This is a genomic window from Clostridium sp. DL-VIII (assembly GCF_000230835.1).
Lineage (GTDB): Bacteria > Bacillota > Clostridia > Clostridiales > Clostridiaceae > Clostridium.
In genome coordinates this window covers 2,884,121-2,999,463 of record NZ_CM001240.1, presented here as the reverse complement: position 1 = coordinate 2,999,463, position 115,343 = coordinate 2,884,121, and the positions used below count along the sequence as shown (strand labels likewise).

Here is a 115,343-nt window from a genome sequence, read left to right as displayed (position 1 = left end):
TACTTGCAGCTATGTTTACTGGCAATCTTTCAACCCTCATATATAGCGCTGCTGGTGCTCTACTCAGTTACTCTTCCATGATAATCATAATGAAGTTTGCTAAAGATAAGGTAAGCATTATAGGTGTGAGTGCCGCTGGTGCCTTCTTTCATAATGTTGGCCAATTAATAGTAGCTTCAGCTATAATTCAAAATATAGCCATAATGCTTTATCTTCCTATTTTATCTATAGCAGGCATAGGTACAGGAATTTTTATCGGAATAACTGCTAATTTTATAGTTAATCACATGTCCAAACTATCCTACTTTAAAAATATTAATATTTAAAATTAGCATTTATATATTGTACTTTTAAATATTGCTTATTATTATCACAAAAATTTGGCATTTGGAAACAGAAAATTAGAGCTTTCCAAATGCCAATTTATTTTTTAGCCTACAAGTTTAAAGTCATCATTCAATTTTGTAATCCTATCTTTAAAATCATTAGATGTATAAATTTTATTATCAGATGTTGTGATTTCACATGATACTCCTGGCAGACTATTTATTAAATCTAACCCTTTTTCTGGTCCTAGTGTAAATACTGCTGTAGTTAAGAGATCTGCCAGCATGTTGTTATCTGGCTCATCTCCATTAATGATTATAGTATCACTCATAATACCTGTATCTGCTGGATATCCGGTTTTAGTATCCATAATATGATGATATCTCTTATTATCTTTTATGAAATATCTTTCATAATCGCCTGAGGTTGATAATGCTTCATTAGATAAAGTTATTATTCCCAGATATTCTTTTGGATCTTCACTTCTAGGATGCTTAATTCCAATAGACCAGTTCTTATTGTCTTTATTTTTGCCAAGAGCATATATAGAACTTGCCCCTAAATTTATTAATCCATCTTCTATATTATATTTTTTATAAATTTTTAAAACTTCATCAGCTGCAAAGCCTTTGGCAATACCGCCTAAATCTATAGCCATTCCCTCTTCCTTAAGCATAACACTACCATCATCCTCATTAATACTGATTTTATCATATCCTACTAATGGTAATACAGCTTTAATTTCTTCATCTGAAGGTAATCTCTCATTATCTGTACCTATTCCCCACAAATTAATTATTGGACCCGTAGTAATATCAAATGCTCCATTACTTAGCTTTGAGTATTTTAATGAAGTTTCTATCATCTTTAAGATCTCCGGATGAACTTTTACATATTCTTTCCCAGAAGCATTGTTTATTTTATAAACATCACTAGTTACAATATTAGTGCTAGCCATATCATTAATTTCATCTAATCTTTTAAAACTTTCTTCAACTGCTTCCTTTGAATTTGCTCCATATGCATTTAAGGTAACTTCTGTATCCATAACTATATTACTTTTTTCATAATATTTATTTTTGCTATTTCCGCATGAACTACAGCTTAAAACAATTAGAATACAAGGTAGTAATATACAAATTATTTTCTTCATATGCTTGCTCCAATCTTTTATGTTATTAAAGACTATAAAAGAATAAAAAACCTGTAGGCTTTTTAAATATTTCACAAAAAACAAGGTAAGTAAGAGTCCAAATTCCAGACAAAATTTCAGCTCTTGAATTTAATTATTCAAACTTCCATGATGAGTAAATACAAGTTGTCTTTTTCATTTGGGCTCTCAAGCTTTCTCTTTAAGCTTCTCCTTTAACTTATCCCTTTTTCAGTTGTAATTATTATGATTTCCCATTAACTCGCATAAACTAAACCTTACAAACAATAAATCAAGCTTTTGATTTACTTATCTATAATTATAAGGTACTTACTTCTTTAATTATGCTTATTTCACTGGCAATTTGTATTGCTCCTGTTGGACATTTTGCTGTACATGTAGCTTCTTTGCATTTTTCTACACATATATTTGTATTCACTATAGCTAGATTATTTTTAACTTCAATTGCTCCATAGCTGCAGTTTCTTGCACAAATGCCGCAGCCAAGGCATGGTGATGCACTACAAAGCTTTCTAGCTACAGCACCTTTGTCTTTAGAATTGCAGTTTACTTCTACAATTGCATTAGATGGTATTAATTCTATAACATTTTTAGGACATACTTCTTGACATTTTCCACACCCAGTACATATATTAGCATTAACGATTGGTAGTCCATTTTCACCCATTGTTAATGCTCCAAATGGACAGTTGTTTACACAGGTTCCAAATCCCATACATCCATGCTGGCATCCTTTTGGGCCTCCTTGAATTAAGCTTGCAGCTTTACAATCTTTTATTCCTTTATAATTGTAATTTGCTTTTGTCTTATCAGCTGACCCCTTGCATCTTACATGGGCTACTCTTGGTTCCACGTCTTCAGCCTTTTTTCCTGTAATTTCTGCTACAAGTTTTGCCACTGCATCTTTACCTGGAACACATAAATTAGGTGGAACCTCTTCATTCATAACTACAGCCTCTGCATATGCTGCACAACCTGCATATCCACATGCACCACATTGGCCCTTAGGTAGGATATCCTCTACTTCATGAATAAGCGGATTAACTTCCATTGCAAATTTTTTATTAGCAAAGGCAAGAACTAGACCAAAGACTATCCCAAGCCCACCTAATACTACAATAACCATTATTAAAGTAAACATACTACATCCTCATCTCCTTTATATCATTCCTGAAAATCCCAGGAATGCCATTGCTAACATACCTGCTAATATAAAAGCAATACCTGTTCCTTGAAGCGTCTTTGGCACATCTGCATACACCAGTTTCTCTCTTAGACTTGCCATAAGTATCAATGCCAGTGCAAATCCCATGCCTGAACCTATTGAGAAAACTACGCTTTTAACAAATGAGTAGTTTGATTCAACACTTAATAGTGGAACTGATAGCACTATACAGTTTGTTGCTATTAAAAGAAGATATATTCCCCACATGCTATATAAAGTAGGTGCTTGTTTTTTTATAATAAGCTCTAATAATTGTACAAAACTTGCTATGAGTATAACAAATACTATTGTAGTTAAGAATGTTAAATTATATGGCAAAAGTACAAAAGTATATACCACCCAAGCTAGCATTGAGCTTAAGGTTATAACTGAAGTAACTGCCATCCCCATTCCTATTGAAGCGTTTAGACTTTTAGAAACTCCAAAGAATATACAAAGTCCTAAAAATTTTGTTAGAACAAAATTATTTACAAGTACTGCACCTATAAAAAGCGTAAAATATTCTTTCATTATACTTACCCCCTTTTAATTTTTATGATCATTATGAAGCTTAATTGCACCTATCATATAACCAATTAGTATAAACGCTCCAGCTGGTAAAATCATGATTAAAGGTGCATTATACCATGAACCTAATATTTTAAAACCAAGAATTGATCCACTTCCAAAAAATTCTCTTATTACAGATATTGAAAGCATAGCAAGTGTAAATCCACATCCCATACCAAATCCATCTAAAAACGATGGAAAAACTTTATTTTTTGATGCAAATACTTCAGCTCTTGCTAAGATAATTGCAAAAACAACTACTAAGTCTAAATAAATTCCAAGAGCACTATACAATTCTGGAGAAATTGCCTGAAGCACAAGCTCTACCACTGTTACTATAGTAGCTATAAAGGTAATGTAAACTGGCACTCTAACCTTTGGATTTACAAATTTTCTTGTGAGTGATACAACTACATTATTCGATGTAATAACAAATGTTACACACAAGCCCATGGTCAAACCATTTATTACCGATGATGTAACTGCTAATGCAGGACAAAGACTTAAGCATAACATAAATATTGGATTTTCATCATATAAACCTTTGCTAAAAATTTTCCACTTTTCTTTCATATTACTTACCTCCTGCAAACTCTGTCACATCATGTACAGCATTTTTAACAGCCAATGTTACTGCCCTAGATGAAATAGTTGCTCCTGTCATAGCTTGAATGTCATCTTTATCAGAAGCATCTTTCGTTACTACTAAATTTGCTTCTTTTTTTCCTTTAAATTCACTTCTGAATGGCTGCTTTGTAGCATTATCTCCAAGGCCTGGTGTTTCATTATGTGATAATATTTTATAATCCATTACCTCTCCAGCTGGAGTAACGGCTACAAGCATTTTAATTTCTCCTCCATACCCTTTACTTTCACCTGGAACCACATATGCAATTGCTTTTCCACCTTTGTCAGCTTCAAACCATTGATCTTTCCCATCTATTGCTTTGAAACTGTCTGCATCACTGACCAATGTTTTCATGGATTCCTGCTTTGATATTTCTTTTTTTGCAGTAGCAATTGGATTTGTAACATAATATACTATTCCTAATATTAATCCAGACACTACACAAGTTATTATCAAATTTATTGCTATTTCAAAAATAGAATATTCTTTACTAGCTTTAACCTTTGCTTCTGACATTTTACTACCCCCTTGCTCCAAACTCTTTTGGTTTTACAAAACGATCTATTAGTGGTGTTACTGCATTCATTAGCAATATTGAGTAGCAAACACCTTCAGGATATCCTCCTATTAATCTTATTAAAGAAGTTATTACTCCAGCTCCTACTGCAAAGATTATCTGTCCCTTTATAGTTATTGGAATAGTAACCATATCAGTTGCCATAAAGAAGGATCCTATAATAAGTCCTCCAGCCATCATATTAAATAATGGATCACCAGTAAATAAACCTGTAGATGCAAAAATCCAAGTAAGAATTCCAACTGTTCCTATCATGCAAACAGGAACCTGCCAGCTGATGTAACCTTTGTATATCAGATATAAGCCTCCAATTATAAGTAATATAGTTGATGTCTCTCCAATACATCCATTTCGCATGCCAAGAAGCATTGCTTTATACATTTCTCCTCGACTTCCAAAAGTCTCAATTAATTTGCTATATCCTTGCTGTTTTAATATGTTCAGTGGAGTTGCACTACTAACAGCATCCACAGACGTTGTCATCTTTGTCCATGTAGTCATTGCAACTGGCCAAGACACCATTAAAGCTGCTCTTCCAATATGAGCAGGATTAAAGATGTTAAAACCAAGTCCTCCCATAGAATGCTTTGCTATTACAATAGCTATAAATGATCCAAATATCACCATAGTAGGTGGTACATTAGGTGAAATGGACATTGCCAGCAAAAGACCAGTTAGAAATGCACTTCCATCAAAAGCTGTGATTTTCTTTTTTCTAAATTTCTCGACTAAGTATTCAAATGCAACTGCTGAAATTGCTCCAACTGCCATGTTTATAAATGCTGGAATACCAAAATAAAATATTCCAAAAATAGCAGCAGGCGCTAATGCCAAATTTACATTCCACATTATTTTTGAAATTGATTCATCACAGCGAATATGTGGAGATGCTGATACAGTATATAGACTTTCCTTTACTTCTATTTCCTTTGTTTTAATTCCATTATCTTTAGTTTCTTTTACTTCATTTCCTGCAGTGTCTATTTCGTGTGCTTTAATTTCAGAATTCATTTTATCCCTTCTCCCTATTTATTTTTTGCTGCCAATGCTTGATTTTGTGCTTTTAAATATTTCACATACTGTACAATATTTCTTTTTGCAGGACACGTATAAGCACAACTTCCACATTCTATGCAATTGAATAAACTGTATTCTTCCTTAGCCTCTTCAAACTTATGCCGTTCACCAAGTATACTTAGCATACTTGGTATTAAGCCCATAGGACATGCTTTTACACATCTGCCACACCTAATACAGGGAGATTCTTCTCCGGAATTAACAGCTTCTGAACTCAGAGCTAATATACCAGACACTCCTTTAATTACCGGTACATCTAACGAAAATTGAGCAATTCCCATCATTGGCCCGCCCATAATTATTTTTTCCGGAGTAGTATTAAAGCCTTCACAATAATCTATCACATCTTTAAAACTTGTACCTATCCTTAATAAAAGATTTTTAGGCTGGCTTATTGCATCACCTGAAACTGTAGTAACTCTTTCTATTAATGGAATACCATTTACTACTGCATTACATATTGCAACTGTTGTACCAACGTTTTGCACAACTGCACCAACATCCATTGGTAATCCTCCCGTTGGCACTTCACGACCAGTAAGCACTTTTATAAGCATTTTTTCTGCCCCTTGAGGATACTTTGTTGGTAACGCTGTTACTTCTACCGAAGTTCCTTTAAAAGCTTCCTTCATAATCTTTATAGCATCTGGTTTATTATCTTCTATGCCCACGAAACCTTTACTAACTCCAAGTACTTTCATTACAATTTTGACACCAGTTACTATACGTTCTGCATATTCAAGCATCATTCTGTAATCTGCTGTCAAGTACGGTTCACATTCTGCAGAATTTAAAATAAAAACATCAATTTTTTTGTCTTTACTTGGGGAAAGCTTTACATGTGTGGGAAAAGTGGCACCTCCCATTCCTACTATTCCTGCATCTTTAATTATGTCTTTAATTTCCTGAACCTGTAGCTGCTCAAAGTCACGATTCAATGGAATTCCTTCCACCCATTCATCTAACCCATCATTTTGAATTACAACTGATAGACATGTTCCTTTTGATGCATGCGGTTTTTCAGCAACTTCAACAACTTTCCCAGAAATAGACGCATGAATTGGACTATGCATAAAGGCATCACTTCTGCCTATAGCTTGTCCCTTTTTAACCATATCTCCCGCTTTTACTAAGGGCGTACAAGGTGCACCAATATGCTGGCTCATAGGGATGGTTACCTTTTCAGGTAATGGTGGAATTTCAATAGCTCTGTCCGAGCTATATTTCTTACTGTCTTTAGGATGAATCCCTCCAAGAAAACTTTTTAACATTATACTCGCCTCACAAACCTCTATAAAATAAATTATTATATTATAAAATACGAACAATTACTGGCTGGGACTTTTTGCTTTTGTTAGCTGCTTTATCAAATATCTTCACAGCAATAATAGCTAATATAAGAGCAATTATCCCGCCTATTATTTGAAGCATACGGATATTTACCCCAATATATTGTCCTAAAAAACCGCCTACCATTACGCCAATAAATAAAGCAATTAATGGTAGAACAAAAACAATAAAGGCAGCACTTAAAACATTAGTCTCCTTTACCTCAAAACTTACCCTTTGTCCAGGTTTTGCTCCTATTTTATTATCTGCGTTTATAATTATACTGTCGCTTCCAGGACAAGCCCCGCAATTTTTACAATCATTATGCCTCCCGACTCTAATTTTTGCCATATCATTGCTAGTCTCAATCACTAATCCTTGTTCTGTTTTCACTATTATCAAACCTCTCAAATTGCTTTTAAATAATTAAAAAAAGTTAACAGTGTATTTCATTCTAATTATAATTATTTATCCACTCAAAATGTTTAGCATAACCATCACCTCACAAATTGATAAATGATTTCATCTTATTCAATATATTATATTATAAGTTATTATTTGGAATTTAGTATTTGGTACTATTATAAACCTTTATTTTGTGATTTGAAAGCATAGTTTTTTTTTTCACATATTAAATAAATTTTGACAATATATACTAGTAAGCTTCTCAGTGATATAATATTAATGTAAAAAACATAATAAATCATTATTTCAAATACTTGGGGGCTTTATAAATGAATATAGAATTTTCTAATAATCTAACTTATTTTCAAACAGGAATTTTCAATCTATTGGATGAGAAAAAAGTAAAACTTATTGCCAGTGGAAAAAAAGTATTTAACTTATCTGTTGGTACACCTGATTTCAAACCTGACAAGCATGTTATGGATGCCTTAGTTGAAGCAGCACAAAATCCTGATAATTGGAAATATTCCTTAGGTGATCTACCAGAATTATCAGAGGCTATTTGTAAATATTATATGAAAAGATTTAATGTTAAAATATCGGAACAAGAAGTTATGTCTATCTATGGTTCTCAAGAAGGCTTAACACATATTGGATTTTCTCTATGCAACAAAGGAGATGTTGTTCTTGTTCCAAACCCAGGATATCCAATCTTTGAAATTGGACCTTACCTTTCTGGAGCAGATGTAGAATATTATTCTCTTTTGAAAAAAAATAATTACCTTCCAGATTTAAAATCTATTCCTGAAAACATATTACGTAGAACCAAGTTTATGGTTGTATCTTATCCGCTAAATCCTGTTTGCGCATGTGGAACATCTGAATTTTATGATGAATTAATAGCTTTTGCAAAGAAATACAGCATTATCATAATACATGATAATGCGTATTCAGATATTGTTTATGATGGACAAATCGGTGGTTCATTCTTATCCCATGAGGGCGCTAAAGATGTTGGGGTTGAATTTTATTCTTTATCAAAATCTTTTAATATAACTGGAGCTCGAGTTTCTTTTGTAATAGGAAATTCTGAAATTATAAACCATTTTAAAATGCTCCGTTCTCAAATTGATTATGGAATATTTTTACCTATTCAACATGCTGCTATTGCTGCCTTAACTGGGCCACAAGATAGCGTCAAAAAACATTGCAGAGAATATGAAAAAAGAAGAAATGCTTTATGCAGAGGTCTTACAAGTATTGGCTGGAAGGCTCCTGACAGTAAAGGGACAATGTTTGCCTGGGCACCAATTCCACCTAAATATACTAGCTCATATGAATTTTGTATGGACCTAATGGACAAAACCGGGGTTATATGTACACCTGGCAGTGCCTTTGGATCTCTTGGGGAAGGCTATGTAAGATTTGCTTTAGTACTCCCAGTTGATGAAATCAATGAAGCTATTAGCCGAATAAAAGAAAGCAATATATTATATTAGTGCTAACTTTAAATTTCTGTACATTATTTTGAAAAACTTTGGATATTTTATTTAAGAGAAGTATTTTTAATATAAAACACATATTTAATTTAAGAATTGAGGTGATTATATATTGGACTTTAAAGAAGGTACTAATAAATTTTACTTAGGCGATGATGAAGATCATATTAAGGCAGTAGTAAGTTATGTTAATAGCGGAGAAAATATAATTATACTCGACCACACATTTGTATCTCAAGAATTAAGAGGACAAAATATTGGTGAGCAGTTGGTAAAAAGAGTTGTTGATTTTGCAAGGGAAAATAACAAAAAAATAGTTCCAACGTGTTGGTTTGCTGAGAAGGAATTTTCAGCACATAAGGAATATAAGGATGTACTGCATAAATAAAAAAATGGCCTCAAACTAGAAAATTTCTTGGTTTTAGGCCATCTTCTTCATTTATATTATTATATTAAAAATCGAAATTGTCTGGATCGGAACCTATTCTAAAATCCTTATTTAAGGAATCTATTTTTTCAATCTCCTCTCTTGTCAAGCTGAAATCAAATATATTAGAATTTTCAAGTATTCTACCTTCATTAGTTGATTTAGGTATAGTTACTACCTCACTATCTATATCCCAACGCAATATAACCTGAGCAGTAGTCTTATTGTACTTGGTTGCAATTTCTTTTAATACTTCATTATCTAATAACTTACCTGTCATTAATGGAGACCATGCTTCTACTTGAATATTATTATTTTTGCAGTATTCTCTAACTTTGTGCTGCGTTAAGTATGGGTGAAATTCCACTTGATTTATTACAGGTTTGATTTCTGCATCACTCATTAAATCTTCAAGATGATGAACTTGGAAATTACTTACGCCTATTGCTTTTACTCGTCCTTCTTTATATAAATGCTCCAATGCTTTATATCCTTCTTTATATTTCCCTTTTACTGGCCAATGGATAAGATATAAGTCTAAATATTCAACGCCTATCTTCTTTATACTTTTATCATATGCTTTTAATGCATCTTCATATGCTAAATTTGCATTCCATACCTTAGATGTAATAAACATATCTTCTCTTTTTATTCCTGCTGCCTTAATTCCTTCTCTTATACCTTCCCCCATAGCTTCTTCATTGCCATATATAGCTGCACCATCAATACTTCTGTATCCATTCACAATAGCATGTTTTATTGCATTTATTAATTCAGTACCATCTTTTACTCTAAATACTCCAAGTCCTAGCCAAGGCATTTTTGTACCATTATTTAATGTTATCCTGCCATTTATATTGTTTATCATATTGCATACCTCCTCGTATGTTTATATATTCAATCCTTTATATTATATGCCAATAGTTGCAAGCATTATAGCTTTAATTGAATGCATACGATTTTCTGCTTCATCAAATACTACTGATTGTTTTCCTTCAAACACTTCGTCGGTAACTTCTAATGCAGTTAATCCAAATTTTTCTCCAACTTCTTTTCCTACTTTTGTCTTCAAATCATGATAAGCTGGTAGACAATGCATAAATATTGCTTCTTTGTTTGCATTATTCATAACTTCTTTATTTACCTGATATGGAAGCAATAATTTTAATCTGCTTTCCCAAACTTCATCTGGTTCCCCCATTGATACCCAAACATCTGTATAAATTACATCAGCATTTCTAGTTCCTGCTTCAACATCTTCTGTGAGCGTTATTATAGCTCCACTTTCCTGTGCTATCTTTTTGCAGGTTTCAACAAGCCCCTCGGCCGGGAATAATTCTTTAGGTGCACATGCTGTGAAGTTAATTCCCATCTTTGCACAAGCTACCATTAGAGAATTTCCCATGTTATTTCGTGCATCGCCCATGTATACAAAATTAACACCTTTTAATCTACCAAGCTTTTCTTCAATAGTTAAAAGATCAGCAATCATTTGGGTTGGATGGAATTCATCAGTTAGACCGTTCCAAACTGGAACTCCAGCATATTTAGCTAGTTCTTCAACTATTTCCTGGCTAAACCCCCTGTACTCTATTCCATCATACATTCTTCCAAGAACTCTTGCTGTATCAGCTATACTTTCTTTTTTGCCCATTTGAGATCCTGCAGAATCTAAATAGGTAACACCCATTCCCAAATCCCTTCCTGCTACTTCAAAAGAACATCTTGTTCTTGTAGATGTCTTTTCAAATAATAGAACTATGTTTTTTCCTTTTAACTTATCATGCAAAATACCAGTTCTTTTTAGAGTTTTTAATTCCTTTGATAAATCTAATAAATATCTAATTTCTTGTGGTGTAAAATCTAATAATTTTAAAAAACTTCTTCCTCTTAAATTTACTGCCATAATTATTCTCCTTCTACTTATAATATTTTTATAATTAAACAAATTTCCATTACATATAGTATTCAATTTTTAATAATACAATTATGCAAATAATTTCTAGCTAAATTTTTCAAAATACTTTTATTAATAATGTATTCTTAAGGCCTTTAGAAATCAATTTTCTTTCCGGATATCCCCAGCCAGTTGATTGCCTCATCTCAATAAAATTATCTATTGTTGCTGATCTTTTAACAATTTTTATATCATCCATATATTTTTCTCCTTTTGCATAATTATACATTACTGAGTATTATTATACAATATTTTATTTTCTTTTTTACAAAAATAAAATAGGCTAGTTATTCATTTGCATAACTAGCCTTAAAATTTTACTCACTCATAGAATTTATATCAGTCTTCTTGATCTTTTTCTAGATCTTATCAGTACATTTTTTATTTTGAAGGAGTGAAAGCTTCTATAACAGCAGTTTCTTGATCTGCTGTTATTGTTCCTGCACTTACTAAAGCATCTAATTTACTCTTTAAAAAATCTCCGTGATTTCCTCCTTTTGCTCCTTCTTTAACTCCACCTTGTGGTTTCAATGCTGTTTCTATTGCTGTTTCTTTGTCTGATGTTATTGTCCCTGCACTTACCAAGCTGTCAAGAACTGTTTTAAAGTTTCCTTTTGCATTTGAAAGAGCTGTTTCTATTGCTGTTTCATCATTCGATGTTATTGTTCCTGCTGTAACTAAGGCATCTAATTTAGTCTTAAAGAAATCTCCGTGATTTCCTCCTTTTGCTCCTTCTTTAACTCCACCTTGTGGTTTCAATGCTGTTTCTATTGCTGTTTCTTTGTCTGATGTTATTGTCCCTGCACTTACCAAGCTGTCAAGAACTGTTTTAAAGTTTCCTTTTGCATTTGAAAGAGCTGTCTCTATTGCTGTTTCATCATCCGATGTTATTGTTCCTGCTGTAACTAAGGCATCTAATTTAGCCTTAAAGAAATCTCCGCGATTTCCTTCTTTAGCTCCACCTTGTGGTTTCAATGCTGTTTCTATTGCTGTTTCTTTGTCTGATGTTATTGTCCCTGCACTTACTAAGCTATCAAGAACTGTTTTAAAGTTTCCTTTTGCATTTGAAAGAGCTGCCTCTATTGCTGTTTGTTCATCTGAAGTTATTGTTCCTGCACTTACTAATCCGGCTAACTTGCTTTCAAACATCTTATTATGTTCTCCACCTTTAAAAGCACCTTGTGGAATTAAAGCACTTTTAATAGCTGACTCTTGATCTGACGTTATTGTTCCTGCACTTACTAATGAATCTAGTTTAGTTTGAAATCCATTATTTCGCCCCTGATGCTGAACTGCTCCTGTACTACTTGCATTACTTGTTGAATCTGCCGCAAATACCCCTGTACTTGCTCCTACCATTAAACTTGCTAAAATTACACCAGTCATAACTTTACTTTTAATACTTTTATTTTTCATCTCAATTCCTGCCTTTCAAACTCTTCTTTATTAGAAATTAAATGTATTATCTTTTCTTCGTTTTAATTATAGGAAATTATTGTTACAACTTTGTCACAATAATCAATCAATAATGTTACAAATTTATGAATATTCATCATATTATGCAAATTCCTCTATGGCTTATCATTAATGTAACTTAATTTACAAGAATCGTAATATAATCTTAATTGATTATATTTGTTTAAAATAGTATAATTTCCTAGAATACAATTCAAACTTATATTGTAATATGTGACAACCTTACTACAAAGAAAGCTGGCAAAGGAGCTCTATATAAGATGATGAAAAAATTGTTTAATACATACATAGGGAAGCTTAAAAATATTAAAAACAATAAAATTAATAAGAAATTTTTCTATATTGGGGCAGGATTAATAATTATATTTTTATTCGCTCTTTATTTTATATCCACGAATGATACTCTGTACAACAAACCAATAGCGAAAATCACTTCAATAGTTGAAGATGGCTCAAATAAAGAGACAGATAATGGTAAAATAGAACCAATTAAAAATCAAAAAGTCAAAGCTATTATAATGAATGGAACGTATAAAGGTAGAAATATTGAACTTAATAATCTCACATCCTTTTCACAAGTTAATGACATAGATTTAAAAGTGAATGATGAGGTTTTTATATCAATTGTAGATAATGATAATAAAGAAATAATCTCTGCTAAAATACTTGACTTAAAGAGAGACAAATATCTTGTATATATATTGAGTATATTTATTGCTTTAATTTTACTAGTTGGAGGATTTAAAGGTTTTAAATCTTTACTAAGCGTAATTATAAATATCATAATCTTGTTTACTGTAATCAGTTTATTTTCAATGGGATACGATTTAATGACACTTTCCATAATAGCAAGCTTATTTTTTGTTATATTTTCTATCATAATTGTGTCCGGAAAAAACAAAAAATCCATATCAGCTATTGTTGGAACTTTAATTGGAACTTTTATTTCACTCTTAATTGCAGGAATAATAATAAATTTAAATAACTGGAACGGAATTCACTTTGAGGAAATGGAATTTCTTACTCATCCACCTGAAAAAATATTTTTCATCGAATTAATAATAGGAACATTAGGAGGAATAATGGACATTGCTATATCCATTTCTTCAGCCATAGAAGAATTATATAATAAAAATCCAGATATAGACACAAAAACTATTATTAAATCAGCTAGAGAAATTGGTCAAGATATTATGGGAACAATGGCAAATACATTAGTTTTTGCTTATCTAAGTGGCAGTATTCCAACTATATTGCTTCTTCTTAGAAATGAAATTCCGATTACATATATAATTAATATTAATCTTTCTTTAGAATTCATGAGAGCACTTATAGGAAGTATAGGAATTGTATTAAGTATACCAATAACAATATTCACTTCTATTCTTATTCTAAAAAAACATATGATTGGAGAAAATATAAGGCTATGAATATAATACTTTTACTACTTATTACTTTATTAATTCTTATGACTATTATTGGTGGTTCAAGAGGATTAAATTCCTTCTTCACCTTAATATTAAATTTCTTTACGCTGTTTTTTATGCTTATCTTAATAGGCTGCAAAATTGATCCGATTAAGATAACTTTTATAGGTGCTATATTTATTAGTTTTTTCAGCTTGTTCTGTATCAATGGATTTAATAAAAAAACACTTTCATCCTTGTTTTCTGTTATAATTGTTATATTTTTAGTTATGTTCGTTACATATAACTTGAGTCAAAATGCTAATATACAAGGCTTTAGTAATGAGCAGACCGAAACTGTTGCATATCTTTCTCTGTATGTTCAATTAAATTTTTCTAAGTTAGTTATATGCGAAATACTAATTGGATTGCTGGGGGCTATTATTGATGTTTCCATATCAATATCTTCCACTATGAATGAACTTTACAAAAATGACCCTCACATATCAAGAAATAATTTATTTAAATCTGGTATGAATATTGGCAAAGATATTTTAGGAACTATGACTAATACATTGCTTTTTGCATACATAAGTAGTTTCATGACCTTAATAATATACTTTAGTGAACTTAATTATACTCTTTCAGCTATTTTTAATGAAAAATTCTTTTGTTCTGAAGTATTTCAAGGCTTAAGCTGCGGTGTAGGAATTATTCTTATTATTCCTATAACAGCCTTTATTTCTTCAAGAATTTTCTTTTTTAAAACTAACTCAAATAAAATTGCTGGTATACAGTAAAAATTCAAATCAACTGTTTTGTTAATAAATGAAAAATCTATTTTGTTATCTTGTTTATCCTTAAATAAACTCTTAAAACAAAATAGATTTTCATGATTAATACTATAAGTTCTGTTACACCCCCATGTATTAATTGTCTTTAAGTACAAATTCCTGGTATACATTCCAGTTTCCTTCATCCCATTTATAAATTGTTATATTATCAAAATAACATTGAAATTCGCAAGGATATTGCTGAACATATTCCCACACCTTAGAATATATTGGCTTTAATTTCTTCGATGCTAAAGTTATATGAATAACTTTATTTTTTCCATCTTTTTTATCAAATTTAATGTACAAGATTTCACTCATTTTATCAATTAATCTATCATGAAGTTCCTTTGTTTTCTTTAACATGTTTACTTTCATATAAACAACTCTATCATCAAAATGATCATATCCATCTATTGTAAATTTCCCAGCTCTTTCATTCTCACAAAATTCCTCAATAATTCTACTTAAATCTGTAATTTCTTTATCATATTCAAAAGGTGCTTTTATAGTAAAATGAGCTGGAAGTTTAGATGATTTTGCACTGAATTTCTTAAAAAGTTCTTTTCTTAAGTTATTATTAAATTCTCCTGCTTCTCCCTTTACTACACAAACTATTACATACCTCATATTTTATCTTAAATGGGAATGTGTATTATAACAGCAAAATCCCATTACCCACTCCTTTCTATAATTTTTTCTTTTCTTGCAAGAGGAATAAAATAATCTCTGCTCCATTTATTTATTGCAGTATTAAACCATTTATATTCTTTTGCATTTTCTATGTGTGTTGATATGAAGAAAATTATTTGAAACACCATAAAAGCTTCTATGTACTTTATTTCTATTGTTTCATTAATAACACTTTTATATCCATTAACTATCCATTTTTGTTGATGAGGGTTATTAAAATGACTAAACAAGGAACCTAGATCCATATAATAATAACTAATACCGCTTAATCCGAAATCAATTGGAATTACATGTCCATTTTCATTTACAATTAAATTAGATTTTGCAAGATCACAGTGAACTATTCCTTTTGAATATTTTCGTAGTTCCAATTCATCCATAACCTCATAAATTCTACCAATAGCATCTTTTATTATTCTAAACTGCTCATTTGAAATAAACTTCAATTTTATTCCTCTTACAAGCTTAAAGGATATTTTCTTTAATAATTTCCTATCATAACAATAACGATCTATTTTTTTATTCTCACCCCAAATTTTTGAGAACATATGGAACTTGCCAACCATTTTTCCAAGCTCAAATAAGATTTTATCAGTTAATTCTATCTCATCTATAGTCTTTCCATTTATCCAAGTTAGCATGGTCACTAAGGTTCCATCCCTCAGTTTTGTTATAAAATCACCATATTTATTTTTTACTGGAATCTGAGAGCATATATCCGTATGTTTATTTATACTACGTATTATGTTTAGTTCACTCATATGAAGATCAAAAGAATTTTCATTATCCCTTAAAATGTCTGCAGAAAATCTTTTGCTTGATTTGTGTATTCTAATAATATATTGTTTACTCGACAACATGTCAGTGACTTTAAATATCTCATTCTCATTATGTCTTATAAATTCAACTTGAGGATATCTGATTTTATAATTACATAATGCTTCTTCTATTAAAGTATTCATTACTTCCCCCTTTATGAGATTTTAGTCTTTCTTATATAGGATTACTTATGTTAATGTATACTTTTAAAGCTTATTTACTATTTTTCTATATACTTTTTTCATATGTTCCTCACTTGAGTACAAGTCTATCTCATTTACTGGAATCCATTTAACTCCACTATTTTCATCTGGTTTAACTTTCAGTAAATCTTTTTCGTCTGCCTCTATTAAATAAGCTACTGATGCATGCAAATGTGATGCTATATATTTGCTATTTTTTATATGTCCAAAGACTGTCAATATATCTATTGAAACAATGTCTTTAGTTACAGGTTTAATATTCTCTACTCCAGTTTCTTCTTTAACTTCACGCATTGCAACATTTAATAAATCATTATCTCCATCAGCATGACCGCCTGTCCATGCCCAAGAATTGTATATATTATGGTAAATCATTAAAACCTTATCTCTATTTCTATTTACTACAAATCCCGAACTTGTAATATGTATAATTTCATTATTCCTAGTTAATATATCGTTAAATATCTTTGAATACCTTAATATTATTTCTTTATCTTTCTTTTCCTGTTCATTACAAGGTTCATATATTTCTATTGACTTAATCCAATTCATAATTCTTCTCACCTTCTATAAAATTTATTTCTCATTTTAGTATAGTTGATTTTCCTTTAACTAGTATAATAAACATATACTAAAACTATAACTCTTCCATAATTTTATCACAAAAATCCAATTTTAATAAATATATAAAGACTCATATTTTATTACAATAGTGTAAATTTAAAGGATATGAAAACAAATCACATCCTTTATAGCATATATATTATTTTATTCAATCAAAATAAAGCCTATCTCTTCTATCTGTATCATCCGTTGTTTCTATTTCACGGCCTGTTCCTCCACTAGTTGATCCGGCATTTCCGCCTATTCCGCCAAATCCACCACCAGCTCCACCTGATGCTCCTCCTAATACTCCTCCAGTACCTGTTCCTGTTGTACTGCCTCCATATGGGTTGCCGGTTCCTGTTCCCGGTGTGAAACCTCCAAAGATATTCCCCATACCAGGTCCAATATTCCCTCCAAAGCCTCCGAATCCACTACTTGTTCCACCTGTGGTTCCTCCAGTTGTTCCAGTTCCTGTTGTGTTACCTGCACCTGTTGTTGTTCCTGTTCCCATTGTACTTCCAGTTCCCATAGTGCCTCCGGTGCCTGTTGTTCCTGTTGCTCCACCACCTGTTGCTCCTGTTCCGGTTGTTCCGGTTGTTCCTGTTGTTCCTGTTCCTTTTAATATTTGTGATGCACCTGTTGTTTGCCATTCTTGAACTTGTCTAATTGCATCTTGAGGTGTTTTTCCAAGTCCTACAAGTACACCTAATAGCATGTATTTTTGATATGCTCGTCTTGAAGCACTTCCTTGTTGATTGCTTTCACGCATAGCATAGCTAACTAATGGATCTATATATCTAATCCAATCATCAGGTTTAAACTTAGATGTATTTTGTTTTATCTGTCTATTCCCATATGCATTGAATCTGGAATTCATGTAATTATCATCAGTTAACACTCCAATCTTAGGTGCATTATTAAGAATTTCATCTATCCCATGATAATAATTAAACTGCTCAGTAAAATCTTCACCAGCCGTAATGCCTTTATTCTTTCTTTCATTCCACACCGGTTCATTACTAACATCGTAAACTATACCTTCTATAGCCACATATGCCGGATTGCCATTTCTACCGTTATATTGAGATAACTCATCTAATGTAAATTCTTTTTGTTGCCTATAATAATTATAACTCTCTCCTGTAAGCTCATTAATAGTTTCAAAATCAAAATAAATTGACATAAGTACCTCTTAAATATTTCTACCTATAAAATATATGAATTCATTTAGAAAAAAGTTCATTAATTATTTTAATTTCCTATAATATAGCCTAAAATTTAATTTATTATATATTCATCAATTAAAATTATATCTTTTATTTGAGCATTTGATAAATTATACAGATGTTTCTTCACTATTGATTTAATGATCCATCCATAATTATCAATAACATAATCTAAAGCCTTCTCATTCTTCTTTCTTAATTGTTTAACAAAATTTCCTTCTCCAATTTTCATCTCTTTTCCTTTCTTTCCAAAGCAATCTTGCATGTGCTATTTATATCTTACACTTAATACTTCGCTCATCACTCTAATATATCTATCAATAATTATAACTTTTTCTATTTTTAATCCATACTAACTTGACTAGATTTTTTAATAATTATATAGTTATATAAGTACTCAAATTTGATTTTTACATATGTTTTTTCTTTTATATAGTAGAAAAACAATATACTTATTCTATATACTTAACCGTAACTTTCTAACTTGAGTAAAAAAATTATCAAGGGGGCATTATAATGAGTTTTATTAATGTAAGGAAAATACCATCTCCAGAGGAAATAAAAGCTATTACACCTCTAAACGCTGATTTAATGAAAATTAAAACTGAAAGAGATGAAGAAATCAAAAAAATATTTGCTGGACATAGTGATAAATTCATTGTTATCATTGGGCCTTGCTCAGCAGATGATGAAAATTCAGTTTGTGATTATGTAAGCAGACTTGCCAAGGTAAATGAAAAGGTAAAAGATAAATTATTTATCGTACCCAGAATTTACACAAATAAACCTAGGACTACAGGTGAAGGATATAAAGGAATGTTTCATCAACCTGATCCGGAAAAATCACCTAATATTCTTGAAGGGTTAATTTCTATCAGAAAGATGTTCATTCGTGCAATAGAGGAATCACATCTTACTCCTGCTGATGAAATGCTTTATCCTTCGAATTACATGTACTGTGATGATTTATTAACATATGTAGCTGTTGGGGCGCGAAGTGTTGAAAATCAGCAACATAGACTGACTGCTAGTGGAATTGATGTTCCTGTTGGTATGAAGAATCCAACGAGCGGTGATATATCAGTAATGTTTAATTCCATTCAAGCAGCACATGCTAAGCATAATTTCTTATACAGGCACAATGAAGTAAACACAACTGGAAATCCATATGCACATGCAATTATGCGTGGTTCCGTAAATAAACATGGAAACAATATTCCAAATTACCATTATGAAGATTTAATGAGAGTTGCAGAATTATATGGTGAGTACGATTTTCCTTACCCAGCAGTAATTGTAGATTCAAATCACGCTAATTCTATGAAGAAGTTTGCAGAGCAACCTCGTATAGTAAAAGAAATTCTTTATAGTAGAAATTACAACAACGATATTAAGAAACTAGTTAAAGGTGTCATGATTGAAAGCTACATAGAAGAAGGTTCCCAAAAAATTGATGAACATATTTATGGTAAATCAATTACAGACCCATGCTTAGGTTGGGAGGCTACTGAACAGTTACTTTATTACATTGCCGAGCAAGTTTAATTAATCCAGAAATCAATAAATAGAATTAATAGTTGTGGAAAAAATATTAACATTTTTAATCTAATTTCTGTTGTTTATTAGATTACTTTCTCCACAACTATAAATACACCAGAGGAGTTATAAATAAAAAAATGAGATACTTAAGTGACTATCATTTACATTCAAAATATTCTTTTGATTCTAGTCAGACTATTGAAGAAATTATAATTAAAGCTATCTCAATGAATCTAAGCGAAATATGTCTTACAGAGCATATCAGTTTTGACCCTAAGGATAAAAGTTATAATTTTTTTAATTTTGCAGACTATGAAGATGAAATAAAAAAGCTTTCAAGTAAATATTTTAAAAAAATTAAGATAAAAAATGGATTAGAAATTGGAGAATATCATCTTTATAAAAAAGAGTTTGATAATTTTTTCAAAGAACATAATTTAGATTTTATAATAGGCTCAATACATAATCTTAACGGAGAAAGTTTGAGAGTAAATATTTTAGAAAATGGTCTCAATTATTCTTATGAGACTTATTTTAAAGAAGTCTTAAAATTTGTACAGGTTGGAGATTTCGATGTGTTAGGACATCTTGATGTCATTCAGCGTTATGCTTTTAAAGAAGGCGGTGTTTACAACCTAAACGATTATAAGGACTACATCTATTCTATTTTAAAAGCAATAGTTTCAAGAGGAAAAGGAATAGAAGTGAATACTTCCGGCTTATGTAATAATTTGCTTTTTCCTAAACTTGAGATATTACAAATGTACAAAGATCTCAAAGGCGAAATTTTAACAGTAGGCTCTGACGCTCATACTTCAAATAGAGTTGGTGATAAAATAAATTATACATATGATCTCATAAAAAACTTAGGTTTTAAATATGTATTTACTTATGATAATAGAAAACTTAATGACAGACTTTTGTAGTGTTTTACTAAATTCAGATAGCAGTAATATATGCTCTGAGTTTAGTTTGTTCTTATGTTCTCATTTTGAATATCAATTAATTCCGCGTCTGTACTACTCTCTATAAATCTCAAAATATTTTCCATAATAGAATCTGATTGCGCTATATTGGCATATATGCCTGCAATTCCAATAACTATAATCTTATGTATATCCTGTGCATCTGCCTCACATACTGATATATTAAACTTATTTTTTAATTTTTGAGTTATGCTCCTTATAATCATCCTTTTTTCTTTTAATGAATGTACCCATTCTGCTCTTAAAGTAACCTTCATAAATAAAATATTCATCCTTACCTCTCCTTACTGTTTTCTTTATTGATTATTATACACATAATTTTCCGAAAATTCTGCTATTTTTATAAATAATTTAACTTTAGGAAGCCTTCTTTATTACAAATGCAAAAGCAAACATATTTTCATAATTAACTTAAGATCTATGTGTCTTTTTTTGACAAACTATCATTTTTACCTTAGTGTAATTTTAGTTTAAATGATTTATATTATTAATATACAAAGAATAGCATTATTAAATAAATTTTATTTGGAGGGATCGTTATGAACTATAGAACTCATAAAACTTCAAAATTAGATTTAATTAATTATAATTTTAATAAAAATATTATTCATGACTTAGTTTCAAAAAATTTATTAAATATCTCAAAGCATTTTGTCAATAGATGTAGATCATTTTTAAACTTTCTTTTTGCTCCTACAAGCTATGTATATGATGATGCTTCTGACACTTTTAAATCTTATAATGACAGATATTACTTTAGAGATATTACTGATCTAAAGCTAAAGGCTTCTCAAAGAACTTTTTTATAATATGTAAAACCGATAATTAACTTAAGAGCAAGAATTAATTATATATAATTTAAGGCCAGGTAAATATTTTTATCCTGTGACTAATGAAATTTCTAAATTAGGGTTCTATTTTGTAGTATTTTTACAATACTACAAAATAGAACCCTAATTGTTAAACTAATTTTAATATTTTTCCTGCTCAAATACTAATCTGATTTTATTAATTTATATCATATCAATATTGAATTTATCTAAAATATCATATCTATCAACTTCATTGTCGAGGTCTAAAACTAAGAAATTCAAATATTTCTAATTTATATTGAAGGACACTTGTCCTATTTCCTTACGCTAAAATAATATTATTATTATTCACTTTTAGCAAATGTATGTCACAATGTGTATATGTGCATTTGACATACCTCTGTGCTTATTATATTCTTTAATGCAATACCTATGCATACTCATTCTAATTATTTGCTTTTTACATATGATGCAGAATAAATAATCATCTCCATTATCCTAGTCCCGCTTAGTTTATTTTTTCATTATTGTAGTAGCATAACTTTTGAGTGTATTAATCTTCCTTTAAATCAAATCATGAAATAGTTTACTTATTATTAACATGCTTCTTGATAAATAATACATATCCAATCTAAACATTTATATCTCTATCCCTTAAAGGTGCATTAATAGAATACTTTTTAATATTCCTATAAGCTTATCTGTAATGATTTATACTGTCTTCTCTAAAATTATTCTGATGTAATAAAATCTAATTTAACACTCTTCCTGCGTACTTCATATTTGAGTTTAAAAGCCCAGAGATTTTAACAACATCTCCTGTATGCGGTGCCTGTATATACATTCCGTCTCCAATATACATTCCTACGTGTGTTGACTCTGATGGCTTATTAAAAACTAAGTCACCTGGCTTAATTTCATTGATACTAATAGTTTTTACAAAGCTTTGTTGTTCTTGTGACATTCTCGGCATATTTATTCCTTGTGATTTAAAAACATACTGCATAAGCCCAGAGCAGTCAAATCCCTTTGGTGAATCTCCTCCCCATAAATATGGAACTTTTAAGTTTTTTTCAGCTTCCTCTATTAACGCTCTAGCTTCACCTGTAATATCATCTGATAGAGTTACTGGTATAGTAATACTCATATCATAATTTAGCACTCCATTATTATCATGAACATATTTTAAAAGGTTTAATTTTTGATCTTCTAATTCTTTAATTTGTTTTCCTACATCCTCCTCATTTTTTTGTAGCTCCTCATGCTCTTTCTCTATACCAGCCTGTATATCCATTAGTCTTTTTTGAGATTCTTTTGCTTCTGATATAAGCTTTTTATCACTATCACAAATTTGAGATACTAATGAAAACTTCTTCAAAGCATCTAATATGTTCCCAGAAGAAAATACTGCATCTAAATATTGCATAGATGTAACTTCAAGTCCTCCGTTTAACTGAATTCCTCTTAATCTCTCTGCCAATTTATCATCTCTTTCATCAACCTTTTTCTGCGCAGCTTCAACTTCCTTTTCATTATCTTTTATATCATTCTCTTTTTCAATAATTTGCTCTTTTAATTCAGTTAATTTATTCATATTGTATTCAATTTTATTGTCACATTCCTGTATATTTTGTATTGCTTGTTCAGTTGATAATTCTTTTGGTTCCGCTAGTGCTGGTAAAGTATTAATTATTGACGTAATAAAAAATAGTAAAGTTGCGACAACCGCAATTTTATAATTCTTCTTCATCTTATCCTCCTTTAGCACCTGTTCCATTGAATATCATTTATTTATCTTAACTATATATATTAAAAAAATATTAAGATTATGATTACCGTTCCTCTTTAAATAAATCAAGCCCTTATAATCAAATATCTTACATATACAATTATCCAGTTAAGGTGTTAACCGTTTTTCATTTATCAATTTACAAAAAAACAACAAGAGTTTTTCTTTCACTCTTGTTGTTTTTTAACAAAAAATTAAATTTGATGGTCTATAACTATGTAATTTTTATTTTCTTATTTAGATTCACTCTATTTATTTAATAGAGTATGTATTACCCTTGTTGCATCCATATATTTTGCAATAGATTTATCATAATTCAATCTATTTATTATTCTAGCTGTAAGTTCAGACATATCTACAGTTTTATACCATTCAACATCTGTTAAATCTTGTGGTATATATGTTAAATTAGTAGAATATATTCTTGATATTAATCCTTCTTTATGAGCTTCATTGAACTTTTCAAATCCTTCTGTAAAAAAGGCAAAAGTTGCTGCTACAAATATATTTCTAACATTTCTCTTCTTTAATTCTTTAGCGATATCAAGAACTGATTCTCCAGATGCTATCATATCATCAACAATTAATACATCTTTCCCTTCAACATCTCTTCCCATATACTCATGTTGAACGATTGGATTCTTACCATTAACTATTGTAGAATGATCTCTTCTCTTGTAGAATAAACCAACATCAACACCTAGTGCACTTGAGTAATAAATAGCTCTATCCATTGCTCCAGTATCTGGACTTATTACAAGTAATTTTTCTTTATCTAATTCTAATGACTCTTCATTAGATAGTATTCCTTTTACTATGTCATAAGTTGGATATATATTTTCAAAAGACAATAATGGAACAGCATTTTGAATATTAGGATCGTGAACATCAAAAGTAATGATTTCCTCAACACCTAATCTTTCAAGTTCTTGAAGTGCTAACGCACAATCTAGAGATTCTCTTCCTTTACGTCTATGTTGTCTTGATTCATATAGCAGCGGCATTATTACACTTATTCTTGCTGCTTTTCCTCTAATTGCGGCAACAGTTCTCTTTATATCTTGAAAATGCTCGTCAGGCCCTTTATGGTTTTCAATCCCAAACATTTTATATGTACAGCTGTAGTTTCCTACATCACATAAGATATAAATATCCTTTCCTCTAACAGTTTCTGAAATTTTAACTTTTCCTTCTCCGTTAGAAAATCTAATTTCATCAATTGGTATTAAGTATGATTCTGTAGAATTTCTGCTTTTTCTAATATACTCGTCTATAGCATTACCTAGTTCTTTGCAGCTTTCTAGTGCTATTATTCCAAGTTCATGATTTAACTGATTCATTTGCGTTCCCCTTTTTTTAATTATTTTGTATAAGTGCTTATTATCATAAAAAAAACTCAAACAAATTAAGTATACCTTAAATTTATATGTTTATAAATACTTATTATAAATTTAATAAAAAATTTAATAATATAAACAATATTAGCTCTAATTATGAATCTTCTTTCAATTATTACTTAATGATATAATTATTATCCTTAATATGCTACTATAAATCTCTATAATTATTAATAAAATATACACTAATTGCTTATATAACGAACCCTATATAAAATAAGGTGTATGTAAAAACGCATAAAAACATCTAAACATAACACCTAATAATTAATATAATAGAATGAATTTTTAACTTAAAGAGTATATGTTATTAGTGGTATTATCTTATTCAACTATTATTTTTCCATCTTTTATTGTTATTATTCTCTGTGTTTCATCTGCTAATTCTTTATCATGAGTAATTAACACTATAGTCCTTCCTTGTTTTTCATGAATCTTATGAAATATACTCATTACTATTCTTCCTGTTTGAGAATCAAGTGCTCCTGTTGGTTCATCTGCTAGTATAATATCTGGATCATTTGCAAGAGCCCTAGCAATTGCAACTCTTTGTTTCTGTCCTCCTGACAATTCGCTTGGAAGATGATTTAATCGATCCTCCATACCTACTAGTTCTAATAATTCTTTTGCTCTGCCTATTCTTGTTTTCCTGTCTAATCCATAATAAAGCATTGGTAATTCAACATTTTTCATTGAATCTGTCCTAGGTATTAAGTTTGAGGTTTGAAATACAAATCCTATTTTTTTATTCCTTATTTCAGATAATTTATTGTCGCTTATTTGACTAATATCTATCCCATCCAGAATGTATCTTCCTGAAGTTTGTCTATCAAGAGCTCCTATTATATTCATCAGTGTACTCTTTCCAGATCCTGATGCGCCAATAATAGCTACGAATTCTCCCTTTTTCACATTGAGATTAATATTTTTTAGAATATCCAACTGATTAGGTTTTCCTATGAAAAAGCTTTTTGTGATATCCTCCATTTCTATTATACCTTTTTCCAATTAACTTCCCTCCGTATCACATTAACATAGTAAATAATCCCACTATATTCATCCAATGTAATACACTAGTTTTCAATTTTATATTACTTAGTTTAGCAATATTTTGTTACTAGCTGTAAAAATATATTAGGTCGCTAATTTTATATCCCGTTTTCCTTTTCTTTCCTTTATACTATCATCTTATAAGTATCAATTCAATGTAAATATTTTCATTAGTATAAATAAAAAAACAACATATTGATTTCTAGTATCAATAGTTGTTTATAATTCTTAATTTGAAATAATTTATTATAATTATAATCCAAAATACTTATCAGTATTTATATTTCTTAAAATTTTTAAATTCTTAATAGTATATTATTTATATCTTCACTTATTCTTATTCTTTCATCATAAACCCACTTTGCATCAAACTTCAAATTAAATATCTTAGAAAATGAATAATACATGTTTACCTTTTGGTAGTATATTTCCAAATCGTCCAAACTTCCTTTAAAGCATTCTGGTTTAAATAATTCTTCCTGCTTATTTATAAACAGCTCATCTACATAATTTAAGAATGCATCCATTAATTCATCTCTGCTTACATCAAACGGAACTTTTAATAAGTCCCATTGAATCTCTTCCCTAAGCTTATATTTCTTTACTCTATCTAGGATTATAAGATATTCGCTAATATCCATCTTTTTATAATAATCCAATTTCTCCTCCCTAGTGCTCCAAAGTGCAAGCTTTTCATTTAAAGGTAGACTTCTAATCTTAAGTATGGCTTCTGATGGACCTATAACTGCTTGCTTTATAATTTCATCTTCTGTTTCAAGTTTAGCTTTGATTACATCCGCATTGCCTCCAACACTAGCAATGTATCCCACATCATAAATTCCAATTCTTCCTGCACGTCCTCCAACCTGCTTTACTTCCTGAGATGTTAATTCCCGTACTTCTTCTCCATCAAATTTTCTTATACTCATGAATATTATTCTTCTAATTGGTAAATTTACTCCCATTCCAATTGCATCGGTAGTTACTAGTATTTTATTTTCTTTGTTTATAAACTGCTCATACTGCATTTTTCTAACTTCAGGCGGCAAATCTCCATAAATCACACTTGTTCTAATACCTCTGCTTGAATATTCCTCAGCTATTTCTAACACTCTTTTTTTAGAAAATACTACAATAGCATCTCCCTCCACAGCATCATTGTAACTAAAATTCTTATATTCAATTTCTAACGGTATAGCTCGTGTATATTCCTTTATTTCGTAATCATCCTTACAGTCCTTTATTATAGTTTCTAATATAAATCTTGCATTAGCAGCTCCACATATATGTATTTCATCACACTTAAGACCTAATACCGCCTTACTCCATGCCATTCCACGAAACGGATCACTAATCATTTGAATTTCATCTATTACAGCTATGTCATAATGCTCTTTTAAATTCACTTTTTCTATAGTACATGAAGTGTGCGTAGCACCAAGATTTACTATTTCTTCTTCCCCTGTCAATAAATCACAAATGACTCCCTCTTTATTTAGCCTTTCAAAATTTTCTAAAGCTAGAATTCTAAGTGGAGATAAATAAACACCCTTTTTAGCCTTTTTAAGGCGTTGTAGTGCATTATAAGTTTTACCTGTGTTAGTATCTCCTAGATGTATATAAAATTTTCGCTTCATTCCTCTAGCCTTAAGATATTCATCTTTAGGATTCCCCGGAAAATTTTCTTCAAATTCCTTTGCGACAAGCTTTGGTATATGTAATTTGGTAAGTATTGTCATTAGTCCTTGATTCAAATAACTATTATAATTTCCACGTACTACTTCATAAAAATCGAATTCTGTATTATTATTCTTATTATAATTATCAAGCATTTTCTTTGACACATCTTCTAATAATTCTTCATACCTCTCATAGACTTCTTCAAAATCTTTTAAGCTTTGATTTTCTAATTCCTTAAGCTTTCTTAGCTTTTTTCTTATTGAACTTTCATGTTCTATAAGAGCTCCTGGTTTTGAATGTTCTACTATTTCTGCTATTTGATTTATCTGACTTTTGTATTTCTTAAATTCTCTTTGTGCTGCATTATTTTTCATTTATCAAAGCTCCCCTCTTTAACCAATTAACAGTTAAGAAACAATCTATTTATTATTTTATATAATTACAAGAAAATTATACCATACCCTCATATTAACTATAAATCATTATGTAATATTTAATAAATTCACTTCATATAATTAATTATAAATATAAATTTAACAACAATAACTAATATTGTATTTTATATTAGTTATTGTTGTTTTCACAGATATAACGAATGCATATACGATAAGTTGATAAAAGCAACTATATATAAAGAAAGGCGGAAATATCACTATGGCTAATTCAAAAATATTAAATTTTGATTCTCTAAAAAAAATCAAGGAAAATAAACATACTTCTTATATTGCTGCCACTCAAACTGAATCTTCTTCTAACTTCAGCGATATAATTGATGATGAAATTACAAATTTTTTCTTAGATGCTATACACAAAAACCACCTCCGAAACAAGCAAAAAATTCATAAATGATACTTCCTATCTTATGAAATAAGCTTTACTCTCCAATGCAACTTGCATCAAAGATACTTATAAAATCTAAAAATTAAGCCGCAAATTCAAGTTTTGAATAATGCGGCTTAACTTTTAGATAATAATATTTTAACTTACTATTTATTATTTTGCATATCTCTTTAAAATCTCAATTATAATTTGTGTACAAATATCCATACCTTCAACTGTTATATGTTCAAATTCCCCATGATACGCAAATCCTCCTGTCCCAAGATTTGGACAAGGCAATCCCATATAACTTAATGTTGCTCCATCAGTACCGCCACGAATTGGTTCTATTACTGGTGTAATATTTAAAGCTTTCATTGCATCTGTTGCATTATCTATTAAATGCATGCAAGGTTTTATATTTTCAAGCATGTTTTTATATTGATCTTTTAAATTTACTTTTACTGTTCCTTCACCATATTTCTCATTTAATAATTTTTCCACTAATAACATAGTAGATTTTTTATTTTCGAATTTTTCACTATTATGATCTCTTAAAATGTACTTTAAAGTTGCATGGTCTGTACTTCCACTAAAGCTTTCTAAATAATAAAAGCCTTCGTATCCTTCTGTATGTTCTGGTCTTTCACATGCAGGTAACATTGAATTAAATTCAATCCCAACATTTGTTGCATTTATCATTGTATTTTTTGCAGAACCCGGATGAACTGATACTCCATGAATATTTACTGTCGCTGCTGCTGCATTGAAGTTTTCATAAGAAATTTCACCTTCTATCCCACCATCAATTGTATAAGCAAAATCTGCGCCAAAGTTTTTCACATCAAATAAATGAGCTCCAAGACCTACCTCTTCATCCGGAGTAAATCCAACACATATTTTCCCATGAGGAATATTTTCTTTTAGAATAGTCTCACAAGCTGTTAGTATTTCCGCAATACCAGCTTTATCGTCAGCACCTAAAAGTGTGGTTCCATCTGTTGTAATTAAAGTTCTTCCTTTTAAACTTTTTAAATGAGGAAACTTTTTAGGTGATAATATACTATTGTTTCCTTTTAAAATAATATCATTACCATCATAATTTTCAATTATTTGTGGCTTTACATTTTCTCCACAAGCTGCTGGCGCAGTATCTAAATGAGCAATTAAACCTATACTTGGTTTATTCTCATAACCTTTTGTTGCAGGGATTACTCCATACACATAGCTATGCTCATCAACTCTGCATTCTTCAAGACCAAGCTTTTTCATTTCTTCAACTAGAATGTTAGCTAAATCAAATTGCCTTTTTGTTGTTGGGTGTGTCTCAGAACTTTCATCCGATGTTGTATATACCTTTACATATTTTAATAAACGTTCGTAAGCTTTCATAATATTCTCCTCCTAAAATTAATAATTTATTTATTGTTACTATATATTTTACATTTATAAAACATACTAATCATACTTAATTCTTATATTAAAATTCTATAGTCTATATGTACTTAATCCCCATTTATAAAATTTCTTATTCTCTCTAAAAGCATGCTTAATGCAACAGTATTTTCCCCACCCTCTGGAATTATTATATCCGCTCTTTTCTTACTAGGATCCACAAATTCCTCATGCATAGGTTTTACAGTGCTTAAATATTGATTTATTACTGAATCTAAATCTCTTCCTCTTTCCTTAACATCTCTTAACAATCTTCTTATTATTCGTACATCACCATCTGTATCTACAAATACTTTAATATCCATTAAATCACAAAGTTCTTTATTTTCAAATATTAATATTCCTTCAACTATAATAACTTTTGTTGGTTTCACTTCAACAGTTTGATTTAATCTTGTATGTTCAACAAATGAATATACTGGATGATATATTATTTTTCCTTCCTTCAATTCTTTTAACTGATCTATTAAAAGATCCGTATCAAAAGAATCTGGATGATCATAATTAAGTTTTTTTCTTTCTTCAAAAGGAATTCCTTCATTTGATTTGTAGTAATAATCATGACAAAGAATTACTACTTCCTCATTAAAAACTTCCTTTATGTTTTGTGCCAAAGTAGTTTTTCCTGATCCACTCCCTCCAGCTATACCTATTATCATTATATCTTGCATATTTTCCTCCAAAATAACTTAATATATATTTCACTTAACAATTAATAATTAAAGTCAAAGAAAAAAAAGTTTGTCCGCTAACCACCAGCTTTTATTTATCTATTTCTCTTATGATTTCATAAAATCAATTATTAACGACTTTAGAACTAAACCACAATATAGGATTTCTGTTTCATCTTTTAGTAAATCCTCATCTAATGCCTATTAAATTTTATTATAAAACCTAAAAAAAGACAACTCTTATGTAATTTAATATTCTTAATAATATTAATCTACATAAGAGCTTTAGTTCAATCATTTTATTTTTTTATAATCACAATGCATTTTTTTGCAAATCTGAAGATTTTTTATATAAATATACTGTCAAATTTTTATTTTCTTTATTTACGTTATTTAATACAACCGCATTCTCTTTTCTATAAGATTCATTATTTTCTGTTTCAAAAAATTCTATAGCTTTATTAACCCTTTTTAGTTCTCCATAATCATTTTTATACAGAACAGATAACTTTTCGTCAACGCCTTCTCTATAAGTATCAATTCTTCTTCCTTCAAGTCGTTTTTCTTGAATTTCTCCATAACTCAAATTATTCAGTTCTTGATCATTTATAATATTTTTTTCTTTATAAGAGGATTTTTTTTCTTTAATATTTTTATTTTGCAAAACACTTTCAATCTTAGTTACTAGTGCTTCATATTTATTTATCATATTTAGTAATTCTCTATACTCACAGACATCTTGTCCGTATTTATTTTTAAAATCGTCAAGCATATCCATGGCTTTATCTTTATCATATATCCCTTTGTAAGATAAATCCTTGGCTAATTTTTTTACTATATTATTTATGCTTCGATATCTTATGAATTTGAGCATTTTTATAACGAAGAACATAGATAATAGACAGCAAGGTACTGAAACTAATGGAAAATTAATTAATAGTACTCCAAGAAGTATTAAAAATGTAAAATTTCTACTGGCATCCTCATATACCTCAATTCCTTTGATTAACATAGGATTGTAAGAAAAGATTGTATCTATCATTAATTTCTTATTTTTTTGATTTATCTTTCTATCACTTTTAACAAATCTATTTTTATGTCTTATCATACGCCCTCCCCCTCTTATTGTAATTATTTCCTTAATTTTACATCACATATTATTTATTATCAAGTTCTTATATGATTTAAATATTTATGTTTTTTTTGATTTTTTCTTAAAGTTCTTTTAATTATTCTTTATTTCTTTATCGTATCAATTCAAAATATGTCTATTTTCATTGCAACATTTTCTTAATTATTTATCTTGACATAATTTCATGATAATTTACATTACTTTCAGAAATTCATATTAATTTCTGAAAGTATCATTGACATCTCTAAAATCATATGATATATTAAAATTTTTTACTTTAATACTTTTATATGATATACTTTAAGTATTACATATAAGGAGGTGGATATTTTGTTTTCAATTGGAGAAAAAGTCGTTTATCCAATGCAGGGTATTGGTGTAATTGAAAGGATAGAAAATAAAATGTTTTCTGGTAAGGGTAAAGAGTACACAATAGTTAAAATTCTATCAAACAATCTTGAAATAATGATTCCTACTGATAGAATATCAAATTCAAATTTACGTAAAATTAGTGATAGTTCTACCTTAGAGAATGTATTGTTTAATCTTACTAATAATAATTGTGAATTAAAAAGTGTACCTACAAAAGAAAGATATAAGATTAATATGGATAAAATCAAATCTGGTTCACTTAAAGATAGCGCTGAAGTAGTATATGATTTAATACTCATGAATAAAGAGAAAACATTAAATACAAGTGAAAAGCAGCTATATAATACTGCTCATAAATTCTTAGTTGAAGAGGTCTCTCAAATTAAAAATATTACTCAAAGCGAAGCCACAGATTTTCTTAAATTAAGTTTCAATTAATTGATTTCATAGATCTTAAATTACCATTTTTCTTAACTTAAACTTAAGCTGCCTAATGATATTAATTTTATATTATATTATTAGATAGCTTAATATCTTAGCTTTTTTCTTATATCTCATATAAGAAACTCACTATATATTTATACTACTTTAAAATATTCACTCTTTCAAAAAATGATTATAAAATTAAAAAAGCCATAAGAGTAAACTCTTATGACTTAATCTTAAAACAGAAATTATCTTCTGTTGTTTTGTTGCTTTCTAGCTCTTCTACAATCAGCGCATCTTACTGGTTCATTTTCAAAACCTTTTTCTTTGTAGAATTCTTGTTCTCCAACTGTGAATACAAATTCTTTTCCACAATCTTTACATACTAATGTTTTATCTTCCATTTTCAATTCCTCCAAATTCAAAGACTTAGTTAACTAATATTTTCTCATAAGGAGAAATTTTAATATAATTAAATCTTTTATATATTTTGTTCCTCATGGAACTCCTTAAGTATAACACACACGCTTTTAAAATACAACATAAAACTTTAGCTATTTTTCTCAATTATTTCCCTTAATTTTCTAAATTTCAAAAGAATAAAACATAAAATGAGCTTGCATTATCTACACTCTTGTTAAATTCAATATCTGCTCTAGTCTCAGTTATATCCTATACAGTGTCTCAACAATTTCTGATCAAAACAATAAAAGTTTTAGCATTATAATTTAATATATAAATACCTATTCCTTAAACTTAAATTTAAAATATATGAAAAACCTCTGTATTTTGAAGCTATTTAAATACAGAGGTTCATATATTATTAAAAGGTAATATTTCTAGATAATATAGCATTTGAATGTGGAAACTACATTACATAGCTGCTTAAGACAACAATGGCAAAGCCATCTTCGCAACTTGAAATAATCCTTTTGGGGGCTTAGTCTTAGTACAAAAAATTATTTATTTTAAAATAAAAAACGAGATAATAAGGCCTTAATAAATCTTTGAGACCTCATCATCTCTGCTCTTAAATATATTAATATGATATCAAATGTTTAGTGCACATTCAACAATTACTTAAAACTTTTAAAAAATGAAAGTATAATCATTTTTTACTTTATTATCTTAACTCTTAATTTTTATTATACTCATTAAAAATTAATACTTTAGCTCCATTACTTTAGGCTAAATCTTATTAATTGTATATATCCGAAAATTCTATATTAATTTTTTCAACATAACTTTTATTTACCGAATCGTTAAACAAAGATTCTTTCTCAGGCTCATCCACTAATTCGCATGGAATTCTTATAGTAAATTCAGTTCCTTGTTTAACATTACTTTCTACTGAAATAGTTCCTCCATGCAATTCTACCAATGACTTTACTAGTGAAAGACCTATTCCACTTCCTTCATGATCTCTTGTAAGAGATTTATCTACCTGAACAAAGCGCTCAAAAATTGAATTTAATTTCTCCTTTGGAATCCCCCTTCCAGTATCCTTTACCCTAATACATATATTTTCAAAACAATCTTCAATGTTAACAGTAATTTCTCCACCGGTAGAAGTAAACTTTACTGCATTTGATAATAGATTCAAAATAACCCTTTCCATTTTTTCAGGATCACAAGCAATAACTTTTTCTTCTGTGTCCGTATCAAAAATAAGAGATATTCCTTTATTTTCAATGTAATCTGCAACAGATAAAGTTATATCTTCTACAATGCTAACTATATTGACATTCTGCTTGTTAATATCAAAATATCCAGAGTCTATTTTAGTTATATCTATTAAATTATTTATAAGCCTTAAAATCCGATAACAGTTTTGCTTCATTATTTTAATATATTTTGTTTTATTCACATTTTTACTTTCTAATTCGTAATTTCTTAAACTCAATTCAAACATTTGCAACGCTGAAAAAATTACATTAATTGGAGTTCTTAATTCATGAGATATATTAGAAAAAAATTCCGTTCTGATTTTATCATACTCTTTAAGCTCATATATTTTTTGTCTTTCTTCTTTAACGCTTTTCTCAAGTTCATCCATATGTGTTCTTTCAGTTATATCTATAGCAATCATTATAAACAACTTGTATCCATTCCGAAATTCTCCTATACACGCTAAATAAAAATTCCATATGCGTATATCTCCCTCTTTAGTTTTTACAAAAAATTTCCCCTTATCTTCTCCAGTTTTTAAATCAGCCATATCTGTACAAAATAAATTAGTTTTGAATATATCTGATACATTTATCCATTTTGATATTACCGTCATATCATCAATTGTATACCCTGTAATATTCGTCCAGGCCTTATTAATTTTCTTAATCCCCCCCTCTTCATCATATAGCATTATCGGAACTGGTGCTCCTTCTATAGAATAACGAAATTGTTTTTCATTTTCTTTTAGAGCTTCTTCTACTTTTGTTCGCTCATTAATTTCTTCTTCTAACAATACATTGAATTCCAATGTAATATCTTCTAATTGTTGCTCCTTTTCTAGAACATTTCTTTCCAATTTCTCATTTTCCTTTTTTAGTTCTTCATTCAGATTAATTAATTCATCATATATTAATTTATTTTCATACTTTTCCAGTTGATTATTCATAAACTTCACTCTTAGATATATTCCAATACGTCTAATAACTTCACTCTCATTAAATGGAATCACTAAATAATCACTTCCCCCTGAAGCAAATACTTTATTTTTGTCTAACTTCTCATATTCACTAATAAAGATAACTGGGACTTCCTTAAGTTTATTATTTTTTTTTATATTTTCGCATAACTCATATACACTCAAATCATGTGAATCAATATAAATTAGAATCAAATCAGGTATCTCTTTTTCTATATTCTCTATCGCTAATCTATATCCAAAAATCATATTCACATTATCATATCCATGTATTTTCAAAATATTAATTAATTCATTGATGTTACTATGAGTCTGATTAACAATAACTATGTTAGCTTGATTTAAATGAAATCTCTTATTTTCCATTAGCCATGACCTCATTTCAATATATTTTAATTGGATTTTCAAAAATATAGCTACCTATTGATTAAAAACAATTTCCCATCATATCAAAAAATTGCAATTTCATTAATATTGTGCCTTTATATTCCAATTATAACATATTGCAACTTAATATAACTTAATTTTCAACAAAAATTATTTTATTCAATTTATTACATAAATTGACACAAAATAAAGTACCAATTTCTTAATGGATTATAGAAATTGGTACTTTTTATTTCATTTTTTGTTACTACAATAAGAATTTAATATTTTTTCTATTTAAAATCCTCTATTCTTATTATATTATCTATTTTATTAACCGACTTTAATTTTTTTATTTCTGTGATAGCATTATTAATTAAATTTTCAAATGTCCTATGAGTTACTAAAACTATTGTTACTTGCCCATCTTCTTCATCACCTTTTTGAATTACCGAACGTATACTTACATTGTTCTTTCCAAGAATTGCTGTTATTTCTCCTAGAACGCCTGATTCATCTAATACAGTAGCCCTAATATAATACTTACTCTCTACAGAACCCATATCTAGGATTTCTCTTTTCCATAAGTTATTCTTTACTACAGGATTAGGGTTTTCTGTTTCAACATTATTTCTTACTATAGAAACAATATCACTTACCACAGCACTACCTGTTGGAAGATCACCAGCGCCTCTTCCATAAAACATTAAGTCTCCAACCGCATTTCCTCGTATGAACACTGCATTATATGAATCATAAACATTTGAAAGTGGATGCTTCTTAGGAATCATTGTTGGATGAACTCTAAGCTCTACTTTACCATCAGTTTCTTTTGCAATTGCAAGCAATTTAATTCCCATTTTAAATTCTCTTGCATATTTCATATCAACAGCTTCAATTTTAGTGATTCCTTCTCTATATACATTTTTTACATCTATTTTTGATCCAAATGCTAATGACGCAAGTATAGCTAATTTATATTGTGCATCGTATCCTTCTATATCTGATGTTGGATCAGCCTCTGCATAGCCTTTTGCTTGTGCTTCTTTTAAAACATCATCAAAATCAGCGCCTTCAAGCTCCATTTTGCTTAAAATATAATTCGTTGTGCCATTGACAATTCCATATAAGGTTTCTATTTTGTTAGCAGTTAAACTTTCATCTATTCCTTTTATTATTGGTATACCTCCAGCTACACTTGCTTCATAACTGAACATTATTCCTTCATCATCAGCTTTTTCAAAAAGCTCATCTCCACCAGTTGCAAGCAGCATTTTATTTGCAGTTACTATATGCTTCTTCTTCTCCATACATTTAAGCATATAACCTCTTGCCGGCTCAATTCCTCCCATTACTTCCACAACAATCTTGATACTGTCATCTTCTAATATCTCATAGAAATTTGTAGTCACAAGTTCATCTGGAATATCTACTCCTCTTTGCTTATTCTTATCTCTTACAAGGACTTTTGCTACTTCTACTTCGTATCCACATCTTTTCATGATTTCTTCTTTATTAGAATTTAAAATCATCCAAACACCACGACCAACATTCCCCAATCCTAGTAGTGCTATTTTTACTTTTTTCATTTTGTGCCCCCCTTAAGTCTATCTATTATCAATAATAGTATACCTATTAATTATAATTCCTATATTAATTTTTGGCTATATTTTTTTATTTTTCATTCTACATTTAGGCAAAAATCACCTTCGAACTCATCGATAATTTGAAGGTAATATGCAGCAATTAAAGCATTTTTATGTTAAATAGCATTTTATTTAAATTAAAGCATATAATTTTATATCCATACTTTAGGAGTGTGATTTTGTGTTTAAAAATTTTAACTATTTAAAGCTTAACAGAAAAATTAATAAGTATACTAGAAATAAAACAAGGTTTTTAAAAAAATTTATTCTTTCCATAATCCTAATACTTTGCTTTATTAGCATAGGATTTATAATTATATTAAACACATATCTAAACAAAATAAATAAAACCGATATTGACATTAATGAAACTTTTTCTAATCAGGGAGATACTACTTCAAGCAATGAAGAAAATTTTGTTCAAAAAACTAGTTCTGACATAACTAATATAGCTTTGTTCGGAATAGATGAAACTGAAGGAGTTGCTGGACGTTCAGATTGTATTATGATTTTAACAATTGATAACAAGCATAAAGAATTAAAATTAAGCTCTTTAGTAAGAGATTCTTATGTAACCATCCCTACTAAAAACAATAAAGACAAAATCAACCATGCTTATGTTTTTGGCGGTCCAAAGCTTGCCCTTGAAACTATTAATGAGAACTTCAAATTAAATATAAGTAAATTCATTACCGTGAATTTTACATCATTGCCTAATATAATAGATGATATTGGTGGAATTACATTAAATCTAACAAGTGATGAACTTGAATATATTAATAGTGCCATATATAATACAAATAAATTCAATCATACTAATTCTCCCAATATTTTAACTGCTGGTGAACATCTTGTAGATGGCACACAAGCTCTGGCCTATTGTAGAATACGATATACAGAAGGAGGAGATTTCAAAAGGACTGAGAGACAGAGAACAGTGCTAAATAAATTATTAGAGAAATCAAAATCTATTCCATTAACTCAATATCCTTCACTTTTAGATGAACTTCTTCCTACGATTCATACAAACTTAGAAAAATCCGAAATACTCTCACTTGCAATTAATTTAAATTCCTTAAGAAATAAACCTATATTACAAGATAGGTTTCCATGTGACGAAGATAGTAGCGAGACGCTTATAAATGGAATTTATTATTATGTATTTAACAAAGATTCTACTGCTGAAAAAATGCATGAATTTATCTTTGAATGATTATTTAAATTAATTTCTGTAGTGCTATATCCTAAATAATAAATACCACCATTTTTTGTTGTATTTATCTAAACATAAACACGATAAAAAATGGTGGTCTCATTATCGAATATTAAGCATTTTTACAATCTCTCGCCCATTGGTTCCATAACAATTACTCTTACATAAATAACTCATTGTTTCTTCATAAGTCTCCTTCCACCCATCCCACATATGATTATAATAATCAAATGAAGAATTATGATATAAAATTGTAAAAACACCATTATATTTTTTAACTACCTCTATTAAACTTTTAGTTTTACCTAATCCTTCTTTAGGACTATATGCTCTATAATCTGGATTTTGTAAGCTTCCATCCATTACTATTAATGGTATTTCGATGATATTAAGAACTCTATCTTCTAGTAAATCATAAGGTTTATATGGAATGCATGTACCGCATCTAAACCCCTCTGCATCTGCATAACTTAAAGTACTATCGTATAAAAAACCAAGTTTCTCTTGAAGTTTCCAAGTTAGAGGAGCTCTAAACCTTAAGAAGTGCTGTCTGCAGCCATAACTTTTATTATTTAATATCTTATCAATTGCAGACTTTTCCCTTTCCATCACATTAAAATTATTATAACTATTAAAGCTACAATGATAGCCAGCTTCAAAACCATTCTTTTCCATATTATTTATTAACCTTAAAACTTTTTCATCTTCAATGCTATAAAAATTATCAAATTTCGAATTTCCTCCGCTCATAAAATAAAATGAAGATTTAAAACTATACTTTTTCTCTATATTCATAATATAATCAAAGGTCCAAAAAGGATCTTTTCTATAGTTATTTCTCAAATATATATCAACTATAGAAAAAATTTTATTCATATCAATATTTTTTACCATTAATTTAAATATTGGTTTTACAATACTTTTTATAGAATTAAATTTCATTACCATATCCACATCATGAGTTAGACAGGCCGCAAATTCCTTGATTCCCCACCATTTTTTTTTCTTATACCCTAGATTAAAGCTATCAATTAAACTCCAAAGTAATTCTATATGCTCATTAACAATAGGCCTATGAAGAAAATTGTTTTTAAATATAATTGATTCACTTGCAGAAAATCTTTTAAATTTCTCATTTTCATATACTTCTTCATTAACGACCTCTTCATATCTGGATAACATAAAAAATATATCTGAAATTATATCTATATTAGTCTCTATAATTTTTTTATTTTCTATATTATATTTTATATATAACTCATTTCTGTCATTAAATATTGAAATAATATTATCGCATATACATCGACCATTTTTGAATTCATATTTTCTAATTTTACTTGGTATAGAATCTCGCTTCAAATAACTTTCAGAAAAAAGTGTACCACTTGGCTTTATAGTTATAATATTTTGAACATAATCTTTATAATACTCCTTACTCTCCAATTCATCATAAATTATCAGAATGTCATCTCTTTTTAAGCTGCTGTTTTTATCAAATTCATATGAATACTTAAGTCCAAGGAAACTAAAGATATTCATAAATACATATTCAATTTGCTTTTGAAATTTGTTATTAGAATTATAAATGTAAATCAAATCTATCCGCCTCTTATTCCTTTATAAATTTTTTGCATCCATGAATAATGACAATATACATCCTTTGCTATGAAATATAGCAAGCTTCGCTTTCTATATTCCTTGCTGATATTAAAATATTGCTTTTGCTCGGCTCCAAAAGAACTAAAAAATCTTTCTATAGGTTTTATCATACTTCCTTCAAAGTCAAATTTATTAGTTCTTTTGCTTGAAAATTTAATAGCCTCCCATATTAATAAAACTATAGCTTGACTCTTTTTAAATTCTGGGTCTTCGCCACCAGCTATATAGTATGCTGATTCCTCATCCCAAACTATATATATAGCTGCTATGATTCTCCCACTAAAGTCCTCTGCATAAAATATTTTTCTACTCTTATGCACGTTACATGCATAATCCAGCCTTTTTAAAAACTCCAGGGAATACGGAATTTGAATGCCTTGTTTGGTAAATGCCATCTTACTCAATCTATACACTTCTTCTATATTTAAATCTTCTTTTACTTTAATAAGTTTTTCTGCTTTTCTTATATTTTGCCTTTTAGAACTATCAAATTCTTTAAATATTTTATCTAAATCAGTCAAATTTTCTATAACATATGAATATCTTGTTGTTTGTTTAAAACCTCTCCAATATAGAGAAAGCCAATTAGTGAAAGTATATTTAAAGTTCTGTTCATAACGGATAATTGGTAATTTCTCTAGTTTATTAGCTATTTCTTCAATTATCTTCTTTTCGTATGATAATCTAGTTGAATATTTCTGGTTTTTAGGATATTTAATCCATATCCCATTGGTTTGAGTTAATTTGGGCTGAAGTATTCTAATATTATTTTTTGTTCCAATGAAGTAGTATGGTAATGCTGCCATTATTTGTCCACCTTTTTGTACCAATATTACATCCCAGTTTTCTTCTCCACAAACCGCATCCATCCACCAATCAAGAGAAAAAATTGGAATCGAATTTTCAAATTTGCACAATTCTCTATATAAAACTTTATTAACCATTTTTCACCCTTACCTTTTATCATTAACATATCTTAAACTAATTTAATATCTACATCATCTTAACTACTTTTGTAAGGAATACACATTTTTTAAATACATATATACATACAAAGTCATAAAGAATATACTTCCTTCAATTATAGAAAAAGCTATAGAACTACAACCAAAATAGAATTTAACTAAGAAATGAAGAATAACTTGTACTAACAAAATCAAAAAAAAGGATGTCATTAAATTAATTTTTTTCTTTAATGCATTTAATACATTGTTTATATTTGAGATGTCATGTTTAATGTTCATTACATATAAATAGATATATGATATTAATGTGGTTACAGCAGCAATTTCATATCCTTTAATAGGTACGAATATAAAATTCAAAATCAAATTGAGTATACTTGCACTAATTAAATTTATTGAAATATTTTTCAATTTATTTTTAAACTTCATACGCTCCTGATGCATTCCAGCAATCCCATATAAAAATGTTGTAACCATAATATATGGCATCATTTTATATCCTATTGCAAATTTTTCACCTAATAACAGATTAGCTATATCTTTTGCATATAAACTAAAATAAATTGTAATTGGTGCTATACATATTATGTATAATGCAACCAGACTATAAAATTCTTCTTCATTATATGCATCCTCCTCATATAACTTAAATTCATATTGATTTATTATATTAAAAAAGATATTTACTATGGCTGCAATACTTATCTGTGATAAATTGTATATCTGATTATATATTCCAACCTTATCAACTGAATAAAATATTTTTATTACATATCTATCGCCCGACGTTAAAATTAAAAGACTCATATTGAAAAAAACAGTCGCAAAACCATACTTTAGCAATTTAATAATTAACTCTTTAGATATATATGTTTTACTTATTTTATAATCTTTCCTAAACTTGTATATTATGAAAATTACAAAAACAATATTGACAATGTTATTACAATTTAAAATTGCTGATATCGAATTATTAAATGCAAAGGTTAATATAAATAAAATTGCAAAGCTCGTAATTGATATTAATGTAGTATATACATTGCATATAAATGACCTTCCATCTAATCTAATAGTTACCAAATATATACTTGTTATTGATCCAAAAATTAAATTGATATAATTAGCTATTATTAATTCCTTTATTAACTCATTATCATTAATTAAAATCCAAATTATAGTAAAAATACTTGATGCAATAATGCCTATAAAAAGCAAAAAAATAATATTTGTATAAAATTTTTTCAAGTCCTTGTTATTTTTTTCATGTATATAATATCTATATACGCAACTTATAATCCAAGAAAATGTAAACAAACTTATATAACTATACGTTGTATTTATTAAGGTTAAATATCCATAATCAGCTGGACTAAAATATCTTGTAAATATAGGCATCTTTATAAAATTTAATATTATTGGAATTACGGCACCAATAAAATACCAGAAAAAGTCTTTCCGTAACTTGTTTATATTCATTTTATCACCTATAGACTATTCTTTTATTAATTGACTCCACTACTGGTTCCATAACAGTTTCCCATGTTAGATTTCTTTCAGCATAGTTTCTCATTTCTGTTGTATAATTTTCATTTTTTATGCTGCTATAAAATTCTATTAAATCTTCTATCTTTACAGGTGTTTCGTCTTCAGATATTTTATATACATACTTTAAATTTTTGAATGCTTCATCTCTAGATGATATAACAAAAGGAATCCCTCTTGCACAATACTCCCTATTTTTCAATGCACTATCCTTCCTAAGTCCTTTTCTGTGATTTGCAATACTTCCTATTCCAATATTACAATAATCTATTATATTATCTAGATCTCTTCCTGTTTTTTCACCATGAAAAAATACATAATCATTTAATTTATACTTTTCAGTAAGACTTATTAAGTTGTCTAATTCTTTTCCACATCCAACTATGTTAAAGATCACTTTAATTTTTGTGCTTTCAGAATAAAAATTTTTTAAGCCTTCTATTACTCGATCATATCCATGCCAAAATGATATGTTTGCTATACCAATCAAATTTATTTTATTTTTTTCATAAATATTATTTGTTTTAAAATGAATATGTTTAATATCTATCCCATTAAACATTGGAATATACTTATCACAATTTAACGTAACATCTTGTCCGAGTACAACAGGTATTAAATCTGCTAACTTTTCCATATCCTTATCTACTTTTTTATTTATTAAATATGATAAATATTTCCTCTTTAGCTTTAACTCATATTCATATGGATACGTCGGTATCTCGTATATAATAATGCTATTATTCTTTCTTTTAAAATTTCTTAAAGTCTTAACAAAATTCAAAGCATTATATTTTCTAATATAAATAATTCTAGGATTTTCTCTTACTAATAATTTACTAATACATAAATTAAATTTTATAATTTTAATCAGCCTATTAACTCCATTAAAATTATAATTTCTTTTAAGTTTTCCTACTCTTAATGCATCATAAATCCTATCAAACTCCAGCTTATTGAAATTCTTTATACAAATATCATTTTCTTCTGGATATATTAAAGTAGTTTCATAGTGCTTAGAAAACTCATTACACTGTGCATTAATTTTATTATTTACACCGACTAGTTCATTTCCATAAATACATTCTATATATAATAATTTATCCATAATATTTCTTTAACTACCTTTCTTAATTTAACAGAACATACAAAAATTATTCCAATTCATAATTATCCATATATAGTTCACATGATTTTACTAACAAAATTTTTGTAATACCTATCTAAATTTAAGCTTAATACTGATTTTCTGCACGCTTCCTGCATATTTCTTCTAAGCTCTTCATTATTTAAAATCTTATCAACTGCTTCTGCTAAATTATCAACTAATTTACTATCTACTTTTAGAATAATTGCACATTTATCATTTGCATATTCACATATCCCTCCAGAAGCTGTTGTAATCAATGGTACCCCTGATGACATTGCTTCAATAACGGTTAAAGGTGCCGGATCATTCCAAATTGATGGAACTATGACTATATCTGCCATTGAATAAATGCCCGGCATCTCGTAATGTGGAACAAAACCTGTGAATATTATTTTATCTTTTTTGTCTTCTGCCAATTCATTTAGTTCTTTTTCAAAATCGCTGACCATTCCACTCCCATAATAATAGCTTCCTACAATTAATAATTTCACTTTTTCATGCTTGATTTTTTTTAAAGCAATTAATAATTCTCTAATACCCTTCTCTTTATTTAATCTGCCAGTAAAAATGATAACTTTCTCATTTTCTTTTATTAAGAATTTTTCTTTTAGTCTTACTGCAAGCTCTTTATTTGTCTCCTTATTAAATCTCTCCGTATCTACACAATTTTTTAATACATCTATTCTGCTTTTTTCAATCTCACCTATAAATTTAACAAAGGTTTTGTTAATATAATTGCTTACTCCAAGCACTTTTTTACAATTCCTCATGATTTCTTTGCAATTATAATCATTTGCAACTTCATTATGTAAATGATAATAATATTTATCTGAGTATTTCTTGTAATTATCTCTCCTTTTTAACGCCATAAATAATGTAGAGTGATTTTCTAATACTACCTTATCATAATTATTTTTATCTAAAATTTTGCTAACCTCATTAATATAGAATAATCTCTGAATTATATATCTAAATGACATATGTTTTTCTTTCTTTAATATATCTTTAACTATATGGTATACTATTAAATCTAATGCTTTAATAAGCTTAGAAGGCTTTATAAAAATGAAATTTGAATATTTGTATTTCCTTGATACTTGTACAGCTTTTTCATCATATATACTTAAAATTTCAAATTGCAATTCCTTATACTTCTCATTTTTTTCAATTAAATATTCATCTAAAACTTCTACAGCTCCGCCTTTTGAAGCTGGAACCGGGAAGTATCCCGATGTAATAACTGCAACTCTCATAATAAATTTTTTCACTTCCTATCCAAATATATTCTATTTAATTTTTCTTTCCTTATATCTTGGCAGAAAAGGCCGACTACAAAATAAAAATTTATTAAAACTGGAATATAACAATATGAGGTATCCACAATAAATGCAATGACAGAACTAAACAATCCTAAAAATACAATCTTATTTATTTTATATATTTTTCTCAAGGTACATATAAACATACATGTCATAAGAAATACAACAAAAATACCATAATATGAAAATAAATAAAATATCCCTTCTGCAAAAACAGCTCTATCCCAGCTAAAGCCAATCATCAAATTTATCCCCCCTGCAATAATTCCATCGTTAAATAATTCTCTAAATAAAGCTATAACTTGTGTAGTTCTTCCTGCCCCTGTTGAATCTTGTATAAGCTGAAGTATATATCTATCATAACCAAATGCAATTAAATCATTATTACTTGTAATAATATATAAAATTGAAAGCGGGATAATAATAAATCCTAATCCAATTAGTAACTTTTGTTTTCTATAAGGTAGTTTACTTAAAGCTAATTTTAAGAACATAGGCATACAGATTACAAATGGAACAATAATAGACCTTGATCCGCTCATAGCTAATCCAATCACTCCAACAGTAGCAGATAGTAATTTTAGAACTTTATATCTTAATTTTATAGGTCTCCATATTGCAACAATCGGAATAACCATTGAATAGAAAACTGCTGCACTATTGCCATTTTGATATGTTGTTGGCATTTTAATCGCTTCTCTCCCATCAACTCCCCATCCTATAGGTTTATTAAAAAAATCATCACCATAAGTAATGTTTAATCCATTAATTGCTGTATTTTTAATACCAAAAAACCATTGAATAATAGCATACATACCCACGATAAATAATGCAATTGCTAATATTTTTTTTGCCTTTTCTAGTTCAATATTTTGTCCTAAAACAATTGCCATAGGTGACACTACTAAAATTAAAGATACAAAGGAATGAAAGAGTGTTGTTTTACCAAAATTTAAAATAGTAATAAACATAACCATAAATGAAAAAAATAAGTAATATCGTAAGAACCCACTTATCCAACTCATAGATTTTAAAATGCAATTTACATATTTAATCAATAGTATCCCATACAATACAATTGAAAGTGTCAATGGTACTTGCCCAACTTCTACTCCTGCCTTTGGAAATGCCATTGATGTAAATTCAAATAATTGACTCATTTTTCTGTCCCTTCATTTATAAGTGCAGCAAATAATTTTTCATGAGATTTAACTACACGTTTTATATTAAATTTTTCTATTACTCTGTTAAAAGAATTACTAATTAAACTTTCTTTATACTCAAAATTAGAATGTATTTTAATAACTCCATCTACTATTTGCTTAATATCATCAACTTTTACTAGATAGCCGTTTATATCATGATTAATCAAGTTTGGTATTGAATCGACATTTGTTGCTATTACTGGTTTTTTTGAAATCATATATTCCGTTAAGGCTAGTCCAAATCCCTCCCATCTTGATAGCATCATTGCAATATCAAACAGTCTAACATACTCTAATGGATTATCTACCCATCCAGTTATTAGAACATTTTCTTCCATATCATTTTTATTAATTAATTTTAATAGTTGTTTTTTCTCTTCTCCATCTCCTACTATAATAAAATAAGCATTTGTAATAATTTTTCTGATTTCCACAGCAGCCTTTATAAATGTATCCGGAGCCTTTTGCTTAGTAATTCTTCCAACCATTCCAATAACATAAGCTTCTTTAGAAATTCCAAGCATTTCTCTAGTTAATGTAAACCCTTTAGTGATTTCTTTAAATTTCTCTATATCAATTCCACTAAAAATGACCTCAATTTTATTTTCTGAACAAATATCCATTGACAAAGCAGATTCTCTTTCAGCATCAGAAATTGCAATAATTCTATTACAAAAATTAGATAAAATCTTTTCTGCTAACGCAATTGCCTTCTGTTTAATTTTAGAAACTCTCATATTAAAAGCCCATCCATGTGGATTATACACAACCTTTGTTTTTAATCCCAAATTTGCTAGTCTTCCAATCATTCCTGCTTTGCTGCTATGCATATATAATATGTCTGGCTTATATTTTTTTATAAGTCTTCGTACTTTATAAATAGCAATAATATCTTTAAACAGATTAATTTTTCTATGCATCTTCACTTGTTCGATTACTTCAGATATATCTTTTAATTTATATATATTAAAATCATATGAACATACGACAATATTCCTATACTCACTTTTGTTCATATTTTCTAATAGCATAATCATATATCTCTCTACACCACCTGCTGCTTGAGCAATATGCATAACTAATTTTCTCATAAATACCTTCTTTATCTTATATATTTAATGATTAATTTGAACATCATACTTGTTTAGTTACAATCCATTTATGAATTTCATCATTATCAATTTTAACTTTCATAATAACAGTATTTTTTATTATACTTGTTTTCTGCTGCATATAATATAGTCCCTATTATATTCGCTCCTACTTTATCCAAAAGACTTTTAGCTTCTATAACTACATCTTTCTTTGTTTTTGCCGCTCTTACTACTAATATTGTTCCATCAACCTTAGCAGAGAGTATTTGTGCATCAGTAACTAAATTAAGCGGCGCAGTATCTAATATTATCATGTCATAATCTTGTTTTAATTTCTCTATTAAATAAGTCATTGCTAAGGAAGCCAACATTTCCGACGGATTTGGTGGAATCTTTCCTGATGTTAGAACGAATAACTTCTCATTATACCCTTGCACTGCTTCTTCAATTGGTACTTTCCCAAGTAAAACTTCAGAAATTCCTACTAAATTTGATACATTAAAATTTACATGTACAGATGGTTTTCTTAAATCACAATCTATTAGAAGAACTCTTTTTTCACCTTGAGCAAATGTTAGAGCTATGTTTTCTGCAACAGTTGACTTTCCTTCTGCCATTTCTGCACTTGTAATCACTAAACTCTTAATTTCATTATCAAAAGAGGAATACTGTATATTAGTTCTTAATGTTTTATAGGCTTCTGAAACTACTGATTTAGGTTTATCTTCAACAGAAAATATATTCTTTTTATTTTTATTCTTTTTATTTCTAATTTTCATATATTTATATCTCCTCTTATTCATTAAGAAAATCTGGAATGGTACCTAACACTGGTAATCCTAGCTCCTTTTCCATTTCCTCTTTATTATTAAAGGTATTGTCCATAAATTCTAATAAGAAACTTAATCCAATACTAACCATTAAACCAAGTATAAATGAAATAGCTATATTAATTTTTTTATTTGGACTCACTGGATCTTCTGGGATTTTCACACTTTCAATTATTTTTATATTACCGTTTGGTATAAGCTGTTTTGATTCAACTATAAATTGATTTGTGATCGAATCCAGTATATTCTTAGCTATAACTTTGTCTTGATTTACATATTTAATTTCTAAAATCTGCGTATCTACTGTTGGTGTAACAGTTAAATTTTTTAATACATCATTAGGTTTTACATCTAGATTCTCTACATCAACTGCTTTTTCTATCAAATCATTTGTTTTAATAATCTCTGCATATGTTTTTAGTAGTTTTTGATACATTTCCACATCATTACCATTATAATTTTGATCTGGTAAATCTTTAATTACTGATCCTTCCTTTCCTATGAACACCTTTGTACTAGTTTCATATTTAGGAGAAATCACCAAAAAGCTTAAAGCTGCTGAAATAATAACTGTAATTATTGTAATTATGCATATCAGCTTCCATCTTTTTTTTAACGTTTTTAATAAATCTTGGACTCTTATAACATCTTCATTCATTTTCCTCATTCTCCATAAGAATATATTTTTAGGTTTATCAAGATATTTTGTGATTGTTAATATTTATTGTTAATTATTCATTGGAAACACTTGCTTTAATGCATATTAATTGGTACTTTAAATTCACTACCTTACGGATGAACCTGTTTTTATTATGTTTATAAGAATAATAAGTAAATTCTTATATTAAAACTAACTATATTTTGCTATAATAACCCAATAGTTAGTTTTTGCTTAATCAAATGTTCATAATATTAACTTCCACTCTTATTTCCAAATAATACAAAAAAGTTTTTATTATTAATATAGTATCAATTAAAACATTTCTCTCCTCTATATATTTAGCATCCAATTTCATCCATTCAGTAAATTCAATATCATTTCTCACTAATACCTGCCAATAACAGGTTAATCCAGGTTTAACATTTAATCTTTTATACATCCACTCTTCAAATTGTTCAACCTCTTTTGGAAGTGATGGTCTTGGAACTACAATCCTAATTTCAGCCTTTAAAATATTAACTAGTTGTAGTAATTCATCTATACTCGTTTTTCTAATAAACCTTCTAACTTTTGTTACTCTTGGATCATTCCTGATTTTGAACATTTGCCCACTTCTCTCATTTTCACCAGCTAATTTTTTTAAGCTCTTCTGCATTTGCTACCATAGATCTAAATTTGTACATTCTAAAAATAATACCGTTCTTGCCCACTCAATTATTCATAAAAAATATAGGACCTTTAGATTCATCTCTTATAATAATTGCAATAGCCACTTGTAAAGACATTAAAATTATTAATTCAATCAAAGAACAAAATACATCTATAGTTTTTTACAAATTCTTATCTTTCACTTTTTCATTAGAAATCGAATTTTGCACATTATTATCCCTTATTATTACTTTCACTTCATTTACTTTCCCCCTATATAAAATATTAATATGTTACATAGTAATTTTTATTCCACATCTATCCATTTAAAATTTTTTATTATCAATATTTATTTTTTTGTTCTTTTTCTGTAGAGAATATAATTGGTAGCTTGTTTCATAAATTATCCATAGATTTTCTATATTATAAGTTCCTTATAAAAAGCAAAAAAATAATAGGATAAACATTTCTCAAATTTAAAGCAAATGTTTATCCTATTTTATATATTATATATCTTAACTATAAGAATTTTTTCTTATAGTTTTATCTATTTAAATCTTTATTATCTATGTTGCAATTAACAATTTACAAAGTACAATTGACAATTGCAGTTGAAATCCTTACATAATTTCTTGAAAATGTAGAATTATTATTGCAACATATATATAACTTTTTGGGATTATGTTAAATAAATTTCTCCCTTAAAAAATAATCTAGCCTTTCCAGATATCCTAACCTTATTATGAGCATACTCGCATTCAAGCACTCCACTTCTTTTAGATAATTGGTGAGCAGTCATCTTTGTCTTGCCTAAAATTTTTGACCAATATGGAATTAGAGTACAATGAGCTGAACCTGTAACTGGATCTTCTAAAACTCCACAAGATGGCGCAAAATATCTTGATACAAAATCTGAATTTTTACCTTTTGAAGTTACTATAATTCCAAAGGCATTTATTAATTTCAAAGCTTCCATGTTAGGAGTTAATTCTTTTATGTCCTCTTCATTATCATATACTGCCATTAAATCCCTTGACTGATATACTTCTTTGGGTTCTTTTCCTAAGCCTTTCACTAGCTGTTCTTCTATTTCCGACTTGATTCCCTCTCTACTCGGAAACTCCATAGTCATATTATCTCCTTGCTTTTCTACCGTTAATATACCACTTTGAGTTGCGAATTTTATTATATTTGAATGATAATGTAAGATTTCAAATAATACATAAGCTGTAGCAAGAGTAGCATGTCCACATAAATCTATCTCTTCTTCTGGAGTAAACCACCTAAGTTCACATATATCATCCTTAATAACGCAAAAAGCAGTTTCAGACAAGTTATTTTCCATAGCTATATTTTGCATTGATTTCTCATCAATCCATTTATCTAATATACATATTGATGCCGGATTTCCTTTAAATAATTGTTCAGTAAATGCATCAACTTGATACATTGGTATTTTCACTGTTTCTACCTCCTTGCATATACTCTTATTGTAATTCTTTTATAATAATGATCAATTAATTAATATTATATCTAATCAAAGTAATCCATATATAACTCCATATATAATAGGTAAAAATATAGCCGGAAGTAAATTGGCAACTTTTATCTTAGATACCCCTAGCATATTAAATCCAAGTCCTACAATTAAAAGACTTCCAACTGCTGACATATTGGCTATTACACTATCAGTGAGCACTGTCGAAAGTCCTCCTGCTAGAAGCGCAATGCTTCCTTGGTAAATAAATATAGCTATCGAAGATAACATTACTCCTATACCTAAAGATGATGCAAATATTATTGAAGATACTCCATCTAATATTGATTTTGCAAAAAGAGTACTGTTATTTCCTTGAAGACCACTTTGAAGCGATCCTACTACAGCCATTGCACCAACACAAAATAGCAAACTTGATGTTACAAAGCCTTCAGCTATAGAAATCTTTTCTTTTGTAGCATCTTTTCTTTTGCCATTTATTTTTTTCTCTATAAACTCTCCTAAATTACTTAACTTATTATCAATATCTATGATTTCGCCAATTAATGCGCCTATTGCTATGCAGATTATTATTTGCAATGTATCTTGTCCCTTAAGTGCCCCTGATATACCTATATATAGTACACATAAAGCCAATCCATTCATTATAGTCTTGCTAATCTTTTCTGTTAACCTTCCTTTTACAATAAGTCCTATTAAACATCCACCTATTATTGCTAACGAATTAACTATTGTTCCTAACATTTTACTTCCTCCATATACTCTATCTATATAATTTTTCAATAATTAAATCAATTTACATAAAATGCTTTAATAATTCTAAATTTGAAATAAAAATATTAAATTCCTTATTGTAGCTATGATACTATGTACTGATTAATTATATCACATTTCTTTTTAACTGTAATTTACTAGCACATTATATATAATTAAACTATATATACATATTGCAATTAGTTTCCTGTATTTTATATTCAGACATTCGCTTAACTTACAAGTATCATAAATGTAACTTTATTATTGCAACATATATATATTTTTCTTTCAGTAATTCCAAAAAATACAATGAGTCAAATAACATATATTGAGCAAACTAATTCTGAATTAGTTCATTCACAATAATCTAGATTTAATTTATTATTATATAGTTATTGAGAGGAGGAATTTATCATTGGAAGCTACTATGACGCTAAATACTTTACAAAAAAATCGTTATAATAATTTATCCTTTTGGGAAAATGAAATTATTAAGAACAACAATTTATGGGAAGGATATTTTGATAATAAAGGAATATCTAAAGACTCTAAAATAGTTTATACAGGTATTTTAGACGTAAATAAAAATATCTTACAATGCGGTTGGGCAGTTTACCCTTGTATTTACAGCCTACTCGGATTTTTGAAATATGTGTATCTGCCTACCTCTTTCTTTATTTGGTTTGATCGTAAATCTGATAATCTTTATATTCCAATGTTAAACTTTGATACTATAATTAACAAAACATTAAAATTTAATGATTCAAGCATAAATCTAGAATCTGTAAATTCTATGAAGAAAACATATGACCTATTAAATGACTTATGGTCTGTAGATTATGATTTACTAATTTCAAAATTAAATATTTTTTGTGATACTTTCAATAATACTTGGGATAATCATTCTAATCAAAAACTATTTATAAAGGTTTTTAATAACCCTAGAGATACCTTTAGTTTTGTGAAAAATTCCATAGAACAGGATTCAAAAGATTTAATTGAAGAAGATATTTCTATGACCTTTGATGCCTTTAAATTCGCCTGTGACAATGCTATTGAAGAACCTCTATTAAATAAAAGATTTATTGACATATTAAATACTAATGCTCCTATACTTTTCTAATTGCTCATTGTAATTTTTAGATAAATATAGACATTAGTATAGTCATACGCCTAATAAATATAACATGTTTATTATTTATATTTTTATGTTATGAAAATTTAATTATATTTCTCTATAAAAAAGCTCCTATACTAAATCTTTTAATTAGTATAGGAGCTTCTTCTAATAATATTCTCTATGCCTTAGCAAGTAATGAGTATTTATTTATGTTAGCCTAAAGCGCCAGATAAATGCACTCCTCAATGCATTTTTAATATTTTTTAATTTTCGTCTTTCTTAGGAAGTATTCCAATTCCAAGCTCTGTTAGTTGTTTTTCATCAGCTATATTTGGAGCCTCGCTTAAGTAGCAATACGCATTTTGGTTCTTAGGGAATGCAATAACATCCTTAATATTTTCTGTTCCAGCTAAAAACATTATCATTCTATCAAGACCAAATGCTAAGCCGCCATGTGGTGGTGGTCCAAATTTAAATGCTTGAAGAAGGAATCCAAATCTTTCCCATGCTGCTTCTTGTGTAAATCCAAGAGCTTTAAACATTCTTTCTTGAAGAGCCATATCATGAATTCTTATAGATCCTCCACCTAATTCTTCACCATTTAATACTAAATCATAAGCCTTAGATCTAACAGCTCCTGGATTAGATTCAATGAAATCTAAATCTTCATCCATTGGTGCTGTAAATGGATGGTGACAAGCTGTATATCTTTCTTCTTCTTCACTATATTCAAATAGTGGGAATTCAGTAATCCATGTAAAGTTAAATTCATTTTTATCTTTAATTAAATCAAATTGTTTAGCAAGCTCTAATCTTAAAGCACCCAAACTTTGGAATACAACTGAATCTTTATCTGCCACTATAAGAATTGCATCACCATTCTCAGCATTCATAGTCTTTACTATAGAATTAGTTACATCATCAGTCAAGAACTTAGCAATTGATGACTTAACACCATCTTCTTTAAGTTGAATCCAAGCAAGACCCTTTGCCTTATAAGTTTTAATAAACTCGCCTAACTTATCTAATGGCTTTCTTCCTAGTTCTGCTCCACCTTTTAAGCATAAGGCTCTAACAGATCCACCAGCTTCTATTGCAGATTTAAATACTACAAAATCTAAATCTTTAACATCCTCTGTGATGTTAGTGATTTCCATTCCAAATCTTAAATCTGGTTTATCTGAACCGTATTTTTCCATGGCATCTTTAAATGTCATTCTCTTAATTGGAAGTTTTACATCTACTCCAGCTACTTTCTTAAATACATGAGCAATTAAACCTTCATTAATTTTCATTATGTCATCTTGCTCTACAAAACTTAATTCCATATCAACCTGAGTAAATTCTGGCTGTCTGTTTGCTCTTAAATCTTCATCTCTAAAACATTTAGCAATTTGATAATATCTATCAAATCCAGATACCATTAATAATTGCTTAAATATTTGTGGTGATTGTGGAAGAGCATAAAACATCCCAGGATAATTTCTTGAAGGCACTAAGTAATCTCTAGCCCCTTCTGGAGTACTCTTTGTTAAAATTGGAGTTTCCACATCTAAGAAATTATGTTCTTCTAGGTAATCACGAATAGCTTTTGTTGTTTTACTTCTAATTGCAAATATTTTTTGCATATCTGGTCTTCTTAAATCTAAATATCTATATTTTAATCTTATATTTTCTGCAGCATCTAAGTTTTCTTTAATATATATTGGTGGTGTTTCTGATTCTGAAAGAATTTTTATAGTTTCACATTTTAGTTCAACAAAACCAGTTGGCATATTTTCATTAACACTTTCTCTTTTAACTACTTCACCTGTCACAGCTATGCAGTATTCCGGTTTTACTGATTTTGCTTTTTCAAAAGCTTCTACATTTATTTCCTCTCCGAAAACTACCTGCATAATACCTGTTTTATCTCTTAAATCAATAAATTCAAGTCCTCCAAGCTTTCTATTTCTTTGAACCCATCCCATTAAAGTTATTTTTTTACCTACATGTTCTTCTCTAGGTTCACCGCACATCATAGTACGCTTTAATCCATTTAAAGATTCACCCATTACTAAAATCCTCCCTACTTAATCAGTTAACAGTTTATGCCCATTAGGGTACCCTGTGGGCAGTTAACACTTTACAGTTGTACGAAATCCCTAACAGGATTTTGTTATATTTATATTATAAATTGGCATGCGACAGCCTATATACGGCACTAATCATCAATTGTCAATTCATCACTTACTTTGCAATATTCACATTACTATTTAACTACTTTAGCTATTTCTTCTAAATTATCTAAAGAAACTTCAAATATTTCTCCATCACTCATTCTCTTTAAATTAATCTTTTTATTTGCTAATTCATCTTCACCTAAAATAGTTGTGAATGCTGCACCTAACTTATTGGCATATTTCATTTCAGCTTTTACGCTTCTACCCATATGGTTTATTTCACATTTAACTCCAAGATTTCTAAGACCGCTAGCAAGCTTAAAGGCAAATTTACTTTCTTCTTCGCCTCTGGCACCTATATATAAATCAAATAAGTTTTCCTTTGGTATTTCTATACCTTCTTTTTCTAGAGTCATGATTAACCTTTCAACTCCCATGCCAAAACCTACTGCAGGCATATCTGGTCCACCGAGCTCTTCTATAAGTTTATCATATCTTCCTCCTCCACATACTGTGAAATCAGAAGTTAAAATCTCAAATATTGTCTTTGTATAATAGTCTAATCCTCTTACTATACCTGGATCTATTGTATATGGTAATCCTAGAATATCTAAATATTCTTTAACCTTATCAAAATGCGTAGCACAATCCTCACAAACATACTCTAAAATTGTTGGCGCATTTTTTGTGATTTCATGACATTTCTTTTCCTTGCAATCCAATATTCTCATTGGATTTTTTTCAAATCTAGTTTTGCATGTATCACATAGGCCATCATAATTTTCTTGTAAAAAATTCTTTAAAGCTTCATTATACTTAGGTCTACACTCAGGACATCCCAAATTATTTATGTTTAAGCTTAAGCTCTTTAATCCTAATTTCTTTAAAGTATCCATAGCTACAGCAATAACTTCCGCATCCATTGAAGCTGCACTTGATCCAAATACTTCTAATCCACATTGATGAAATTGTCTAAGTCTTCCCTTTTGAACATTTTCATACCTGAAGGCTGGTGTTATGTAATATAACTTAGTAGGCTGCGCTTCATTAAATAATCTGTTTTCTACAAAGGCCCTAACTGCAGACGCGGTTCCTTCTGGCTTTAAAGTTATACTTCTATCACCTTTATCATTGAACGTATACATCTCTTTTTGAACTATATCAGTTGTATCACCGACACCTCTTAGAAATAATTCTGTATGTTCAAACATTGGAGTTCTAATTTCTCTAATTCCATACGTCTTAGCTACATCTCTAAATACATTTTCTATGTACTGCCACTTATACGCATCTTCAGGCAGCATATCCTTTGTACCCTTTGGTGCTTGCATTTCCATTGCCATTTAAATTCCTCCAAATCACGATATTTATTAAGTTCACAGTTAATACATCTTCTGCCTGTTATGGTATCTTACACACAGTTAACTGCTATAACACGAAATTCTAATAGAATTTCCATTCTTATGCTTAAACTTATTACAGTTTGTAAGTTTAAGCATAATTATCCATAGACAATTGTACATTATTTATATAAATTTTAAAAGTTCAAAGTTATTAATTCTTAATATAAAGTATCTAATAATTTCTTTTTACCTTCTATCATTTCATCTATTCTCGAAATATACTCATGAAGATCTTTAAGATTTGGAAATCTTTCAAGCCTATCTTCTTCTAAAAATATAACTTTACTTACTGCCGCAGCTCCAAGTGCAATTGTAGTCTGTCTTTCTTCGATCATCTGAATATTGTATATACATTCTTTGCCCTCTTTAGCATACCCCAAATTCTCCATATTTCCAACCATATTTTTTTGTCTATACATATAATATGGTGAAATATCTAACTTTTCCGCCAAATCTTTACTTTCCTCATACATTTTTATTATTTCTTCTTGAGAAACTAAACTTATTCCCTTTTTAAGAATAAATTCTTCATACATTCTAGACCCTCTTTTTAGAGCCAAGCCATGAACTGTAACACTATCTGGCTTTAATTTCATTAATTCATTTTTAGTATGCAGTACTTCTTTATGAGTTTCTCCTGGAAGCCCTATTATTATGTCCATGTTAATATCGTCAAATCCCAATTCTCTTGCCATCATAAATTTTTCTTTTATATCTTCTGAGGAATGACTTCTTCCTATAAGCTTTAAAGTTTTGTCATTCATAGTTTGAGGATTAATACTTATCCTAGTTACGTTGCACTCTTTCATAGTTATTAGCTTATTTTTATTTAAAGTATCCGGCCTTCCGCATTCCACGGTAAATTCTTTAACTTTATGTCCTTTAATAAAACTATTATATATTTCATCCATAACCATCATAAATTCGCCGTCACTTACAGATGTTGGAGTTCCCCCTCCAAAATATACAGATTCTATGTTAAGATTTTTCTCATCTATATATTTACTTATCCCTCTGATCTCTTTTATTAATGCTTCTACATATGGCATCACCATCTTTTTATAGACACCTATTGGATTGGAAGTAAATGAGCAATAAAGGCATTTAGTTGGGCAAAATGCCATTCCTATATAAATAGCAATATTATTTTTATCTTTATTTACGATTCTCTCTTCAGCTTTTGCAACGTCTATACATAATTTTGCTTTATCTTCATGAGCCAAATATTTTTCTTTAAATATTTTAATAACTTCTTCTTCACTTTTCCCTTCTTTAATTAGCTTTAGGGCAATCTTCGAAGGCCTAATACCAATTAAAATTCCCCATGGGTAAATATCATTGGTTAAATCTCTTAAACACAGAAAAAGAAATCTTCTCAGAGAGTTCTTAACATCCTCTCCTAAAGATTCTTCTCTGCAATAATCTTTATATTCAAATCTTAAACCTTTATCATCAATATAAAAAATATAATCTGCATTATCTTTATCTACAAAATCAATTTCCGTCATTGAAAAATAGACATTAAATAATTGATATACTTCATATCTAAATTTAAGATCATTTAAATAAACTTTAACTTTCATCATTGCTCCTTAAAGAATGTGCTATATATACTTATAGCACAATTTTTTCCTATAAAAACGGATTATTTCTTTTCTCATAGCCTATATTGGATGCTCCTCCATGGCCTGGAAAAACCTTAATATTATCTCCAAGAGGAAGTAGTTTTTCTTTTATATTCTTAACAAGCAGCATTCCATTTCCACCTGGGAAATCACTCCTTCCTATAGATCCTTGGAAAAGAGTATCTCCTGTAAACAACTTATCATCTACTAAGAAACAAACTCCACCTACAGTATGCCCTGGTGTTTCAATAACTTTAATTAAGTGTTTTCCTAGTCTTATTGTATCTCCTTCTTTTAGGTCACCCGAAGACTTTGGCAATTCACCAAATACAAAATTATCTCCCATAAATTCTTCTTCTTTTGCATTCATATAAAATGGAATATTAAATCTATTTATTAAATCAACTACAGCTCCTACATGATCCATATGACCATGAGTCAAAAGGATAAATTTAGTTTTTGCACTTAATCTATCAATTTCCTTTATCAATAAATTTGCCTGTCCACCTGGATCTATAATTGCAAGCTCCTTACTGTCCTCATCCATGATTAAATAGCAATTTTCTTCATACATACCAGCTACTATTGTTTTTATAATCAATATAAACCCCTCCATAATATATTTAGAAATTATGTTCTATCTAACTAAAAGTTTCTCTTGCTATCCAATAGAATTGTCACTGGTCCATCATTGTTAATCTGAACCTTCATATCAGCACCAAACTCCCCACATTTGACTTTTAAATTAGATTCTCTAATAAGTCTTAAGAATTCCTCATAAAGCTTTCTGGCTTCTTCACCACCTTGAGCTTCCATGAAATTCGGCCTTCTGCCTTTTCTGCAATCTCCATATAACGTAAATTGAGATATAATAAGTAGTTCTCCTTTAACATCTAGCAGTGATAAGTTCATTTTCTCATTTTCATCTTCAAATACTCTTAAATTAATAATCTTATCCTTTATATACTTTAAATCTTCTAAAGTATCATCTTTAGATATCCCTACTAATACGTTAAAACCTGCTCCAATTTCTCCAATTACTTTACCATTTACACAGACATTAGATGAGGATACTCTTTGCACTACTGCTCTCATGATATCTCCCCTTCCTTATATTTTTGCAACACAGAAAATATTTATGCACTTTCCTTTAACTATTTACTCTATATACATCAGTTACACCTTTTAATCTTTTTATTTTCTTCATTAAATCTTTTAAGTCATCTACTGATGTAATCTTAAATTTAACATTAATAAGCGCAGAACCCTGTTTGGATAAATTTGCATTTACCGCACTTAATTGTAACTTTAGCTCTGTTATAACACTCATTATATCTGCAAGCAACCCTTCCCTATCGTCTGCCTGCACTTGGATCTCTGCAAAATAAGCTGTTCCTTTAGATGAGCCCCAGTTAACTTCAACAACTCTATCTCCATCTGTATCAATAAGATTTTGTAAATTACTACAATCTCTTCTATGTACTGATACTCCTCTGCCTTTAGTTATATATCCTAAAATATCATCTCCAGGAACTGGACTACAGCATTTCGCAAATCTTACCATAAGATTGCTCTCACCTTTTACAGTTATTCCGTAACTGTTAGGTTCTGGCTGCCTTGAAGTTTTAGCAATTTGCTCTTCAATGCTTTTACTCAAGATTTCTTTATTTTCTTTACTTGATTTATCCACACCTATGCCATTATTCTCTTTAAGTCTTGAAATAAGAGTGGATACCGAAAAACCACCTAGACCAATTAAAGCATACAAATCATCCATTGAATGAATATTATATCTTTTCATTAATCTTTCATAAATTTCGCCTTTAGCTATATCTGCGTAATTAACTCCCTGCTTCTTTAATTCCTTTTCAAGAAGTTCCTTACCTTTTAATATGCTCTCTTCTCTTTTAGCCTTCTTAAACCAAAGTTTTATTTTACTCTTAGATTGATTACTTTTTGCAATATTTAACCAATCCATGTTAGGGCCTTTTGCATTAGGGGAAGTTAATATCTCAACAATTTCTCCAGTCTTAAGACTATAATCAAGAGGCACTATTTTCCCATTTACTTTTGCCCCAACACATTTATTTCCTATATCTGTATGTATTCTGTAAGCAAAATCTATCGGAGTTGCATCTCTGCATAAATTTATTACAACACCTTTAGGTGTAAATACAAAAACTTCATCTGAAAATAAATCTATTTTAAAGCCTTCAATAAATTCTTCAGCATCTGATGTTTCCTTTTGCCACTCTAACATGTCTCTAAGCCATACTAGCTTCTTTTCAAAATCCTTTTGTTTGTCTTGTTCCCCTTTAGCTGTATCGCCCTCTTTATACTTCCAATGAGCTGCAATTCCATATTCTGCAGTTTTATGCATCTCAAAAGTTCTGATTTGAATTTCAAAAGTTTTCCCTTGTGGCCCGATTACAGTTGTATGAAGTGATTGATACATATTAGGTTTAGGCATAGCAATATAATCTTTAAACCTGCCCGGAATTGGCCTGTATATAGTATGAACAATTCCAAGTACACCATAACAGTCCTTTACGGAATTAACCAAAACTCTTATAGCAGTCAAATCAAAAATCTGCTCTATACTCTTATTTTTACTAACCATCTTTTTATAAATACTATAAAAATGTTTTGGTCTCCCATCAATATCTGATTGAATTCCTGCTGCTTCAAGTTTTTCTTCTAAATCACTTACTATATCCTTTATATAAGTTTCTCTTTCAACTCTTTTTTCCGCAATACTATCTACTAATTCATAATATTCTTTTTCATGTAAATATCTAAAACATAAATCTTCAAGTTCCCATTTAATTTTAGACATACCTAATCTATGAGCTAAAGGTGCATAAATATCTAAGGTTTCCTTAGCTTTATTTTTTTGCTTTTTCTCTGGCATAAACTTAAGCGTTCTCATATTATGAAGTCTATCTGCCAATTTTATTATTATTACCCTTATATCTTTTGCCATAGCAAGCAGCATTTTTCTAACGTTATCTGCTTGTTGTTCCTCTTTTGTTTTATATTCCATCTCTCCAAGTTTAGTAAGCTTTGTAACACCATCAACAAGATCTGCTATTTCTGCATTGAAAAGATTAACTGTTTCATCATAAGAACAATCTGTATCTTCTATCACATCATGCAATAAACCAGCTACAATAGTATTAGTATCCATCCCTAGTTCAGCTAAAATTTCCGCTACTGCTATTGGATGAATGATATATGGTTCACCTGATTCACGTTTTTGTTCCTTATGAGCTTTCTCAGCAAAATTATATGCTCTTTTTACCATATCCACATCGACATTATTACAGTTTGTATTGATTTTTTCCAGCAATTTATCAATCATAAGGACTGCTCCCCTTTATATATTCATTAAAGTAGTAAATTCAAAGGCTGGTCTAATAACCAGCCTAACTTTCTAATAATTATATATTATTTTAGAATTATTTTCAATACGACATTAAAAAGAAATAACATCTCTATTGTGTGACTTCTGCTAATCTTTAAATAATCTTAATTTCTAAACCTCATATTGAACTAATGAAAGTACATCATAACCTTTAAGTTTTCCTTTTCCATTAAGCTCTGTCAATTCAATCACAAAGTCTAATGAAGCAACTATTCCACCTGCTTGTTCAATTAATTTAGCAACACCTTCAACAGTACCTCCTGTTGCTAATAAATCATCGACAATTGCAACTCTTTGACCTGGCTTAATAGCATCCTTATGAATCTCAAGTGTATCTTCTCCATATTCCAATCCATAATTAATTGAAAGAGTTTCCCCTGGTAATTTTCCTGGTTTTCTTACTGGAATAAATCCTACTCCCAATTCATATGCCACAGGAACGCCAAAAATAAACCCTCTTGCTTCAGGCCCAACTATTAAATCAATGTTCTTATCTTTTAAATGTTTTACAATCTGATTAATTGTCTCTTTTAAGGCATCACCATCACCTATTAATGTTGTTATATCCTTAAAACTTATTCCTTCCTTTGGAAAATTTTCAATCACTCTGATTTTTTCCTTTAAATCCATTTTATCTCCTCCACAACATTTATTTTAATTTAACCACAAATATATAATTTAACATCAAATAAATTAAATAAATAGTTATTTATACATTAAGTATTTTTTAAAGAATTATTTTTCTTAAGCCTATATAAATATTTAACAATTTGATCTGCCCGATCCTTATCATTTGTAGTTAAAAGTTCCAAAACTATACGAGCATTATCCATAACCCCTACTGCCCCTATTGGAGGGATTAGAAATTCTATTATTTTATTTATACCAGCACCATTAAATTCTTTTATACTATTAAACTCTATTATTGATCTTAACCCATTATTATTAGTATTAATTAAAAATTTATTTCCTTCTTTAATCAATACTCCATTTTCTCCCTTAACTGATACCCTTGCCCATTGTATGCCTATAAGAATTAAGTCTAAATACTTATTTATGCTCTTCATATTATAATATATGGCAATTGCTTGCATAAGTTTAAAAGCTAACCCGCTTGTTGACAAATTTTTATATCTATATTGACATCCTTTTTGATTAGGATTAATGTAAATGTAATCATTCACGAGCTCACTTTCTTCATTCTCCAGAACAATTAAATCTATACCCAATTCTTGGCATAAATCAACTTCTTCCTGTGACTTTAATCCAACACCAAGTGTTATCAAAATTTCAGCCCCTAAAAAGTCTACATTATTTTTTATATCTACTGAATTTATTCTAGCATCACTTTCTTGTCTATCATAAATTAAATATTCTACATCTGCATTTAAATATCTTAACACAAGAATTAATGATGAAACAGCACAAATTCCATCAACATTATATGTACCATAGACAACAATTTTTTGTCTATTATTTATAGCTACTGCTAATCTATCTATTGCTTTGTTCATACCTTTAAGTATAAATGGGTTATATCCACTAATATAATTTGGACTATATATACTCTCCCAGAATTTACGCATGGCCTATTCCTCCATAAAATTAGAAAACACCTTTATTATAAATGATTATAATAATTTTTACAATTATTTTGTTAATAAATGAAAAAACCTCCATTATTTTCTGGAGGCTTTTATCATTTCCAGTAGTTAAGCTTTTTGTAATTTTGTCTTTGATTTTCTAACTCTATCCTTCAAGTATACCCATATTGGTGATGCTATACATATTGACGAATATGCTCCACTTATAATACCTACTATTAATGGAATTGTAAATTGTCTTACAGATGGAACTAAGAAATTCATTGCAATTATAGTAGCTAATGTTGCACAAGATGTATATAATGATCGAGCTATTGTTTCAGTCAAACTTACATCAGCAACTTCAATTGATTTTGCTCTTCTCATAATCTTCGCATTTTCTCTTATTCTATCAAAAATTACTATTGTATCACACATTGAATACCCAACTATAGTAAGCATTGCTGCTATAAATGGCGTATTAACCGGAATATAGAATATTGAATAAACACTAAGTGTTACTAAGATATCATGAATTGTAGCTGCTATAGCCGCAACTCCAAATTTAAATTCAAATCTTATTGCTATATATATAAGCATTACTACAAAAGCTGCAAGTAGAGCTGAAATTGAATTCTGTGTTAATTCTTTACCAACTGATGAACCTATTTCATTTTGCGAAACTAATGCCTTATCATCTAATTGATATTTGCCTTCTAAATCTTTTATAATAGCATCTAATTTATCACTGTCAAGATCAGCTGATTTTATTTCATATTGATTATTATCTAAAGAATTTGTAGCTGCATCTGGTGCATAACCTTTAACAATTGTATCCACATCTTCTTTATTTATATTCTCATTTAACTGTAATACTATGTCTGAACCACCTTTAAAATCTATTCCAAAATTCAGACCTCTAACACATAAGAATCCCATTCCAATTATTATAATGATTAGGGATATTGAAAACCATATTTTTGTTCTTTCCATTATCTTAAGCATGTTTTTCATCCCCCTTTTCTAGCTTAACTCCAAAATGTGACGCTTTGTTTATAAATCCAGATTGAACTCCTAGATTAACAAGTAATTTAGTTATTACTAGACCAGTAAACAAACTTATAACTATACCTATCATAAGTGTAATCGCAAAACCTTTAACTGTTCCTGATCCTATAGAATACAAGATCAAAGCTGCAAGCAATGTTGTTACATTTGAATCCACTATTGAAGATAAAGCATTTTCTGCTCCTTTTTTAGCTGCCGCCTTAATGCTGTACCCTTTTTTCAATTCTTCCTTTGTTCTCTCAAAGGTTAGTATGTTTGCATCGACAGCCACACCGATAGTCATTAAGAATGCTGCTATACCTGGAAGGGTTAAGGTTACTCCTATCTCTACAAATGCAAAAAGTGCAAGAACTATATACAAAGTCAAAGCAATATCAGCCATTAATCCTTGTCTTCTATAACGTATTAACATGAATAAGAATACTAATGCTACTCCTATGATTCCAGCTTTAATTGAATTTGGAAATGCTGTAGCACCAAGTTCAGCTCCAACATTACTAACTGTAACTTCTTTAACTGGAAGTGGAAGTGCACCTGCATTAATCATCCCAGCCAATTCCTTATTTTGTTCTAATGTTCCATGAATATTAATACTCGCATTTCCACCTGTAATTTGTTGATCTACAGTTGGATCTGAAATCTGTTCATCATCAAGGTAAATTGTAATCTTTTGTCCAATATACTTACCTGTTGCATCGGCAAATTTTTGTGCGCCTTCATCACTTAACTGTAATCCAACCTCATACTGACCTGTTTGTTGGTTCATTTGTGCAGTAGCTTTCTTAACATCTTTACCTGTTAATACTTCAGTTCCATCTGGCGCTTTAAATGACAAATTACCAGATTGGCTTAAGCTATCAACTATCTCTTTAGAGTTAGTCATTCCTGGAATATCTACTCTTATTCTCTTTTGTCCTTCTGTTGTTACAATTGTTTCTGCAACTCCAAGCTTATTTACTCTTAGTGCTATATGTTCCTTTGCACTTTCTAACTCTTCTGAAGTTACTGAATCCTTCTGAATTTCCATTAGAACAGAAACTCCGCCCTGTAAATCAAGTCCTCTAGTTATTACTTTATTAAATGATTTAAATTCCCATCCTCCTAGAACAAATCCTTTAAATCCCGCAAAAGCTAATAATCCGATTACGACAATAATAGCTATAAGTATCGCCGAACTTTTGCCTTTCTTTTTCATCTTAATCCCCCTCTACGTAATTATGTCTTTCCTAATTAGTATTTCTTACATTTGTCTGGTAAAATCTTGATTATTATTTTATCAAATATTTTATATATTATGTAAAATACCAAAACATTTAAAATTAAGAAAATATAATCTTCATATAAAGAATTTATATATTCTTAATTTTAAATATCATTATAATTCATATGTTGCACAATGTTCATTATAGCACACAATAATTTCTTAATAAAGTTTTTTATTAAGCTGTTGCTATAAGTACCAAATTACCTTAAATTTCACCAAAATTCCTTTACATATGTATAACTTCTTTTAATCAAAAGTAAATTAAAAAATCAAAGTATCTTATAAATTTATCCCAAGCATTCCGGCAAGAGTACCTATAGCTAAAGCTATAATTAATTTAACAAAATCAAAAAGTTTAAAGGCTAGTTCGCCACTAAAGCAGCTAGATAATATAAATAATACTAAATAATATCCAAGTGCAACTCCAAAACCAACAAGCCATCCTTTCGATTCATTTTTCTTAGCTCCTATTATCGCACCTAAACATATGCTACATAAAGATATTATTACATAAATCATGTTAAAAATACCTTTACTAAATACTAATTTAGTCATCAATATTGATAAAAATGCGATACCTATAAAGCTGCAAATTAAAGTTCCTATAGTTCCCTTTACCACAGATTTTAAGTATTTATTATTTTCCATTAAAATAACACCCCCCAACACTTCATTTTATGAAACATTAAAGGGTATTATGATTATTCTGCCGTTACTTTATGAGATATTCCACTCTTTTCAAATTTAATTCTTGTTTTAGCCGAACTAGTTTCAATCGTAACAGTTTTCTCATCAATATGAGTGATTTTTCCTATAATTCCACCTCTAGTTGCAACTTCATCATTTACCTTTAACTCATCAATCATACCTTTGTATTTCTTTTTTCTTTTCTTTTCTGGTATTATAAGTAAAAAGTAAAATATAACAAATACAAGTAGCATTGGCCATATACTATAAAGCAAACTTGCTATACCATTCATAATTTTCCTCCATAACTAAAATCTTAATATTTTTCTATTCCTGATAAGTAGTTTACAATTCTTTAAGTTAGATGTCAATATAAACCTATTTTTATTTCTTTCTTACTTATCATAACAAATAAAAGTGTCAATTGTATTACATTTCCTAACTCTATATAAACCTTACCTTTTAAACTATTTGTTACCTTCCCAAGCTTTAAGTTTCTCTTCTTTGAAACTTTTAAAATATCCGCCATCAATAGCATCTCTTATATCCGCCATTAACTTATTATAGAAATACAAATTATGCAATACGCAAAGTCTCATGGCTAACATTTCCTTTGCCTTAAATAAATGTCTAATATAAGCCCTTGTATAATTCTTACATGCTGGGCACTGGCAGCCTTTATCTATAGGTCTTTTATCAAGTTCAAATTTTGCATTCATTAAATTCAGCTTGCCTTCTCCACAAAACACATTGCCATGTCTTCCATTTCTAGCTGGAAGTACACAGTCAAAAAAGTCTACTCCCCTTTCAACTGCTTCCAATATATTAGCTGGCGTTCCAACACCCATTAAATATATTGGCTTATCTTCTGGCAAATGTGGAACTACTGCATCTATAACTCTATACATTTCTTCATGAGTTTCACCAACTGCAAGACCGCCTATAGCATACCCATCCAAGTCCATCTTTGCTATTTCTTTAGCATGTTCTATTCTTATATCTTCATATACTCCGCCCTGATTGATTCCAAATAACATTTGTTCCTTATTAATAGTATCTGGAAGAGAATTTAATCTATCCATTTCAACTTTACATCTTTTAAGCCATCTTGTAGTTCTTTCCACAGATCTTTCAACGTATTCTCTTGGTGCAGGGTTTTCAACACATTCATCAAATGCCATGGCAATTGTAGATGCCAAATTGCTTTGAATCTGCATTGATTCTTCTGGTCCCATAAATATTTTTTTTCCATCAATATGAGAATTAAAATACACACCTTCCTCTTTTATCTTTCTCATTTTTGCAAGTGAAAATACTTGAAATCCACCTGAATCTGTAAGTATTGGTCTGTCCCAATTCATAAATTCATGTAATCCTCCAAGTTTTTTAACAACTTTATCAGTTGGTCTTAAGTGAAGATGATATGTATTAGAAAGTTCAACTTGACATTCAATTTCCTTTAAATCCATACTAGACACTGCACCTTTTATCGCTGCCAGCGTTCCAACATTCATAAATACTGGAGTTTGTATTGTTCCATGGGGTGTTTCAAATTGTCCTCTTCTTGCTTTTCCATCTTTTTTTAATAACGTATATCTTTTACTCACAAGCGTCACCTCTTAAATTATTTTATTTTTAATAAAACGCTTGATTAATGTCACCTCATCAGCGTAATTGAATTAGTTAACAGTTCTCAATTTACAGTTAACTTATAAACATTGCATCTCCAAATGAGAAAAATCTGTATTTTTCATTTACTGCTTCTTTATATGCATTCATAACATTATCTTGACCAGCTAAAGTTGATACAAGCATTATCAATGTTGATTCTGGCAAATGGAAATTTGTTATTAATTTATCCACTATCTTAAATTTATATCCTGGATATATAAAAATGTTAGTCCATCCGCTCTGCTCTTTGACAAATCCATTTTCGTCACCAATAGTTTCTAAGGTTCTTGTGGATGTTGTTCCAACTGAAATAACGGAATTCCCTCTTTTTTTAGTTTCATTTATTATATCTGCACTCTCTTTTGATAACATATAAAATTCGGAATGCATCTCATGTTCCTCTATATTTTCAACTTTTACCGGTCTAAAAGTTCCAAGTCCAACATGTAAAGTCAAATATACTATATTGACACCTTTTTCTTTTATTTCTTCTAATAGGTCATTAGTAAAATGAAGACCTGCTGTTGGTGCTGCAGCAGAACCATTTTCCTTTGAATATACTGTTTGATATCTTTCTTTATCTTCTAATCTCTCATGAATATATGGAGGTAATGGCATCTCACCTAATGAATCCAGTACTTCTTCAAAAATTCCTTCATAAGAAAATTCTACTATTCTATTTCCATCTTCTTTAACTTCTACTACCTCAGCTTTTAACTTTCCTTCACCAAAAGTAAACTTTCTTCCTACCCTTGCCGACTTTCCTGGTTTTGCTAAGCACTCCCATCTATCCTTTTCAATTCTCTTAAGCAAAAGGAACTCTATTTTTCCACCAGTGCCTTCTTTCTCACCAATCAATCTAGCCGGCATTACTCTAGTATTATTTAATACTAAAGTATCCCCTTTATTTAAATACTCTATAATATCATGAAACCTCTTATGCTTAATTTCTCCAGTTTTCTTATTCAAAACCATGAGTCTTGAGGAATCTCTCTGCTTCAAAGGATGTTGCGCTATTAACTCCTCTGGTAAATAAAAATCAAAATCTTTTACGTCCATTTGTTTATCTTCTCCTAACTTAAAAAGCTCGCCAAAATCAAAAAATTTTTGGCAGTTTATCATATTAGCTATTTATTATGTAAAACATTAAAAATATTAATTAGCTTCAAAAAAACTTCCCTGCATTTTATTATCCCTATTCTTTGATTTATTTTCTCTTCCAAGGTGTTTATATGCCTTTTCACTTGCTATTCTGCCTCTTGGCGTTCTTATAATAAATCCCTGCTGCAATAAATAAGGTTCATATACGTCTTCAATAGTTCCAAGTTCTTCTCCAATAAAATATGATAATGTTTCAATTCCAACGGGTCCACCGTTAAAATTATCAATTATAGCTTCTAATATCTTATTATCAACCCTATCAAAACCTTTATTATCTACTTCTAACAATTCCAGAGCTTCTCTCGCTTCTTTAAGCGATATTAATTTGTTTGATTTTACCTCTGAATAATCTCTGACTCTTTTTAATAGCCTATTAGCAATTCTAGGTGTTCCTCTAGACCTTCTCGCTATTTCAAGTGATCCTTCTTCTGTAATTGCACAGCCAAATACAGCAGCACTTCTTGTTACTATCTCCTTAAGCTGCTCATCTGTATAATATTCCATAGCACAAAGCACTCCAAATCTATCTCTAAGTGGAGAGGTAAGCATCCCTATCCTTGTTGTTGCTCCTATAAGCGTAAATCTTGGAAGATCTATTCTTATTGATTTTGCAGCAGCTCCCTTACCTATGACTATATCTAATGCATAATCCTCCATTGCAGGATACAATATTTCTTCTACTGTTCTATTTAACCTATGAATTTCATCTATAAATAAAACATCATAATCCTTTAACGTTGTAAGTATTGCAGCTAGATCCCCAGCTCTTTCTATAGCAGGGCCTGAGGTTACTTTCAAATCACCTCCCATTTCCTTGGCAATAATATTAGCTAAAGTAGTTTTACCAAGACCTGGCGGTCCATATAAAAGTGCATGATCCAGAGCCTCTTTTCTTTGTTTTGCTGCTTTAATGAATATATCTAATCGTTCTTTTACTTTATCTTGTCCTATATACTCATTTATCTTTTGAGGCCTTAAACTAAGCTCTGAATTTGAATCTTCATTCATTTCAGCTGGATTAACTATTCTTTCCATAAAAACCTCCCCCGTTTCCTCGTGAATTGCAACTACAAACTAACAATAATATTAATTTAAAATACTTCTATATATTAAACTTCCAAGAAATCCTGTAAGGATTTCCTCTACAGCTGTAAATTGTGAACTGTAAACTAAATTAATTATCCCATTAATGCTTTTAATGCATTCTTGATTATATTTTCCACGCTATCATTTTTATCAACTTTTTTAAGTGCCGCTTCTGCTTCTTTCTCACTATAACCTAATGCAAGCAAAGCACTTAATGCTTCTGATGCAAACATGATATTTTCATTTTCCTTATTACCTGAATCCAAAGTATTATCTAATAATTCATCTGGTTTTAGCTTATCTTTTAGTTCTAAAATAATTCTAGCTGCTGTTTTCTTACCTATACCAATTCCTCTGCAAATATGTTTCTCATCACCTGTCATAATTGCATACTTTAAATTATTTACTCTGCTTATAGATAATAACGATAATGCTGCTTTAGGTCCCACTCCATTAACTGTTAAAAGTAACTTAAACATTTCTAATTCTTCCTTAGAATCAAATCCATATAGTCCCAAGAAATCTTCCCTTACTATTTGTTCAAGGTAAATCATAATTTCCTCTCCGGATTTCGGCATGGAGGACATAGTAGCACCTGATGTAAAAATCTTATATCCAATTCCATTATTCTCTACTATTATATAGTCTTTATTTATCCCTATATATTTCCCCTTAATGTATTCGTACATATATTTTCCTCCAGATATGTAAATCAAAATTTGCTTATTTTCATTTTACCGCCTATAAAACAAAAATATTTTAGGCATATGAAAGAAAATAACGAGTCCAAAATGCCATGATTATTTTACATTAGGCGAAGAAACAGATTTGGCTCATAGCGAGCCTATTAGTGCAATCTACTGATGAAGTATAATGCAAAATAGGCTTGGCAGATGGACTTGTTATTTTTTGATTATGCCTTAAACATATGATACAAAATAAATTATCATACTTTCTTATTAATTATTTTAACTATATCTTAATCTAAATTCCTATATTATTGTTAAAACCTAACTTATACTTTATCATTTTAATCGAAATCTTTCAACAATGTATTTATTATTAGATATATTTTCGTACATATATTTTTTAACTCTTAATATTTAAAAATTCTTTATTTATACACTAATAAGGGTATGGAAGCATTCATTACTCCCATACCCTTATCTTAAATTTATTCACTATAACTATATATACTCAACCCAAAACTTGATTTATTTGAAAAGTCCATGGACCTTTCTTCTTTCAACTAATCACTTGCTATTTTTAAACATTAAAGACAATGACTTAATATATCAAAAACATGGATTTCTATTTATAAATCTATTTCATATTATATATTTGTTCCTTTATGATAGGTATTCAGACAAATTTTCTTCCGCATCTTCTTTTGAATTATACTCAAGTTCAAAATTTTTAATTTTATTTTTATCTATATCGCTTAAAGTATCTACTTTCTTGCTATTAGAATATACATCGTTACTATTTTCTATTAACAGAGTACCATTCTCATCTGTTTTATATATAGCAAAAAATCCATCTTTCTCTCCAATATAATATTTATTAGGTTTAAGAGCCTTCGAATCATCTTTTCTATATGTCATCTGACCATCTGGTTCTATTTCTAAAGCATACCCTTTATCTTTTAATTCTTTTGACAATTCAGCTGTTGTTAAACTTTCATCTAAATTTAACTCTTTTTTTAATTCCGCTAAAGTTAATTCCTTCTCTTTCATTTGTCCTGAGAATAAATAAATTTTAGTATTATCATTTAATTCACCATTTTTATTTACTTCACTCGCTACAACAGAATTATCTTTAGGGGTTTTATTACTCAAATACTTATTAGATAAATAATAAGTTACAGAAAATATAAGTACCAATGTTATTAATATGCCTATGAATAATTTCTTTTTAGTTATTGATTTATTTATCATATTAATCACTCCTTATCAAGGAGTATAGCCACTTTTCCAAGATTTATACAATAATTTTACATTTATGAAATAAATCTTTACATTGACAAACATTCAAAATATTTGTGTATTCCTTTTGGAATTTAATTGTATTTAAGCGTGTGTTTTAACGCATTTATTATTACCATATATGTTATTCTTAAACATTTTCTATAATTTAGAATACAATTTATAAATAGTACTGCAATTATAATCTCAAGATAATATAATATAACAATTGAAATCAAACTAAAATCAACCGACCTCATATTAAAAAAAGTTGCACTTAAATAAGTAAACCCAAAAATAATAAAGCATAAAATTATAAGACCTTTTATCATTCCTTTAAAGTCTTCACTGCTTGGAGCAATTCCACTTATTAATATTAAGAATAATATCATGGTTATAATTCCTTCCTTAGTAAGCATTATTCTTGGATCTAATATCTTATGTAATTCCGAAACTCCACCCTTTAAAACAAATTTACTTTCTATGAATATAAATATTGGTACATTTATAATCACTGGTGCTATAGCTATTAAAAATTCCTTAATACTTATTAAAAATGGAAAGCTGCTCTTAACTCTTGACCTTACAAAACCAGGTCTGTTTTCCCTCGGAAAAAGCTGAACCTGTTCTATTTTAGCAAGGCATAATATAGCAACAATTAAATGCGCTAACTCATGGGCGGGTGTACTCATTGCATATAAGAACTTAGCCAATTTAGTGCTAATAATTCCAATAAAACCTTGAAAAACCGATTGAATAAATCGTAACAAAAAATAATACGAAAAATACAGTAATAAAAAGGAACCTACTGATTTTATTGCTACCTCCACTATACCCACCTCCATTTTTATCTTACTCTATTTATAAAACCGCATCTTTTGCATAACTCTTCTACTGCTTGTCTTCTAGAAAATCCTTCATATATATCCTTAGCTCTCTTTGAATTTAAAATTTCTTCTAGTGTATCTTCAAAAATATTACCCAAAGCTATACTTCCTTCTCCGTCTAGACAACAAGGCACAACAGTTCCATCTACCAATATTCCAATGTGATCTCTAAGTCCATAACAAAAAGCTCTTTCACCTAATTCTTCAATTTTAAGCGATGGCCAGTTAAACTTTTCTCCCATACTAAGATATAGATTTTTTCTTAACTTAAAGCTATTTTTTTCCTTCAAGCTGCTTCTTAAGTCTTCCTCGAGCTTAAATTCATTTTCAAGCAATTTGAAAATATCTATATTCATATTATTACTTGCTACATATTTTGTATCTAAGTTCCATAACCTGAGAGAACAAATCACATCAGTTTTTTCTGTAGCTTCTTTTACGAAATCAAGTATATTCTCTATATATTTATTAAAATTCATGTTATCTTCATTAGCTTCAAAACTATGTAAGGAAATATTGACCTGTCTGAGTGCTGGAGAATTTAACAATACATCCTTTACATCCTTTATTAATGTACCATTAGTAGTTATATTGACCTTTAACTCATTTTCTTTACTTATATTCAAAAATTGTTCTAGCTTCTTATTTATAAATGGTTCCCCCATCAAATGAAAATAAACATAATCTGTATAAGGCCTTATGCTTTTTATAATATACTCAAAATTATTTTCATCCATAAACTTTAATTCTCTAGATGTTTTTGGGCAAAAATTGCAGCTTAAATTGCATACATTAGTTATTTCTATATAAATTTTCTTAAACTTACTCATTAAATATATACTCCGTCTTATTAGAATTATTTAGAATTATCTCTTTTATTTTTTCCTCATTAAAAGTAAGATATCTATCTTTCTTTGATGCAAATGAAATATAAAATTTTATTGGCTTCAAAAGTGGTACTGTTTTTATTGTTTTTATATTATTGACTGCCATATCAATCATTATTCCAATTCCAAGTCCAGAAGCAATAAGAGATTTTGCTGTTTGTATTTCTTCTGTATAGTAAAAATTTTTCATAGACATATTGTTTTCAGTGCAAAGTTTTTCAAGTACTTCATTATGTATATATGAATTTCCTAGAACTATGAATTGCTCATTTAAAAGATCTTTAAAATCTATTTTTATTTTTTTAGCAAGTACATGACTTTGACTCATACAAACTTTAAATTCATCTACTTTTAGAATCTTAGCTTCTAAATTTTCTTCCTTCAATGGAGACAATGAACCTATAAGAGACATATCAACTTCATTAGTTAATAACAATTCTTTCATGGTTACAGAACCCTTCTCAACAAGTTCAATATTTCTTGCATACCCTTGTTTAACCAATTCTTCCATAATTGTCGGAAAAAAATATGCGCCTATCATGGGTGGTACTCCTAATTTTATATTCCCACCACTTACTTTAGATATCTCTAATTTTATCTCCTTAATTTCCTCAATAATATTTTGAGTATGTTTTTTTAATATCATTCCAGCTTCTGTTAATTCAATCTGCTTTTCAGAATGATTTCTTATAACAAGCTTTGTATTTAATTCTTTTTCAATCCTCTTTAGCGCCATCGTTATTGAAGGTTGAGAAACATAAAGCTTTTCTGCTGTTTTTGTAAAACTCTTAAGCTTGCATAAATAATAAAAATACTCCATATCTTTAAGATTCATAATTAAACGACTCCTTTGGAATAAGAATACACTATATTTTTAAAGGAAGCAAATACTTATAAAACATATGCCAATAATCGTTATACTCAGTGATTTTTGTTTCATATATTATATTAATTTTAGTGATAAATTAAAAGTGGCAAGTTAATAGGATTTTCTCCCTTAAACCTGTCACTCATAACTTGTCACTTGTTTCTAGTCTACTTTTCTCTTAAATTATATATTTCTTTTTACAGATCTTTAATCTAGTTTTCACTATAATCCATATATTTTGGTTCCCATATATCTCTTTCAATCGCTTCCATGGCCTTTTCTTCTGTAACAGCTGCTCTATTTACACCATCTTTTATTGCCTGCTTTACAACCGCTGTTGCTACAAGTTTTGATGCTTCTCTAAGTCTTGCTACTGGTGGAAGCATAGCTGCTCCAGGCTTAGATAGATCCTGAAGTGATGCAATTCCATGCGCGGCAGCTGATAACATGCTATCTGTAACTGTCTTTGCCTTTGCAACAATTATTCCAAAACCTAATCCTGGGTAAAGCAATGCATTATTCGCTTGACCTATCTTATATGTCACTCCTTTATATTCAACTGGGTCAGATGGACTTCCTGTAACAACTAGCGCTCTACCATCACTCCATTTTATTATATCTTCTGCTTTTGCTTCACAAAGCTTTGTTGGATTTGATATCGGCATAATTGCAGGTCTATCATTTACCTTAGCCATATTCTTAACCACTGCTTCTGTGAACGCTCCCGGAACTCCAGAAGTTCCTATAAGAACTGTAGGCTTTACTTCTTCTACGATTTGTGCTAAATCTGTTAGTGGAGCTTTAAATTCGTCTTTTCCACGAGCATATTTCTTTTGACCTTCAGTCAGCCCTTCCATATCCTCTGTGACAAGCCCATATCTATCTACAATATAGAAATGTTTTTTAGCTTCTTCTTCACTAAGTCCACTTCTTACTTTTTCTAATAAAATCTGATCTGATACCCCAATACCAGCAGTACCACCACCAAATACTAAAACTCTATGTTCCTTTACTGGAATGTTTGTAACTTTAGCTACTGCATTTAATGCAGAAACCATCATTACTCCTGTTCCTTGGATGTCATCATTAAATGTACATATTTTATCTCTATATTTCTCAAGAATTCTACTTGCATTCCCTCGTCCAAAGTCCTCCCAATGAAGAAGTACTTCTGGGAATAATTCCATAGAAACTTTAACAAACTCTTCTATAAAATCATCATATTTTTCACCAACAATTCTTTTATGCTTATTTCCTAAGTATAATGGATCATTTAAAAGTTTTTCATTATTAGTTCCTGCATCTATTACAACTGGAAGCACATTCTTTGGATTAATTCCCGCTGCAACGGTATAAACAGCAAGTTTTCCAATAGAAATGTCAACACCTTGTACTCCCCAGTCTCCTATTCCAAGTACTCCTTCTCCATCAGTTACAACTATAAGCTTTATTTCATCAAGATCACCTAATGAAGCTTCTATTGCTTTTCTTATATCTCCAATATTATCTACTGAAAGGAATACTGCATCTTTTGGAGTATCATATTTTCTTGAGTAATTTATAACTGCATCTCCTATTGTTGGAGTATAGATTACAGGAAGTAATTCTGTAACATGTTTACCTAAAACATAATAAAATAATGTACGATTTGTATCATATAAATTCATCAAAAAAAGATGCTTTTCAAGGTTATCTTCAAATGATTTAGTTCTTTCATAAATTACTTTTTCTTGTTCCTCAATAGTTCTTACTGCATTAGGCAACAGACCTACAAGATCATATTTTTTTCTCTCTTCTTCAGTAAATGCTGTTCCTTTATTTAAAAATGGATTTCTTAATAATTCCTGTCCCTTTAAGTTTCTCATTTAGAACACTCCTTTTTTATTTAACTAGTCATATCATAAATTCAACTATATTATTATGTATCTATGATTTTATTATAAATCTATCTTCTTTCAATAAGAAATATCGTTTACTTATAAGGTCATAAATATTATTTATAGTTAATTTATTCCATCGTAATTTAAGCAATAATTATAACAATAAGTTTTTGCAAAATATAAAGAGATATACGAAACTGCAATTACAATTTCTTATATCTCTCTTAGTAAATATAAAAAGCAAGTGTACTTGTGATACACTTGCTTTTCCTTAGTCACTGATTTTTACGTTGTCCGCCAACTGGGTACGACCCTATGTCGTACATTGCTTCTGGGATTTTTACGTTGCCCATCACCAACTGCATACCTCTTGAGATATGCTCTTCTGCCGGATTGAAGTGTCAGTACACTAAGATAAATTCAAATCTTTATCTTGATTTAATTATATATTATTTCAATGATTACCGCAATATATTTTTTGAATTTTCTGACTCATTTGCATATTTTCTTTTCCCAAATTTAATTTATTAATACTCCAGATCCAAATATAGCTATTGAATTTTCAATACAGTGCCTTCATTTATAATTATTGGTGTTCGGTTTCAATTTGAATTATCATTTAACTATCTTCTATATATTTAACACCATATTTTCAGGCTTATTCTTCGATGATTTCTCTTTGAATTTTTTTACTAAAAGAAGCTACAATTAATCTATACGACATATCTATCATCTGTTTTACTACTTCATCTGGTACCTTTCCACCTATATATACTGAATTCCAATGTACCTTATTCATATAATATCCTGGAATAATTTCTTCATATTCATCTCTCAAAAACCTTCCGAAACTCGGCTCACATTTTATTGTTATTATTGGTGTACCGTTCTTATCTCCCCCTTGCATAACAAACATCTTTCCTCTTACAAGATATCTAGTAGCATTCCATTCTTCTTTAAAATCCTTTTCTGCACCTTTTTTACTTAAGCAGTAATCATCAAGCCATCTATAATCCATATTATTTCCTCCTAATCTCTATACCCATTTCAATTCTTACTTTCTTCTTTCTGAACAATTAATAATATCTTATTTTTTAATTTTATCATATTTTACAATAATTTGTATTTAATTATCTCGATATTGCAATCGATTTATTTAAATAATTTTGTTTATGCTATAATGAAGTTAAAGAACATCTAAATTTATTTTGAAAGGATTCACTTATTATGCTTAATCATACAGCTAATAAAATATTACTTAATGACTTTTTACTAAATGTAGATATGCTTGAATGCATCCGCAGAGGCAGTGCTGAAATTTTATTTGCTTCAGACGGAAGTGTTTTATTAATTGACATCCCATCTCAAATATATATGCTTTCTAGCCAAAGTCATAAAATAGCAGAACATCTAATTTCTAAAATTTCTGCTAATGCTGAAATCATTGTTTCCCATGATAAATTTTCTTATGAGTTATTGGCTAAAAAGTTTAAGTTTAATAACACCATGATTTGTTATAACACTGTTTATACAAATCATACACCATTAGAATCAAAAAATTCTACTGTGAATATTAAAATCCTGACTCTAGGATATAAAGACATTATAATGAAGTATTATTCTAAGGCAGAAATTATTGAAGAAGGTTATATTGAGGATAGATTAAAATCAAAAGTTATGTTTGGTGCCTTCATTAATGATGATCTGTGTGGTTTCATTGGAAGTCACACAGAAGGTTCTATCGGAATGTTAGAAGTTATTCCTAATTATCGAGGAAAAGGAATTGGAGCAGCCTTGCAGATAGCAGCCACTAATAGTGCTTTAGCAAATGGAAGATATCCTTACGGACAAGTTATTGAAGATAATCTTGCTTCAGCTGCTTTACAAAAAAAGCTTGGTTTTGAATTGTCAAAAAATAAAGTCTATTGGCTTATGAAATAATTAGTTTATAATCACTTTAGTTCCCCTGGGGACATTATCGTAAATCCATTTGGCATTTTCTTTAGATAACCTGATGCATCCATCTGATAATTTCATACCAAGTCTTCCATCTCTTATAGATCCATCCAGATTGTATATTATTGAATGAAATAAATAATTTCCTTTAAATTGCGTATAATACCAGCATTTATACCCCTTACTTACTCCAAAATAAAGACCTTTTATTCCAACGGTAAATGTTCCCTTTGGCGTTGGTGTTGAATTTTTTCCTATTGTACATATATAGCTGTGAATTAGATTCCATTTATTTGTACTGCCCTTATAAATATTTACTTTAAAACTCCTAAGATTGACCAAAATCAAATATTCGGTTGTACTTGAAATATTATTTTTATTTACATAATTAGAAGTACTGGCATTTTGTTTAGCATCATCTGCTCTACTATTTTTCTTATCATCTCTTTTACTTTTAAATATCTTAGATAAAATTTTCATACTCTTATTTCCAAATTATTATTATAAATTAATATATGCGTATTTTATAAATTTATTTTAAATTTTCAACTCTCCATCCAATTTCCTTATTAGCTAATCTATATCCCTCTTCAATCATTTCTTCTTCACTCATTGAATTTCCAAGGAGACTGTCAATAGTTAATTGGTTTCTATTACTGAAATATTTGTTTAGGATACTTTCTTCTATATTTTCCTGAGATGCAAGTGTATAATCATCTAAAATATGCTTAACATTAAATCCATCTTTTCTTAAGAAACGCCCAACTAATATACTTCTATGGCACCTTATCGGATCCTGCATAGCACCAAGAACTGCTATATTATACCCTTTTTTGCATCCTATCTTTAATCTTTCAATACCATTTAAAAATTCCTGCTCTTTAGCTACCTTTTCAAAATCTGAATACCCTTCTTTATTATAAGATATTTTATTTTCTCTATTTGCCGCAAATTCTTTTGCCATATATATGTATATAAATCCTTCTCTTTTTAAAGTTTCAGCTATGGTTTCTTTATTATACTGAACATTATATTTTGAATAAGGAATTCCTCTAATATCTACAACACAGTTGATATTGTAATACTTTAGCATATCAATAAGTTTTTCTACTGGATAATTTGAATGACCAATCGTATATATCTCCATTTTGCTCTCGCCCCTTTCAAATGATTAGATTAACTTACTATTTTTCTTCAATAAAATCTAACGAATTACTAGTGTTTTCTTATATTAATGTAATTATTTTAATTAATATGAAAAAAAATTCAACTTATATATAAATTGAATTCACGAAAAGTACTATTTTTATCCTAATTGAATACAAAAGCGCTGGTAAAAAATTACTTTAACACATATACTTATGGTATAATATATATGTGTATAAGCTGCATTGATGGGAGCGGTGGTTGTACGTTCTCCAACCTTGGGTTGTTGATTACTATCTGTTTCAATCCCTAGGAAGGTGGTATTGGATATGATTATTGGAATGTTGGCGTTTCTACTATTTCTCGTGCTAGTAATGCTAATAAATAGATCTTTAAAGTGTAGTTCTAAAGAATGTGACTTTGAAATCTCACTTAATCTCAAAGGTTTTAAATTAGTTTTTAAAACCACTAAAGAAGGCGCCCCATCTTCAAATAAGCGTCTTCCTTAGTTACAAAGTTTCTTTTTATAGAAATCGAAACCAATAGCCCAAAAAACAAAAACGTACTAGAAGGTCTAATGATACCCATTAGACTTTCTATATTATTATATCATACATTTTTTTATTTGCTACACCTTATATTGTATATAACTACTTTTAATAATATGAAAATTTAAATGATTTTTTACAAAATTTTTTTATTAATATTTAGAATTTTAATTAAACATTAATATAATTATTTAATAAGTGCACCAAATGCTGTTGCTATTAATAGTGCTAAAATGATAATACACACAAAAAGAGCATATCCCTTTCCTATTAGCTGTGAAGTCCTTTTTCCATATAACGCATGCATAGGCAGAGATGAAGCTTTTCCATCCTTATCAAACATAATTGAAGTGTATCCATCCGTTGCTAGATATCCATCTTTGATAGTTTTTATTGAAAAGTCACTCATCTTCATATTAACTTTTTCACAATATGTTTTTATTTTTTCTTTAATAACATCTTCCATATAGCTCATCTCCACTTTTTAATAACTACATTCTTATTATTATATTTTAATACAATTATTTACCATATTGTATTAAAATATTTATAATCTTTATATGGATTCCTCATTAGAATATTTTTTTCAATTAAACGCACTATAATACTAGTACTTATATTTAATACAAAACATGGAGGATTACTAATGAAAATATCAGAAAAATTATTAATATTTATTATGATTCCAATTATAATAATTTCAGCAATAAATCTATCAGAAAAAAATGTGTATGCTGCTCCGAATCAAAATAAGAAGCTTCCTATTAAAATAGCTGTATTTTTTGACAATTCTAATGCCATGTATATTTCTCTCCTGAAGCAGAATTTAGAACAAATTCAAAGAGAAAATGAAGATAAAGTAAAGTTTACTTTTTTTAATGCAAGCGATAATCAAAGTGTACAAAATCAGAGTATTGAGAACGCCCTTAATGATAATTTTGATCTTTTTATTATAGGCATAATAACTCCAAATTTAAATGATGTAAAAAGTACTTTAAGTAAAGTCATTGCTAAAAATATTCCCTTAATCTTAAATCCTGATCCTGCCAAAGAAATAATAGATTTTGTTAGACCTTATAAACGCTTTGTAATTATTGGTGCTGATTTTGAGCAATCAGGTATCATGGAAGGCAAACTCCTTGTCGATGAATGGAATTCTCATAAAGAATCTATAGATAAAAATCATGATAATGTATTGCAATATATTATGTTAAAAGGTAGAATTGGAAGCCCATTAACATATTTAAGGACAAAGTATTCAATCTTAACTCTTAACGATGCTGGAATAAGAACTGAGGAACTTGCTGCTCCTTACTGTGAATGGCTTGAAGATTGTGCTGAAAATTCTATTGAATCTCTCTTTCTTAAATATAGCAACAAAATTGAAGCCATAATTTCAAATAATGATGCAATGGCAGTCGGTGCCATTGAAGCTTTGCAAAAATATGGATATAATAAAGGTGATAAAAATGCACTTATTCAGGTTGTAGGAATAGATGGAATGCCCGCTGCTAAGGAGCTTATTCAAAAGGGTCTCATGGCTGGTACTGTTGTAGTAGAACCACATGATCTTGCTGAGGCTCTTTATGCTATCGGAATGAACCTGGCTTATGATAAATATCCCCTTGATAATACAAAATATAAGTTTGATGATACTGGATTTACAGTTCATTTGAATTACAAAGAATATACAAAATAAAAGAACCTCACATGATTTTATCCCTACTTGGCAAGGACATAAAACATGTGAAGTTTTTTTATTCTTTAGGAATTTATAATAAATTTAAATCTGTAGATAATTATTATAAATGGCCATTTTACTACAGTTAAATGATTCAAATTTTATAGTAACTTTTCTATTTCACTAATGCTATTTACAGGTGATAAGCAAGATTTTCCTTTACATAAATAATAGGTAGATTTATCATTTATATATTTATAATCATTGATAAACGGTATTAACTTTTTTATTATTTCTTCGTTTTCATCACTAATGCTAATAGTAGTTAAATTAAAGCTTGGTATTTCACTTAGTAGATTTTTAATTTGTTCCTCATCACTTTTATCTTTTATTAAACAAATCAGCTCTTTCCCTTCATCTAATGCAAATGAAGCTGCTATTAAGAAAAATGAATGATTTATTTCTTCATTGAGAATAGATCCACAGATAAAATTAAGTTGTTTTTCAGCCATTTCTTCTAAGTATGTATCACCTGTAATCCTTGCAAGCTTTATTAAATTATATGCTGCAACAGAATTTCCAGCCGGTACTGCTCCATCAAAAAGTTCTTTAGGCCTAGCTATTAGTCTTTCACTATCTTCACCATATAGAAAAAATCCATTTATTTTATTATCCCAAAATAAATCAATCATCTCCTTATTTAAATCAATAGCTTTCTTTAAAAATGTAACATCAAAGCTGCTCTCATAAAGTTCAATGAGACCAAAACATAAAAAAGCGTAATCATCTAAATATGCTTTATGACGTGATTCTTCATCTCTGTATCTTGCAAATAATCTGCCATCTTTATCAATTAAATTATCAAAAATGAAATTTACGACCTTCTTAGCATATTCTAAATATTTTATATCTTCAAGAACTTTATAAGCTTTTCCAAGCGCTGCTATCATTAGACCATTCCAAGAAGTTAAGATTTTATCATCTTTATGTAATTTCATCCTCTGGCTTCTATATTCAAGAACTTGTTCGCTTAAATTATTTATTTTATCATCGGTTTTATAATAGTTCTTATTTTTTATAAGATTTGGAATGCTTTTTCCTTCAAAATTTCCTTTAGGTGTTATATTAAAATATTTATTAAAATACATTCCATCCTTTTCGTCCAAAATTCGTATGATTTCTGACGGATTAAATACATAATACTTTCCCTCTTCTCCTTCACTATCTGCATCTTCTGCGCAATAAAATCCGCCATTATCACTCCTAAGTTCTCTAAATACATATTCTAATGTTTTTATTGCTATATCTTTGTACAAATCATTTTTAGTAACTTCATATCCTTCAAGATATGCTATAATCAATAATGCATTATCATAAAGCATTTTTTCAAAATGTGGAACCAGCCACTTACTATCAGTAGAATATCTAGAAAATCCAAAACCTATATGATCAAATATTCCGCCTCTGTACATGCAATCAAGCGTCTTCTCAGCCATTTCTAATGCTTTTGTATCTTTATATTTTTCATAATATCTAAGCAAAAACATTATTTTATGTGGCGTTGGAAATTTAGGTGCACTTCCAAATCCACCATAGTTATTGTCAAAAGCATGTAAAAGTTGATTATATCCATTTTCTAAAGTTTTAGAAGTTAATTTTTTTGAACTAGTTTCACCTTCAAAGTATTTAGTTAATTCAGATAAAATCCCTTCGCTAGATGATACAATCTTATTCTTATTTTCCTTCCATTGTTTTATTACGGAATTCATAACATCCATAAGCCCTGGCATATTATATTTAGAGTTTTTAGGAAAATAAGTTCCTGCATAAAATGGTTTTTGATCTGGAGTCATTATTATCGTAAGAGGCCAACCGCCTTGGCCAGTGAGAGCTTGGCAGACAGTCATATAAACGCTGTCCACATCTGGTCTTTCTTCTCTATCTACTTTAATTGCTATAAAATTTTCATTCATAAGTTTTGCAACTTCTTCATCTTCAAAAGATTCATGAGCCATAACATGGCACCAATGACAAGTCGATTCCTATAACCAACATTATGAATACCCAATAGATAGAAATATAGGCTTATCTTCCTTTTTAGCTAATTCAAATGCTTCACTTCCCCATCCAAACCAATTGATAGGATTATAAGCATGTTGTAATAGATAAGGAGATTTCTCGTTTATTAATCTATTGGGTGTCTCAATTAAGTTAGTCATATTACCACCTTCTTTCATGATTAATTTATAAATAGTTTACCGCTCATAAAAAGAATATATACTTGTAAATTATTCTAGTGATTTTTTTCTTTTTTGAACTAGAATATTACAATATGCAGACATCAGACATCTCTCTTGAAAAATGACCTCTTTTGCGATATCATATAAATATTACCTAAAGGAGGTTAACTTATGTCAAAGAAAGAAAAAAGCTTAGCTGAAAGTATTGCTGATGACATTCTTGCCATGATTACTATAGATAAAAGATTTACTGCTAACGACAAACTACCAAATGAAAATGAACTTTCCTCTGAACTACAAATAAGCAGAACCACATTGCGTGAAGCCATCCGCATTTTGGTTGCTCACAAAGTTCTTGAAATTAGACGAGGAAAAGGTACTTTTGTAACAGCTAATCAAGACCTCAATGAAAACTTTGGATTAGAAGATCTTTCAACTGAAAAATTAAATATAAGAGATCTGTACGAAATGAGATTAATCTTTGAGCCTCAAACTGCATATTATGCTGCTAAACGTGCTACAGATAAAGAGCTGGAAAGAATACTTTATTATGGGAAATTAGAAGAAGAGAAAATACTAAACAATGAAGACCGTACTGAGATTGAACAAGCTTTTCATAAATCTATTGCAAAGGCAACTCATAATGAGTTTATGAATAAGTTAATGCCTATACTCTATAAAGCTATAGATAAAGGAGTTATTTTGTCTGATGCTAATAAATCAATAATTGAAGCTACTTTTAATGATCATCATACAATAATGGAATTTTTAGAAAATCGTGATGCTGAAGGCGCAAAAACTGCAATGAAACTCCATATTATTCGCGCTATGAGAGGTTTAGGTATCTATAGTGAATAAAGATAAGTACTGATTACAGTGCTTATTTTTTATATAAACTTAATTGCTTCATTGACAATAGACATCATACAACATATAATAAAAATATACAACGTATTTTTTATTTAAAAGGGGGGCTTACACCATGAAAAGTGATGTAATAAAAAAAGGATCTAAAAGTGCACCACATCGTTCGTTATTAAGTGCACTAGGTTTAACAAAGGAAGAAATAGAAAGACCTTTAATAGGTATTGTGAGTTCACAAAATGATATCGTACCAGGTCATATGAATCTAGATAAAATAGTTGAAGCTGTTAAGATGGGTGTATCAATGGCTGGCGGTACTCCTATAGTATTCCCGGCAATTGCTGTATGTGATGGAATTGCAATGGGACATGAAGGTATGAAATATTCATTAGTAACAAGAGACCTGATTGCAGATTCTACAGAAGCAATGGCAATGGCTCATGCTTTTGATGCATTAGTAATGGTTCCTAATTGCGATAAAAATGTCCCTGGGCTTTTAATGGCAGCTGCAAGAGTTAATGTTCCTACTATCTTTGTAAGTGGTGGGCCTATGCTTGCAGGAAAAGTCGACGGATGTAAGACAAGCCTTTCCAGCATGTTTGAAGCTGTTGGTGCTTATAATGCTGGAAAAATTACAGAAGAAAAATTAGAGGAATACGAAAACAACGTATGTCCTACTTGTGGTTCTTGCTCTGGAATGTATACAGCAAATAGCATGAATTGCTTGACAGAAGTTCTTGGAATGGGACTTCAAGGAAACGGAACTATCCCAGCAGTTTATTCTGACAGGATTAAACTTGCTAAACATGCTGGTATGAAGATTATGGAATTACTCGAAAAGAACATAAGACCAAGAGATATCATGACAAAAGATGCATTTATAAATTCTCTAACTATGGACATGGCTCTTGGATGCAGTACAAATAGTATGCTGCATTTACCTGCAATTGCACATGAAGTTGGTTTCGATTTAAATGTTGATATAGCAAATGAAATCAGTGCAAAAACCCCAAACCTTTGTCATCTTGCTCCTGCTGGACATACTTATATTGAAGATTTAAATGCAGCTGGTGGAATTTATGCAGTTATGAATGAAATAAGCAAATTAGGTTTGTTGAAGACTGACTTAATAACATGCACAGGACAAACTATTGCTGAAAATATAAAAGGTTGCATAAACAAAAATCCTGAAGTTATAAGACCAGCTGAAAATCCATATAGTACAACAGGTGGAATCGCTGTTCTTAAAGGTAATCTTGCTCCAGATTCTTGTGTAGTAAAACGTTCTGCAGTTGTACCTGAAATGTTAAAGCATGAAGGTCCTGCAAAAGTATTTGATTGTGAAGAAGATGCACTTGATGCAATAAACTCTGGTAAAATTGTTGATGGAGATGTTGTTGTTATAAGATATGAAGGTCCAAAAGGCGGCCCTGGTATGAGAGAAATGCTTAATCCAACATCTGCAATTATGGGAAGAGGTCTCGGTAGTACTGTTGCCCTTATAACTGATGGACGCTTTAGCGGCGCAAGCAGAGGTGCTTCAATTGGCCACGTTTCTCCTGAGGCTGCTGTAGGTGGTAATATTGCATTAGTTGAAGATGGTGATATTATTCAAATAGATATAAATGCTAATACAATAAATTTTGTAGTTAGCGATGAAGAATTAGCAAGAAGAAGAGCAAATTGGAAACCAAGACAGCCTAAAATTACAACAGGTTACTTAGCAAGATATGCTGCTCTAGTAACATCAGGTAATAAAGGTGCTATCTTAGATATCCCAAGATTTAATTAAATAATCACTTCGATTATTTGCAAAATGTGAATTTACTAAAAATAATAAAGAGGCTTATACTAGAAAGTTATTTGTTTTAATATAACTTTCTAGTTTTTTATTTTTAACTATTCTCATATGAATCACTAAGATAATTTTTGTAAAAACTATATATATCTTTAGATATTTTCTTAGATAAATATTTCTAGAACTTATTTTTTAGGAGGGTTTTCTAATGGCACAAATAGTAAAAAGAGGTTATGTCCATTCAGATGAAATTGAATTCAACAATAAGAATATGATGTTATTAAAACAAGCTCAAGTTGACATCTGCTACTTATTAAATCATGGCTACAAGCTTGATAAAACCGTTGAATTTATAGGAAACCATTTTTTATTTTCAGCAAGACAAAGATTGGCATTAAAGAGAGTTATATCATCAAATGAAGATCTTAACAGGCGTAAGAAGCATGAACTAATAGATGGCTATGATGGCAGCACAGTTCATATTGATGGGTTAAACATAATTATTACACTGGAGGTAGCTCTGTCAAATTCCACTCTACTTAAATGTATGGATGGAACTTTACGTGATTTAGCTGGGCTTCGTGGGACATATAAATTAATTGACAAAACAGACACTGCAATAGAACTAATTGGCTCAAAACTTAGTGAAATGAAAATTAAAAAAGCAGTCTTTTATTTGGATTCCCCTGTATCCAATACAGGAAGATTAAAATTAAGAATATTAGAGCTTTTAGATACATATAATTTTGATGTTGATGTTCTTTTAGTACCAAATGCAGATGTTATTTTAAGCAAACTCGATCATGTTATAACTAGTGATGGAATCATCCTAAACGACTGCAACAGCTGGATTAATCTTGCATATGAAATTATAAATAAAAATTTACCTCATACCCATTATATAGATTTTCAGATTTCCTACACGTAATCCCCGAACAAAATAACTTAATTCTACTAACCTCCGTGCTTAAAAACATTATGATTTTAATTTAAATTCCTATAAAACTGTCTCATTAATAATAGATATTAACAACATTAAAAGCTTAGGAATATATTATATATAACTAATTCTTAAGGAGTAAAATTTAAATGTTTATTGATAATGATTTTTCTTATGATGATAATATGAATTTTCAAAACTTTGAATTCTGTGAAGATAATCAAATGCAAAGAGCACCTTTTCCAGGAGGCGGCAACTTCCATACTGGATCTAATCCTGATTATTCACCAAATTTTAATTTCCCAGGTGGGACTTTTGATCCTCCAGGAATGCCTAAATCACCGCCACCTAATTATATACCTAAAAAAAACGAATCTGGTGTTCAAAAAATGGCTGCCAGTGGAGGCGCTGAGACTTTTGCTGTCAGTCAAAATTCAATAAAATTTTGCCTATACAAATACACTTATATTTGGGAAGTAAGCGGCAGAAACTATTGGGCTTTCTTATTAAATGTTGACAGGCGTACAGTATCTGGATTTAGATGGTTTCGCAGATCTTGGGTTTATTTTGGAGTAGATTTAAGAAGAATTGATTCTTTTGTATGCTATCGATCTACACCTGAAGATACTTGTGAAAACTGTGTAAATTTAAATCAAAAAAACACCGAATCATTTAATCTTTCAAAAGAATATTATCAAAATGGATCAAGAGATATATTTTCAAGAACTCTTACATCTATAGATATGCCTCAAACCAAAGAGGATTTTATAGAAAATAATACTAACTATTTGGATGATACAGATATTAAAAATAATGCTTCATATATTAAAACTAGAGATATAAGTTATAGAATCACTTTAGAAGTAAGCTATCCAAGCAGTTACACTGAAGATTCAAAAAATAAAATAAATGAATTTGCTAATGAAGCAAGCATTGATGCATTAAATGCAATTTCAGCCACAAGAAGTATTGAAGATGTTTCTTCCAATCCATTAGAAATTTATACTTCATCACTACAATTAATTCCTGAAGCCCTTAGAGCTTTTTCCGACTCTTTTAATGGTAAAGTTTCATCACTTGAAGATTATAACGATATTCAATACTCTATCAGAAGCGAGAAAATATATACCAATTGGCGGCCATATTTTTATAATGCTTAATTACTTTAATATTTAGATTTATTATTTTATAACATGAATAACAAAAATCCCATGCTAGATTTTAATTTAATCACATGGGATTTTTCATATAAATTAGAAAGCCTTTATTCACAAACAAAATTCCTAATATAATTCTATTCTTTTTCCATTTAAACCACTTCCCATGGATTTTCCTTATTCTCCATAAATAAAATGCAGCTCTTTATTGAGTTTTCAACCATATCGCTTACTGCTTGATCTGTATAAAAAGCTGTATGTGGTGTTACAATTACATTCGAAAAAGATTTAAGTATCGCTAAATCCCTGTTTTCTAGTACTTCACCATTTAAATTATTATAATATAAATTAGCTTCATGCTCTATTACATCTAAAGCTGCACCACCTATTTTTTTATTTTCAATTGCTTCAATCAAATCATCAGTATTAATTAAGCTTCCCCTTGCAGTGTTTATAATATAAACCTGCTCCTTCATAAGCTTAATGGACTCTTTATTAATCATATGGTAATTATTTTCTGTGGCAGGCATATGCAATGTAATAATATCACTGTTTTTTAGTATTGTATTTAGATCCACATATTCTGCATAGGCTTTTACTTCTTCATTTTCATATATATCATAAGCTAATATTTTACACTCAAACCCACTCAAATGCTTAATCACTGTACGTCCAATCCTTCCTGTACCTAATACTCCTATTGTTAAGTTAGGTAATTCTTTTCCCTGAACGCCTTTTAAAGAATAATCCTGAACACTGCTCTTTTCCATAATAAGTCTGGCTTTTCTAATTGCCATGAGCATTAACATAATAGTATAATCTGCAACACTATTAGGTGAATATGTTGCGTTTCCCACATGAATTCCAAGCTCCTTAGCTTTTTTCAAATCTATATGATCATATCCAATAGTTCTTGTAGAAATAAATTTAACTCCAAGCCCATGAAATTTTCCAACTAATTCTGAATCTATTATAGTTGTAATAATGCTGATGCAGTCAAATCCTTTTGCAAGTTCTGCAGTTTCCATAGTTGGTTCACTTTCTGTCAGCACAACTTCAACATTATATTTATTGCTGAACTCTTTAAAAAACTCTGTTTCATCTGACCTATGACTATATGCTAAAATTCTCATTTACATCAATTCCTTTCACCTATTCCCAAAGAAATACTTAAGATTAAACTTTATTTATATTCATTTTACCATATTTTTCACAATGACATTTGAATATTTAAATTAATATTAAAAGGAGCCAATTAAGACTCCCTTTGCATTTTCATTCATATTAGTGAATTTATTAGTAACATTATATTAAAGGCTGTAACTATTCCGCCAATAATCCATAATGTAATGGCTTCTATAGTCGTATTTTTATATTGTCCCATTACTTTTTTTGATGAAGTTAAATATATTTGTGTAAAAATAGTTATTGGTAACTGTATGCTTAGCAGCATTTGAGAGTACAAAAGCCCTTGAAATGGATCGCTAATAAAAAATATTATTATCAAAGCTGCTAATATAGTTATTAATACTCCTATTTTACTATTCTTATTATTTATATTATATTCTTCTCCAAATAATCCAGCAAAAATTGATCCTCCTGCCATTCCTGCAGTAACACAAGAAGCCAAGCCTGCAAACAGTAATGCTATTGAAAAAATGAGCGAAGCCATGTTTCCTAGTAATGGTTTTAACATAATCTGTGCCTGCTCAAGTTCATTTACTGCTATATTATTTTTATAAAAAGTTACTGCTACTAAGATCATAGCACTATTTATGATAAATCCAATTATCATAGATAACATAGTATCCATAAATTCATATTTTAATTGGCGTTCTAATATAGATTTCTCCTTTAAGTTCCATTTCCTGCTTTGAATTACTTCAGAATGTAAAAATAAATTATGAGGCATTACAACAGCTCCTAAAACACTCATTATAACTGGCAATGAATTCGAAGGAATGTTTGGTACAAAAGCACTTTTTACCGCCTCTCCCCAATTTATATTTACTAAAAAAGTTTCAAAAATAAATGATATACCTATTATTGATACAAAGCCTATAATCACTTTTTCTATCTTTTTATATGAATTTGAAAATAACATTATTATTATTACTAATGTTGAAATTGAAGCTCCTAGTTTTAAAGGGATATTAAATAACATTCTTAGTGCTATAGCTGAGCCTAGGATTTCTGCCATTGCAGTACTTATAGCCGCTAGAATTGCTGTAATTGTAATTATTCTTCCAAAAGTTTTGTTTATATTGACATTAATTGCTTCAGAAATACAAAGTCCTGTTACTATTCCTAAATGAGCTGCATTATGCTGTAATATTATAAGCATAATTGTTGACAAAGTTACAATCCAAAGCAAATTATATCCATAGCTTGATCCAGCTGCAATATTGGATACCCAATTTCCAGGATCAATAAATCCTACTGTAACCAATATTCCTGGTCCTATATACTTTAAAAAATCTTTATTGATTAACTTATTATTAAATTTATCTTTGACCCTTCTTCTCATAAATGAAATCACTCCCTTCTTGATTCCATTATATGATAATCATTATCAATAGTAAACAACTTATTTATATGAATTACTACTAATTACTTGATATTTAATCAACTGCTGCACTTCTTAACATATTTTCATACTGACGTAAATAAGGAAATTTATTTTTCTTAGCTATGGCTATGACTTCATCAATTGAGTAGTTTACTCTCCTATTTATTAGTTTCACATCTTCATTAGAAAAATCTAATATTCCATAAGATGCTCTGTTATCTTTATCGAGCGGAATGCCTATACTTCCTACATTAAAAATCTTTTTCCCTTCCACATCCCCTATAAATGAGCAATGAGAGTGTCCACATAATATAACATCTTCTTTAACATCTTTAATTATCTCCTTAATTTCTTCTATAGGCACACTACCATCAATTGCTTCAACTATAGATTGCGGAGTGCCATGAACACATAGTATCTTCAAGTCATTAATAATTATAGAATATCTTACCGGCATCTTATTAATAAATTCTATGTCTTCTTCAATCAACCTTGTCTCTGCATATTTATAATATTCATATAGTTCCTTTTCTCTATGAGTTATAGGTTTAAAAGCTTCATTTATCTCTTTCAACCATTCATCAGTATTTCCTTTAATCCAAGCCAAGATATCAAGCTTCTTCAATTCTTTCATGACCTCACTAGGCATTGGCCCCTTCATCACAAGGTCTCCAAGAATAATTGCTTTATTTATATTCTGGTTTTTCATATCACTTATAACACAATTTAAAGCAATACCATTTCCATGTATATCTGATAAAACTGCAATTTTCATAATATCCCCCTTTATTTCTTAATCCACTTTCCTTTTTTCATATTTACACCAAATTATTGATATTATACCATAGAAGATATGTTTATATATGTTGCAATAATAAATTTACATTTGAAATAGCTATAGGTTAAGCAGATATCTAGATGTAAAATTCATAAAGTTAATTGTAACATATATAATACAATCTATCCTTATTAAATTCATTACATTATAACAGTAAAAAGCACCTTAAATTATTATTGAAATAACTTAAGGTGTCATATTACGTAAATGTATTAATTATCTCCATCTAAGAAGTTGCCAAGCATTCCGAGAACACTTCCCTCTTCTTTCCTTTGTCCTCCTGCACCTGGTGCTGCTGCAAAGACACGTTCTGCAAGCCTGCTAAATGGTAAGCTTTGAATCCATACTTTTCCTGGACCAGTTACTGTTGCAAAAAATACTCCCTCTCCACCAAATAAAGTGTTTTTAATTCCGCCAATAAATTGTATGTCATAATGTACATTTCTAGTCATAGCAACTAAGCATCCCGTATCTATTTTAAGTGTTTCTCCTGGCATTAAATTTCTTTCTACTATAGCACCGCATGCATGTATAAATGCAAGACCATCACCTTCTAATTTTTCAAGTATAAATCCTTCACCACCAAAGAATCCTACACTTAATTTTTTTCTAAAGTCTATCCCTACTGATACACCTTTAGCTGCACATAAAAAGGCATCTTTCTGACATATTAGTTTTCCTTCTAATCGGCTTAAATCCATAGGAAGTATTTTCCCTGGATAAGGTGCTGCAAAGAATACCTTTTCTTTCAATGCTCCTGAATTGGTAAATGCAGTCATAAATAAACTTTCCCCTGTAAGTACTCTTTTGCCCGCAGAAAAAATTTTATCCATAAAACCATTATTTCCTTGCTTTGATCCATCTCCAAATATCGTTTCCATTTGTATATTAGGATCCATCATCATCATAGCACCAGCTTCTGCTATTACTGTTTCCATAGGATCAAGTTCAATTTCTACATATTGCATATCATCTCCATAAATCTTGTAGTCAATTTCATGTGAATACATAACTTAACCTCCATTTTATATATAATTTTTAAATAATATATTATATTTTTTCCATTTATTTTAATCATAATTTATTTTATGTAACTATACAATAATCAATTCAAAGAACAAAAGTGTCTGCGACACGCTCCTTCGGAGAAATTATTAATAGTTAAATTAAAAACCATAGAGATTGCTGTTCCTCTATGGTTTTCTTCTTATAGTTTATAACTTTTGCCATATACCCCATTGTATTCTTTAGGTCTCATAACTCCACCACATTTTTCGCATGAAAAACAAGGCGGTTCATCTATATTACTTTGATCCATCTCATCAAAGTATTCTACAACCTCCCTAGGTATATTTTCTGTTATTCCACAATTTAAACATTTATATGGTATTATATCTTTCACTTAACATCCCTCCAACTATGTTGTTGTCGGCTTTATTTTACCATATAGTACTCCTTTTGCAATTGCATATATTTCCAGGATGTTTTCTAATTTTTCTTTCCCTTCACTTATAAATTTATCTTTAAAATATTCTCGCATCGAGCCGTATCGTGGATACACTATATCATTAAATCTCATCTTACCACCACATTTAGAACATTTGCATGGATCTACCCCAAAAGACGCAAGAATTCGATATTCCCACTTTTCTATTGATTTCTTAATTTGTATTATTTTCTTATCTATCATCTTGATAAATTGATCTTTATCCTTACATCTCCTCGAATACAGTCCAAAATATCTCACCATTTTAAAATTCTTGTCTGGTATATGTATTATAACTTTTTTTATAAACTCAAAGACTGGCACTTTCTCTATTATTTCTTTATTGTCTTCATGTCTTTTATATTTAAATGTTACACTTTCACCATCATACGCAATTATTCTTGATTCTGCTATCGCAGGTCGTCCAACATATCTTCCAATATATTTTGCAGCTATCTTTGCTGATTTTATTTCATTTTTAGCATGAACATAAAATCCATCTTTATTATTTTTATATATTTTGTTCTTTAATCGTCTAAAACTATCTTTATTTCCTTCTCTTTTTATTATTTCATCTAATAATATTTTTTGCCATCTCTTTCTTAATGCTTCATACGAAAAATATTTAAAATTTCTCCAGGTAGTTAGCTTACCCTTTCCACCTTCTGTAACCATCATGTGGACGTGGGGATTCCACTTTAAATCTCGTCCAAAAGTATGTATAACTGCTATAATTCCAGGTATAAATTCTTCTTTTTATTTTGCTTATACATCCAACTCGTAACAGCTTTAGCTGCACATTGCGGAAGTAACTTCAGCCTATCTCTTTCTCTTCCGAAGTAATTTCTAAGTTCCTCTGGTATTGTAAATACCATATGTCTATGCTTTACATTTATTAATTTTCCCAGCATTCCATTAACCCAATTATCAACATAAACCTTTCCACATGATGTACAAAATCTACTTTTACAAGTGAACCCAACTTTCTTTATTTCGCCACATTCCTTACATTTTAATTCAATATAACCATTACTTATATCCTTGCATTTCATAACTTTTTTTACTTCTGCAATAACACTAGGTCTAATTCTGTTTTTATATCTTTTATAAAATTCATTCCAATTTTCCTCTAATATTCTTCTTAATTTACTCTTAATCATTTCATCAATTTACCACATATATTTTTCTAATGCAAGTCTACGCCGCGCTTTCAGCGAGCGCGATTTTTATACTTTCCTATACAATAAAAAAGGCAGTAGAGATTTTTCTCAGCTGCCTTCTTAGGGAAAATATTAAAAGTCTGTCAGTCAATCGATATTCTTCTAATATTATGTCTAAAATTATCATACCACATTTTTTCAAATTGCGCCATATTTATTACAATTCTTGTATGTAAATTTTATTTTCTATTATGTATTTCTAACATAATTTATAATTGTCATAGTGTTGACACAATTTAAAGCTATAATAATATTTGAAAAGATGTTGAAACATTATTATTTACTCCATAAAAATATTTACAATAATCTTAAATGGCTTATTTTACTCCAATAAGCCATTTTTTATTTAATATTTTCTTATGCTATTAATATAGTATTGTATATATCAAGCCTTCACTTAATTTATAATTTTCACATAATATTTTTCATAAGATTCAATGCCGTATCTGTTGTTTTCATATCTACCTTAAATTGCTTCTCCATATCATAAGCATTATAATAATCTTTTTCACTCATATAGTTTGATATTTTCTCATGAGTAGCAATAGCGTCTTTTAATTGTCCTTTTAATACTTCCCTTACTTCTTTAGACGTAGTTTCAGTTATTGCAATTGCATAATTTTGAACGCTGCTTTTGGCAGTTATTAAAAAATCAGTAGCAATAACTTGATCTGTCATCTTATCCATGCCTGTAAGAGTTTCTATTAATCCATTCATAAATTCACCTTCCTTAATTATAGTAATTTAATAATCCTTATCTTCTGAAGAGGCAATATTAGATTTTTTCATAAGCTCCCTTAATTCCTCAATGTGCTTTTGCGATACTTTTGCTTCATCCTGTAATATTGATTTTAATTCATCATCAGAAATTAATGGTGATGTAGTAAGCAATTTAGTTAGACATGTATTCTTAAATGTTAATATTTCATGTAATTGCATAGTCTCATTTGGTGCAATAACTTGTTCATTCATGTTTTCATCTCCTTAACCAAAACTTTTATGGTTTTAAAATAACTTTAATGCAGTCCTCTGTTTTTGTATCGAAAACCTCATACCCATGCTCTGCTTGATCTAACGGCAATTTATGCGTAATAATATCACTTGGATCGACCTTTTTGTCAGCAAGTAACTTATACAGTGTTGGCATATACGGAATTACTGGAGCTTGCCCTGTTCTTATGTTAATATTTCGATTAAATATATCTCCTAAAGGAAAGGCATTGTATCTTCCTCCATAAACTCCTGTTACTTGGATCATTCCACCTTTTCGTACCGCTTGTGTAGCTATAACAAAACCTCCAAGAGATCCACTTTGCAGTTTCAATCCAGAACCTACAAATTCCATCGGCGTCATTTTCCCATCCATTCCAACACAATCTATTACTACATCTGCTCCACCATGAGTAATTTCCTTCAAATACTCACCTACATTTTCATGAGCTTCAAAGTTTACTGTTTCGACTTTATTGTATCTTCTGGCATGTTCTAAACGATAATCTATGTAATCTACTGCTATTACTCTTTCCGCACCACTTAACCAACAAAACTTTTGTGCTATTAATCCTATAGGACCGCATCCGAGTACAATAACAGTATTTCCTTTAGTAACACCTGCATTTTCAACACTCCAATAAGCAGTAGCCATAGCATCCGACATTAATAGAAGCTTTTCATCACTTACTTCAGAATCCTCTGGAATCTTAAAAGGAGTAAAATTCGCATATGGAACCCGCATATATTCCGCCTGACCTCCAGGATATCCACCAAAAGTGTCTGAATATCCGAAGAATCCGCCACCTTCTCCATTAGGATTTGAGTTATCACACATACATGTTAAATCATGCTTACAATAAAAACATTCTCCACAGCTTACATTGAAAGGAACAATAACTCTATCACCTTTCTTTAAATTCGTCACTTCTCTGCCTACTTCTTCAACAATTCCCATAGGCTCGTGTCCTATAATATAACCTTGAGGTAAATTAGGAATCATATCATGAATTAAATGCAAATCTGAACCGCATATTGCTGTACTAGTAAGCTTAACAATAATATCATCAGGTTTTTGAATCTTAGGATCTGGGACTTCTTTAACCTTTACATTTTTTATACCTTGAAATGTTACAGCTTTCATTAAATATACCTCCTTTATTTTTCCGGTGTTGCGAATGTTCCGATTCTACTTGTGTCTCCTGGGAAAAGGTCTAATTTAGCAATCTGGCTAATAGTTGTTGAAGATTCTATATCCATTTGAAACTGCTTTTCTAAATTGAGCGGATGAAACCATCCTTTTTTTATCATAAGATCAGATATTTCTTCATGCATATTGATTGCATCGTATAATTGCTTTTCTAAAATATGTCTAACTTCTGGGGTGGTTACTTCTGTTAATGCAATTGCACAATTTCTTACTCCACTTTTAGCATTTAATAGAAATCCAAGTGACATATTTGCATCTACAAGTTTAGGCATTCCTTCTGCATTCCTTATTTCTAAATAGTCATTTATCATTTATCATCCCTCCTTATTAGTAAATTAAAATATTTTTTATATAATATCAGATATATAACTATATATTAAATCTTCATCTTATCTTAGGAGCTCTCTTTAATAAACTTTGCAAATCACTTATAGCTCCAATAGATTGTTGTACATCTTTTTCCAGCAAGGATTTCAGTTCTTGATCAAACACTACTCCCTCCATCATCTTAGATGTAGTCATACAAATTGTTTTTAAATTAAGCATTTCATGTATTTGCATTGTTTCATTCGGCGCTAAATATTGTTGTTCCATCTCATCATCTCCTATATTTTTTCTCCAATAAAGGTATTCTTCCACACACAACTTTTAGTTATTCAATTTTTAAAGTAAAAATACTATACTTACCTGCATAATACAATTTATAAACGTAAGAAAGAATGACTTATTTCCATAACCAAGTCATTCTTTCTCTGTTTTTGCAAAATAAAAATATATGCATTTAAATTAAATATCTTTAAATGCTAATTTATTTTGTCGCTACACCATTTTCATCAAAGTGATAACCATACAAGTCACAGTTACTTATCATACTACCATCTGAATACATACAATAATCTTTTCCTTTATAACTTATCCAGCCAGTTTGCATTTGTCCACTTGAATTAAAATAATACCATTTATTATCTATTTTCTGCCATCCAATTTTCATAGCACCATCATTGGAATCACCAAGATAGTACCATTTATTATTTTGCAGCACCCAACCTGATTTCATAGCGCCATCATCTGATCGTCCTAAATAATACCAGTTTCCATTTGGATTTTTCCAATCATATAGCATCCATCCTTGACTATCAAACAAATACCACTTACCATTTATTTTTTCCCATCCATTTTTTGTATAGCTTCCATCATTATGCTTGTACCACCACTTACTATTTTGCAAAATCCATCCGCCTGGCTTTACTGCATTATCTAATAATACCCCGTCTGTAAATGAATCCATATCGCATTTTCCGCTTATTCCATTTACATTGCCTGAATCAGTATACTGATGGCCTACTCTGCTGACAAAAAAATTATCTGGTAAGTTCCATGGATCATTATTATAATTTGCTTCCCAAAAAGGCATATTTTTAATAACACTTTCAATATCTTTAATGTTTTCTATAAAATTAGTATAACTATATACTCCTAATGTTAATGAACTTAATTTATTAAATTCACTAATAAATCTTTCAACGTAACTAGATACACCATTGAAGTTAGTTTCAACATCAAGCATAGGAATTAAATCCCAATCATGTCCATTTATCTTCTCATAAAAATTTTCCGCCTGATCTTCTGGTGTGCTTGTTCCAGTTAAAAAATGATAAGCTCCAACCTTCAAACTATTCTTCTTACTTTCAGTGTAAAATGTTTCCATAATACTATCTTTAAAGGTTGCTCCCTCCGTTGCTTTCATATATATATATTTAACACCATCTGATGCGACTTTATTAAAATCAATACTTCCATTATTATTCGAAATGTCTGTTCCTTTTACATATACCATAGTTCCACCTCTATATTTTTAAAGAGCAACCATAAGGGCCACTCTTCAATATATTTACTTACCTCATTCTTTTTATGATACATAATATGAAAGGAATTATAAAAATGTACCTAAGTTAATTTGGCTTGTAATAACTTAAATTTGTATTTGTATAACAACACACTCTATGAAATCCTTTTATATAAATTTTATACATTGTTTATATAAAGTTTATAAATTTGCAACATTATTGTTACATTTATTATTTATAATAGTTCTTGTAAAGTAATTAAAGCATTATTATTTACCCTTATCAAATAATAAATAAAAAGAATGACTTATTCCCCTAAATAAGTCATTCTTTTTATTTACCCAAAATTACTTAATAAATATGATTTATCCAAATGTTTCATCTCTAATCGTCCATAGTCTTAACTTCTGATATTGATATTTTTCTATTTTTTAATTGCATTGCTAAATTTTAAGTAAACTTTATAATATTACAACATGGTTTTTACAAATGTCTTTTATAATAATTCTTATAAAATAATAAAATCATTATTATTTATACTTATCTAATAACAAATGCAATTTTATTTTTATAATTTTCCACTTATATTTAACATTTTTCATCATAATATTTATTTTCATTATATGTTTTTTATGGTAAAATTAGCAATATGTTTTATTTTAGGAAGGATGGAATCAAATGGATACAAGAGAGGAAATTGAGCTTATTAATAAAAGAAAGTTTTTCCGCGTATATCTAAAAAAACCAATCTGTACTGAGACGTCAATTGTGCAGTTAAATGGTAAATCAGTAAAAACTCATGCTACCAGCATATGTGTTAATGATATTGGTATAGGCGGCCTAAGATTTTCATCAAAATTGAAGCTTCCAATAGGTGATAACATAATTTATGAATTTAAACTTAAACTCTTGCATAAACGCTATAGTTTTAGAGGTTCTATAGTTTGGAAAAGTGAAAAGGAAAATGATGAAATTGCCTATGGAGTACATTTTCAAATGGATAACAAGGATATTCCTGGTTACTTTACTGTATTTAATGACCTAGCCTTAATTATAAAACGTAGATCTCAGCATCATGGCTGCAGCTTCTGCGATTTTAAAACCTGCCCCAATATTCCTTTATAATGATATTAAACAAAATGTTTTTGTTTTAGATATAGAATTCGAAAACTTTTACAAGCATGCTGGTAAATAATATTCAGATGATGCTTTAATTTATTCTACAACACTTTTTAGATAAAAACGAGGGAAATGTAGACAATATCTAAACTGCCCATTTCCCTAATTTTTAGAATATAGATGTTTCAATTTGGACTTGAGAATATCAATTACAGTATTACGTCCAAGTTAATATTAACATATTATTCTTTACTATACAATAATATATATCAATTAACATAGATTATTAATTAACCAACTCTTTTTTACAATACTCAAGAATTGTTTCTTCTTCTCCTTCAAATATATCTACTAAATATAATATAACCTCTTGCTGCTCTTCTGAAAGTTCTTTAATTGCTTCAATAATAGTATCTCTTGTTACTTTACTCATTGTTTTACCCCTTTCACAACGTTTACTCTTATTATCGTATACTTTATAGATATTTTTAACTTTTTTATGTAAAATAAACTATTCTTTCAAATTTAGATTTAAGCTCCTTTTCAACTTACTATTTTATTTTGTGACTATTATAAAAATCTTTTAATTCTGCCTTACGTTCCTGTGGAAGCTCTGTCTTTTTAACGCCATTAATTGCGCCTTCAAATGCTAACAATCTATGAATACACGCAGAAGCATCAATTTCTTGTATTCTAAGCCACACCTGCTCAGCACCAATTTTCTTTAATTCATCATAATTAAATATACCTACTTCATTTAATTGGCTTTCAACTTCCTTTCCGATATTAGGCAGCTTTGATAATTCTCCCATAATAAACTTCCTTTCAAATTATTTTTAATATATTCTGCTTGCAATAACCTACTGTTCCGTTATAATTTTCTATCCATCTCAACTTAAGGCAGTACCTATATTAGGAACACCTATGAAGACAAACCTTTTTTCTATACTAATTATAGCTTTTTTTACTTAAATTTGGTATAAAAAATTTATTATTACTAATATTTCCCTTATCTACAGCATTAAAACTTAATCTTTAGTAAAATATGCATTAAATAATGAATTTATAAAAATTAAGACATAGAACATTATCATTTAATAATAATGAAATTTAAAAATACTTTTTTCATCTCTTATTCTATTACTATGTTATAATAGTAAATAAATAAGTTGCTTCATTTAAATATATACAATCTACATTAATAAAAATAAAAGAAATAGATCAAACGATGTAACTAGTTAAATATTAAAAGTATTAAATCTTTTTTAAAAAAACGCTTTTTTTATCGCAAATTTCGCTATTATATTACAAAAGTAAGTGAAATATTGTCGATTTTTTTACATTAAAAAAAATCAACTCTTATAAAAAAATAATATTATAAACAATTTCATCAGTGATTTTAATATCAAATATTACATTTGCTTAGATAAAGGCCATTAATACTAATAATAGTAAAAGTCACATACTATCTAATAAATTCAAAAATAATATAATTCATCTATATGTAAGTACCTCACTATCTTAACAATCAAGGAATAAATTAAAATACTGTAAATATCAATGACAAGCGTAAGTTAATTCTAATGAATTCATTTACGCTTGTTAAATTTGTAAGACAATGAAAATATCTATATAATTAGTTTCATAGTAAGCATTTAACTAAAAAGATAGTATAAAGATATTATAGCCAAATCTTTATACTACTGTAATTTATATGCTATATTCAAGTATAAGTAACTACTTGTATTTATCTTATGGATGCTATTATGCAAACTGATTAGAAAATTATATTATAAATTAAACCCAACTAACTGAAATGCAAAAGAAATGATGCCTTTGTATGTACATATTTAATAATTAACAAATATGCATATTACATTTTTTTGTTTCTCTAATAATATCTATAGATATCAAAATATTTAATATAGGTACGAATAGTTTTTAAGCATGAAAGGAGGTTGAGTGAAAATAATGCATGATATAATACCGCATGATATAGAGATGTTGAGGGATATGTTACATGCAGCAATAGTAAATAATGAAGATTTAAGTAGCGATTATATTTTAAAATTAAGTCAAGAATTAGATAAATTGATCGTTGTTGAATACAAAAAGCAACTCAATAAAAATAAACAATAATATTTTAGATAAAGGTGAGGTTTGAATGGTAATTAGAGAGTCAATCGAAATACGTCGCGAAGATACTTCAATTGAAGATTTTAAAAGAGAAGTTGAACTATTAAAAAGTGCTGGATATAAAGTATTCAATGAAACTAATGACTATGTATCCTTCTATCAATCTACAAAAGTAGTTGATTCAAATTTACTTAGTAATAAAAGAAACTACATCTATAATTAATTTTTCTGATTTTATAGAGGTAAAGTCATTTTTTGTACTTAGATTCTCCATATATGCTTACCTCATCAAATCTAATTTTTATATATTATAAAAACTCCAACAGATCATTTAAGTTATTAATTTGTAAGTAGTCTATATCTTGTTTAAAACTTCTAATACTTTCTTATGTAAAAACGGTTGAATTAATGGATAAGTTAAATCATTTGGTATTTCATCAAATAATTTTATTTGATACCCTTTATTTCTAACTTTAACCTATTAAAATATTCATTCATAAATCCTAGTCTTTCTTTTCCTATTTCTCTTGCCTTCTCTGTATATAATTTATCTGGAATTTTTTTAAACTTTACTTCATACTCAATAAAAGGTGTATGCTTTGAAACATCTTTCAACCTTCCATTTTCTACTGTATTGGATTTTATGTAATCATTTAACTCTTCATCTACTGTTAATCTTTGTCCAAATTGTCCCGCTAACATAAAAGTACGAGCAATTCCACTTGCACCTATAATATCAAGTTTATCTGAATCAAACAGTATTTTCGCTTCTATTGTATTAGGCTCATTCCCTGTTCTAAATCTATGTGATGTGATACAGTGCTTTATCTTCTCTATTTTCTCTTCTTCATATTCTAATTTTCTTAATATATTTTCTGCAACTACACTCCCCAAAACTGCATGATCAATTTCTCCTGTTTTATCGTTGCTTTCTTCCACTCTTGCAATATCATGTAATAATGCTGCTGGAATAAGTATTTCTAAATCAACATTTTCCTCGTACTTTGCAAGTAACAAGCAAAGATTATAAACTCTAAATACATGATCTAAATTATGTGCTGAACATGTTAATTTATCCTTAACAATCTCCACAATCTTTTTATGCCTCTCATCTATATTCACGTTCCAACCTCCAATATATGTAATTATCATAAATATATGGTATCAAACGCGTGTTCTGCTGTCAAGTTGTTAAATCCTATATAATTTTTTCAAACCATTTTCACACACAACAAAATTTACTTTAGACTGAAATGCTAAACTTGATAAATACTTTAATATAGGTAAAAATAAAGATATTCTAAAATTACTTTATATTCTTTCTTTCAAAATTTATAGCTTACCATTCTTTAAGAATGTGTTAATTTGCCTTTTTTTTATTAATCTCATGAAATAATATGCAATAATCATAAATCCTATTAATTCAGATAGATAATAGCTCGGGTCTGTAGCAAGTCTAATAATATCGCTTTGCACCCAATTTCCTTCGGGTCTTACAGGAAATCTCCATCCAAAATATGGCCAAAAAAGTATTTCAGGATATAACCACATACTATCTAATATTAAATGTATAGATGTGCAAATTCCAAGTAACAGAATATTACTTTTTTTATACTTATATAATATGCATAAACCTATTAACATTATCAAAACCGAGAATAGTAATGTATGTGCAAATATACGACTGTTATGAAAAGTATTGCGAAATATGTAAGCACCAATAGGTTTGTCTATTATGTCAGGCAATATTGATCCTATCAGAACAACTCTATAATCAATTGATACTTCACTATCTAAATCTAAATCTTTATCTTTATGAGCTATTTTTTCATAAATCTTAATTACTCCTGTAGTTATTCCTAAATGTCCAAAAAAAATCATTCTTAATTTCTCCTACCTATAAATTGTCTCTATCTTAACACTATTAATAAAAGATAAATATATTTTGATAAAGTAAAATAACATTGGCTATATGCCTTTCATGTAAAATTATAAAAATCATCTTAGAACATAATACCCCAATTATAACCCCTGCTATAACATCCGTTGGATAGTGTACATATAAATAAATCCTTGAAACAGCTATTAAAAATGCTATTAAAATAAATATAGTTGTATATTTATTTAGATACATAGATAGCATTTCTGCAACTGCAAATGAAGATAAAGTATGCCCAGATGGAAAAGAGTATGTAGTTGGCTTTGAAATCAAGATATTACTATTATTTTTGCCGTTGTATGGTCTGATTCGTCTCACTATATGTTTTACTATTCCTTCTCCAACAATAGTACTTATAATAAGTGTTAATATAACTATATTTCCGATTAATCTGTATGATTTGTCTAACATTAAAATGACAGCTATAAGAATCCATATCGCACCTAAGTTGCCCATACTTGTTACTATTGGCATTAATCTATCTAAATATTTATTCTGCATATATTTTTTGATTATGAATAAAACATAATTATCAAAAATATTTATCCTTTTTAAAATATTTAAATACATACCTACACCTCTTTTTCATAGTAATTGTTATATTTACGTTAGTAAAATTCCCTATAATAATACTCTATCTTTACCACAAGTTCTTATATTTAGTACATTATAAACCTTTATTATTAAAACTGCATTAAAAATTTAGTTTTATCGCCAAAATTATCAAACGATTATCATTTTTGTCTATTCTGCTCTAACAAGCGTAATTCGCTCATTCATAGCTTAATACCAAGTTTTTTACTGTCAAGTTGTTAAATTCTATATAATTTTCTCTAAATCCAGATTTTGTCATAATTCTTACAAAAATTGTTGAGAAAATATATTGAAAAATATTCCAGTTATATATTGACCTTCACTAATTACAAGTGTAAACTAAAAATAGAAATTACGTTTGTAATCAGGATGGAGGTGAAATAATAATGAATGAAATTCCTAAAATATCAAATGCCGAATGGGAAGTGATGAAAATAATATGGAATCACTCTGAAATTACCTCAGTTAACATTATACATGAATTACAAGATAAAGTAGAATGGAAACCAACCACAATAAAAAGTCTAATAAACAGGTTATTAAATAAAAATGTAATTAGCTTTAAAAAATTAGGTAACGAATATCTATATTTTTCTCTGGTACCAGAAGATGAATGCATCAAATTAGAAAGCCAATCTTTTATCAATAAAGTCTTTAACGGTTCTATTAAATCTATGCTCTTAAACTTTGTTGAATCAAAAGAAATATCTGAAGCTGACATAGAAGACTTGAAAAACATACTCAAACAATCAAACAAAAAGAAAGGTTGATGTGTATGGATTTTTTAAATATTTTTAAGATGATTATACTCTCATCCTTAATTGGGAGCATAATATCACTAATGATATTAATTATAAAAAGGGTATTTAGAGATAAATTAAATCCTACATTTCATTATTATATCTGGTTAATCTTACTTATAAAATTAATAATTCCTTTCGGACCAGAAACCCCTCTAAGTTTTCCCAATATAAACCAAAGCTTATATATACAGAATAGTACTAATGAAGATTCACAAAATGCACAAACAAATTCTGTAAAACAACCTCAAGACATAGGTTTAGAAGATTTAACACCAATAAATTCTTTTAAGCTTTCATATAACACTAAACTCAATCCACACATTTATATACCATTCAAAACCCAAATTCACATTGAAAAACTATTCGTTTTTCTCTGGATATTAGGAGTTATGTTATTAATATGGATATTTATTTCAGCACATAAAAAACTTAAGCAAATTGTTGAATTTTCCATTAAAGATGTAAATAACTCACATAAAGAAATTCTATATAATTGCAGAAGCATTATGCATGTAAAAACTGCAGTAGAATTATTATACTGCCCTAAAATAAACAGTCCTTCTTTATGTGGTTTAATAAAACCAAAGATATTAATTCCAATAAATATAGCAAAAAATATTGATTCTGAAGATTTTAAGTATATTATAATGCACGAATTAACTCATTTGAAGAAAAAAGATCTATTAATAAATTTAATCATAACTTTATTATCTATTATTTATTGGTTTAATCCAATAATTCTTTATAGTCTTAATAAAATGAAAAAAGACTGTGAATTTTCATGTGATAACCATGTGATTTCTTATTTGAATGAAGGCGAAAATATACAATATGGTAATGTATTAATAAAAGTATTGGAGTTATGTGGATGTAGCAATAGACTTGCTGGTACGACTTCAATGGTTATGAATAATTCGGAAATAAAAAGGAGGATTCTTATGATTTCAAGATATAAGAAGATTAGTTTTAAAGGAATATTGCTTGGAACTATTATTGTTGTTTTTATAGGCGGCATCGGAATTGAAATAAATGCTTCTAAGCCAGGTATTACTAATACTTCAGTATTACAAACACCATCACCAATCACACCTTCTAATAATATAGTTAATAATACATCTAATGAAAAAGCCACAGCCAATATAAAAAAATCACAAGCTGATTACACAAATTCTATAGCACCATTTTCATCTGACATAGTAATTTATAACAGTCATGCTGATGAAGATTACCCATCAGGTATAAATATAACCGATGTAGGTGCTTCAATTAATAATAAACTTGTTAATGAAGGTCTTAAAAGCAATTTTATCAAGTGTACAGTACCTGAAGAATATGCTGATTCGTATAAGAATTCACGTGATTTAATAACAACTGATGTAAAAAATTATTCAGACACAACTCTCTTAGACATACATCGATATATGTCAGATGATTCTAAAGCTGATAAAAGAAAGATACTACTTGTTCTTGCAGAAAATAGTCCTTTTTATGAAGAAAATAAAAAATTTGCTGAAGAGCTATCACAAAATATCAATAATTCAAATGAAATTAAAGCAGAAATACTTTCTTATCATCGTGGACAATTATGCTTTAATCAAGATTTATCTAAAAATTCATTACTTATTGAAATTGGTACTGAAATGTCCAATGACAGCGATATAGAAACTTGTGTAAATTCACTTGTTTCAGCTCTAAAGAATACTCAAAAGCAATAATCGCTCAATAAATAGGCTTACCATATAACGAGAAATGGTGAGCCTTTAATTTTTATCTAATCATTCATACATTTTAGAAAATGGATCATAGTTACTGTCTTCATTCCAGAAATATTCAATATGTCGGCTAATCTCTAATGCTTTTTCTTTTCCCATTAGGTCTTCTATAAAACCAAGGGCCATATCCATTCCTGCCGATACTCCAGAAGATGTATATATGTTACCATTCCTTACCCATCTTGCTTCTTTTACCCATAATACATCTTCGTTTTGTTCTGTAACCCACTTAAATGCTCTTTTATTTGTTGTTGCTCTTTGTCCATTTAAAATTCCTGCTTTTGCAAGTAAAGCCGAACCAGTACATACACTAATTATGTATTTTGATTCTTTAGAAATATTTTCAATGAAGTTAATAAAATTATTATCATTAACCTTTTCTCTTGTACCACTTCCACCTGGTACAAATAAAATTTTCAAAGTATCAACATCTTTTGCATATAAATTAGTCTCTACTTTTACTTTTTGAGAACTTTCAACAAGCCCACCATTAACTGATATAAAATTCAATTTAAAAATCTCTGGTAATCGCCCAAATATTTCAACAGGGCCAAATACATCTAAGGTTTCAAATTCATCAAATAAAAGTATGTCAACTCTATAATTCATATTATCAACTCCTCATCTAATTTTAGAAACTGCTCGCATCATCAATTATTTTTAATTCTAAAAGTGCGGCCTTAAATCATATTAATTTTTTATAATTAAACATTATCATCATTAAGGCTCTTATTTCTATATACTAAATCATTTCTCTCTTCAAATCCTTGCGATTTCCAAAAAGAATTTCCTAATTCATTTGTTTCAAAAGCTACCAACGCAACCTTATTTATTCCTTGCTCTTTTAATGCCTCAATTGCAGTATTCACTAATTTTGTACCTATTCCCTGCTTTCGAGTGGTATTACTAACTGCTGTATGATATATATAGCCTCTTCTACCATCATGTCCACTCAAAATAACACCAACTATTTTATTTTCAACTTCTGCAACAAAGCAGGTTTCAGGGTTTCTTTTAAGATACTTTTCAATACCTTCTTTTGAATCATCTACATTCCTCATACCCATTCCAGGTGTATTATTCCATAACTCATATACTGCTTGGTAATCATCAATAATCATTTTCCTTATCTTCATAGTCTTCCCCCATTATATAAATATCTTCATACCTATCACTACTTGTTACAACAATTAAAAAACATTGAGCATTAGTTTTATTTGAATATTATTGATATATTTCTTTTGCATTTTTTGGTAATAAATGCACATCCTTTAAGAATTTCAAACTGTTATTTGCTTCAATTTCATTGTATTTAACCTTCATATTGCAAGCTACATCCTTAGCAATATCATCAAATAAATCGCACATAATAAAAACTGATTTCCAAATACCTTGAACTTGCCCTGAAGGATATGTTTTTAAAAATATATCCCATGTCTCTTTCTTTAACCATCTATACATATACTTTCCTGATTTTCCAACACTCACAGTAAAATTTGTATCAAATCCTATTTTCCACTCCATTAAACGAATTAACTGTGGGCGAACATAATAATTTAACATGTCCATTACATAAGGTATTTCTTCTCTCCATAGTCCTTTTGCAACATTATTAAGACACCACCAAAATTCATTACAAGTATCATAAAAATTATTCTCTGTTGGTTTCTTCACCCAATAATCTTTATCTGTTGCCTCTGCTACGTCAGGCAAACACTTATCTTTATCAAGTAATATTTTACAAAGCTTGTCATTTTCAATTTCTTTTAGCACATGTGATAATGTGCATACATGCAAATCAAGACGATTTCCGTCTGTAAATTGAATAAGCCATCCATAAGAATTCTCTAAATCATTTTCATAATAAGAATTTTCATCTGGATATTGCATATATAATCTTTCTCCGAATCTGTCTATCCAGTTCTTCTTTTCACGAAATGGCTTAGTTTCATTAACAACATATACAATATCATAATCCTGAAAAATATCTTTTATAGCATTTCGATTTGTCCTTGAACCATTCATAACAACTGCGCGAATTCTTTCGTCATTTTCTGCAGCACTTAATATTAAATTAAACATTTCTTGCTCTGTACGCATTTTACACTCCTCACTAATTTTTTTCTAATAACTACTTTGCATTATACTTTATAATAAATTTATTAATTCCTTATTATATCAACAATCTCTCTAAAATCTATTATATAAAAATCAGCAAAATTTTTTATTGCATCATAATCTTTTCTTTCCTTTTCTAATAAATGTCCTGTTAGTATAGTCCTCATCCCCAGTTTTTTTGCACCTTTTAATTCATCAGACCCGCCATCTCCAACAAAAAAACATTTTTCAGGAATAGTCTTCATTTTCTTTAATGCAATTTCGTATATTTCACTTTGAGGCTTTAAATATCCCACTTCATATGAAAATATTCTATCATCAAATAAGCAATTTAATGGAGATTCACTCCAATACATTACATCAATTATATCCGCATTACTAATTAAACATAACTTTTTTCCACTCTTCTTTATATCCAAGAGAGCATTTATGACTTTATAATCTACGTCAATTAATGATTTTTTAAATCTATTTTCTCTTAACTGCAAAATTTCGTTTATTTGATTCTTGCTAACCGTCATCCCAATTTTTTTAACAATACTTTCAATTATTTTTTGCGGATTTGTTTCTCTTCCAGTTGCCCTCTCTAAATATAGCTCATTATCTTCTGCATACTTTTCCCATTCTTCTTTTGCTATTCCTAATACATCATTTTCATTCCGAAACTCATTATATCGTGGTGTAATTAGTGTAAAGAACAAGTCAAAAAATACAACTTCTATTTCATTCCTCATATTCATTGAAGCCCCTCTTTTCCTCAAAATACCAAAGAATAATTTATTATTAGATTATTAATAATCATAGTTATTTCTTTTTAGCAACGCTTGTACTTATTGTGCCTTCCTTAAAATGTTTTGTGAAATTCATATCAGACTTTAATAAAAATTAACTGATTAAAAAGATTATTAATTAACTATTCCTCTTCTTATTGATCTAGCCATCTGCCGAATTTATTCATAAACTTATGGACTATTGCTAATATAATAAATTCATTAAGTAACGATTATAAATCTCTTATAAAGGATTTGTATTAAGAAATATTAACAGATGGACATGCTTAATCTAATCCTTGTCCATCTTTTATATTTATGTGAATCAATTAATATCATGCTTTAATCTATCTATATATCTCTCATTTCTTACTGTCATTTTTATAATTAGCTATACTTAACAGATATGTGCTACTGTTAACAAAACAAATAAACTCCACATTAACTATTTTTTGTAAATTTTTCACAATATTCACCCCTTCAAATCTACAAGAATACTTACATATTAGCTATGATTTATTTATCCAAAAAATTATTATATCTATAAAAGCTCGTAATAATAATATAGCCAAATATTATTTGAGACACAGATATAAAACTGGAATCATAATCAAATAAATTAATTATTGGATAGGATAATAGTGTTTTTTGTATAAATTCATTATTACAATAGCCTATTAAATAAGCGAATGAGAAATACATGGATGGTACTCCCATTATAATTATTTTAGGTAAATTTAGTTTCAATATCCCTTCTTTTTTTACTTCGTTAATTAAATATTCAATTCCTAATATTAATCCGATAGCAACATTAATAAACGACCCAATAAATAAAATAGAGAAATTTATACGATATATTACTTCAAACTGTGATTTTAACTGTCTTGTAATATATGCTCTTAAAGCTATCATCAAGAATATTAATACAATAATAACCAAATACTTAAAAATTGATTTTACTTTCATAGCTTCCCCCCTTATTAGATTGATCATTCTAAATATTTTCTAAATCACAAAAATACTTGTTAATCCCAATATTTCTTCATTTTAAAATAATTTTTTAAAAAACTTAGAAACTCAATTAGCAATAATACCTATGAATTGTACTGACATTCCAAAAATCATCCCAATTATTATCATTATCAATACAAAAATCACACCTGCGGCTGTTTCCATTGAAATCCCCTCTTCTACAACTTTTTATCCAATCATTCATACATTTTAGAAAACAGATCATAGTTACTATCTTTATTCCATAAATATTCAATACTTTGACTACTACCTAATGCTTTTTCTTTTCCTCTTAGTAATGGAAGCATGGCATGTTTATATAGAAAATTTCCATATAAAAAATCTATAACCAAAAGAATACTATCAGTAAATTAAATATTATCATTTGTATTACTTTTTCTTGGGACTATATTCATAATCTACGAAAAATTATCTTTTGATCGATCAAATCAAGTATAACAAGTAAATTACATTTCCATATTTGATCACAATTCAATTCTAACGGCTCCTTTTGTGTAAAATGATTATTCTATTACTGCACTTATACTAAATGTAATAAATCAACTATAATTCCTTTATTCCTTTTAAATGTTGAATATGTATTCCCATATGTCCTATACCAAGAATAATTGTTGAAATAATCAAGAAAATAACCTTTCCGTAGATACCTAATAACAAAAAGGCTGTAACAGATAAACTTGCAAGTGGTATTGGTATATGAAAAAAACTACTATAAAAATTTTCTTCTGTATGTTTATTATGAAAATATCTAATCCAACAAATTTCATATAATACCATAAGTAAAAATGATACTATAAGCCACAAACTCCATATGGATAGTTGCTTTATATTAAAATCACTAAAAATTAATACACTGCATGTACAAAACACTTGACCTACACGCTCAAATAATAGTAGTATTTTATTTTCTTTAATATCATTTGAACCTACTGGTTGGTTATTACTCCAAATAATATTGGGAATAAATAACATTAATAAATATATTAATCCTACATAAGAAAATCCTAAATGTCCAAGCATATTGTAATATACCTCCCCAGAACTAACTAATTATCCATTCAATTAGTCCATTATATTAACTATTATTTTGGCAACCCTTGTCCTCTGTTTTCCTTTACTACAAATATTCGTTTTAATTCTATACATTCAACATTCTATTCTTTAAATACTTCACAAGCGACAGGTGCTTCATCCCTATAAATAAATATTAATAACTTATTTAATCATATTCTAAAAGACTGTTACATTTACAAATAATTTAATTCATCTTTCAAAATCGAGTAATATAATCTATCTATATATTTTCCATCTTGATAAAAAAAATCTCGTAATGTTCCCTCATAAACAAATCCACACTTTTCAATAACTTTGTGAGAAGCAATATTTATTGTCAATAATAAGAATATTGTATACATATTTTTGAGTTTACTTTAAATATTGTTCTGGATTTGATGATATTTCTTTTATCTCTGAAAAAAACAATGAACAGTGGTATCCATCAGCAACAGCATGATGAACCTGAATAGTTACTGGCATAATAATTTTCTTACCTTCTTCAAAGAACTTTCCCCATGTTACCATTGGAAAGAGAAAGGGACTACTTCCTTCATTATTTACATTAAAAGATGTGTAATTAAACCACGGCAAACACGAAACAATGAAAAAATTATTTTGAAACTTTGTAGAAAAATTAGTATCTTGTTTATAACTGTCTAAAGAATTTTCCATATCTTTATAAAAATTCAAAAATACATTATCAAATGCCGTATATAAATCACTCATTACTTTAGTTTTATCATCTAATACAGAATAACTTGGACCAATTTCATCAAAGAATCCTAATCTCCCCTCTTCATCAAATGCCATTTTAAATTCCTTATAGTTATTTATAGCTTTAGAGACAACCCATGTAAAGGTTGGGTAAAATCTAAACTTATTAGTTTTTGTGTAATTATACAGATTTGTAATATCAATATTAACAGTTATACTGTATGTACATTTTGCATTATTAAAGAAATGATTAAAACACTCCTTCCTATCCCAAGTATTCATATTAATTATATTAAATCCCATAATCTATTCTCCCTATATTTATGTTTTATATTTGCATTTTAATTTCTTCTTTCATATGTATATTGGATTTCACCACATTGTTACCAATTGATTTCCAAGCCCACTCCAACTTCTTTTACTGGCAAAATTTTATAAATTTCCGCTCTAACAGCAAAGGAGGTGCAATGGCATGGATATAACTCTTTTATATTATTCTGTTTTAAATAATTTATAGTTTTATTTACCTGATCATTTACTTCAAATAAATGAAATCCTCCTATAATGCCTAACACTCTATTATCATTACAGACCTTTTTTGCATATTCTACAATATTGCAAATTCCACTATGAGAACATCCAGTAATAATGTAAATACCATTTTCACTTTTATAGGCAAGTGCTGTATCATCCATTACATAATCATCTACTAATATTTTACCTTCCACTTGTTTTCCTATAGGTTTTCTATTTTCAAAATCATTCATTTTAGGTATTTCTCCTAAGAATATCAGATTTTCACTAACCTTTTTAGGTTCTTTTGATAGAATTAGATTACATTTCTCTTTCAATTCATCTTGTAAAATAGGAGAACAAATTTTTAAATTCCCCATTATCTTTTCTTTAAATGTGTCTTGGTGGGCAATAATAGAAATATTACGGTTTCTATTCTGTTCAGAATAATATTTTAATCCTCTGGTATGGTCATCATGCCCATGTGAAATAACAATGGTATTTAATTTTTTTAAATCTATTCCTAACGCATCTGCATTTTTAAGAAATAAATCCGAATATCCAACATCTAATAAGAGTCTAACATTTCTATCTTCAATATAATAGGAAACAGCTGGTTCACCATAATAATATTGGTCAATATATGTATTATTATCTACTAAAACTTTTAGCTTCATCTTTTCTCCTCCTCTTATTATCAATATTTTAAAATTATTTTCTATTATCAGGCAATTTAAAACATCATGTTAAACTAATAATTGTTTATATGAAAGTAAAACTCTAATAGCAAGTATTTATTATGTTTTTCTAATTTTGCTACTGATCTTATATTAATTGACAATCTATTTTTTATCAGATACCACTAAGCATAATGTTGCTATTGGGCCAAGAAATATAGATAATAGAAACCAATTAAGTCCAGATCTATTTTTTCCTTGTGCAATTCCTGCATTTATAAGTGCTAATGTTCCCCATCCAACATAAAATTCTTTATTCATACTTTCATTCCCCCTATAAGAACATTATGTATTAAATTTATTTATTACTTTTTACCCTATCTGCTGCAACTTATTCATCCACCAATCTTTATCAAAATATATAGGTTTAACTGGAATCATAACTATATATTCACTGTTCGCTTCTATAATTTTAAATGTTCCTGTGTATACCAAATCTATATATAAATTAAATGGTTTAACTTTCCTTTGAACTTTATTTTCAAATTCACTAATATATTGATAGATTTTTTCATTGCCAATTCCTTCAAAATATGAAAGAGCATTCTTTCCTCCTCCAATCATTCCCCACCATTCAATAAAAGGTTGCCATGCATTTTTACAGCATCCTCTTAATTCAGAATATGGTAAATCTGAGAAATCAGGTGGATTAAACATATTATACTTATAGTCAAACCTTTGTCTTGATATAACTTTTCCCCCTCTATCTTTAACTATATTATTAAACCATTCATTCCATTGTTCTTTTAATAAAGGTAATTGTTTAGGTAACTCGTTATTAAAATATTTTGAAGGCCATAGTCTATTTTCACCTTTTATATTATCAACATCTATTAATCCATATAGGCACCCAGTAAAAAGAGCAAAATTTAATGATGTATCACTAGATACTACTATTCTCCAAGATTCAATTCCTTCTTTATACATACTACAATTCTCCTTAATCACATTAATTCATCATAATTTACAACAATGCAATAATTACAAATGATACTAAAATCTACTCTGTATCTTTAATCTTCTTTTCAATTTCATTTAATTGCTCTTTAA

At 29.0% G+C, this 115,343-nt stretch carries 115 protein-coding genes and 4 pseudogenes (2 of these 119 running past the window's edge); 23 read left to right on the top strand and 96 right to left on the bottom strand.

The features are described from left to right. A protein-coding gene (locus tag CDLVIII_RS13730; RefSeq protein WP_009170041.1) for a Gx transporter family protein crosses the window boundary here: on the top strand, positions 1–326 show its 3' portion. It extends 199 nt beyond the left edge of the window; the window shows 326 of its 525 coding nt (coding positions 200–525); its start codon lies off the left edge, out of view; it ends in the stop codon at positions 324–326. A gap of 104 nt (positions 327–430) precedes the next feature. Here CDLVIII_RS13730 and CDLVIII_RS13725 read toward each other — a convergent pair whose 3' ends face one another. The 8 genes from CDLVIII_RS13725 to CDLVIII_RS13690 form a co-directional block, all read right to left on the bottom strand. Beyond that, positions 431–1,480 (bottom strand): FAD:protein FMN transferase, encoded by a 1,050-nt coding sequence (locus tag CDLVIII_RS13725; protein ID WP_009170040.1) that lies wholly within the window; start codon positions 1,478–1,480, stop codon positions 431–433. Between the two features lie 316 nt (positions 1,481–1,796). Continuing rightward, a complete protein-coding gene (gene rnfB / locus CDLVIII_RS13720; RefSeq protein ID WP_009170039.1) occupies positions 1,797–2,639 on the bottom strand; it encodes an RnfABCDGE type electron transport complex subunit B in 843 nt (280 codons plus the stop codon). Positions 2,640–2,657: 18 nt separating this feature from the next. Then, on the bottom strand, positions 2,658–3,233 hold the full coding sequence (locus CDLVIII_RS13715) for an RnfABCDGE type electron transport complex subunit A (RefSeq protein ID WP_009170038.1): 576 nt from the start codon (positions 3,231–3,233) through the stop codon (positions 2,658–2,660). 15 nt (positions 3,234–3,248) lie between these two features. Then, complete coding sequence (gene rsxE, locus CDLVIII_RS13710; protein WP_009170037.1) at positions 3,249–3,845, bottom strand: electron transport complex subunit RsxE; 597 nt, start codon at positions 3,843–3,845, stop codon at positions 3,249–3,251. Between the two features lies 1 nt (position 3,846). Beyond that, positions 3,847–4,416: an RnfABCDGE type electron transport complex subunit G gene (locus CDLVIII_RS13705; RefSeq protein WP_009170036.1), complete on the bottom strand. Its 570-nt coding sequence runs from the start codon at positions 4,414–4,416 to the stop codon at positions 3,847–3,849. A gap of 4 nt (positions 4,417–4,420) precedes the next feature. Beyond that, positions 4,421–5,488 carry an RnfABCDGE type electron transport complex subunit D gene (locus tag CDLVIII_RS13700; protein WP_009170035.1) on the bottom strand — a complete coding sequence of 356 codons (1,068 nt, stop codon included), beginning with the start codon at positions 5,486–5,488 and terminating at the stop codon, positions 4,421–4,423. Between the two features lie 14 nt (positions 5,489–5,502). Then, complete coding sequence (gene rsxC / locus CDLVIII_RS13695) at positions 5,503–6,825, bottom strand: electron transport complex subunit RsxC (protein ID WP_009170034.1); 1,323 nt, start codon at positions 6,823–6,825, stop codon at positions 5,503–5,505. Between the two features lie 40 nt (positions 6,826–6,865). Continuing rightward, a complete protein-coding gene (locus CDLVIII_RS13690; RefSeq protein WP_009170033.1) occupies positions 6,866–7,276 on the bottom strand; it encodes a SoxR reducing system RseC family protein in 411 nt (136 codons plus the stop codon). A gap of 341 nt (positions 7,277–7,617) precedes the next feature. On the opposite strand from CDLVIII_RS13690, the gene CDLVIII_RS13685 reads away from it, so the two are divergent. Both CDLVIII_RS13685 and CDLVIII_RS13680 read left to right on the top strand, forming a co-directional pair. Then, on the top strand, positions 7,618–8,787 hold the full coding sequence (locus tag CDLVIII_RS13685) for an aminotransferase class I/II-fold pyridoxal phosphate-dependent enzyme (RefSeq protein WP_009170032.1): 1,170 nt from the start codon (positions 7,618–7,620) through the stop codon (positions 8,785–8,787). 112 nt (positions 8,788–8,899) lie between these two features. After that, the gene (locus tag CDLVIII_RS13680; RefSeq protein WP_009170031.1) at positions 8,900–9,175 is read left to right on the top strand and encodes a GNAT family N-acetyltransferase; all 276 of its coding nucleotides are present in this window, start codon (positions 8,900–8,902) and stop codon (positions 9,173–9,175) included. A gap of 64 nt (positions 9,176–9,239) precedes the next feature. On the opposite strand, the gene CDLVIII_RS13675 is transcribed toward CDLVIII_RS13680, so the two are convergent. From CDLVIII_RS13675 to CDLVIII_RS13665, 4 genes are all read right to left on the bottom strand, one after another. Next, positions 9,240–10,082 carry an aldo/keto reductase gene (locus CDLVIII_RS13675; RefSeq protein ID WP_009170030.1) on the bottom strand — a complete coding sequence of 281 codons (843 nt, stop codon included), beginning with the start codon at positions 10,080–10,082 and terminating at the stop codon, positions 9,240–9,242. A gap of 42 nt (positions 10,083–10,124) precedes the next feature. Beyond that, positions 10,125–11,120, bottom strand: a complete 996-nt coding sequence (gene argF, locus CDLVIII_RS13670; RefSeq protein ID WP_009170029.1) for an ornithine carbamoyltransferase — start codon at positions 11,118–11,120, stop codon at positions 10,125–10,127. A gap of 109 nt (positions 11,121–11,229) precedes the next feature. Further along, entirely contained in the window at positions 11,230–11,370 is a 141-nt protein-coding gene (locus CDLVIII_RS31300) for a hypothetical protein (protein WP_009170028.1), read from the bottom strand. A 182-nt stretch (positions 11,371–11,552) separates the two neighbouring features. Further along, positions 11,553–12,587 carry a hypothetical protein gene (locus CDLVIII_RS13665; RefSeq protein ID WP_009170027.1) on the bottom strand — a complete coding sequence of 345 codons (1,035 nt, stop codon included), beginning with the start codon at positions 12,585–12,587 and terminating at the stop codon, positions 11,553–11,555. A 320-nt stretch (positions 12,588–12,907) separates the two neighbouring features. Between CDLVIII_RS13665 and CDLVIII_RS13660 the strand changes: the two genes are divergently transcribed. Both CDLVIII_RS13660 and CDLVIII_RS13655 read left to right on the top strand, forming a co-directional pair. After that, positions 12,908–14,077 (top strand): YibE/F family protein, encoded by a 1,170-nt coding sequence (locus tag CDLVIII_RS13660; protein WP_009170026.1) that lies wholly within the window; start codon positions 12,908–12,910, stop codon positions 14,075–14,077. Further along, the gene (locus CDLVIII_RS13655; RefSeq protein WP_009170025.1) at positions 14,074–14,853 is read left to right on the top strand and encodes a YibE/F family protein; all 780 of its coding nucleotides are present in this window, start codon (positions 14,074–14,076) and stop codon (positions 14,851–14,853) included. The genes CDLVIII_RS13660 and CDLVIII_RS13655 overlap by 4 nt, the downstream gene beginning before the upstream one ends. 129 nt (positions 14,854–14,982) lie before the next feature. Here CDLVIII_RS13655 and CDLVIII_RS13650 read toward each other — a convergent pair whose 3' ends face one another. The 5 genes and pseudogenes from CDLVIII_RS13650 to CDLVIII_RS13630 form a co-directional block, all read right to left on the bottom strand. Continuing rightward, the gene (locus CDLVIII_RS13650; protein WP_009170024.1) at positions 14,983–15,516 is read right to left on the bottom strand and encodes a 2'-5' RNA ligase family protein; all 534 of its coding nucleotides are present in this window, start codon (positions 15,514–15,516) and stop codon (positions 14,983–14,985) included. 44 nt (positions 15,517–15,560) lie between these two features. Next, positions 15,561–16,541: a phosphotransferase gene (locus CDLVIII_RS13645; RefSeq protein ID WP_009170023.1), complete on the bottom strand. Its 981-nt coding sequence runs from the start codon at positions 16,539–16,541 to the stop codon at positions 15,561–15,563. A 63-nt stretch (positions 16,542–16,604) separates the two neighbouring features. Continuing rightward, positions 16,605–17,153 (bottom strand): NUDIX hydrolase, encoded by a 549-nt coding sequence (locus CDLVIII_RS13640; RefSeq protein ID WP_009170022.1) that lies wholly within the window; start codon positions 17,151–17,153, stop codon positions 16,605–16,607. 220 nt (positions 17,154–17,373) lie between these two features. Beyond that, the gene (locus CDLVIII_RS13635) at positions 17,374–18,390 is read right to left on the bottom strand and encodes a cytochrome b5 domain-containing protein (protein WP_009170021.1); all 1,017 of its coding nucleotides are present in this window, start codon (positions 18,388–18,390) and stop codon (positions 17,374–17,376) included. A 137-nt stretch (positions 18,391–18,527) separates the two neighbouring features. Further along, positions 18,528–18,665, bottom strand: a pseudogene (locus CDLVIII_RS13630) (RNA polymerase subunit sigma-70); the annotation flags it as partial. A gap of 284 nt (positions 18,666–18,949) precedes the next feature. On the opposite strand from CDLVIII_RS13630, the gene CDLVIII_RS13625 reads away from it, so the two are divergent. Both CDLVIII_RS13625 and CDLVIII_RS13620 read left to right on the top strand, forming a co-directional pair. Further along, complete coding sequence (locus tag CDLVIII_RS13625) at positions 18,950–19,978, top strand: 3-deoxy-7-phosphoheptulonate synthase (protein ID WP_009170019.1); 1,029 nt, start codon at positions 18,950–18,952, stop codon at positions 19,976–19,978. Positions 19,979–20,109: 131 nt separating this feature from the next. Continuing rightward, positions 20,110–20,898 carry a histidinol-phosphatase HisJ family protein gene (locus CDLVIII_RS13620; RefSeq protein ID WP_009170018.1) on the top strand — a complete coding sequence of 263 codons (789 nt, stop codon included), beginning with the start codon at positions 20,110–20,112 and terminating at the stop codon, positions 20,896–20,898. Between the two features lie 41 nt (positions 20,899–20,939). Here the strand turns inward: CDLVIII_RS13620 and CDLVIII_RS13615 are convergent, their stop codons facing one another. Then, complete coding sequence (locus CDLVIII_RS13615) at positions 20,940–21,230, bottom strand: DUF503 domain-containing protein (protein WP_009170017.1); 291 nt, start codon at positions 21,228–21,230, stop codon at positions 20,940–20,942. Positions 21,231–21,497: 267 nt separating this feature from the next. On the opposite strand from CDLVIII_RS13615, the gene CDLVIII_RS13610 reads away from it, so the two are divergent. Continuing rightward, entirely contained in the window at positions 21,498–21,767 is a 270-nt protein-coding gene (locus CDLVIII_RS13610) for a hypothetical protein (RefSeq protein WP_009170016.1), read from the top strand. 754 nt (positions 21,768–22,521) lie between these two features. On the opposite strand, the gene CDLVIII_RS13605 is transcribed toward CDLVIII_RS13610, so the two are convergent. The 4 genes from CDLVIII_RS13605 to CDLVIII_RS13590 form a co-directional block, all read right to left on the bottom strand. Continuing rightward, the gene (locus CDLVIII_RS13605) at positions 22,522–23,520 is read right to left on the bottom strand and encodes a C40 family peptidase (protein WP_009170015.1); all 999 of its coding nucleotides are present in this window, start codon (positions 23,518–23,520) and stop codon (positions 22,522–22,524) included. Positions 23,521–23,807: 287 nt separating this feature from the next. Further along, complete coding sequence (locus tag CDLVIII_RS13600) at positions 23,808–24,899, bottom strand: ribose-phosphate pyrophosphokinase (RefSeq protein ID WP_009170014.1); 1,092 nt, start codon at positions 24,897–24,899, stop codon at positions 23,808–23,810. A gap of 381 nt (positions 24,900–25,280) precedes the next feature. After that, positions 25,281–25,964, bottom strand: a complete 684-nt coding sequence (locus CDLVIII_RS13595; RefSeq protein ID WP_009170013.1) for an ABC transporter ATP-binding protein — start codon at positions 25,962–25,964, stop codon at positions 25,281–25,283. A gap of 338 nt (positions 25,965–26,302) precedes the next feature. After that, positions 26,303–28,060 (bottom strand): helicase-related protein, encoded by a 1,758-nt coding sequence (locus CDLVIII_RS13590; RefSeq protein ID WP_009170012.1) that lies wholly within the window; start codon positions 28,058–28,060, stop codon positions 26,303–26,305. 280 nt (positions 28,061–28,340) lie between these two features. Here CDLVIII_RS13590 and CDLVIII_RS13585 point away from each other — a divergent pair, with 280 nt between their 5' ends. Next, positions 28,341–28,535 carry a hypothetical protein gene (locus CDLVIII_RS13585; protein WP_009170011.1) on the top strand — a complete coding sequence of 65 codons (195 nt, stop codon included), beginning with the start codon at positions 28,341–28,343 and terminating at the stop codon, positions 28,533–28,535. A 144-nt stretch (positions 28,536–28,679) separates the two neighbouring features. Here the strand turns inward: CDLVIII_RS13585 and pepT are convergent, their stop codons facing one another. The 3 genes from pepT to CDLVIII_RS13570 all read right to left on the bottom strand — a co-directional run bounded on the left by pepT (position 28,680) and on the right by CDLVIII_RS13570 (position 31,739). Continuing rightward, on the bottom strand, positions 28,680–29,897 hold the full coding sequence (gene pepT / locus CDLVIII_RS13580; protein WP_009170010.1) for a peptidase T: 1,218 nt from the start codon (positions 29,895–29,897) through the stop codon (positions 28,680–28,682). Positions 29,898–30,010: 113 nt separating this feature from the next. Further along, positions 30,011–30,631 carry a uridine kinase gene (gene udk / locus CDLVIII_RS13575; protein ID WP_009170009.1) on the bottom strand — a complete coding sequence of 207 codons (621 nt, stop codon included), beginning with the start codon at positions 30,629–30,631 and terminating at the stop codon, positions 30,011–30,013. A 313-nt stretch (positions 30,632–30,944) separates the two neighbouring features. Next, positions 30,945–31,739: a hypothetical protein gene (locus tag CDLVIII_RS13570; RefSeq protein ID WP_009170008.1), complete on the bottom strand. Its 795-nt coding sequence runs from the start codon at positions 31,737–31,739 to the stop codon at positions 30,945–30,947. A gap of 354 nt (positions 31,740–32,093) precedes the next feature. Here CDLVIII_RS13570 and CDLVIII_RS13565 point away from each other — a divergent pair, with 354 nt between their 5' ends. Next, positions 32,094–32,573 carry a CarD family transcriptional regulator gene (locus CDLVIII_RS13565; RefSeq protein WP_009170007.1) on the top strand — a complete coding sequence of 160 codons (480 nt, stop codon included), beginning with the start codon at positions 32,094–32,096 and terminating at the stop codon, positions 32,571–32,573. Between the two features lie 236 nt (positions 32,574–32,809). Here the strand turns inward: CDLVIII_RS13565 and CDLVIII_RS13560 are convergent, their stop codons facing one another. The 3 genes from CDLVIII_RS13560 to CDLVIII_RS13550 form a co-directional block, all read right to left on the bottom strand. Then, positions 32,810–32,965: a zinc-ribbon domain-containing protein gene (locus CDLVIII_RS13560; RefSeq protein ID WP_008420855.1), complete on the bottom strand. Its 156-nt coding sequence runs from the start codon at positions 32,963–32,965 to the stop codon at positions 32,810–32,812. Between the two features lie 794 nt (positions 32,966–33,759). Next, a complete protein-coding gene (locus CDLVIII_RS13555; RefSeq protein ID WP_009170006.1) occupies positions 33,760–35,574 on the bottom strand; it encodes an ATP-binding protein in 1,815 nt (604 codons plus the stop codon). A 293-nt stretch (positions 35,575–35,867) separates the two neighbouring features. Next, entirely contained in the window at positions 35,868–37,163 is a 1,296-nt protein-coding gene (locus tag CDLVIII_RS13550; RefSeq protein ID WP_009170005.1) for a homoserine dehydrogenase, read from the bottom strand. A gap of 238 nt (positions 37,164–37,401) precedes the next feature. Here CDLVIII_RS13550 and CDLVIII_RS13545 point away from each other — a divergent pair, with 238 nt between their 5' ends. After that, positions 37,402–38,433: an LCP family protein gene (locus tag CDLVIII_RS13545; protein ID WP_009170004.1), complete on the top strand. Its 1,032-nt coding sequence runs from the start codon at positions 37,402–37,404 to the stop codon at positions 38,431–38,433. Between the two features lie 102 nt (positions 38,434–38,535). Here CDLVIII_RS13545 and CDLVIII_RS13540 read toward each other — a convergent pair whose 3' ends face one another. The 12 genes and pseudogenes from CDLVIII_RS13540 to CDLVIII_RS13485 all read right to left on the bottom strand — a co-directional run bounded on the left by CDLVIII_RS13540 (position 38,536) and on the right by CDLVIII_RS13485 (position 51,748). Further along, positions 38,536–40,029, bottom strand: coding sequence for a polysaccharide deacetylase family protein (locus CDLVIII_RS13540; RefSeq protein WP_009170003.1), 1,494 nt, complete (start codon positions 40,027–40,029; stop codon positions 38,536–38,538). A gap of 2 nt (positions 40,030–40,031) precedes the next feature. Next, positions 40,032–41,036 carry a GNAT family N-acetyltransferase gene (locus CDLVIII_RS13535; RefSeq protein WP_009170002.1) on the bottom strand — a complete coding sequence of 335 codons (1,005 nt, stop codon included), beginning with the start codon at positions 41,034–41,036 and terminating at the stop codon, positions 40,032–40,034. Between the two features lie 63 nt (positions 41,037–41,099). Continuing rightward, on the bottom strand, positions 41,100–42,533 hold the full coding sequence (locus CDLVIII_RS13530) for an oligosaccharide flippase family protein (protein ID WP_009170001.1): 1,434 nt from the start codon (positions 42,531–42,533) through the stop codon (positions 41,100–41,102). Positions 42,534–42,537: 4 nt separating this feature from the next. Next, positions 42,538–43,707 carry a glycosyltransferase gene (locus tag CDLVIII_RS29320; protein ID WP_009170000.1) on the bottom strand — a complete coding sequence of 390 codons (1,170 nt, stop codon included), beginning with the start codon at positions 43,705–43,707 and terminating at the stop codon, positions 42,538–42,540. Positions 43,708–43,784: 77 nt separating this feature from the next. Continuing rightward, the gene (locus CDLVIII_RS13520; protein WP_009169999.1) at positions 43,785–45,017 is read right to left on the bottom strand and encodes a glycosyltransferase family 4 protein; all 1,233 of its coding nucleotides are present in this window, start codon (positions 45,015–45,017) and stop codon (positions 43,785–43,787) included. After that, positions 45,014–46,228: a hypothetical protein gene (locus CDLVIII_RS13515; RefSeq protein WP_009169998.1), complete on the bottom strand. Its 1,215-nt coding sequence runs from the start codon at positions 46,226–46,228 to the stop codon at positions 45,014–45,016. The genes CDLVIII_RS13520 and CDLVIII_RS13515 overlap by 4 nt, the downstream gene beginning before the upstream one ends. Beyond that, positions 46,225–47,364, bottom strand: coding sequence for a glycosyltransferase family 4 protein (locus tag CDLVIII_RS13510; RefSeq protein ID WP_009169997.1), 1,140 nt, complete (start codon positions 47,362–47,364; stop codon positions 46,225–46,227). Before CDLVIII_RS13510 ends, CDLVIII_RS13515 begins: the two co-directional genes overlap by 4 nt. 92 nt (positions 47,365–47,456) lie before the next feature. Then, positions 47,457–48,146 (bottom strand): CpsD/CapB family tyrosine-protein kinase, encoded by a 690-nt coding sequence (locus CDLVIII_RS13505; protein WP_009169995.1) that lies wholly within the window; start codon positions 48,144–48,146, stop codon positions 47,457–47,459. Between the two features lie 16 nt (positions 48,147–48,162). Next, positions 48,163–48,855, bottom strand: a complete 693-nt coding sequence (locus CDLVIII_RS13500) for a Wzz/FepE/Etk N-terminal domain-containing protein (RefSeq protein WP_009169994.1) — start codon at positions 48,853–48,855, stop codon at positions 48,163–48,165. Positions 48,856–49,109: 254 nt separating this feature from the next. After that, positions 49,110–49,736, bottom strand: a pseudogene (locus CDLVIII_RS13495) (sugar transferase). Between the two features lie 449 nt (positions 49,737–50,185). Further along, complete coding sequence (locus tag CDLVIII_RS13490; RefSeq protein WP_009169993.1) at positions 50,186–50,968, bottom strand: PhzF family phenazine biosynthesis protein; 783 nt, start codon at positions 50,966–50,968, stop codon at positions 50,186–50,188. 75 nt (positions 50,969–51,043) lie between these two features. Then, on the bottom strand, positions 51,044–51,748 hold the full coding sequence (locus CDLVIII_RS13485; protein ID WP_009169992.1) for a DUF554 domain-containing protein: 705 nt from the start codon (positions 51,746–51,748) through the stop codon (positions 51,044–51,046). 427 nt (positions 51,749–52,175) lie between these two features. Here CDLVIII_RS13485 and CDLVIII_RS13480 point away from each other — a divergent pair, with 427 nt between their 5' ends. Then, entirely contained in the window at positions 52,176–52,883 is a 708-nt protein-coding gene (locus CDLVIII_RS13480) for a hypothetical protein (protein ID WP_009169991.1), read from the top strand. 260 nt (positions 52,884–53,143) lie between these two features. Here the strand turns inward: CDLVIII_RS13480 and aspS are convergent, their stop codons facing one another. From aspS to CDLVIII_RS13370, 22 genes are all read right to left on the bottom strand, one after another. Then, positions 53,144–54,934, bottom strand: a complete 1,791-nt coding sequence (gene aspS / locus CDLVIII_RS13475; RefSeq protein ID WP_009169990.1) for an aspartate--tRNA ligase — start codon at positions 54,932–54,934, stop codon at positions 53,144–53,146. Positions 54,935–55,131: 197 nt separating this feature from the next. Then, positions 55,132–56,385, bottom strand: a complete 1,254-nt coding sequence (hisS, locus tag CDLVIII_RS13470) for a histidine--tRNA ligase (RefSeq protein ID WP_009169989.1) — start codon at positions 56,383–56,385, stop codon at positions 55,132–55,134. Between the two features lie 218 nt (positions 56,386–56,603). Further along, a complete protein-coding gene (locus CDLVIII_RS13465) occupies positions 56,604–58,028 on the bottom strand; it encodes a coproporphyrinogen III oxidase (protein ID WP_009169988.1) in 1,425 nt (474 codons plus the stop codon). Between the two features lie 49 nt (positions 58,029–58,077). Next, the gene (locus CDLVIII_RS13460) at positions 58,078–58,671 is read right to left on the bottom strand and encodes an MBL fold metallo-hydrolase (protein WP_009169987.1); all 594 of its coding nucleotides are present in this window, start codon (positions 58,669–58,671) and stop codon (positions 58,078–58,080) included. 44 nt (positions 58,672–58,715) lie between these two features. Next, a complete protein-coding gene (gene dtd, locus CDLVIII_RS13455) occupies positions 58,716–59,165 on the bottom strand; it encodes a D-aminoacyl-tRNA deacylase (RefSeq protein ID WP_009169986.1) in 450 nt (149 codons plus the stop codon). Positions 59,166–59,220: 55 nt separating this feature from the next. Then, positions 59,221–61,431, bottom strand: a complete 2,211-nt coding sequence (locus tag CDLVIII_RS13450; RefSeq protein ID WP_009169985.1) for a bifunctional (p)ppGpp synthetase/guanosine-3',5'-bis(diphosphate) 3'-pyrophosphohydrolase — start codon at positions 61,429–61,431, stop codon at positions 59,221–59,223. A 174-nt stretch (positions 61,432–61,605) separates the two neighbouring features. After that, positions 61,606–62,124, bottom strand: a complete 519-nt coding sequence (locus tag CDLVIII_RS13445; RefSeq protein WP_009169984.1) for an adenine phosphoribosyltransferase — start codon at positions 62,122–62,124, stop codon at positions 61,606–61,608. A gap of 86 nt (positions 62,125–62,210) precedes the next feature. Further along, positions 62,211–63,080, bottom strand: a complete 870-nt coding sequence (locus CDLVIII_RS13440) for a DHH family phosphoesterase (RefSeq protein WP_009169983.1) — start codon at positions 63,078–63,080, stop codon at positions 62,211–62,213. A gap of 126 nt (positions 63,081–63,206) precedes the next feature. After that, positions 63,207–64,082, bottom strand: a complete 876-nt coding sequence (gene secF, locus CDLVIII_RS13435) for a protein translocase subunit SecF (RefSeq protein WP_009169982.1) — start codon at positions 64,080–64,082, stop codon at positions 63,207–63,209. Further along, entirely contained in the window at positions 64,075–65,340 is a 1,266-nt protein-coding gene (gene secD / locus CDLVIII_RS13430; RefSeq protein ID WP_009169981.1) for a protein translocase subunit SecD, read from the bottom strand. Before secD ends, secF begins: the two co-directional genes overlap by 8 nt. A 348-nt stretch (positions 65,341–65,688) precedes the next feature. Then, positions 65,689–66,057, bottom strand: coding sequence for a TIGR04086 family membrane protein (locus CDLVIII_RS13425; RefSeq protein ID WP_009169980.1), 369 nt, complete (start codon positions 66,055–66,057; stop codon positions 65,689–65,691). Positions 66,058–66,110: 53 nt separating this feature from the next. Further along, on the bottom strand, positions 66,111–66,389 hold the full coding sequence (gene yajC, locus CDLVIII_RS13420; protein WP_009169979.1) for a preprotein translocase subunit YajC: 279 nt from the start codon (positions 66,387–66,389) through the stop codon (positions 66,111–66,113). Positions 66,390–66,563: 174 nt separating this feature from the next. Then, positions 66,564–67,703: a tRNA guanosine(34) transglycosylase Tgt gene (gene tgt / locus CDLVIII_RS13415; RefSeq protein WP_009169977.1), complete on the bottom strand. Its 1,140-nt coding sequence runs from the start codon at positions 67,701–67,703 to the stop codon at positions 66,564–66,566. 97 nt (positions 67,704–67,800) lie between these two features. After that, complete coding sequence (gene queA / locus CDLVIII_RS13410; RefSeq protein ID WP_009169976.1) at positions 67,801–68,826, bottom strand: tRNA preQ1(34) S-adenosylmethionine ribosyltransferase-isomerase QueA; 1,026 nt, start codon at positions 68,824–68,826, stop codon at positions 67,801–67,803. A gap of 96 nt (positions 68,827–68,922) precedes the next feature. Continuing rightward, a complete protein-coding gene (gene ruvB, locus CDLVIII_RS13405) occupies positions 68,923–69,963 on the bottom strand; it encodes a Holliday junction branch migration DNA helicase RuvB (RefSeq protein ID WP_009169975.1) in 1,041 nt (346 codons plus the stop codon). Between the two features lie 143 nt (positions 69,964–70,106). Next, the gene (ruvA, locus tag CDLVIII_RS13400) at positions 70,107–70,703 is read right to left on the bottom strand and encodes a Holliday junction branch migration protein RuvA (protein WP_009169974.1); all 597 of its coding nucleotides are present in this window, start codon (positions 70,701–70,703) and stop codon (positions 70,107–70,109) included. Between the two features lie 660 nt (positions 70,704–71,363). Beyond that, a complete protein-coding gene (locus tag CDLVIII_RS13395) occupies positions 71,364–71,951 on the bottom strand; it encodes a hypothetical protein (RefSeq protein ID WP_009169973.1) in 588 nt (195 codons plus the stop codon). Between the two features lie 122 nt (positions 71,952–72,073). Continuing rightward, positions 72,074–72,808, bottom strand: a complete 735-nt coding sequence (locus CDLVIII_RS13390) for a hypothetical protein (protein ID WP_009169972.1) — start codon at positions 72,806–72,808, stop codon at positions 72,074–72,076. 17 nt (positions 72,809–72,825) lie between these two features. Then, positions 72,826–73,695: a radical SAM protein gene (locus tag CDLVIII_RS13385; protein WP_009169971.1), complete on the bottom strand. Its 870-nt coding sequence runs from the start codon at positions 73,693–73,695 to the stop codon at positions 72,826–72,828. Next, positions 73,688–74,587, bottom strand: coding sequence for a LysR family transcriptional regulator (locus CDLVIII_RS13380; RefSeq protein WP_009169970.1), 900 nt, complete (start codon positions 74,585–74,587; stop codon positions 73,688–73,690). Before CDLVIII_RS13380 ends, CDLVIII_RS13385 begins: the two co-directional genes overlap by 8 nt. A 245-nt stretch (positions 74,588–74,832) precedes the next feature. Beyond that, complete coding sequence (locus CDLVIII_RS13375) at positions 74,833–76,485, bottom strand: NAD-dependent malic enzyme (protein ID WP_009169969.1); 1,653 nt, start codon at positions 76,483–76,485, stop codon at positions 74,833–74,835. A gap of 673 nt (positions 76,486–77,158) precedes the next feature. Continuing rightward, positions 77,159–77,518 carry an MmcQ/YjbR family DNA-binding protein gene (locus CDLVIII_RS13370; RefSeq protein ID WP_009169968.1) on the bottom strand — a complete coding sequence of 120 codons (360 nt, stop codon included), beginning with the start codon at positions 77,516–77,518 and terminating at the stop codon, positions 77,159–77,161. A 209-nt stretch (positions 77,519–77,727) separates the two neighbouring features. Here CDLVIII_RS13370 and CDLVIII_RS13365 point away from each other — a divergent pair, with 209 nt between their 5' ends. Further along, on the top strand, positions 77,728–78,441 hold the full coding sequence (locus tag CDLVIII_RS13365) for a GNAT family N-acetyltransferase (RefSeq protein WP_009169967.1): 714 nt from the start codon (positions 77,728–77,730) through the stop codon (positions 78,439–78,441). Here the strand turns inward: CDLVIII_RS13365 and CDLVIII_RS13360 are convergent, their stop codons facing one another. The 3 genes from CDLVIII_RS13360 to CDLVIII_RS13345 form a co-directional block, all read right to left on the bottom strand. Further along, on the bottom strand, positions 78,442–78,936 hold the full coding sequence (locus CDLVIII_RS13360) for a L,D-transpeptidase (RefSeq protein WP_009169966.1): 495 nt from the start codon (positions 78,934–78,936) through the stop codon (positions 78,442–78,444). It abuts the gene before it with no gap. 52 nt (positions 78,937–78,988) lie between these two features. Beyond that, complete coding sequence (locus CDLVIII_RS13355; RefSeq protein ID WP_009169965.1) at positions 78,989–79,603, bottom strand: DUF488 domain-containing protein; 615 nt, start codon at positions 79,601–79,603, stop codon at positions 78,989–78,991. A gap of 734 nt (positions 79,604–80,337) precedes the next feature. Further along, on the bottom strand, positions 80,338–80,616 hold the full coding sequence (locus tag CDLVIII_RS13345) for a hypothetical protein (protein ID WP_009169964.1): 279 nt from the start codon (positions 80,614–80,616) through the stop codon (positions 80,338–80,340). 180 nt (positions 80,617–80,796) lie between these two features. Between CDLVIII_RS13345 and CDLVIII_RS13340 the strand changes: the two genes are divergently transcribed. Continuing rightward, positions 80,797–81,849: a galactose ABC transporter substrate-binding protein gene (locus CDLVIII_RS13340; protein WP_009169963.1), complete on the top strand. Its 1,053-nt coding sequence runs from the start codon at positions 80,797–80,799 to the stop codon at positions 81,847–81,849. A gap of 143 nt (positions 81,850–81,992) precedes the next feature. On the opposite strand, the pseudogene CDLVIII_RS13335 reads toward CDLVIII_RS13340, so the two are convergent. Continuing rightward, positions 81,993–84,050, bottom strand: a pseudogene (locus CDLVIII_RS13335) (thioredoxin domain-containing protein). A gap of 192 nt (positions 84,051–84,242) precedes the next feature. Here CDLVIII_RS13335 and CDLVIII_RS13330 point away from each other — a divergent pair. The 4 genes from CDLVIII_RS13330 to CDLVIII_RS13315 all read left to right on the top strand — a co-directional run bounded on the left by CDLVIII_RS13330 (position 84,243) and on the right by CDLVIII_RS13315 (position 88,833). After that, positions 84,243–84,929, top strand: coding sequence for a FadR/GntR family transcriptional regulator (locus tag CDLVIII_RS13330; protein WP_009169962.1), 687 nt, complete (start codon positions 84,243–84,245; stop codon positions 84,927–84,929). A 124-nt stretch (positions 84,930–85,053) separates the two neighbouring features. After that, positions 85,054–86,727: a dihydroxy-acid dehydratase gene (gene ilvD / locus CDLVIII_RS13325; RefSeq protein ID WP_009169961.1), complete on the top strand. Its 1,674-nt coding sequence runs from the start codon at positions 85,054–85,056 to the stop codon at positions 86,725–86,727. 214 nt (positions 86,728–86,941) lie between these two features. Continuing rightward, entirely contained in the window at positions 86,942–87,661 is a 720-nt protein-coding gene (locus CDLVIII_RS13320; RefSeq protein WP_009169960.1) for a DUF434 domain-containing protein, read from the top strand. Positions 87,662–87,822: 161 nt separating this feature from the next. Next, on the top strand, positions 87,823–88,833 hold the full coding sequence (locus tag CDLVIII_RS13315; RefSeq protein ID WP_009169959.1) for a hypothetical protein: 1,011 nt from the start codon (positions 87,823–87,825) through the stop codon (positions 88,831–88,833). Positions 88,834–88,982: 149 nt separating this feature from the next. Here CDLVIII_RS13315 and CDLVIII_RS13310 read toward each other — a convergent pair whose 3' ends face one another. The 13 genes from CDLVIII_RS13310 to CDLVIII_RS13255 all read right to left on the bottom strand — a co-directional run bounded on the left by CDLVIII_RS13310 (position 88,983) and on the right by CDLVIII_RS13255 (position 98,980). Continuing rightward, the gene (locus CDLVIII_RS13310; RefSeq protein WP_009169958.1) at positions 88,983–89,963 is read right to left on the bottom strand and encodes a D-isomer specific 2-hydroxyacid dehydrogenase family protein; all 981 of its coding nucleotides are present in this window, start codon (positions 89,961–89,963) and stop codon (positions 88,983–88,985) included. Positions 89,964–90,109: 146 nt separating this feature from the next. Next, complete coding sequence (locus CDLVIII_RS13305) at positions 90,110–91,357, bottom strand: Nramp family divalent metal transporter (RefSeq protein WP_009169957.1); 1,248 nt, start codon at positions 91,355–91,357, stop codon at positions 90,110–90,112. A 94-nt stretch (positions 91,358–91,451) separates the two neighbouring features. Continuing rightward, positions 91,452–92,174 carry a metallophosphoesterase family protein gene (locus tag CDLVIII_RS13300; protein WP_009169956.1) on the bottom strand — a complete coding sequence of 241 codons (723 nt, stop codon included), beginning with the start codon at positions 92,172–92,174 and terminating at the stop codon, positions 91,452–91,454. 275 nt (positions 92,175–92,449) lie between these two features. After that, positions 92,450–93,247 (bottom strand): TIGR00266 family protein, encoded by a 798-nt coding sequence (locus tag CDLVIII_RS13295; protein ID WP_009169955.1) that lies wholly within the window; start codon positions 93,245–93,247, stop codon positions 92,450–92,452. 197 nt (positions 93,248–93,444) lie between these two features. Then, entirely contained in the window at positions 93,445–93,639 is a 195-nt protein-coding gene (locus CDLVIII_RS13290) for a hypothetical protein (protein ID WP_009168857.1), read from the bottom strand. A gap of 15 nt (positions 93,640–93,654) precedes the next feature. After that, positions 93,655–94,401, bottom strand: a complete 747-nt coding sequence (locus CDLVIII_RS32020; protein WP_050816267.1) for an IS91 family transposase — start codon at positions 94,399–94,401, stop codon at positions 93,655–93,657. A gap of 50 nt (positions 94,402–94,451) precedes the next feature. Continuing rightward, complete coding sequence (locus CDLVIII_RS32015) at positions 94,452–94,883, bottom strand: transposase zinc-binding domain-containing protein (RefSeq protein WP_050816266.1); 432 nt, start codon at positions 94,881–94,883, stop codon at positions 94,452–94,454. Between the two features lie 471 nt (positions 94,884–95,354). Continuing rightward, positions 95,355–95,660 carry a spore coat protein gene (locus tag CDLVIII_RS13280; RefSeq protein WP_009169954.1) on the bottom strand — a complete coding sequence of 102 codons (306 nt, stop codon included), beginning with the start codon at positions 95,658–95,660 and terminating at the stop codon, positions 95,355–95,357. 27 nt (positions 95,661–95,687) lie between these two features. Further along, complete coding sequence (locus tag CDLVIII_RS13275; RefSeq protein ID WP_009169953.1) at positions 95,688–95,915, bottom strand: spore coat protein; 228 nt, start codon at positions 95,913–95,915, stop codon at positions 95,688–95,690. Positions 95,916–95,940: 25 nt separating this feature from the next. Beyond that, on the bottom strand, positions 95,941–97,077 hold the full coding sequence (locus CDLVIII_RS13270) for a zinc-dependent alcohol dehydrogenase (RefSeq protein ID WP_009169952.1): 1,137 nt from the start codon (positions 97,075–97,077) through the stop codon (positions 95,941–95,943). A 14-nt stretch (positions 97,078–97,091) separates the two neighbouring features. Next, entirely contained in the window at positions 97,092–97,454 is a 363-nt protein-coding gene (locus tag CDLVIII_RS13265; RefSeq protein WP_009169951.1) for a spore coat protein, read from the bottom strand. Between the two features lie 73 nt (positions 97,455–97,527). Then, positions 97,528–97,737 carry a hypothetical protein gene (locus CDLVIII_RS13260; protein WP_009169950.1) on the bottom strand — a complete coding sequence of 70 codons (210 nt, stop codon included), beginning with the start codon at positions 97,735–97,737 and terminating at the stop codon, positions 97,528–97,530. A gap of 214 nt (positions 97,738–97,951) precedes the next feature. Continuing rightward, positions 97,952–98,980, bottom strand: coding sequence for a GH25 family lysozyme (locus tag CDLVIII_RS13255; RefSeq protein WP_009169949.1), 1,029 nt, complete (start codon positions 98,978–98,980; stop codon positions 97,952–97,954). Between the two features lie 688 nt (positions 98,981–99,668). On the opposite strand from CDLVIII_RS13255, the gene CDLVIII_RS13250 reads away from it, so the two are divergent. Next, complete coding sequence (locus tag CDLVIII_RS13250) at positions 99,669–100,115, top strand: PilZ domain-containing protein (RefSeq protein WP_009169948.1); 447 nt, start codon at positions 99,669–99,671, stop codon at positions 100,113–100,115. Positions 100,116–100,395: 280 nt separating this feature from the next. On the opposite strand, the gene CDLVIII_RS31290 is transcribed toward CDLVIII_RS13250, so the two are convergent. Both CDLVIII_RS31290 and CDLVIII_RS13245 read right to left on the bottom strand, forming a co-directional pair. Next, positions 100,396–100,542: a hypothetical protein gene (locus CDLVIII_RS31290; protein WP_009169947.1), complete on the bottom strand. Its 147-nt coding sequence runs from the start codon at positions 100,540–100,542 to the stop codon at positions 100,396–100,398. Positions 100,543–100,660: 118 nt separating this feature from the next. After that, positions 100,661–100,921 carry a TfoX/Sxy family protein gene (locus CDLVIII_RS13245; protein WP_009169946.1) on the bottom strand — a complete coding sequence of 87 codons (261 nt, stop codon included), beginning with the start codon at positions 100,919–100,921 and terminating at the stop codon, positions 100,661–100,663. Positions 100,922–102,080: 1,159 nt separating this feature from the next. Here CDLVIII_RS13245 and CDLVIII_RS13240 point away from each other — a divergent pair. Beyond that, positions 102,081–102,248, top strand: coding sequence for an aspartyl-phosphate phosphatase Spo0E family protein (locus tag CDLVIII_RS13240; RefSeq protein ID WP_035301778.1), 168 nt, complete (start codon positions 102,081–102,083; stop codon positions 102,246–102,248). Between the two features lie 25 nt (positions 102,249–102,273). After that, positions 102,274–102,468: a hypothetical protein gene (locus tag CDLVIII_RS13235; RefSeq protein ID WP_009169944.1), complete on the top strand. Its 195-nt coding sequence runs from the start codon at positions 102,274–102,276 to the stop codon at positions 102,466–102,468. Positions 102,469–102,692: 224 nt separating this feature from the next. On the opposite strand, the gene CDLVIII_RS13230 is transcribed toward CDLVIII_RS13235, so the two are convergent. From CDLVIII_RS13230 to CDLVIII_RS13220, 3 genes are all read right to left on the bottom strand, one after another. Further along, positions 102,693–103,367: an HD domain-containing protein gene (locus tag CDLVIII_RS13230; protein WP_009169943.1), complete on the bottom strand. Its 675-nt coding sequence runs from the start codon at positions 103,365–103,367 to the stop codon at positions 102,693–102,695. A gap of 210 nt (positions 103,368–103,577) precedes the next feature. Continuing rightward, positions 103,578–104,126, bottom strand: a complete 549-nt coding sequence (locus CDLVIII_RS13225) for a metal-dependent hydrolase (protein ID WP_009169942.1) — start codon at positions 104,124–104,126, stop codon at positions 103,578–103,580. Between the two features lie 43 nt (positions 104,127–104,169). Continuing rightward, on the bottom strand, positions 104,170–104,754 hold the full coding sequence (locus tag CDLVIII_RS13220; RefSeq protein WP_009169941.1) for a phosphatase PAP2 family protein: 585 nt from the start codon (positions 104,752–104,754) through the stop codon (positions 104,170–104,172). 410 nt (positions 104,755–105,164) lie between these two features. Here CDLVIII_RS13220 and CDLVIII_RS13215 point away from each other — a divergent pair, with 410 nt between their 5' ends. Then, positions 105,165–105,548, top strand: coding sequence for a BlaI/MecI/CopY family transcriptional regulator (locus CDLVIII_RS13215; RefSeq protein WP_009169940.1), 384 nt, complete (start codon positions 105,165–105,167; stop codon positions 105,546–105,548). A 71-nt stretch (positions 105,549–105,619) separates the two neighbouring features. Then, entirely contained in the window at positions 105,620–107,296 is a 1,677-nt protein-coding gene (locus CDLVIII_RS13210) for a M56 family metallopeptidase (RefSeq protein ID WP_242835923.1), read from the top strand. 60 nt (positions 107,297–107,356) lie between these two features. On the opposite strand, the gene CDLVIII_RS13205 is transcribed toward CDLVIII_RS13210, so the two are convergent. The 12 genes and pseudogenes from CDLVIII_RS13205 to CDLVIII_RS32555 form a co-directional block, all read right to left on the bottom strand. After that, positions 107,357–107,962, bottom strand: a complete 606-nt coding sequence (locus tag CDLVIII_RS13205) for a DJ-1/PfpI family protein (RefSeq protein WP_009169938.1) — start codon at positions 107,960–107,962, stop codon at positions 107,357–107,359. Between the two features lie 95 nt (positions 107,963–108,057). Continuing rightward, positions 108,058–108,489 (bottom strand): GNAT family N-acetyltransferase, encoded by a 432-nt coding sequence (locus CDLVIII_RS13200; protein WP_009169937.1) that lies wholly within the window; start codon positions 108,487–108,489, stop codon positions 108,058–108,060. An 88-nt stretch (positions 108,490–108,577) separates the two neighbouring features. Further along, positions 108,578–109,453: an aminoglycoside 6-adenylyltransferase gene (locus CDLVIII_RS13195; RefSeq protein WP_009169936.1), complete on the bottom strand. Its 876-nt coding sequence runs from the start codon at positions 109,451–109,453 to the stop codon at positions 108,578–108,580. A gap of 62 nt (positions 109,454–109,515) precedes the next feature. Beyond that, entirely contained in the window at positions 109,516–110,211 is a 696-nt protein-coding gene (locus CDLVIII_RS13190; RefSeq protein WP_009169935.1) for an HAD-IA family hydrolase, read from the bottom strand. Between the two features lie 546 nt (positions 110,212–110,757). Further along, on the bottom strand, positions 110,758–111,207 hold the full coding sequence (locus CDLVIII_RS13185; protein WP_009169934.1) for a hypothetical protein: 450 nt from the start codon (positions 111,205–111,207) through the stop codon (positions 110,758–110,760). Between the two features lie 242 nt (positions 111,208–111,449). Continuing rightward, positions 111,450–111,548, bottom strand: a pseudogene (locus CDLVIII_RS30725) (DJ-1/PfpI family protein); the annotation flags it as partial. 268 nt (positions 111,549–111,816) lie between these two features. Next, positions 111,817–112,293, bottom strand: coding sequence for a hypothetical protein (locus CDLVIII_RS13180; RefSeq protein ID WP_009169932.1), 477 nt, complete (start codon positions 112,291–112,293; stop codon positions 111,817–111,819). A 405-nt stretch (positions 112,294–112,698) separates the two neighbouring features. Next, positions 112,699–113,346, bottom strand: a complete 648-nt coding sequence (locus CDLVIII_RS13175) for a chloramphenicol acetyltransferase CAT (RefSeq protein ID WP_009169931.1) — start codon at positions 113,344–113,346, stop codon at positions 112,699–112,701. Between the two features lie 80 nt (positions 113,347–113,426). Next, positions 113,427–114,233, bottom strand: a complete 807-nt coding sequence (locus CDLVIII_RS13170; protein ID WP_009169930.1) for an MBL fold metallo-hydrolase — start codon at positions 114,231–114,233, stop codon at positions 113,427–113,429. Positions 114,234–114,398: 165 nt separating this feature from the next. Then, positions 114,399–114,554: a hypothetical protein gene (locus CDLVIII_RS31285; RefSeq protein ID WP_009169929.1), complete on the bottom strand. Its 156-nt coding sequence runs from the start codon at positions 114,552–114,554 to the stop codon at positions 114,399–114,401. A gap of 51 nt (positions 114,555–114,605) precedes the next feature. Next, complete coding sequence (locus CDLVIII_RS13165) at positions 114,606–115,220, bottom strand: hypothetical protein (RefSeq protein ID WP_009169928.1); 615 nt, start codon at positions 115,218–115,220, stop codon at positions 114,606–114,608. A gap of 73 nt (positions 115,221–115,293) precedes the next feature. Then, a protein-coding gene (locus CDLVIII_RS32555; protein ID WP_009169927.1) for a hypothetical protein crosses the window boundary here: on the bottom strand, positions 115,294–115,343 show its 3' end. 76 nt of this gene lie beyond the right edge of the window; the window shows 50 of its 126 coding nt (coding positions 77–126); the start codon falls outside the window, past its right edge; its stop codon occupies positions 115,294–115,296.

Coding starts and splice junctions, on each gene's coding strand:
- hisS (WP_009169989.1), bottom strand. CDS start 56,385: ATGGCAATGGAAATGCAAGCACCAAAGGGTACAAAGGATATGCTGCCT.
- CDLVIII_RS13380 (WP_009169970.1), bottom strand. CDS start 74,587: ATGAATCTTAAAGATATGGAGTATTTTTATTATTTATGCAAGCTTAAG.
- CDLVIII_RS13220 (WP_009169941.1), bottom strand. CDS start 104,754: ATGTATTTAAATATTTTAAAAAGGATAAATATTTTTGATAATTATGTT.
- CDLVIII_RS13655 (WP_009170025.1), top strand. CDS start 14,074: ATGAATATAATACTTTTACTACTTATTACTTTATTAATTCTTATGACT.
- secD (WP_009169981.1), bottom strand. CDS start 65,340: ATGAAAAAGAAAGGCAAAAGTTCGGCGATACTTATAGCTATTATTGTC.
- CDLVIII_RS29320 (WP_009170000.1), bottom strand. CDS start 43,707: ATGGATAAATTATTATATATAGAATGTATTTATGGAAATGAACTAGTC.
- CDLVIII_RS13165 (WP_009169928.1), bottom strand. CDS start 115,220: ATGTATAAAGAAGGAATTGAATCTTGGAGAATAGTAGTATCTAGTGAT.
- CDLVIII_RS13500 (WP_009169994.1), bottom strand. CDS start 48,855: ATGAATGAAGATGTTATAAGAGTCCAAGATTTATTAAAAACGTTAAAA.
- CDLVIII_RS13265 (WP_009169951.1), bottom strand. CDS start 97,454: ATGATAAATGACTATTTAGAAATAAGGAATGCAGAAGGAATGCCTAAA.
- CDLVIII_RS13705 (WP_009170036.1), bottom strand. CDS start 4,416: ATGTCAGAAGCAAAGGTTAAAGCTAGTAAAGAATATTCTATTTTTGAA.
- CDLVIII_RS13235 (WP_009169944.1), top strand. CDS start 102,274: ATGGTAATTAGAGAGTCAATCGAAATACGTCGCGAAGATACTTCAATT.
- CDLVIII_RS13310 (WP_009169958.1), bottom strand. CDS start 89,963: ATGAGAATTTTAGCATATAGTCATAGGTCAGATGAAACAGAGTTTTTT.
- CDLVIII_RS13225 (WP_009169942.1), bottom strand. CDS start 104,126: ATGATTTTTTTTGGACATTTAGGAATAACTACAGGAGTAATTAAGATT.
- CDLVIII_RS13675 (WP_009170030.1), bottom strand. CDS start 10,082: ATGATAAACAATATAAATGGCAGGATAACATTAAATAATGGTACAAAA.
- CDLVIII_RS13270 (WP_009169952.1), bottom strand. CDS start 97,077: ATGAAAGCTGTAACATTTCAAGGTATAAAAAATGTAAAGGTTAAAGAA.
- CDLVIII_RS13625 (WP_009170019.1), top strand. CDS start 18,950: ATGAGTTTTATTAATGTAAGGAAAATACCATCTCCAGAGGAAATAAAA.
- CDLVIII_RS13200 (WP_009169937.1), bottom strand. CDS start 108,489: ATGAAGATAAGGAAAATGATTATTGATGATTACCAAGCAGTATATGAG.
- CDLVIII_RS13560 (WP_008420855.1), bottom strand. CDS start 32,965: ATGGAAGATAAAACATTAGTATGTAAAGATTGTGGAAAAGAATTTGTA.
- CDLVIII_RS13620 (WP_009170018.1), top strand. CDS start 20,110: ATGAGATACTTAAGTGACTATCATTTACATTCAAAATATTCTTTTGAT.
- CDLVIII_RS13395 (WP_009169973.1), bottom strand. CDS start 71,951: ATGATAAATAAATCAATAACTAAAAAGAAATTATTCATAGGCATATTA.
- CDLVIII_RS13330 (WP_009169962.1), top strand. CDS start 84,243: ATGTCAAAGAAAGAAAAAAGCTTAGCTGAAAGTATTGCTGATGACATT.
- CDLVIII_RS32020 (WP_050816267.1), bottom strand. CDS start 94,401: ATGATGGTTACAGAAGGTGGAAAGGGTAAGCTAACTACCTGGAGAAAT.
- CDLVIII_RS13610 (WP_009170016.1), top strand. CDS start 21,498: ATGAACTATAGAACTCATAAAACTTCAAAATTAGATTTAATTAATTAT.
- CDLVIII_RS31290 (WP_009169947.1), bottom strand. CDS start 100,542: ATGAGTAAAGTAACAAGAGATACTATTATTGAAGCAATTAAAGAACTT.
- CDLVIII_RS13445 (WP_009169984.1), bottom strand. CDS start 62,124: ATGGATTTAAAGGAAAAAATCAGAGTGATTGAAAATTTTCCAAAGGAA.
- CDLVIII_RS13450 (WP_009169985.1), bottom strand. CDS start 61,431: ATGATTGATAAATTGCTGGAAAAAATCAATACAAACTGTAATAATGTC.
- CDLVIII_RS13180 (WP_009169932.1), bottom strand. CDS start 112,293: ATGCTTGGACATTTAGGATTTTCTTATGTAGGATTAATATATTTATTA.
- CDLVIII_RS13550 (WP_009170005.1), bottom strand. CDS start 37,163: ATGAAAAAAGTAAAAATAGCACTACTAGGATTGGGGAATGTTGGTCGT.
- CDLVIII_RS13715 (WP_009170038.1), bottom strand. CDS start 3,233: ATGAAAGAATATTTTACGCTTTTTATAGGTGCAGTACTTGTAAATAAT.
- CDLVIII_RS13555 (WP_009170006.1), bottom strand. CDS start 35,574: ATGGAAAATAAGAGATTTCATTTAAATCAAGCTAACATAGTTATTGTT.
- CDLVIII_RS13185 (WP_009169934.1), bottom strand. CDS start 111,207: ATGAAAGTAAAATCAATTTTTAAGTATTTGGTTATTATTGTATTAATA.
- CDLVIII_RS13465 (WP_009169988.1), bottom strand. CDS start 58,028: ATGAAAGTTAAAGTTTATTTAAATGATCTTAAATTTAGATATGAAGTA.
- CDLVIII_RS13685 (WP_009170032.1), top strand. CDS start 7,618: ATGAATATAGAATTTTCTAATAATCTAACTTATTTTCAAACAGGAATT.
- udk (WP_009170009.1), bottom strand. CDS start 30,631: ATGCAAGATATAATGATAATAGGTATAGCTGGAGGGAGTGGATCAGGA.
- CDLVIII_RS13295 (WP_009169955.1), bottom strand. CDS start 93,247: ATGTATTCACATGAAATTGACTACAAGATTTATGGAGATGATATGCAA.
- CDLVIII_RS13440 (WP_009169983.1), bottom strand. CDS start 63,080: ATGCGTAAATTCTGGGAGAGTATATATAGTCCAAATTATATTAGTGGA.
- ruvB (WP_009169975.1), bottom strand. CDS start 69,963: ATGGAAAGAATAGTTAATCCAGCTGAAATGAATGAAGATTCAAATTCA.
- rsxE (WP_009170037.1), bottom strand. CDS start 3,845: ATGAAAGAAAAGTGGAAAATTTTTAGCAAAGGTTTATATGATGAAAAT.
- ilvD (WP_009169961.1), top strand. CDS start 85,054: ATGAAAAGTGATGTAATAAAAAAAGGATCTAAAAGTGCACCACATCGT.
- CDLVIII_RS13365 (WP_009169967.1), top strand. CDS start 77,728: ATGCTTAATCATACAGCTAATAAAATATTACTTAATGACTTTTTACTA.
- queA (WP_009169976.1), bottom strand. CDS start 68,826: ATGGACGTAAAAGATTTTGATTTTTATTTACCAGAGGAGTTAATAGCG.
- secF (WP_009169982.1), bottom strand. CDS start 64,082: ATGCTTAAGATAATGGAAAGAACAAAAATATGGTTTTCAATATCCCTA.
- CDLVIII_RS13570 (WP_009170008.1), bottom strand. CDS start 31,739: ATGATAAGACATAAAAATAGATTTGTTAAAAGTGATAGAAAGATAAAT.
- CDLVIII_RS13250 (WP_009169948.1), top strand. CDS start 99,669: ATGGATACAAGAGAGGAAATTGAGCTTATTAATAAAAGAAAGTTTTTC.
- CDLVIII_RS13370 (WP_009169968.1), bottom strand. CDS start 77,518: ATGGATTATAGATGGCTTGATGATTACTGCTTAAGTAAAAAAGGTGCA.
- ruvA (WP_009169974.1), bottom strand. CDS start 70,703: ATGTACGAATACATTAAGGGGAAATATATAGGGATAAATAAAGACTAT.
- CDLVIII_RS13535 (WP_009170002.1), bottom strand. CDS start 41,036: ATGGTTAATAAAGTTTTATATAGAGAATTGTGCAAATTTGAAAATTCG.
- CDLVIII_RS32015 (WP_050816266.1), bottom strand. CDS start 94,883: ATGATTAAGAGTAAATTAAGAAGAATATTAGAGGAAAATTGGAATGAA.
- CDLVIII_RS13245 (WP_009169946.1), bottom strand. CDS start 100,921: ATGGGAGAATTATCAAAGCTGCCTAATATCGGAAAGGAAGTTGAAAGC.
- CDLVIII_RS13515 (WP_009169998.1), bottom strand. CDS start 46,228: ATGAGTCAATTATTTGAATTTACATCAATGGCATTTCCAAAGGCAGGA.
- CDLVIII_RS13700 (WP_009170035.1), bottom strand. CDS start 5,488: ATGAATTCTGAAATTAAAGCACACGAAATAGACACTGCAGGAAATGAA.
- CDLVIII_RS13275 (WP_009169953.1), bottom strand. CDS start 95,915: ATGAATGAACAAGTTATTGCACCAAATGAGACTATGCAATTACATGAA.
- CDLVIII_RS13340 (WP_009169963.1), top strand. CDS start 80,797: ATGAAAATATCAGAAAAATTATTAATATTTATTATGATTCCAATTATA.
- argF (WP_009170029.1), bottom strand. CDS start 11,120: ATGGCAGTAAATTTAAGAGGAAGAAGTTTTTTAAAATTATTAGATTTT.
- CDLVIII_RS13190 (WP_009169935.1), bottom strand. CDS start 110,211: ATGAATATGAGGAATGAAATAGAAGTTGTATTTTTTGACTTGTTCTTT.
- CDLVIII_RS13650 (WP_009170024.1), bottom strand. CDS start 15,516: ATGAGGTATGTAATAGTTTGTGTAGTAAAGGGAGAAGCAGGAGAATTT.
- CDLVIII_RS31285 (WP_009169929.1), bottom strand. CDS start 114,554: ATGAATAAAGAATTTTATGTTGGATGGGGAACATTAGCACTTATAAAT.
- CDLVIII_RS13600 (WP_009170014.1), bottom strand. CDS start 24,899: ATGAATCAGTTAAATCATGAACTTGGAATAATAGCACTAGAAAGCTGC.
- CDLVIII_RS13360 (WP_009169966.1), bottom strand. CDS start 78,936: ATGAAAATTTTATCTAAGATATTTAAAAGTAAAAGAGATGATAAGAAA.
- CDLVIII_RS13375 (WP_009169969.1), bottom strand. CDS start 76,485: ATGAGAAACTTAAAGGGACAGGAATTATTAAGAAATCCATTTTTAAAT.
- CDLVIII_RS13255 (WP_009169949.1), bottom strand. CDS start 98,980: ATGGTATATGTAAAAGGAACAGACATTTCGAATAATAATGGAAGTATT.
- CDLVIII_RS13485 (WP_009169992.1), bottom strand. CDS start 51,748: ATGTTAGGAACAATAGTTAATTCGTTAGCAATAATAGGTGGATGTTTA.
- CDLVIII_RS13660 (WP_009170026.1), top strand. CDS start 12,908: ATGATGAAAAAATTGTTTAATACATACATAGGGAAGCTTAAAAATATT.
- CDLVIII_RS13510 (WP_009169997.1), bottom strand. CDS start 47,364: ATGAGAAAATTAGTTATGCATATTGCTCAAGCAGCAGGTGGTGTAGAG.
- CDLVIII_RS13170 (WP_009169930.1), bottom strand. CDS start 114,233: ATGAAGCTAAAAGTTTTAGTAGATAATAATACATATATTGACCAATAT.
- CDLVIII_RS13280 (WP_009169954.1), bottom strand. CDS start 95,660: ATGAATGGATTAATAGAAACTCTTACAGGCATGGATAAGATGACAGAT.
- CDLVIII_RS13425 (WP_009169980.1), bottom strand. CDS start 66,057: ATGGAAAATAATAAATACTTAAAATCTGTGGTAAAGGGAACTATAGGA.
- yajC (WP_009169979.1), bottom strand. CDS start 66,389: ATGAATGGTATAGCAAGTTTGCTTTATAGTATATGGCCAATGCTACTT.
- CDLVIII_RS13385 (WP_009169971.1), bottom strand. CDS start 73,695: ATGAGTAAGTTTAAGAAAATTTATATAGAAATAACTAATGTATGCAAT.
- CDLVIII_RS13645 (WP_009170023.1), bottom strand. CDS start 16,541: ATGAATACTTTAATAGAAGAAGCATTATGTAATTATAAAATCAGATAT.
- CDLVIII_RS13345 (WP_009169964.1), bottom strand. CDS start 80,616: ATGGAAGATGTTATTAAAGAAAAAATAAAAACATATTGTGAAAAAGTT.
- CDLVIII_RS13240 (WP_035301778.1), top strand. CDS start 102,081: ATGCATGATATAATACCGCATGATATAGAGATGTTGAGGGATATGTTA.
- CDLVIII_RS13215 (WP_009169940.1), top strand. CDS start 105,165: ATGAATGAAATTCCTAAAATATCAAATGCCGAATGGGAAGTGATGAAA.
- CDLVIII_RS13585 (WP_009170011.1), top strand. CDS start 28,341: ATGGCTAATTCAAAAATATTAAATTTTGATTCTCTAAAAAAAATCAAG.
- CDLVIII_RS13195 (WP_009169936.1), bottom strand. CDS start 109,453: ATGCGTACAGAGCAAGAAATGTTTAATTTAATATTAAGTGCTGCAGAA.
- CDLVIII_RS13300 (WP_009169956.1), bottom strand. CDS start 92,174: ATGAAAATTGCAGTTTTATCAGATATACATGGAAATGGTATTGCTTTA.
- dtd (WP_009169986.1), bottom strand. CDS start 59,165: ATGAGAGCAGTAGTGCAAAGAGTATCCTCATCTAATGTCTGTGTAAAT.
- CDLVIII_RS13605 (WP_009170015.1), bottom strand. CDS start 23,520: ATGAAGAAGAATTATAAAATTGCGGTTGTCGCAACTTTACTATTTTTT.
- aspS (WP_009169990.1), bottom strand. CDS start 54,934: ATGGGTGAATCTTTAAATGGATTAAAGCGTACTATGATGTGCGGTGAA.
- pepT (WP_009170010.1), bottom strand. CDS start 29,897: ATGAAAGCTTACGAACGTTTATTAAAATATGTAAAGGTATATACAACA.
- CDLVIII_RS13205 (WP_009169938.1), bottom strand. CDS start 107,962: ATGAATTATAGAGTTGACATACTTTTATTTGATGAATTTGAAACCTTA.
- CDLVIII_RS13210 (WP_242835923.1), top strand. CDS start 105,620: ATGATATTAATTATAAAAAGGGTATTTAGAGATAAATTAAATCCTACA.
- CDLVIII_RS13635 (WP_009170021.1), bottom strand. CDS start 18,390: ATGTCAATTTATTTTGATTTTGAAACTATTAATGAGCTTACAGGAGAG.
- rsxC (WP_009170034.1), bottom strand. CDS start 6,825: ATGTTAAAAAGTTTTCTTGGAGGGATTCATCCTAAAGACAGTAAGAAA.
- CDLVIII_RS13590 (WP_009170012.1), bottom strand. CDS start 28,060: ATGAAAAATAATGCAGCACAAAGAGAATTTAAGAAATACAAAAGTCAG.
- CDLVIII_RS13665 (WP_009170027.1), bottom strand. CDS start 12,587: ATGAAAAATAAAAGTATTAAAAGTAAAGTTATGACTGGTGTAATTTTA.
- CDLVIII_RS31300 (WP_009170028.1), bottom strand. CDS start 11,370: ATGGATGATATAAAAATTGTTAAAAGATCAGCAACAATAGATAATTTT.
- CDLVIII_RS13260 (WP_009169950.1), bottom strand. CDS start 97,737: ATGGAACAACAATATTTAGCGCCGAATGAAACAATGCAAATACATGAA.
- rnfB (WP_009170039.1), bottom strand. CDS start 2,639: ATGTTTACTTTAATAATGGTTATTGTAGTATTAGGTGGGCTTGGGATA.
- CDLVIII_RS13725 (WP_009170040.1), bottom strand. CDS start 1,480: ATGAAGAAAATAATTTGTATATTACTACCTTGTATTCTAATTGTTTTA.
- CDLVIII_RS13175 (WP_009169931.1), bottom strand. CDS start 113,346: ATGGGATTTAATATAATTAATATGAATACTTGGGATAGGAAGGAGTGT.
- CDLVIII_RS13505 (WP_009169995.1), bottom strand. CDS start 48,146: ATGAAAATTAGAAATAAAAAGAATAAAAATAAAAAGAATATATTTTCT.
- CDLVIII_RS13320 (WP_009169960.1), top strand. CDS start 86,942: ATGGCACAAATAGTAAAAAGAGGTTATGTCCATTCAGATGAAATTGAA.
- CDLVIII_RS13615 (WP_009170017.1), bottom strand. CDS start 21,230: ATGAATATTTTATTTATGAAGGTTACTTTAAGAGCAGAATGGGTACAT.
- CDLVIII_RS13355 (WP_009169965.1), bottom strand. CDS start 79,603: ATGGAGATATATACGATTGGTCATTCAAATTATCCAGTAGAAAAACTT.
- CDLVIII_RS13305 (WP_009169957.1), bottom strand. CDS start 91,357: ATGAGAAGAAGGGTCAAAGATAAATTTAATAATAAGTTAATCAATAAA.
- CDLVIII_RS13640 (WP_009170022.1), bottom strand. CDS start 17,153: ATGAATTGGATTAAGTCAATAGAAATATATGAACCTTGTAATGAACAG.
- CDLVIII_RS13315 (WP_009169959.1), top strand. CDS start 87,823: ATGTTTATTGATAATGATTTTTCTTATGATGATAATATGAATTTTCAA.
- CDLVIII_RS13530 (WP_009170001.1), bottom strand. CDS start 42,533: ATGAATATAAACAAGTTACGGAAAGACTTTTTCTGGTATTTTATTGGT.